General features: G+C 60.9%; 103 protein-coding genes (2 of these 103 only partly in view). 29 read left to right on the top strand and 74 right to left on the bottom strand.

Annotated features, from left to right (window positions below; genetic code table 11):
- The 12 genes from B5477_RS08590 to hprK all read right to left on the bottom strand — a co-directional run.
- Positions 1–135, bottom strand: partial view of an ABC transporter permease gene (locus B5477_RS08590; RefSeq protein ID WP_079699302.1) — the 5' end (the start) only. Its footprint begins 1053 nt before the window's first position; 135 of the gene's 1188 nt are visible here — the first part of the coding sequence; the start codon lies at positions 133–135; the stop codon falls past the left edge of the window.
- Complete coding sequence (locus B5477_RS08585; protein ID WP_079699300.1) at positions 128–1204, bottom strand: efflux RND transporter periplasmic adaptor subunit; 1077 nt, start codon at positions 1202–1204, stop codon at positions 128–130. Before B5477_RS08585 ends, B5477_RS08590 begins: the two co-directional genes overlap by 8 nt.
- A 377-nt stretch (positions 1205–1581) precedes the next feature.
- Positions 1582–2964, bottom strand: a complete 1383-nt coding sequence (gene radA / locus B5477_RS08580) for a DNA repair protein RadA (protein ID WP_079699299.1) — start codon at positions 2962–2964, stop codon at positions 1582–1584.
- A 22-nt stretch (positions 2965–2986) separates the two neighbouring features.
- Positions 2987–3721, bottom strand: a complete 735-nt coding sequence (locus B5477_RS08575) for an N-acetylmuramoyl-L-alanine amidase (protein ID WP_079699298.1) — start codon at positions 3719–3721, stop codon at positions 2987–2989.
- Between the two features lie 65 nt (positions 3722–3786).
- Positions 3787–4371: a hypothetical protein gene (locus tag B5477_RS08570; protein WP_079699297.1), complete on the bottom strand. Its 585-nt coding sequence runs from the start codon at positions 4369–4371 to the stop codon at positions 3787–3789.
- Between the two features lie 86 nt (positions 4372–4457).
- Positions 4458–5435, bottom strand: coding sequence for a 6-phosphofructokinase (gene pfkA / locus B5477_RS08565; RefSeq protein ID WP_079699295.1), 978 nt, complete (start codon positions 5433–5435; stop codon positions 4458–4460).
- A gap of 118 nt (positions 5436–5553) precedes the next feature.
- Positions 5554–9069 carry a DNA polymerase III subunit alpha gene (locus tag B5477_RS08560; RefSeq protein WP_079699294.1) on the bottom strand — a complete coding sequence of 1172 codons (3516 nt, stop codon included), beginning with the start codon at positions 9067–9069 and terminating at the stop codon, positions 5554–5556.
- A gap of 14 nt (positions 9070–9083) precedes the next feature.
- Positions 9084–9917 (bottom strand): DNA-binding protein WhiA, encoded by an 834-nt coding sequence (gene whiA / locus B5477_RS08555; RefSeq protein WP_143533573.1) that lies wholly within the window; start codon positions 9915–9917, stop codon positions 9084–9086.
- 109 nt (positions 9918–10026) lie between these two features.
- On the bottom strand, positions 10027–10941 hold the full coding sequence (gene murB / locus B5477_RS08550) for a UDP-N-acetylmuramate dehydrogenase (protein ID WP_079699291.1): 915 nt from the start codon (positions 10939–10941) through the stop codon (positions 10027–10029).
- A gap of 89 nt (positions 10942–11030) precedes the next feature.
- Complete coding sequence (locus B5477_RS08545; protein ID WP_079699290.1) at positions 11031–11981, bottom strand: ROK family protein; 951 nt, start codon at positions 11979–11981, stop codon at positions 11031–11033.
- 20 nt (positions 11982–12001) lie between these two features.
- Complete coding sequence (locus tag B5477_RS08540) at positions 12002–12727, bottom strand: phosphatase (protein WP_242942158.1); 726 nt, start codon at positions 12725–12727, stop codon at positions 12002–12004.
- A 32-nt stretch (positions 12728–12759) separates the two neighbouring features.
- A complete protein-coding gene (hprK, locus tag B5477_RS08535) occupies positions 12760–13722 on the bottom strand; it encodes an HPr(Ser) kinase/phosphatase (protein ID WP_079699289.1) in 963 nt (320 codons plus the stop codon).
- Between the two features lie 275 nt (positions 13723–13997).
- On the opposite strand from hprK, the gene B5477_RS08530 reads away from it, so the two are divergent.
- Positions 13998–15182 (top strand): glycosyltransferase, encoded by a 1185-nt coding sequence (locus B5477_RS08530; RefSeq protein WP_117507469.1) that lies wholly within the window; start codon positions 13998–14000, stop codon positions 15180–15182.
- Positions 15183–15193: 11 nt separating this feature from the next.
- On the top strand, positions 15194–16576 hold the full coding sequence (locus B5477_RS08525) for an NAD(P)/FAD-dependent oxidoreductase (protein ID WP_079699287.1): 1383 nt from the start codon (positions 15194–15196) through the stop codon (positions 16574–16576).
- Between the two features lie 58 nt (positions 16577–16634).
- Here B5477_RS08525 and B5477_RS08520 read toward each other — a convergent pair whose 3' ends face one another.
- From B5477_RS08520 to B5477_RS08305, 44 genes are all read right to left on the bottom strand, one after another.
- Positions 16635–17429 carry an RnfABCDGE type electron transport complex subunit B gene (locus B5477_RS08520; protein WP_079699286.1) on the bottom strand — a complete coding sequence of 265 codons (795 nt, stop codon included), beginning with the start codon at positions 17427–17429 and terminating at the stop codon, positions 16635–16637.
- A gap of 15 nt (positions 17430–17444) precedes the next feature.
- The gene (gene rsxA / locus B5477_RS08515; RefSeq protein ID WP_079699284.1) at positions 17445–18035 is read right to left on the bottom strand and encodes an electron transport complex subunit RsxA; all 591 of its coding nucleotides are present in this window, start codon (positions 18033–18035) and stop codon (positions 17445–17447) included.
- Positions 18032–18706, bottom strand: coding sequence for an electron transport complex subunit RsxE (gene rsxE, locus B5477_RS08510; protein WP_079699283.1), 675 nt, complete (start codon positions 18704–18706; stop codon positions 18032–18034). Before rsxE ends, rsxA begins: the two co-directional genes overlap by 4 nt.
- A gap of 7 nt (positions 18707–18713) precedes the next feature.
- Complete coding sequence (locus B5477_RS08505) at positions 18714–19229, bottom strand: RnfABCDGE type electron transport complex subunit G (protein WP_079699282.1); 516 nt, start codon at positions 19227–19229, stop codon at positions 18714–18716.
- Positions 19226–20200, bottom strand: coding sequence for an RnfABCDGE type electron transport complex subunit D (locus B5477_RS08500; protein ID WP_079699281.1), 975 nt, complete (start codon positions 20198–20200; stop codon positions 19226–19228). Before B5477_RS08500 ends, B5477_RS08505 begins: the two co-directional genes overlap by 4 nt.
- A gap of 3 nt (positions 20201–20203) precedes the next feature.
- The gene (rsxC, locus tag B5477_RS08495) at positions 20204–21529 is read right to left on the bottom strand and encodes an electron transport complex subunit RsxC (RefSeq protein WP_079699280.1); all 1326 of its coding nucleotides are present in this window, start codon (positions 21527–21529) and stop codon (positions 20204–20206) included.
- 22 nt (positions 21530–21551) lie between these two features.
- Positions 21552–22091, bottom strand: a complete 540-nt coding sequence (locus B5477_RS08490) for a Gx transporter family protein (protein ID WP_079699278.1) — start codon at positions 22089–22091, stop codon at positions 21552–21554.
- Positions 22088–23158, bottom strand: a complete 1071-nt coding sequence (locus tag B5477_RS08485; RefSeq protein WP_143533572.1) for an FAD:protein FMN transferase — start codon at positions 23156–23158, stop codon at positions 22088–22090. The genes B5477_RS08490 and B5477_RS08485 overlap by 4 nt, the downstream gene beginning before the upstream one ends.
- A gap of 152 nt (positions 23159–23310) precedes the next feature.
- On the bottom strand, positions 23311–23730 hold the full coding sequence (locus B5477_RS08480) for a CD1247 N-terminal domain-containing protein (protein WP_079699276.1): 420 nt from the start codon (positions 23728–23730) through the stop codon (positions 23311–23313).
- A gap of 47 nt (positions 23731–23777) precedes the next feature.
- Positions 23778–24335: an elongation factor P gene (efp, locus tag B5477_RS08475; protein ID WP_079699275.1), complete on the bottom strand. Its 558-nt coding sequence runs from the start codon at positions 24333–24335 to the stop codon at positions 23778–23780.
- Between the two features lie 95 nt (positions 24336–24430).
- Positions 24431–25501, bottom strand: a complete 1071-nt coding sequence (locus B5477_RS08470) for a M24 family metallopeptidase (protein WP_079700436.1) — start codon at positions 25499–25501, stop codon at positions 24431–24433.
- A 54-nt stretch (positions 25502–25555) separates the two neighbouring features.
- Positions 25556–25990, bottom strand: a complete 435-nt coding sequence (gene aroQ / locus B5477_RS08465) for a type II 3-dehydroquinate dehydratase (RefSeq protein WP_079699274.1) — start codon at positions 25988–25990, stop codon at positions 25556–25558.
- A gap of 20 nt (positions 25991–26010) precedes the next feature.
- Positions 26011–26868, bottom strand: a complete 858-nt coding sequence (locus B5477_RS08460) for a TIM barrel protein (RefSeq protein WP_079699273.1) — start codon at positions 26866–26868, stop codon at positions 26011–26013.
- Positions 26858–27364 carry a YqeG family HAD IIIA-type phosphatase gene (locus tag B5477_RS08455; RefSeq protein WP_159448983.1) on the bottom strand — a complete coding sequence of 169 codons (507 nt, stop codon included), beginning with the start codon at positions 27362–27364 and terminating at the stop codon, positions 26858–26860. Before B5477_RS08455 ends, B5477_RS08460 begins: the two co-directional genes overlap by 11 nt.
- Positions 27365–27555: 191 nt before the next feature.
- Positions 27556–27732: a 30S ribosomal protein S21 gene (gene rpsU, locus B5477_RS08450; protein WP_079699270.1), complete on the bottom strand. Its 177-nt coding sequence runs from the start codon at positions 27730–27732 to the stop codon at positions 27556–27558.
- 125 nt (positions 27733–27857) lie between these two features.
- Positions 27858–30266 carry a leucine--tRNA ligase gene (gene leuS, locus B5477_RS08445; protein WP_143533571.1) on the bottom strand — a complete coding sequence of 803 codons (2409 nt, stop codon included), beginning with the start codon at positions 30264–30266 and terminating at the stop codon, positions 27858–27860.
- Between the two features lie 19 nt (positions 30267–30285).
- Positions 30286–30660, bottom strand: a complete 375-nt coding sequence (gene rsfS, locus B5477_RS08440; RefSeq protein ID WP_079699268.1) for a ribosome silencing factor — start codon at positions 30658–30660, stop codon at positions 30286–30288.
- Between the two features lie 86 nt (positions 30661–30746).
- Positions 30747–31970 carry an LCP family protein gene (locus B5477_RS08435; RefSeq protein ID WP_079699267.1) on the bottom strand — a complete coding sequence of 408 codons (1224 nt, stop codon included), beginning with the start codon at positions 31968–31970 and terminating at the stop codon, positions 30747–30749.
- Positions 31967–32611 carry a bis(5'-nucleosyl)-tetraphosphatase (symmetrical) YqeK gene (gene yqeK, locus B5477_RS08430; protein WP_079699266.1) on the bottom strand — a complete coding sequence of 215 codons (645 nt, stop codon included), beginning with the start codon at positions 32609–32611 and terminating at the stop codon, positions 31967–31969. The genes B5477_RS08435 and yqeK overlap by 4 nt, the downstream gene beginning before the upstream one ends.
- The gene (gene nadD, locus B5477_RS08425) at positions 32601–33203 is read right to left on the bottom strand and encodes a nicotinate (nicotinamide) nucleotide adenylyltransferase (protein ID WP_159448982.1); all 603 of its coding nucleotides are present in this window, start codon (positions 33201–33203) and stop codon (positions 32601–32603) included. The genes yqeK and nadD overlap by 11 nt, the downstream gene beginning before the upstream one ends.
- A gap of 66 nt (positions 33204–33269) precedes the next feature.
- A complete protein-coding gene (locus B5477_RS08420) occupies positions 33270–33557 on the bottom strand; it encodes a YhbY family RNA-binding protein (protein WP_079699264.1) in 288 nt (95 codons plus the stop codon).
- A 32-nt stretch (positions 33558–33589) separates the two neighbouring features.
- Positions 33590–34183, bottom strand: a complete 594-nt coding sequence (gene rdgB / locus B5477_RS08415) for an RdgB/HAM1 family non-canonical purine NTP pyrophosphatase (RefSeq protein WP_341455991.1) — start codon at positions 34181–34183, stop codon at positions 33590–33592.
- Positions 34184–34216: 33 nt separating this feature from the next.
- Positions 34217–35137 (bottom strand): signal recognition particle-docking protein FtsY, encoded by a 921-nt coding sequence (gene ftsY, locus B5477_RS08410; RefSeq protein WP_079699263.1) that lies wholly within the window; start codon positions 35135–35137, stop codon positions 34217–34219.
- A gap of 22 nt (positions 35138–35159) precedes the next feature.
- The gene (gene smc, locus B5477_RS08405) at positions 35160–38732 is read right to left on the bottom strand and encodes a chromosome segregation protein SMC (protein WP_079699261.1); all 3573 of its coding nucleotides are present in this window, start codon (positions 38730–38732) and stop codon (positions 35160–35162) included.
- 16 nt (positions 38733–38748) lie between these two features.
- Positions 38749–39756, bottom strand: coding sequence for an elongator complex protein 3 (locus B5477_RS08400; protein ID WP_079699260.1), 1008 nt, complete (start codon positions 39754–39756; stop codon positions 38749–38751).
- On the bottom strand, positions 39753–40430 hold the full coding sequence (rnc, locus tag B5477_RS08395) for a ribonuclease III (RefSeq protein ID WP_079699259.1): 678 nt from the start codon (positions 40428–40430) through the stop codon (positions 39753–39755). The genes B5477_RS08400 and rnc overlap by 4 nt, the downstream gene beginning before the upstream one ends.
- 18 nt (positions 40431–40448) lie before the next feature.
- The gene (gene plsX / locus B5477_RS08390) at positions 40449–41465 is read right to left on the bottom strand and encodes a phosphate acyltransferase PlsX (protein ID WP_079699258.1); all 1017 of its coding nucleotides are present in this window, start codon (positions 41463–41465) and stop codon (positions 40449–40451) included.
- Positions 41466–41571: 106 nt separating this feature from the next.
- The gene (gene trmFO / locus B5477_RS08385) at positions 41572–42885 is read right to left on the bottom strand and encodes a methylenetetrahydrofolate--tRNA-(uracil(54)-C(5))-methyltransferase (FADH(2)-oxidizing) TrmFO (protein ID WP_079699257.1); all 1314 of its coding nucleotides are present in this window, start codon (positions 42883–42885) and stop codon (positions 41572–41574) included.
- Positions 42875–44968, bottom strand: coding sequence for a type I DNA topoisomerase (gene topA / locus B5477_RS08380; RefSeq protein WP_079699256.1), 2094 nt, complete (start codon positions 44966–44968; stop codon positions 42875–42877). Before topA ends, trmFO begins: the two co-directional genes overlap by 11 nt.
- 118 nt (positions 44969–45086) lie before the next feature.
- Entirely contained in the window at positions 45087–46298 is a 1212-nt protein-coding gene (dprA, locus tag B5477_RS08375; protein WP_079699255.1) for a DNA-processing protein DprA, read from the bottom strand.
- 26 nt (positions 46299–46324) lie between these two features.
- Positions 46325–47146 carry a TrmH family RNA methyltransferase gene (locus B5477_RS08370; RefSeq protein ID WP_143533570.1) on the bottom strand — a complete coding sequence of 274 codons (822 nt, stop codon included), beginning with the start codon at positions 47144–47146 and terminating at the stop codon, positions 46325–46327.
- A gap of 50 nt (positions 47147–47196) precedes the next feature.
- Positions 47197–47550, bottom strand: coding sequence for a 50S ribosomal protein L20 (gene rplT / locus B5477_RS08365; protein WP_079699253.1), 354 nt, complete (start codon positions 47548–47550; stop codon positions 47197–47199).
- Positions 47551–47586: 36 nt separating this feature from the next.
- On the bottom strand, positions 47587–47790 hold the full coding sequence (gene rpmI, locus B5477_RS08360) for a 50S ribosomal protein L35 (RefSeq protein ID WP_079699252.1): 204 nt from the start codon (positions 47788–47790) through the stop codon (positions 47587–47589).
- A gap of 25 nt (positions 47791–47815) precedes the next feature.
- Positions 47816–48331, bottom strand: coding sequence for a translation initiation factor IF-3 (gene infC / locus B5477_RS08355; protein WP_079699251.1), 516 nt, complete (start codon positions 48329–48331; stop codon positions 47816–47818).
- A 271-nt stretch (positions 48332–48602) separates the two neighbouring features.
- Entirely contained in the window at positions 48603–52178 is a 3576-nt protein-coding gene (gene addA / locus B5477_RS08350) for a helicase-exonuclease AddAB subunit AddA (protein WP_079699250.1), read from the bottom strand.
- A complete protein-coding gene (locus tag B5477_RS08345; protein WP_079699249.1) occupies positions 52156–55509 on the bottom strand; it encodes a PD-(D/E)XK nuclease family protein in 3354 nt (1117 codons plus the stop codon). The genes addA and B5477_RS08345 overlap by 23 nt, the downstream gene beginning before the upstream one ends.
- Positions 55510–55710: 201 nt before the next feature.
- On the bottom strand, positions 55711–57990 hold the full coding sequence (gene ftsH, locus B5477_RS08340; protein ID WP_479725093.1) for an ATP-dependent zinc metalloprotease FtsH: 2280 nt from the start codon (positions 57988–57990) through the stop codon (positions 55711–55713).
- A gap of 106 nt (positions 57991–58096) precedes the next feature.
- On the bottom strand, positions 58097–58636 hold the full coding sequence (hpt, locus tag B5477_RS08335) for a hypoxanthine phosphoribosyltransferase (protein WP_079699248.1): 540 nt from the start codon (positions 58634–58636) through the stop codon (positions 58097–58099).
- Complete coding sequence (tilS, locus tag B5477_RS08330) at positions 58584–60047, bottom strand: tRNA lysidine(34) synthetase TilS (protein WP_079699247.1); 1464 nt, start codon at positions 60045–60047, stop codon at positions 58584–58586. Before tilS ends, hpt begins: the two co-directional genes overlap by 53 nt.
- Positions 60037–61395 carry a replicative DNA helicase gene (gene dnaB / locus B5477_RS08325; protein ID WP_242942157.1) on the bottom strand — a complete coding sequence of 453 codons (1359 nt, stop codon included), beginning with the start codon at positions 61393–61395 and terminating at the stop codon, positions 60037–60039. Before dnaB ends, tilS begins: the two co-directional genes overlap by 11 nt.
- Positions 61396–61425: 30 nt before the next feature.
- Positions 61426–61872, bottom strand: a complete 447-nt coding sequence (rplI, locus tag B5477_RS08320; RefSeq protein WP_079699246.1) for a 50S ribosomal protein L9 — start codon at positions 61870–61872, stop codon at positions 61426–61428.
- 28 nt (positions 61873–61900) lie between these two features.
- Positions 61901–63868, bottom strand: coding sequence for a DHH family phosphoesterase (locus B5477_RS08315; protein ID WP_159448981.1), 1968 nt, complete (start codon positions 63866–63868; stop codon positions 61901–61903).
- Between the two features lie 185 nt (positions 63869–64053).
- Positions 64054–66093, bottom strand: a complete 2040-nt coding sequence (locus B5477_RS08310) for an RNase J family beta-CASP ribonuclease (RefSeq protein ID WP_079699244.1) — start codon at positions 66091–66093, stop codon at positions 64054–64056.
- A gap of 262 nt (positions 66094–66355) precedes the next feature.
- On the bottom strand, positions 66356–68656 hold the full coding sequence (locus tag B5477_RS08305; RefSeq protein WP_079699243.1) for a sugar phosphate nucleotidyltransferase: 2301 nt from the start codon (positions 68654–68656) through the stop codon (positions 66356–66358).
- 215 nt (positions 68657–68871) lie between these two features.
- On the opposite strand from B5477_RS08305, the gene rnhA reads away from it, so the two are divergent.
- The 5 genes from rnhA to ytvI all read left to right on the top strand — a co-directional run bounded on the left by rnhA (position 68872) and on the right by ytvI (position 73551).
- Positions 68872–69315 carry a ribonuclease HI gene (gene rnhA, locus B5477_RS08300; protein WP_079699242.1) on the top strand — a complete coding sequence of 148 codons (444 nt, stop codon included), beginning with the start codon at positions 68872–68874 and terminating at the stop codon, positions 69313–69315.
- A gap of 153 nt (positions 69316–69468) precedes the next feature.
- A complete protein-coding gene (gene nifS, locus B5477_RS08295; protein ID WP_079699241.1) occupies positions 69469–70653 on the top strand; it encodes a cysteine desulfurase NifS in 1185 nt (394 codons plus the stop codon).
- Between the two features lie 38 nt (positions 70654–70691).
- Positions 70692–71120, top strand: coding sequence for a Fe-S cluster assembly scaffold protein NifU (gene nifU, locus B5477_RS08290; protein ID WP_079699240.1), 429 nt, complete (start codon positions 70692–70694; stop codon positions 71118–71120).
- On the top strand, positions 71110–72159 hold the full coding sequence (mnmA, locus tag B5477_RS08285) for a tRNA 2-thiouridine(34) synthase MnmA (RefSeq protein ID WP_079699239.1): 1050 nt from the start codon (positions 71110–71112) through the stop codon (positions 72157–72159). The genes nifU and mnmA overlap by 11 nt, the downstream gene beginning before the upstream one ends.
- Before the next feature lie 315 nt (positions 72160–72474).
- Complete coding sequence (gene ytvI / locus B5477_RS08280; RefSeq protein WP_079699238.1) at positions 72475–73551, top strand: sporulation integral membrane protein YtvI; 1077 nt, start codon at positions 72475–72477, stop codon at positions 73549–73551.
- 81 nt (positions 73552–73632) lie between these two features.
- Here the strand turns inward: ytvI and B5477_RS08275 are convergent, their stop codons facing one another.
- Together B5477_RS08275 and B5477_RS08270 are read right to left on the bottom strand one after the other, a co-directional pair.
- Entirely contained in the window at positions 73633–74418 is a 786-nt protein-coding gene (locus B5477_RS08275) for a type III pantothenate kinase (protein ID WP_079699237.1), read from the bottom strand.
- Between the two features lie 62 nt (positions 74419–74480).
- A complete protein-coding gene (locus B5477_RS08270; RefSeq protein WP_117507584.1) occupies positions 74481–75533 on the bottom strand; it encodes a hypothetical protein in 1053 nt (350 codons plus the stop codon).
- Between the two features lie 124 nt (positions 75534–75657).
- Here B5477_RS08270 and B5477_RS08265 point away from each other — a divergent pair, with 124 nt between their 5' ends.
- From B5477_RS08265 to B5477_RS08255, 3 genes are all read left to right on the top strand, one after another.
- Complete coding sequence (locus tag B5477_RS08265; protein ID WP_159448980.1) at positions 75658–76803, top strand: exonuclease SbcCD subunit D; 1146 nt, start codon at positions 75658–75660, stop codon at positions 76801–76803.
- The gene (locus B5477_RS08260) at positions 76800–79760 is read left to right on the top strand and encodes an AAA family ATPase (RefSeq protein WP_079699234.1); all 2961 of its coding nucleotides are present in this window, start codon (positions 76800–76802) and stop codon (positions 79758–79760) included. Before B5477_RS08265 ends, B5477_RS08260 begins: the two co-directional genes overlap by 4 nt.
- A 103-nt stretch (positions 79761–79863) precedes the next feature.
- Complete coding sequence (locus tag B5477_RS08255) at positions 79864–81072, top strand: DUF401 family protein (protein ID WP_079699233.1); 1209 nt, start codon at positions 79864–79866, stop codon at positions 81070–81072.
- Between the two features lie 104 nt (positions 81073–81176).
- Here the strand turns inward: B5477_RS08255 and B5477_RS08250 are convergent, their stop codons facing one another.
- Positions 81177–81749 (bottom strand): dipicolinate synthase subunit B, encoded by a 573-nt coding sequence (locus B5477_RS08250; protein ID WP_079699232.1) that lies wholly within the window; start codon positions 81747–81749, stop codon positions 81177–81179.
- A gap of 5 nt (positions 81750–81754) precedes the next feature.
- Entirely contained in the window at positions 81755–82633 is an 879-nt protein-coding gene (dpsA, locus tag B5477_RS08245; RefSeq protein WP_079699231.1) for a dipicolinate synthase subunit DpsA, read from the bottom strand.
- 358 nt (positions 82634–82991) lie between these two features.
- Between dpsA and B5477_RS08240 the strand changes: the two genes are divergently transcribed.
- From B5477_RS08240 to B5477_RS08165, 16 genes are all read left to right on the top strand, one after another.
- Positions 82992–83306 (top strand): hypothetical protein, encoded by a 315-nt coding sequence (locus B5477_RS08240; protein ID WP_079699230.1) that lies wholly within the window; start codon positions 82992–82994, stop codon positions 83304–83306.
- Positions 83303–85270, top strand: a complete 1968-nt coding sequence (locus B5477_RS08235; protein WP_079699229.1) for a V-type ATP synthase subunit I — start codon at positions 83303–83305, stop codon at positions 85268–85270. The genes B5477_RS08240 and B5477_RS08235 overlap by 4 nt, the downstream gene beginning before the upstream one ends.
- Entirely contained in the window at positions 85271–85753 is a 483-nt protein-coding gene (locus tag B5477_RS08230; protein WP_079699228.1) for a V-type ATP synthase subunit K, read from the top strand.
- Positions 85754–85793: 40 nt separating this feature from the next.
- Positions 85794–86390 carry a V-type ATP synthase subunit E gene (locus B5477_RS08225; RefSeq protein WP_159448979.1) on the top strand — a complete coding sequence of 199 codons (597 nt, stop codon included), beginning with the start codon at positions 85794–85796 and terminating at the stop codon, positions 86388–86390.
- 17 nt (positions 86391–86407) lie between these two features.
- Positions 86408–87412 (top strand): V-type ATPase subunit, encoded by a 1005-nt coding sequence (locus B5477_RS08220; RefSeq protein WP_079699226.1) that lies wholly within the window; start codon positions 86408–86410, stop codon positions 87410–87412.
- Positions 87405–87728: a V-type ATP synthase subunit F gene (locus tag B5477_RS08215; RefSeq protein WP_079699225.1), complete on the top strand. Its 324-nt coding sequence runs from the start codon at positions 87405–87407 to the stop codon at positions 87726–87728. The genes B5477_RS08220 and B5477_RS08215 overlap by 8 nt, the downstream gene beginning before the upstream one ends.
- Before the next feature lie 42 nt (positions 87729–87770).
- The gene (locus B5477_RS08210) at positions 87771–89549 is read left to right on the top strand and encodes a V-type ATP synthase subunit A (RefSeq protein WP_079699224.1); all 1779 of its coding nucleotides are present in this window, start codon (positions 87771–87773) and stop codon (positions 89547–89549) included.
- Positions 89546–90922, top strand: coding sequence for a V-type ATP synthase subunit B (locus tag B5477_RS08205; RefSeq protein WP_079699223.1), 1377 nt, complete (start codon positions 89546–89548; stop codon positions 90920–90922). The genes B5477_RS08210 and B5477_RS08205 overlap by 4 nt, the downstream gene beginning before the upstream one ends.
- Positions 90923–90946: 24 nt before the next feature.
- On the top strand, positions 90947–91603 hold the full coding sequence (locus B5477_RS08200; RefSeq protein ID WP_079699222.1) for a V-type ATP synthase subunit D: 657 nt from the start codon (positions 90947–90949) through the stop codon (positions 91601–91603).
- A gap of 180 nt (positions 91604–91783) precedes the next feature.
- Entirely contained in the window at positions 91784–92749 is a 966-nt protein-coding gene (locus B5477_RS08195; protein ID WP_341455990.1) for a substrate-binding domain-containing protein, read from the top strand.
- 73 nt (positions 92750–92822) lie between these two features.
- Positions 92823–93683, top strand: coding sequence for a phosphate ABC transporter permease subunit PstC (gene pstC, locus B5477_RS08190; RefSeq protein WP_242942156.1), 861 nt, complete (start codon positions 92823–92825; stop codon positions 93681–93683).
- Positions 93684–93702: 19 nt separating this feature from the next.
- Positions 93703–94578, top strand: a complete 876-nt coding sequence (pstA, locus tag B5477_RS08185; RefSeq protein WP_079699220.1) for a phosphate ABC transporter permease PstA — start codon at positions 93703–93705, stop codon at positions 94576–94578.
- A 10-nt stretch (positions 94579–94588) separates the two neighbouring features.
- Positions 94589–95338, top strand: a complete 750-nt coding sequence (pstB, locus tag B5477_RS08180; RefSeq protein ID WP_079699219.1) for a phosphate ABC transporter ATP-binding protein PstB — start codon at positions 94589–94591, stop codon at positions 95336–95338.
- A gap of 14 nt (positions 95339–95352) precedes the next feature.
- Entirely contained in the window at positions 95353–96009 is a 657-nt protein-coding gene (phoU, locus tag B5477_RS08175; protein WP_079699218.1) for a phosphate signaling complex protein PhoU, read from the top strand.
- Between the two features lie 56 nt (positions 96010–96065).
- The gene (locus B5477_RS08170; protein ID WP_079699217.1) at positions 96066–96743 is read left to right on the top strand and encodes a response regulator transcription factor; all 678 of its coding nucleotides are present in this window, start codon (positions 96066–96068) and stop codon (positions 96741–96743) included.
- A 60-nt stretch (positions 96744–96803) separates the two neighbouring features.
- A complete protein-coding gene (locus B5477_RS08165; protein WP_159448978.1) occupies positions 96804–98525 on the top strand; it encodes an ATP-binding protein in 1722 nt (573 codons plus the stop codon).
- Positions 98526–98566: 41 nt separating this feature from the next.
- Here B5477_RS08165 and B5477_RS08160 read toward each other — a convergent pair whose 3' ends face one another.
- The 11 genes from B5477_RS08160 to B5477_RS08115 all read right to left on the bottom strand — a co-directional run bounded on the left by B5477_RS08160 (position 98567) and on the right by B5477_RS08115 (position 108910).
- The gene (locus B5477_RS08160; RefSeq protein ID WP_079699215.1) at positions 98567–98920 is read right to left on the bottom strand and encodes an MmcQ/YjbR family DNA-binding protein; all 354 of its coding nucleotides are present in this window, start codon (positions 98918–98920) and stop codon (positions 98567–98569) included.
- Positions 98921–98962: 42 nt separating this feature from the next.
- Positions 98963–100708 carry a pyruvate kinase gene (pyk, locus tag B5477_RS08155; protein ID WP_079699214.1) on the bottom strand — a complete coding sequence of 582 codons (1746 nt, stop codon included), beginning with the start codon at positions 100706–100708 and terminating at the stop codon, positions 98963–98965.
- 49 nt (positions 100709–100757) lie between these two features.
- The gene (locus tag B5477_RS08150) at positions 100758–103145 is read right to left on the bottom strand and encodes an endonuclease MutS2 (RefSeq protein ID WP_079699213.1); all 2388 of its coding nucleotides are present in this window, start codon (positions 103143–103145) and stop codon (positions 100758–100760) included.
- 101 nt (positions 103146–103246) lie between these two features.
- The gene (recO, locus tag B5477_RS08145; protein WP_079699212.1) at positions 103247–103999 is read right to left on the bottom strand and encodes a DNA repair protein RecO; all 753 of its coding nucleotides are present in this window, start codon (positions 103997–103999) and stop codon (positions 103247–103249) included.
- Positions 103950–104117, bottom strand: a complete 168-nt coding sequence (locus B5477_RS15050) for a hypothetical protein (RefSeq protein ID WP_159448977.1) — start codon at positions 104115–104117, stop codon at positions 103950–103952. The genes recO and B5477_RS15050 overlap by 50 nt, the downstream gene beginning before the upstream one ends.
- Positions 104118–104269: 152 nt before the next feature.
- Positions 104270–105160 carry a GTPase Era gene (gene era, locus B5477_RS08140; protein ID WP_079699211.1) on the bottom strand — a complete coding sequence of 297 codons (891 nt, stop codon included), beginning with the start codon at positions 105158–105160 and terminating at the stop codon, positions 104270–104272.
- A 37-nt stretch (positions 105161–105197) separates the two neighbouring features.
- Complete coding sequence (locus B5477_RS08135) at positions 105198–105695, bottom strand: diacylglycerol kinase family protein (RefSeq protein WP_079699210.1); 498 nt, start codon at positions 105693–105695, stop codon at positions 105198–105200.
- Entirely contained in the window at positions 105688–106194 is a 507-nt protein-coding gene (gene ybeY, locus B5477_RS08130; protein WP_079699209.1) for an rRNA maturation RNase YbeY, read from the bottom strand. Before ybeY ends, B5477_RS08135 begins: the two co-directional genes overlap by 8 nt.
- Positions 106191–107159: a PhoH family protein gene (locus tag B5477_RS08125; RefSeq protein ID WP_079699208.1), complete on the bottom strand. Its 969-nt coding sequence runs from the start codon at positions 107157–107159 to the stop codon at positions 106191–106193. Before B5477_RS08125 ends, ybeY begins: the two co-directional genes overlap by 4 nt.
- Positions 107160–107334: 175 nt before the next feature.
- Complete coding sequence (locus B5477_RS08120) at positions 107335–108564, bottom strand: sporulation protein YqfD (RefSeq protein WP_079699207.1); 1230 nt, start codon at positions 108562–108564, stop codon at positions 107335–107337.
- A gap of 19 nt (positions 108565–108583) precedes the next feature.
- Entirely contained in the window at positions 108584–108910 is a 327-nt protein-coding gene (locus tag B5477_RS08115) for a YabP/YqfC family sporulation protein (protein WP_159448976.1), read from the bottom strand.
- A gap of 156 nt (positions 108911–109066) precedes the next feature.
- Between B5477_RS08115 and B5477_RS08110 the strand changes: the two genes are divergently transcribed.
- Genes B5477_RS08110 through B5477_RS08100 form a run of 3 tightly spaced genes read left to right on the top strand, consistent with a single transcriptional unit; the run spans position 109067 to position 113360 of the window.
- The gene (locus tag B5477_RS08110) at positions 109067–110236 is read left to right on the top strand and encodes a hypothetical protein (protein WP_079699205.1); all 1170 of its coding nucleotides are present in this window, start codon (positions 109067–109069) and stop codon (positions 110234–110236) included.
- 60 nt (positions 110237–110296) lie between these two features.
- Positions 110297–110515 carry a hypothetical protein gene (locus tag B5477_RS08105; RefSeq protein WP_079699204.1) on the top strand — a complete coding sequence of 73 codons (219 nt, stop codon included), beginning with the start codon at positions 110297–110299 and terminating at the stop codon, positions 110513–110515.
- A 31-nt stretch (positions 110516–110546) separates the two neighbouring features.
- A complete protein-coding gene (locus tag B5477_RS08100) occupies positions 110547–113360 on the top strand; it encodes an N-acetylmuramoyl-L-alanine amidase (protein WP_159448975.1) in 2814 nt (937 codons plus the stop codon).
- Positions 113361–113437: 77 nt separating this feature from the next.
- On the opposite strand, the gene B5477_RS08095 is transcribed toward B5477_RS08100, so the two are convergent.
- From B5477_RS08095 to B5477_RS08085, 3 genes are all read right to left on the bottom strand, one after another.
- On the bottom strand, positions 113438–113866 hold the full coding sequence (locus B5477_RS08095) for a secondary thiamine-phosphate synthase enzyme YjbQ (RefSeq protein WP_079699202.1): 429 nt from the start codon (positions 113864–113866) through the stop codon (positions 113438–113440).
- 46 nt (positions 113867–113912) lie between these two features.
- Positions 113913–114764, bottom strand: a complete 852-nt coding sequence (locus tag B5477_RS08090) for an amidohydrolase family protein (protein ID WP_079699201.1) — start codon at positions 114762–114764, stop codon at positions 113913–113915.
- Positions 114765–114846: 82 nt separating this feature from the next.
- A protein-coding gene (locus B5477_RS08085; protein ID WP_079699200.1) for a sugar phosphate isomerase/epimerase family protein crosses the window boundary here: on the bottom strand, positions 114847–115343 show its 3' portion. The gene runs 343 nt beyond the window's last position; only the last 497 of its 840 coding nucleotides appear in the window; its start codon lies off the right edge, out of view; it ends in the stop codon at positions 114847–114849.

Here is a 115343-nt window from a genome sequence, read left to right as displayed (position 1 = left end):
CTGCCGGCCGATGTTGCCGATCGAGGAGATGAGCACCACCGAGGCAACGCCGATAGCAATGGAAACGATGGTGAGCAGGGTGCGCAGCTTCTTGCGCCCGAGGGAGCGAAGGCTGCACCTGATGTAATCAATCACGCACTACTTCCTCCCCCAGCCGCACGGCGCGGCCCTCCGAAAGGGGCTCCTGCGGCAGGAGGACAACCTCCTGCTCCCCCAGCCCGGCGGTGATCTGCACACTGTCGCTGAGCTCCTGTCCGGTGGTTACCACCCGCTTTTCGGCCCGTCCCCCCTGATACACCAGCACATATTCATGGTTCTCCTCATCTTGGTTGATCGCCTCATAGGGCAGGGTGAGCAGTTCCTGGGCGTGCTGGGAGATGATCTCGGCGGTGGCGGAGCAGCCGCTTTTGAGCCGCTCGTCCGGATCGAGCACCGAGATGACGACGTCCACCGTGGCCTGCTCGCTGAGTGCGGTTTGAGTACGCTTGGCGGTGGGAGCGACCGATTCCACCACCCCATGGTATTCCTGCCCGCCGAAGGCGGGCCCGCTGATCAGTGCCTCGTCCCCCGGTTCGATCCCCCCGATCTGGTTTTCGCTGACCTGCGCGCGCACGGTAAAGCGGGAGCTGTCCGCGATGGTGAAGACCGGTCCCGTCGCCTGGGTAAGCACATCGCTCTGCATGGCGACGTCGGTCACCGTACCGTTCATGGGCGAGAGGAGCATCTGCGGCACCGCCACCGTTTGAGGCGCTTCATAGACCGCTTCGATCGCCTGGGAGGCCTCCCCGCCGCCCAGCAGCGGGATGAGCTGGGAGACGGAAATCCCGTAGAGGGAGGCCACCTTCTCCACTTCGCCGAGGTCGGGCGTCTCCTGCTGGGCGGAGGCTTCCTTCTTGACCATCACCGACTGGGCGAGGACGTCCTTGGTCATTCCGGTGTCGATGGTGGCGAGTACCTCCCCTTCCTCCACCTGGTCCCCGACCGAAACCAGTACGCTGTCCGCAATCACCGGCGTGCTCAAAAAGACCTGCTTCCTAACCGGCTGCTCCACCACGCCGGTGCAGCTGGTCTCCTGCGCCCAGACCTGTATCCCGGCGCGCAGATAGTCGGCCTGTTTGACGCCTGACAGGACGGCGCCGGGGAGGAACGCCGTCGCAAACAGCAGCAATAGGGCACCTGTCAGTGTAAGTACCTTCAGTCGCATTTAAAAAACCATTCCTTTCTGGACGTTTTGTGCCGGTTACGCTGCGCGAAATTGCCACAAAACTCTGTGTTTGAAAGTAACCTTTCAAACGAAAACCTCCTGCATTGACCCGTTAATCCGCGAGAAACTCTCTGATTATTGTGTCAAAACAGAAGGTATTTATGTTCCAGAGGAAAACAAATTGTTGTGCATAACCGCGTCATAAGAAAACACACTATAGAAATGACGCACGAATGCAGGTTGGAAAGGAATGGCCAAATATGAACCTTGTCCCATGCAGCAAGCACTGCCGGCATCAGCGGGAGGGCTACTGCGCCCTGGAGGGTATTTCCGAGCCGGTGAGCGTTCAGGAAAAGGAATGCAGCTTCTTTTCGCCCCTACCCCTCAAAGACGCTGGAAAAGGCGCTGCGCAGATTCGAAGCGGGGATCAGCCGGATGTCTGAGGGCAGCTCGCCGAGCTGGCCCATGGCGGTGCGTGGGATGACGAAGCGCCGAAAGCCCAGCCGGTAGGCCTCGTTCACCCGCAGGTCGACATGGGAAACCGAACGCAGCTCGCCGGTCAGGCCGATCTCGCCGAAGGCGGCAAAGTCGTAGGGGATCGGTTTGTCGATCAGATTGGAGATCAGCGCCATCGCTACCGGCAGGTCGGCGGCGGGCTCGTCCAGCCGCAGGCCGCCCACCACGTTGATATAGGCGTCGAGGTTGCCGAAAAAGTAGCCGCAGCGCTTCTCCAGCACCGCGATGATCAGCGCGCTGCGCCCGAAATCGAAGCCGGTGGACATCCGCCGCGGCGTGCCGAAGCCGCTTTTGCAGACCAGCGCCTGCACCTCGGCCAGGATGGGACGGGAGCCCTCCATTACGCAGGCGATACAGCTCCCCGAAACGTCCTGCGGGCGGCCGGAGATCATCTCGAACGAGGGGTTCCCCACCTCTTCAAGCCCCATGGTGCCCATCTTGAAGACCCCGATCTCGTTGGTCGAGCCGAAGCGGTTCTTCACCGCGCGCAGGATGCGAAACGCCAGATGCCGCTCCCCCTCGAAATAGAGCACGGTATCCACCATATGCTCCATCACCTTCGGCCCGGCGATCGCCCCGTCCTTATTGACGTGCCCCACCAGAAAGAGCGGGAATTCCCGGCTCTTGGCACAGGTCATCAGCAGCTGGGTGCACTCCCGGATCTGGGTCACGGTGCCGGCCGAGGAATTGAGCGTGGGCAGGTAGATGGTCTGGATCGAGTCGATCATCACCACGTCGGGGTTGTGCTTTTCGATAATTCCCAGGATCGCCCCCACCTGGGTGACCGCCGCCACAAGCAGGTTGGGCGAATCGACGCCCAGGCGGCGGGCGCGCAGCTTGATCTGCTTGGCGCTCTCCTCGCCCGATACATACAGCACCCGCAGCGACTGACACAGCGGCTGGCACATCTGCAGCAGCAGGGTCGATTTCCCGATCCCCGGATCGCCGCTGAGCAGGGTGACCGAGCCGCGCACGATCCCGCCGCCCATCACCCGGTCCAACTCCTTAATCGAGGTCTTATGGCGGGACTCCTCGTCCGCCACGATGTCCTGGATGGTGACCACCTCGGTGGCGCCGGAGTAGTCGGTATGCACCTGGCTGTGCTTCTTGGCGACCTCGATCTCGGGCTGGCGCACGGTCTCCTCCATGCTGTTCCACGCCCCACAGTCGGGACATTTTCCATACCATTTGGCGGTCTCGTTGCCGCACTGGCTGCACACATATACCGTCTTGGGCTTCGCCATGTTTTCACGTCCTTATCTGGGTTTAAAGCTCGGGCTCCACCTGGGGATAATACCCCTGCTCAATGTACTGCAGCAGGGAGCCGGAAATTACATAGGCCAGCTTGTTCTGATAGCTCTCGTCGACCAGCTTCGCCGCATCCCCGGGGTTCGAGACGAACCCGCACTCGATGAGCACCGCCGGGATGGGGGCGTGGTAGAGCAGGAAAATGTTGTTCTCCGCCTTCTTGGGCTCCCGCTTGTTTTCCGGCTGGAGCAGTTCGCGAAAGTTCTGCTGCAAAATCCCCGCCAGGATTTCGCTCTGCTCGGAGCGCGGGCCGTAGAACATCTGCGCGCCGAAGGAGGAGCTTTCAGGAAATTTGTTCTGATGGATCCCAATATAAATGGCGTCCGGATTCTCTTTGAGGATTTCGTACCGGTTCATGATGTCGCTGGTCTTCTTCTCCGAAATGCTGCCGAGGCCCTCATCGCAGGTGGACACGTCGCTCTCCCGCGTCATGATCACCCGAAAGCCCTCCGCCCGCAGCAGGTCGCGCAGCTTGAGCGCGATGGGAAGGTTGACGTCCTTTTCCACAATACCGCCAAGCCCTTCCGCTCCCCCGTCAAAGCCGCCGTGCCCGGCGTCGATGATGACCAGCGGATCCACCTCGAGCGCCCCGCCCACCATCAGGGAATCCCCCATACGGGAGATGGCAAAGGAGATCACCGCAACATAGCAGGCCAGCAGCAGAAACACGGCACGAAACCGAAACCGGCGCATAAACACCCTCCCAACATAACGAGTCTCCCTTTATGTTATGCGGCCGGGGGTTTTGGATATGACTTTCAGTGTTTCTTCTTCTGGTCCTTTTTGACAAAGATGATCTTGTCGCTGATCGAAATGTGCTTGATCCCCAGGTGATAGGCAAAGGAGGTCACGGCCGGAATCACCAGCGGCAGCAGCCAGATGGCGACGATCGACAGCCACGACATCTGCTCGGGCGCAATGCCGGGCTCCAGCAGTGCGTTGATGGTAAAGAGCATATGGATGTTGAGGATCCTGAAGATCGACCCGGCGAGCACTCCGACGTCTCCCGGCAGGATGGCGAGCTTGATAAGCACCAGCACCACCGGCATGAGCGCAAAGGGGATCATGGCGAAAAGGCCGATTTTGAGGCCCTTGAGCGGATCGATCTGCCCGTGCCCAAAGGCGGCCGAGTTGCTGTCCCGGTCCCCGCAGTACCAGCTGGGAGAATAGACGATGGGTACGAAGATCAAGAGATTAAGCAGCTGCATGACGATCTTCCAGAGCGTGCTCTTGAAGATCATGCCGATCGAAAAGGTGACGATCCCGCAAAAGATCATGGCGATGAGGACCGAGCCGATGGTGGACAGCGCTACCCTGGGGACGGTGTACTTCTGCTTTTTCATGGACTAGATTTCCTCCTTAATAAACGGTCCCGGGATAAACGATAGGCGGCTGAAGCCAGCCGCCTATCAAAAAGGTGTTAAATCGCTTAGATGTTGATGAGCTTGGCATCCTCAAAGAGCTTCTTGTCGATCCCCTTCTTCATCTGCAGGGCCTCCAGAATGTCGTAGTCCACGACGGTGTTGCCCTTGATGACGACGACGCGGTTGCCGATCCCCTTCTCCAGCAGCTCCACGGCATGAACGCCCAGCTTGGTGGCGAGCACGCGGTCGCGGGCCGTCGGGGTGCCGCCGCGCTGAATATGCCCGAGCACGGTCGCGCGGGTCTCAACGCCGGTTTTCGTCTCGATCTCCTTGGCCAGCGCGTGCACGTCGGTGATCCCCTCGCCCACCGCAACGATGAAATGGTGCTTGCCGTTGGAGGCGGTGGATTTGATCTTCTGGATGATGTCGCGGTCCACGTCGAAGTCGACCTCGTTGACCCAGATCGCGCAGGCGCCGCAGGCGATACCGGTATCCAGGGTGAGGTGGCCGGCGCCGTGGCCCATGATCTCGACCACCGAGCAGCGGTCGTGGGATTGAGAGGTATCTCTCAGACGGTCCACCGCCTCGACCGCGGTGTTCAGCGCGGTGTCAAAGCCGATGCTGAAGTCCGAGCAGGAAATATCGTTGTCGATGGTGCCCGGGATGCCCACCGTCGGGATCCCCGCCAGGGACAGGTCGCGCGCGCCGCGGAAGGAACCGTCGCCGCCGATGACGACCAGGCCGTCGATCCCCATCTTCTCGCAGGTTTCCTTGCCCTTCAGGATGCCGGCCTGCTCCTTGAACTCGAGGCATCTGGCGGTGTAGAGCATTGTGCCGCCGCGGTGGAGGATCTCGGACACGCTGCGCACGTCCATCTGCTCGATGTCGCCGTTGATCAGGCCGTTGTAGCCGTGGTGAACGCCTACGACTTCCATCCCCTTGGCAATCGCGCAGCGCACAACCGCGCGGATTCCCGCGTTCATACCCGGCGCATCGCCGCCGCTGGTGAGAACGCCAATTTTCTTAGCACCTGTCTTTTCCATAAGTACCTCCTATGTATTGAACTCATTTGAAAATAGGCTAAAATTCGCTACCACCCATTATATAACAAAGTCACCGGTTAAATCAACCGTTACTTTGCCGATTTATTAACGAAATTCGTTAATTAACAAATTTCGTGTTCTCTTCCCCGATAATCCCGGCGATCCGCTGCTGGAGCGCCGGGGTGCAGCTGACGTACATCCCCTTGGGCACCAGGGTAAGTTTTTTAACGTCGTTAAAATAGATGTAAACCGGACAGCTCCCGCCGCTTTGTGAGAGGACCTTGCAGACCTCCTCGAAGCGGCTGTCCAGCTTGGAGGGTACGCGTAAGTAGAGCCCGCCCTTTTCGGAAGCGGGCATTTTCCCTTCCTCGCGGGGCGGAGCGGGCCGTTTGGCCGGTGCGGCGGGCTTCAGCTGGTCGGGCAGCAGCACCTCGTCGCACATCAGCTTGCTGTCCTCGTCCTCGCGCAGCGAAACCTTCCCGCGCACCGCGACGATCGCCCCCTCCCGCAGCAGCGGCATACACTGGGCAAACGCCTTGGGAAAGACGATCATCTCGATCCGCCCTGTCATGTCCTCGATCCCCACAAAGGCCATGGTCTGGCTGTTCTTGGTGGTCTTGAGCTTGCGCGACGAGATGACGCACAGGATGGTCACGGCCCCTTGCAGCAGTTCGGGCGGCACCGTGTGCTCGTCCGACTGGATGATGTCCCTGATCTGCACCGCCCCGGCGGCGCGCGCGAGGTCCTCGTACTTCGAGAGGGGGTGCCCCGAAATGAAGAGGCCGGTGGTCTCCTTCTCCATGTTGAGCAGCACCGACGGATCGAACTCCTCCCGTTTCGGCAGCTGGTAGCGGGAGGTGGTCTCCATCCCCAGGTCCTCGAACATGTTGAGCTGCCCGGAGATGTTGTTCTTCTGGATCAGCTCGATGTTGGCCAGCACGTTTTCCAGTGCGGAGAGCATCTCGTTGCGGTTGTAGCCGAGACGGTCCAGCGCCCCGCTCTTGATGAGGTTTTCCAGCGTGCGCCGGTTGAGCTCCCGCCCGAACATCCGCTCGCAAAAATCGATGAAATCCTTAAAAGGCCCGTTTTCCTCCCGGCTTTGCAGCATGGCGCCGATCAGCCCCCTGCCGACGTTCTTGATCGCCAGCAGACCGAAGCGGATCCCCTCGTCGGTCGCGGTGAAGCCCTCCATACTCTCGTTGACGTGGGGCGGCAGCAGGCGTATCCCCATCTTCTGGATTTGGTGGATGTACTCCACCACCTTGTCGGTGTTGTCGAGGATGCTCGTCAGCAGCGCCGCGAAATACTCCTTCGGATAGTGGTATTTGAGGTAGGCCGTCTGATAGGCGACCATGGCGTAGGCGGCCGCATGGGACTTGTTGAAGGCGTAGGAGGCGAAGGAGACCATCTCATCGAAGATTTTGTTGGCGATCCTTTCGTCCACCCCGTTGCCGATGGCGCCCACGCATTCTACGGTGCCGTCCTCCCGCTTGGCGCCGTAGACAAAGGCCTGGCGCTCCTTGACCATTACATCGTGCTTCTTTTTGCTCATCGCCCGGCGCACCAGATCGGCGCGCCCATAGGAATAGCCCGCGAGCGCCCGGCAGATCTGCATGACCTGCTCCTGGTAGACGATGCATCCATAGGTTACGTTGAGGATGGGCTCGAGCAGCGGGGTGTCGTAGGTGACCTTTTCCGGATGATGGCGGTTTTCGATGTAGCGCGGGATCGACTCCATCGGCCCCGGGCGGTAGAGGGAAATGACCGCGATCAAATCCTCGATGGCGGTGGGCTTGAGCTGCGCCATCACCTGGCGCATGCCCGCCGATTCAAACTGAAACACCCCCACCGCATCCCCGGTGGAGAGCATTTCAAAGACGCCCTTGTCCTGCAAGTCGATCTTTTCCATGTCGAAATCCGGGGTGTACCGGCGGATCATCTCCTGCGCCTTGCTGATGACCGTGAGGTTGCGCAGCCCGAGGAAATCCATCTTGAGCAGCCCGAGCTCCTCGAGGGTGGTCATGGTGAACTGGGTGACCACCGCCTCGTCGTTCTTGGCCAGCGGCACATAGCTCATCACCGGGTCGCGGGTGATGACCACCCCGGCCGCGTGGGTCGAGGCATGGCGGGGCATCCCCTCGATCTTGCGGGCGACGTCAATCAGCTCGTGCACCGCGCTGTCCTGCTCGTACATCCCCCGCAGGGTGGAAGAGCTGCGCAGGGCCTTGTCCAGCGTGATGTTGAGCTCCCCCGGGATGGCCTTGGCCACCTCGTCCACCGCCTGATAGCTCATCCCCAGCACCCGGCCGACGTCCCGCACCGCCGCCTTGGCGGCCATAGTTCCGAAGGTGATGATCTGGGCGACGTTGTCGCTCGAATAGCGGCGCACCACATAGTCGATGACCTCCTGCCGCCGCTCGTAGCAAAAGTCGATGTCAAAGTCGGGCATGCTCACCCGCTCGGGATTGAGAAAGCGCTCGAAGAGGAGGTTGTACTGGATCGGGTCGATCCCGGTGATGCCGATACAATAGGCCGCCAGGCTCCCGGCGCCCGAGCCGCGGCCCGGGCCCACCGGTATCCCATTCTGCCGCGCAAAGTTGATGAAGTCGAAGACGATGAGGTAATAGTCGATGTACCCCATCCCCTCGATCACCGAAAGCTCGTATTCCAGCCGCTCCTGCACCGCCGGGTCGGGCTGCTCGCCGTAGTGCCGGTGCAGCCCCTCGAAGCAGAGCCGCCGGAAATACTCCCGGTTGGTCTCCCCCTCCGGAGCCTTGAAGTAGGGCAGCTTATGCTTGCCGAACTCGAACTCCACCTCGCAGCGCTCGGCGATCCTGACGGTGTTCTCCAGCGCCCCCCCGAAGGAGGAAAAGAGCTCGTCCATCTCCTCCCCGCTCTTGACGTAGAATTCCTCGGTCTCGAAGGCCATCTCGTTGTCCTCATCCACCGTGTGGTTGGTCTGGATGCAGATGAGGATCTTCTGCATGCGCGCATCCTCTTTTTCGATATAGTGGCAGTCGTTGGTCGCGACGAGACCCACGCCGAGCTCCTTTGCGAGGCGGCCCAGCTGCGGGAGGATCATCTTCTGCTCCCGGATGCCATGGTCCTGGATTTCGATGAAGTAGTTGTCCTTCCCGAAGGTATCCCGGTAAAAGGTCCCAGCCTCCAGCGCCGCCTGGTAATCCCCCTCGGTCAGCCGGCGGGGAATCTCCCCGGCCAGACAGGCCGACAGGCAGATCAGCCCCTCATGGTGGGCGCTCAGCAGCTCGCGGTCCACCCGGGGCTTGGAATAAAAGCCCTCGGTAAAGCCGCGGGAGACGATCTCGATCAGGTTTTGGTACCCGGTGTTGTTCTCGCACAGCAGGACCAAATGATAGGGGGAACTATCGAGCTTATGTACCTTGTCATGCCGGGTGCGGGGCGCAACGTAGACCTCGCACCCGATGATCGGTTTGATCCCCCGTTTCTTGGCGGCCCTATAAAAATCGATCACGCCGTACATCACGCCGTGGTCGGTGATGGCGACCGCCTTCTGGCCGAGGCCGGCCACCCGGTCGATCAGCCTCTCGATCCGGCAGGCGCCGTCGAGCAGGCTGTATTCGGTATGTAGATGCAGATGGACGAAATCCTTCATGGGCGCCTTCCTTTCTATTTCTTGTTTTGCAGCTCGTCCGCCATGGCGCACAGCTGCCGCAGCCGGTAGTTGACCCCTGAGCGGGAGAGCGGCGGATGGAGCGCCTGCGCCAGCTCGGAGAGGGGCATGTCCGGGTTTTGCAGACGCAGCCGCGCCACCTCCCGCAGCCCCGGCGGGAGGGATTCGATCCCGACCTGCCGCTCGATCAGCCGGATTTTCCCGATCTGGGCCGCGGCAGCCGTCACCGTCTTGTCGATGTTGGCCGTTTCGCAGTTGGTGATCCGGTTAACCTTGTTGCGCATGTCCTTATAGATTTTGACATTCATCACTTCCAATGCGGTGTTCCCCGCACCCAGCATGGTGAGGACGTCCTCGATCGCCTCGCTGGACTTGACGTAGAGCAGCCGCGCACCCTTGCGGGTGGTGTGGTTGTAGCGGATGGAGAGCTTTTGCAGCAGCACGCCCAGTGATTGGTCTGCCAACGCATGGTGGGCGACGAATTCCAGATGATAGCTCTTTTGCGGGTCGGAGATGTTTGCGCAACTCAAAAACGCCCCGCAGAGCACCCCATGCAGAAACTCGAGGTCCCGTTCCTGCCCGGGGTCGCACTCCAAAAACTTCTGGTAGAGCGGGGCAAAATACTGCTGCACCGCCCTGCGGTCCTCGAGCGAGTCCACCGTAACGATGAAAAGCTTGCGCTCGTCCCGGGTGATCTGCTCGGTGACGGTAATGGAGGTGCGGATCTCCACCAGCTGGTAGATCAGGCTGGAATACAGCTTTGCCACCTGCCGGTTTTCGGTATGCAGGCAGATGGTCCCCTCTTCAAAATTACGTCCGAAGAGCAGCATTCCAAAACAGACCGCCCGTTTCTTTGGGTAGATAAAAGGACGGTTTTGACAAATTTCTTTTTTCAGCGAGGACGAAAAAGACAAGGCTCCCCCATTCCTTCCTTTGGCTTTAAATTCCCAGCATTTTGACCTCGCATTCGAGGGAGTAGCCGGTTCTTTCCTTTACGATCCGCTTGACGTCTTCAATCAGGGCCAGCATTTCGGCGCAGCTGGCGTGGTCGTAGTTGATCAGAAACCCCGCGTGCTTTTCGCTGACCATCGCCCCGCCGACCCGGTAGCCCTTGAGGCCGCATTGGTCGATCAGCGCGGAGGCATAGCTCCCCTGCGGGCGCTTGAAGGTACTTCCCGCGCTCGGGTACTCCAGCGGCTGCTTTTGCCGCCGGCGCGCCTTGAGCTCCTCCATGCGCGCCCCGATCGCTTCAGGATCGCCGGGCATGAGGGCAAAGGCCGCACTGACGATGCAGGCCTCCTCACCAGTATACCGGCTGTGGCGGTAGGATAAATCAAGCTCATCTGCTGTAAAGGCAGATAGCTTTCCATCTTTATCAATGTGGCTCGCCGAGCGGATGACATCCTTGATCTCCCCGCCGTAGGCCCCGGCGTTCATATAGACCGCTCCGCCCACGCTCCCGGGGATGCCGAAGGCGAACTCCAGGCCGGTCAGCCTCTTTTCGAGAGCGAAGCGGCACAGCCTGTCGAGGCTCGCACCCGCCTGGCAGAGGATGACGCCGTCCTCTGTTTGCTCCATCTCACCCAAGCTGCCGGTCAGCGCCAGCACCACACCGCGCACCCCGTTATCAGAAACCAGCAGGTTGCTCCCCCGCCCGATGATGGACAGCGGACAGCCCTCCTGCCGGATGACGGGAAGCAGCCGTTCGATCTGCGCCAGGGAGCTGGGGATCAAAAACAGGTCCGCGGGCCCTCCGATTTTAAAGCTGGTGTGGTTTAACATGGGCTCGTTTTCCCGGAAGGCGCAGCCTTCCCGCTCGCAGAGCGCGATAATATCGGCGTATTGGCTCGGCATGATTACCTCCATATCAGGCCGGGCCCAACGCCCGGCATATACGGCTTTTGGCCCGGTCGGGCCAAAAGCCGTTTTTTAGCAGTATATGCTTATAGGGTACCCAAAAATGCGGCGCCGATGATCCCCGCGTCGTTGCCGAGGGTAGCCGCCTTGATATCGGCCTCCTTGGCCTTATCGCCGATCAGCGAATGGGTACGGCAGTATTCGCGCACCGGCTCGAGCAGGGTGTCCCCCTCCTTGCAGAGCCCGCCGCCGATGAGCACCAGCTCGGGCTGAAGCATGCTGATGTAGGTGGTGACGGCATAGCCTAGGTAGTCGCAATACTGCCGCACCACCTCGGCCGCGGCCGGGTCCCCGGCACGCATCCCATCGAAGGAGGTGCGTCCGGTTGCCTTGGCGGGGTCGCCGCCGCAGAGCCGCCACATCACCGACTCCGGGTGGCGCTCCATCTGCTCCCTCGTCTGGCGGATCAGGGCGGTGGCGGAGCAGTACATTTCGATGCATCCACGGCGTCCGCAGCCGCAGGGCAGCCCGTCGTAGGCCATCCCGATGTGCCCCGGCTCGATCCCGACATGCTCCATCCCGCGGATCTTGCCGTCCAGGATGATCGAGCCGCCGATCCCGGTCCCGATGGTGACCAACACCACGTCCCGGTAGCCCTTCGCCCCGCCGCAGAGGACCTCCCCGAAGGCCGCACAGTTGAGGTCCCCCTCGAGGAATACCTTCTCCGGGAAGCGCTCCTTGAGCAGCCGCAGCACCGGGGTGTTGTGGAAGTCGAGGTTGTTCGAGAGGATGATGGCATCCTTCTGCCTATTGATGATCCCCGGGCAGCCGACGCCGACCCATTCTACGTCGGAAAACGTCAGCCCTGCGTCGTCCAGCGCCAGAGCGCAGGCGCGCCGGATGTCGTCCATAATCGCCCCGGGGTCGCGGGGCGCCTTGGTCGGCAGCTTTCCCCGCCCGATGATCTTATAGTCTTCAGTCACCACACCGACCGCTATGTTGGTCCCGCCCAGGTCCACGCCCAGATATGTTTTCATGTGGTCGTTCTCCCTTTTGCTTATTCAAAGATGCGGCCGGTCTTTTCGGTGATCAGGTCGGCGAACCGCCGGTAATCGGCGTTGACGATCAGCTCCTCGGGGAAGTCGATCTCTTCGAGCATGCGCAGCGCATTGGTGTGCTCCCCGATCGAGGCCCAGAAGTGCGCGTCCGAGTTGACCACCACCGGGATGCCGTATTTTTTGCAAAGCAGCGCGATGGTCCTACAGTTTTCCGTGCTCCCCGGCCGGTTGCCGAAGGAGTGGGAGTTGATTTCCACAATCTTGCCGTACTCCCCGCAGGCCTTGATAACCGTCTCATAGTCGAAGACGTACCGCCCGTCACCGGGATGGCCCAGCACATCGACCTGCGGGTTCTTGAGCACCCCCATCCAGGCGCTGGTGTGTCCGTCAAAATCGCTCGGCTGGTAGACCGGGATATGCATGGAGGCGATCACCCACTCCAGCTTGGAGAGGATTTTATCGCTGACATCGAGCTCTCCATCGTTCCCAATGATATTCACCTCGCAGCCGCGCAGCAGGTGAACGCCAAACAACTCGTCCGGTACGACGCCCATGTTGGTGAAATAATATTCGTGCGCCGCGTGTGGCATGAGGCCGGTGTGCTCGGTGCTGCCCAAAAAACGCAGCCCCCGCTCGCTCGCCGCCTTGAGGTTTTCCGTCAGGGTGCTGTAGGCATGCCCTGAAACCACGGTATGGGTATGCGTATCCGCAATGGTATGAATCAAAATCGTATCCCGCTTTCTATAGATTGTCCCACTTAAAAGGCGTCCCACATGCTGACGTCGGTGCTGTCCTCCGGGTCGGCCATCCCGACCTTTTCCAGCAGCTCCTGCGCCGCGTTGTAGCCCATCTTCTTCTGGCGGTTGTTCATCGCCGCCACCTCGATGATGATGGCCAGGTTGCGCCCCGGCTTGACGGGTATGGTGGTGGAGGTGACCGAGATGCCCAGGATTTCGGTGTATTCGCTCTCCATGCCCATCCTGTCGTAGACCTTTTTCTTGTCCCAAGGCTCGAGCTGGATGATCATGTCGATCTTTTCGGTCATCTTGACCGCGCCCATACCGAAGATGCGCCGCGCGTTGATGATCCCGACGCCGCGCAGCTCGACAAAGTGCCGGATGTTTTCCGGCGAGGTGCCCACCAGGGTGCGGTTGGAGACCCGGCGGATCTCCACCGCGTCGTCGGCGATCAGCCGGTGCCCGCGCTTGACCAGCTCGATGGCGGTCTCGCTCTTGCCGACCCCGCTCTCGCCGAGCAGCAGGATCCCCTCGCCATAGACCTCGACAAGCACCCCGTGGCAGGTTTGCCGGGGTGCCAGCTCGACGTTGAGGATCGAAATCAGCCCCGACATAAAGGCGGAGGTCCCCTCGTTGACCCCGAGCAGCGGCACCTCGTACTTCTTCGCCGCCTCAATCATTTCAGGAAACGCGTCGAGCGCGCGCGAAACGATCACCACCGGAGGCTTGTAGGAGAAAAACTTGTCGCAGCTCTCCCGCAGCCGTTCCTTGCCGATCTGCTCGAGATAGGCGATCTCGCTTTTGCCGATGATCTGGATCCGGCTGCGGTCGAAGAAGTCGAAGAAGCCGCTCAGCTGCAGTCCCGGCCGGTTGACGTCGGCCGAGGTGATCGCAATGTCCTTGGGCTCGCATGGAATATAGAATACCTGAAGGCCGAATTCCTTCATCAGCTTTTCCAGAGAGACCGAATAGGTAATGCTCATTTGTACCTCCATTCCCTGCCGGGAACCACCGCCCGGCAAACGGGCCTCTTTCCTATGATGTCCCAGCCCCCTATGCCCATGAAAGCGGGGGCAAACTATCTATATAATTATACCGTAGAACACCGGCTTATTCAATTGAAAAATGAAAAAACCATGGTATAATAAGTAAGGAAACATCGAAAGCTGAACAAACCTATGGTGATGAGTTTTGAATGCTCATCATTTTTGGTGTATGGGCAGAAATTGGCGCCCTTGGCGCCAGAGGGAGGAACGAAATGCGAGTCGCTTTATTCACCGAAACCTATCTGCCGCACGTCAACGGGGTCGTCACCCACGTCAAAGCGCTCAAAGAGGGGCTGGAGGCAATGGGCCATACCGTGCTGGTGGTGACCGCCAACTCCAAAACCAGGAAGCATTATATCAAGGACAACGTGCTCTACTGCCCCGCCCACAAGGCGAGCAAGCGCTTTTACGGGTTCGACCTGGCTCCGGCCGTCAGCCGCACCCGGCTGCACTTTGTGGAGGACTTCGATCCCGATATCATCCACATCCACAACGAATTTGGAATCGGGCTTTCCGGGATCGGCATCGCCAAGATCCTGCATGTGCCCCTGGTCTACACCCTGCACACCATGTACGACGAGTATATCTACTACGTCGCGCCCCGGCCGCTGGTCGGGATCACCCGCCGGATCTCCCACAAGTACTTTAAAATTTTTGCCAAGACCGCCAACGAGGTGACCGGCCCCTCGGCCAAATGTCAGGCTTATGTCAAGGAGACGGGGCTCGACAAGCTGGTCAACGTCATCCCGAATCCGGTGGAGCTGGACATCTTCTCCCCCGAGCAGATCACCGAGGAGGACAAGCGCGCCTTTCGTGAGCGTTACCAGATTCCGATGGACGACACCATCGCCATCTTTGTCGGCCGGCTCGGACGGGAGAAAAGCGTGGATGTCCTGCTCGACTTCTGGGCGAAGGAGATCCGTCCGGATGATCATCTCCATCTGGTGGTGATCGGGGACGGTCCGGTGCGCGGGGAGCTGGAAAACCAGGCGCAGGAGCTTGGGATCGCCGGGATGGTGACCTTCACCGGCAAGGTGGAGCACACCGACCTGCCGCCCTATATCGCCTCGGGCGACGTGTACGTCACCGCCTCCCTCTCGGACACCAACTCGATTTCGATGCTCGAGGGAATGGCCGCCGGCCTCCCGGTTTTGCAGCGGTACGACGAGCTGAACCAAGACCAGGTCAAGGAGGGGCTCAACGGCTTTGTCTTCCACGACGCCAAGGAGATGGCCGCCGAGCTGCGGCGGGTGCGCGCCATGAGCGAGGAGGAGCTGCAGCTGCTCAAGGCCTCGGTGCGCCAGTCAGTCAAAAATTCGGGCGCGCAGAACCTGGCCAACTACCTGTGCACCATCTATACCCGGATCTTGAGCCGGGACGATCAAGAAACGAAATAGGAGTCTATATCATGCTGAAAAAACAAAGCTATGACGTGGCAATCATCGGGGGCGGAATCGGCGGGCTGATGGCCGCCTGGCGCCTCTGCGAAGCGAATCCTTCCCTGAGCGTCTGCCTGCTGGAAAAGGGCAACCCGATCGAGAAACGCACCTGCCCCATCGTGACCAAGAAGGTATCCAGCTGCGTGAAGTGCCCTTCCTGCGCCATCATGGAGGGGCTGGCGGGAGCCGGCGCCTTCTCGGACGGGAAATACGTCATCTCCACCGAGTACGGCGGCTGGCTGACCGAGTTTTTGCCGGACGACACGGTGCTCGACTACATCGAACAGGCGGATCGGATCTTGGTCTCCTTCGGGGCCACCACCGAGCGCTTCCAGCCCAACAACGAGCTCAAAAAGCTCTGTATCCAAAACGATCTGCACATGAGCCAGGCACAGCTCAAGCACCTGGGTACCGACTCGAACTTTGAGACGATGCGCCGGCTGATCGTGGCGCTCGGCGAGCGCTGCGAGATCGCCACCAACACCGCCGTGACCGACGTGGAGCGGGAGAGCCACACCATCCGCTACGCCGGCCGGGACGGCGAGGGCGCCGTCAAGGCGCAGCACATCATCTTCGCCGTCGGACGGGTGGGCAGCCGCTTTTTCTCCGACTGGTGTGAAAAGAACGGGATCAGCCTCACCAACAACCAGGTGGACGTGGGGGTGCGCGTCGAGCTGCCCAGCGTGATCTGGGAGGATTTCTCCAAAAAGATATACGAGCCGAAAATCTGGTACCGCTCCAAGCAGTACGGCGACACCACCCGGATGTTCTGCTTCAACGACCGGGGCAGCGTGGTCACCGAGAACACCGGCGGGGTGCTCACCGTCAACGGGCACAGCTACCGCGAGGAGAGCCGCAAGACCCACAACTCCAACTTTGCCCTGCTCTCCACCATCCGCTTCACCCAGCCCTTCGAGCGGCCGATCGAATATGCGCGGCATGTGGCGAGCCTGGCCAACCTCATCAGCGGCGGCAGCGTGCTGGTACAGCGCCTGGGAGACCTCGAAAACGGCCGCAGAACCGACGAGAGCCGCCTGCGGCAATCCACCACCGTCCCGACGCTCAGCGCCGTCCCGGGGGATTTGAGCCTGTGTATGCCCAAGCGCCAGCTGGACAACATCATCGAGACCCTGCATGCGCTGGATTCTGTCTCCCCCGGCACCTCGAACTACGATACCCTGCTCTACGGGATCGAATGTAAGTACTACTCCGCCCGTCCCCAGTCGGAAGACTTCGAGCTGCAGGGCTGCAAGGAGATCTATGCGGTGGGCGATGGCGCGGGCTTCACCCGTTCCCTCTCCCAGGCGGCGGCCAACGGCCTGTATGTCGCGGACAAGATCGGCAAACGATAAGAACCCGTCTAAAAAGCCCCCGGAAGCGTTACTTCCGGGGGCTTTTCCTATGTATCCCTTATTCTCCCTGACGGCGGATGACGCCGACCGGGCAGACCTCTATACATGCGCCGCAGCCGGTACATTTCTGCGGGTCGATCCGCGCGAGATTGTCCTCGACCTTGATGGCCTCATACTCACAAGTTTTCTGGCACTTCATGCAGCCGATACAGCCGTTTTTGCAGACCTTGCGGGTATAGGCGCCCTTGTCGGTGCTGGTGCAGGCGACGTAGACCTTGGCGCGCGCCGGGACGATCTGGATCAGATGGTCCGGGCATTCTCTCGCGCACATACCGCAGCCGGTGCACTTCTCAGGGTCGACCACCGCCACCCCGTTTTCGACGTGGATGGCGTCATACTGGCAGACCCTGGTGCAGTCGCCGAAGCCAAGGCAGCCGTGCGAGCAGCTGCGCCGCCCCTGATAGAAGGAGTTGCAGGCCGCGCAGGTCTTGAGCCCCATGTACTCCATGACGTACTGGGAGGTCTCCAGCGTGCCGCAGCAGTGCACCTGGGCGACCTGCTGCTCGACGTCGGTGAAGCCGACGCCGAGAATTTCGCTGCACTTCTTGGCCACCTCGGCGCCGCCGGGGGTGCACAGGTTGGTCGCCGCCTCCCCAGAGGCCATCTTGGCGGCATACTCCTCGCATCCCGCAAAGCCGCAGGAACCGCAATTGACGCCCGGGAGCGCTTCGCGCAGGTTGGCGACCGTCTCATCCTGCTGCACGGCAAAGAACTTGGAGGCAAAGGAGAGCACCAGCCCGAGCAGCAACCCGAGCCCCGCGACGATCGCGACCGGTAAGATATAAACTTCCATTCGTGTGAATCCTCCTTAACCGAATATTCCTTCGACGACGCCGGAAAATCCCATGAACGAAAGCGACACCAGCGAGGCCGCGATCAACACGGAAGGCATCCCCTTGAAGAAGTGGGGCAGATTGGCGCTCTCGACCCGCTGGCGCACCCCGGAGAAGAGCACCATCGCGAGCAGGAAGCCGACGCCGATCCCGAAGGCGTGCACCATCGACTGGGCAAAGGAATAGCCGTTGTCGATGTTCAGGATGGTGACGCCGAGCACCGCGCAGTTGGTGGTGATCAGCGGCAGGTAGACGCCCAGCGACTTATGCAGCGCGGGGATATAGCGCTTGAGGATGATTTCGACGAGCTGGACCAGCGCGGCGATGACTAGGATAAACGCGACCGTCTGCATGTAGGCAAGGCCGTTGGGCTCCAGCAGATAGGTGTAGATCGGCCAGGTGACCGCGGTGGCCAGGCAGAGCACGAAGGTGACCGCCAGGCTCATGCCGACTGCGGAATCCAGCTTCTTGGAGACGCCCAGGAAGGGGCAGATGCCGAGGAATTGCACCAGGACAACGTTGTTGACCAGGATTGAGCTGAACAGGATGATAATCAGTTCGTTCATTGTGCGCAGCCCCCTTCCGAAGCCTTCTGGCAGGCGGATGCCGAGGGACACCCGGCGCATCCGGCCGCCTTGCGCCTGAGGATTTTACCCTTGGAAATCCAGTTGGCAAGGGCCACCACAAAGCCGAAGGTCAAAAAGCCTCCCGGCGGCAGGGAGAACATCGCGATCGGGCTGACCGACTCGGGCAGGACCTGCAGCCCGAACCAGGTGCCCGCGCCCAGGATTTCGCGGATCGAACCGATCATCAGCAGCGCGATGGTGAAGCCCAGTCCCATGCCCAGCGCATCCAGCGCGGAATCGAGCACGCCGTTTTTGCTGGCGAACATCTCGGCGCGCCCGAGGATGATGCAGTTGACCACGATCAGCGGCAGGAAGATTCCCAGCGCGCTGTCGATGGCCGGCGCGTAGGCCTTGACCAGGAACTGCACAATGGTCACGAAACCCGCGACAATGACGATATAGCAGGGGATGCGCACCTTGTCGGGGATCACCTTTTTGAGCAGGGAGATCACCACGTTGGAGCCAAGCAGCACCAGCGTCGCGGCGACGCCCATGCCGATCCCGTTTTGCGCCATGGTGGTGACCGCCAGCGTCGGGCAGGTGCCGAGCAGCAGGACCAGAACGGGGTTCTCCTTGATGATTCCCTTAGTAAAGTTTTTCATCGTTGCCATTCTTCCCTCACTCCTTTCCCGACTGGCTGGTCTCGATGGCGAGACGGATGGAATTCTTCAGCGCATTGGAAGAAACGGTCGAGCCGGAGATGGACTCCACCTGCTCGGGGTCGCTGACCCCAAAGAACTGGGCGGTGTACTCCGAACCCATGACCCGGCTTCCGAGCCCCTGGGTCTCGCTGTTCTGGAGCACCTTGACCCCGGAAACGGTGCCGTCGGTCTTGACGCCGGTCATCACGACCACCGCGCCGCCGTAGCCGCTCACCGAGGTCTGGACCACCTTCCCCACCCCGTTCTGGGCGGTGTAGAGCTTTAAGACCCCTTCGGGCAGCGCGTCGGTGGTCTCCGTAAAGGAGTCGGCCTCGGGCAGGACCTCCATCAGGGCCTCCTGCGCCTGGCGGCGGCTGTTTTCCTCGATGATGGGATTGGTGATCCCATAGGTCACGCTCAGGGCGGCGGAGACCACCAGGCAGATGATGGTCAGCACCGCGGTGGGCAGAACAAAATCCTTCACGAGCTTCATGCCTGCCCCTCCTTTGCTTTGTTTTTCTTTTGCGCCTTCACCGCGGCGAAGGGGGTGAGGCGGGTGAGGTTGTTGATGTGCGGGACCAGGATGTTCATGAAGAGAATGGAGAAGGACGCGCCCTCAGGATAACTGCCGAACACCCGGATGAGCATGGTGATCAGCCCGCAGCCGAAGGCGAAGATGACCTTCCCCCGCTCGGTCGCCGGGGAGGTGGTATAGTCGGTCGCCATGAAGAAGGCGCCGAGCACCACGCCGCCCGAGAGCAGATGGAAGATGGGGTCCACCCCGAAGAGGAGGGAGAGCACGGCCACCGTGCCCAGGTAGACCACCGGGATGGTGGGGGTGATGACCCCGCGCACGATCAGGTAGAGGCCGCCGAGCAACAGCGCCAGAATGGCGGTCTCGCCCAGGCATCCGCCCCGCAGGCCGAAGAGCATGTAATGGTAGGGCGGCATCATGAGCATTTTCCCCTGGGCGAGCAGGGGCAGCGGGGTTGCGCCCGAAACCAGCGCGATCCCATCGTTGGTGAGCTTGGGGATGACCCAATCGGTCATCGGCGTGGCGAACGAGATCAGCAGAAAGACGCGCGCCGCGATGGCGGGGTTGACGAAGTTCTGCCCGATCCCGCCGAAAAGCTGCTTGACGATCACGATGGCGAAGAAGGAGCCGATCACCGCGATCCAGAAGGGAAAGGTCACCGGGAGGTTGAAGGCCAGCAGCATGCCGGTCACCACCGCGCTGAGATCGGAAATGGTATTCTCCCGCTTCATCAGCGCCCGGGAGGCATACTCGAAGACCACGCAGGAGAAGACGCAGACCACCGTCAGCAGCAACGCGCGAAAGCCGAAGATGAAGACGGAGCAGAGCAGCGCCGGGACCATGGCGATGATCACGTCGAGCATGATCCGCTGCGTGTTCACGGGGGACTTGATATGAGGGGACGATTTGACAATCAGTTTTTCAGCCATTCCTTACTTCCCTCCCGTCTTTTTCTGTTCGGCGAGCAGCAGCTTTTTGCTCAGCCGGTTGACCATCACCAGCGGCCTGCGCGCCGGGCAAATATAGGAGCAGCAGCCGCACTCCATGCAGAGGTTGACCTTGAGCTTTTTCAGTGTTTCCAGGTCGTGCGCCTTATAAGCCGCCTCGAAGCTGGCGGGCATGAGGTGATACGGGCAGGCGCGGATACACCTCCCGCAGCGGATGCAGGCGGTCTCCTTGAGGTTTTCAGCGTCCACGCTGTCGAACGCGAGCACGGCGTTATTGTTCTTGACCACCGGGTATTGGTCGCTGTAGACGCTCAGCCCCATCATCGGCCCGCCCATGATCAAAAGCTTCGGTTCGCTCTTGTAGCCGCCGCAGAAGCCGATCACATCCTCATAGGTCGTGCCGATCAGGGCGGTGACGTTCTTGGGCTCGGCCACGGCCGAGCCGTCCACCGTCAGGTTCTTTTCAATCAGGGGCATGCCGGTCTTTATGTACTTGGCGATGAAGGCGACCGACGTGACGTTCGAGACGATGATCCCCACGTCGCTGGGCAGCTTCCCTTCCGGGATGACCCGCCCGCAGGTCTCATAGGCGATGACCTTCTCGGCCCCCTTGGGGTACTTGTCGTCCAAGGCCACCACATGGTACCCTTCCAGCGTTTCGCAGCGCTTTTGCAGCAGCTCGATCGCCTGGGGCTTGTTCTTCTCCACCCCGATGTAGACGTTCTGGATGGTGAGGTATTTCTTGATCAGGGCGATCCCCGTAAAAAGATTGTCGGTGTCGTCCATCATGGTGCGGAAGTCGGTGGTGATGTAGGGCTCGCACTCCGCGCCGTTGACCACCAGGGTGTCGACCTCGTCGACGTTCTTGGGATTGAGCTTGATGAAGGTCGGGAAGCCGGCGCCGCCGAGGCCCACCAACCCCGAAGCCTTGACCGCTTCCAGGAAGGAGGCGGTGTCGTTTACCTCGGGCGGACGGACCGACTCGTGTACCGTCTGCTCGCCGTCGGTCTCGACCACCACGCAGGTCGCGCGGGACGAGTTGACGTTGATGATCTCCCCGAGCTCCACCACCTGCCCCGAGACGCTGGAATGGACCGGCGCGCTCATGAAGGCGGTGCTCTCCCCAATCAGCTGGCCGACCTTTACCGAGTCGCCCTTCTTGACCAGGGGCTGGCAGGGCGCGCCCATGTGCTGCTGCATTGAGATGTAGACCTTCCCCGGAACCGGCATGCGCACGGGCGGCAGCTCTGCCGTATTCTTGTAATGCGGCGCATGTACGCCGCTCAGGTGCTTACTTTGGAACAAAGCCACTTCGCTGAAACCTCCCTGTTATTTATCGGATGGGCCGCCGCTGCGGCCGATCGAACAAACGCTTGAGATAGGGCTCCAAAGAAAGATAGATACTTCCGGTCAGAAGCCCTGTCAGAATACCGGCCAAGAGAAGCACCGGCAGATAGTAAAGCAGATAGTGATTGCCAATCAGCAGCGCCGCCACGGCGAGCTGCGCTGTGTTGTGGGAAACGCCGCCCAGCACGCTTAGAAGCCGGCAGCCGACGGTTACACGGGCACTGCCGGCAAGCAGCGCCATCACGGCGACCGAGAGCAGCCCGCCGCTGAGGCTGAGCAGCGAGGCGATAGCGCCCCTGGTCAGCAGGACGAATCCCGCCTTGAGCAGCGCCAGCAGGAACGCCTCCCGGCGGCTGAGGGAAAGCATGGCGAAGATCACCACGATGTTGGACAGCCCCGGCTTGATCCCGGGCGGCAGGGTCATCAGCCCCGCCAGGAAGGACTCGAAGAAGCTCAGCGTCATCGCCAGCGAGAAAAGCATCCCCATCAGCGCGACGGTTCGCACCCGGCTTTGATCCCGCTTCATTCCCTCGTCCCTTCCCCGATATAGTGAAATTGGTACTGGTCCTTCCCGCTGTTGGGCGTGAGAGACCCGTACAGCCTCTCGGAGACGTAGACATTAAGCGCCTCGTCCACGGCGATCACCGAATAGTCCTCGCTGTCCATCTGACGCAGCGTCTCTTCCTTCCCCGCGACGAAGAGCGCGGTGGAGAGGAAGTCCGCCAGCGCCCCATCCTCGGAAACGACCGAAACCGAGATCAACCCGCCCCGCGCCGGATACCCGGTGCGGGGGTCCAGCACATGGTGGTAGCGCACGCCGTCCCCCTCGAAATACCGCTCGTAATCCCCGGTGGTGGCCATGGTCAATCCCCGCAGCGGCAAGGTGGCGATATACTCGCTGCCCTCCCCCCGCGGGTCGCGTATCCCGAAGAGGAAGTCCTTCCCGCTGTCCGGATAACGCCCGCGCACCGCCATGTTCCCGCCCAGGGAGGCGTAGCCGTTTTCGATCCCATATTCGTCCATCACCGAAAAGACCAGCTCGCAGGCGGCGCCCTTCGCGATCCCGCCCAGGTCCACCGCCTGGCCCTCCCGGCGCAGCATGGCCGTTTTCGCCTGCCCGTCCAGGACCAGGTCGCCCGCATCGACCAGCGGCAGGGCGCTTTCGATCTCCTCCTGCCCCGGCACCCGCGGATGCTGTGAGGTCACCCCCCAGAGCAGCGAGAGCGGCGCAACGGTGATGTCAAAGGTGTGCTGTGAAAGAAGGCTGTATTCCTTCGCCCGCTGCAGCAGCCCGAAGGTCTCCTCGTCCATCTCGACCGGCTCCTTCCCCGCCGCGGCGTTCAGCCGGGCTATGGGGCTCTGCTCCCGGTAGAGGGAGATGTTCTCCTCGTACTGCTGTAAGCGGGTGACCAAGGCTTCCGCCGCCTCCTGGGCCCTATCGCCGTAAAACTTGATACTCACAAAGGTATCCATCAAAAAGGCGGTGGTCTGATAGGAACGGCCGCGTCGCCAGGAGATGACCGAGGCGCCGATCACCAGCGCCGCAGCCATCACAGCGGCTGCCGCCGTGATGATTTTGCGTCCTCTGGGCAAAGCGTCCCCTTCCTTCCTCCAGCAAAATCGGCCGGCAATACCAATACCGATTATAACGGGTCTGATCCACCGGTGTCAAGGCGGGGAAAGAACACCTGCCAGCAAAAAACAGTGAGCAGATTGCTCACTGTTTTTTGTGAAAATACTATCAATTACTCTTTCTCTTCGGCACAGCCTTCGCAGCCACAGTCGCAGGACTCGCAGTCTTCGATGTCGAACTCGAGGTGCTGCCCACAGCTCGGGCACTCGATCTCGCCCTCGCAGAGCATGTCGTAGTCCATGCAGATCTCTTCGCCGCAGCTCGGACAGGTGACCTCGTAGAGCTCCTCGTCCTCGTCGTCGTAATCCTCGTCGCCGTAGAAGTCCTGCTCCAGGGTATCCAGGTCCTCGTCCACAGCCTCAAGCTGCTCACAGACCTCGTCGAGACCGTCCTCGACGTCCGCTATGCTGAATGCCATATCATCGAGCACGTCGATGATCGCCTTTAAAAGTCTGCCCTCGTTGCTCTTCTCGTCGATCGACATCCCCTCGCTCAGCCCGCGCAGGTATGCGACCTTTTCGGTAATGGTCATGATCCAACCTCCTTATTCATTTTTATCCAAACCAAACCAAAATTGGGTTATGCGCGCTCCATATACTCGCCGGTACGGGTGTCGATCCGGATCACATCGCCCTCGTTGATGAAGATGGGCACCCGGATTTCCGCCCCGGTTTCCAGGGTAGCGGGCTTGGTGACGTTGGTGGCGGTATCCCCTCTCACGCCGGGCTCGGTCTCGGTGACCTCGAGTTCCACAAAGAAGGGCGGCTCCACGCCGAACACGTTGCCCTTATAGGAAAGGATTTTGACATCGGTGTTCTCCTTGACGAACTTGAAGTTGTCGCCCAAGACCGACTCGTTGATCGGGATGTTCTCGTAGGTCTCGTTGTCCATGAAGTAGTACAGCCCGCTGTCGTTGTAGAGGTACTGCATCTCCTTGCGCTCAACAAAAGCGGTCGGGAACTTATCGGTGGGGTTAAAGGTCCTTTCCGTCACCGCCCCGGTGATCACATTGCGGATTTTGGTGCGCACGAACGCGGCGCCCTTGCCGGGCTTGACGTGCTGGAACTCGATAATCTGAACAACGTTTCCGTCCATCTCAAACGTAACGCCGTTTCTGAAATCGCCTGCTGATACCATAGAATTAAACCTCCATGCGTATTCAAATTGTAATACCCTGTAAACATTAATAGTTTATCTTAATTTTCTAATTTTTGCAAGGGTTTTATACATTTTTACAGGACAATCAGTTCCTTGGGAGATTTGGTAATATCGATACAGCCGTTTTCGGTGATATAGACCGTGTCCTCAATCCGGCAGCCGAACCGCCCTTCGAGGTAAATCCCCGGCTCCACCGTCATCATCATCCCAGGCACGCAAACGGTCTCGTCGGTCGGGTTAAAGCGCGGGTCCTCATGGATCTGCACACCCAAGCTGTGCCCGAGCCCGTGCCCGAAGCAGCCGCCGTAGCCGGCCGCCGCGATCAGGTCGCGGGCCACCGCGTCGATCTTGTTGCAGGGCTCGCCCGCCTTGATCGCATCGATCGCCTTCAAATTGGCCTCGAGCACCTTGTCATAGACCGCCTTCATGTCGTCCGAAGGCTCCCCCACCGCTATGGTGCGGGTCATGTCGGAGTGGTAGCCTTCGATGAGGCAGCCGTAATCCATGGTGATGAAATCTCCGTTTTGCACCACCCGCTCGCCGGGCACGCCGTGCGGCAGGGAGGAATTGGGCCCCGATACCACGATAAACTCGAAGGACGGGCCCTCCGAGCCGATTTTGCGGGAATAAAATTCTAACTCAAGGGCGATCTCCCGCTCGGTCTTGCCGGGACTAATATAGTCGAGGATATACTCGAAGCTGCGGTCGGTCAACTCCTGCGCCTGACGGATCAGGGAGAGCTCGTGCTCGTCCTTGATCATCCGCTGCTCGGTGATGACTGCATTGACCCTATCGTCGGTCAGGATCTCGCACCCCGGCAGCATGCGGCAAAAGGAGGTGTACTCCTTTACCGAGCAGTTTTCACTCTCCAGTGCGATCCGCTTGACCCCGTGCTTCCCTGTCAGCTGCCGCAGCTGCTCGCCGAGCTTTTGCTGCAGCAGGACCTCGCACCCCTGCGCCTTCTTTTTGGCGATCTCGATGTAGCGGAAGTCGATGATGAAATACGCCTTCTCCCGCAGAACCAGCAGCGTCCCCGCACTCGAAGCGAGTCCGGTGTAATACAGGCGGTTGTGCTCGCTGTTAAGGATCACCGCATCGACGTCCTGTGGCAGACGGCTCATTAACGTTTCAAGTTTGCTCATCATGATGACCATTCCTTTCTCGGGAAAATCATGCCCCTGTCTATAATTGGGCAATCATTACTGGATTAAACTTTGCAAAGCGGACACCGCCAGAAGATAGCTGTATTTTCCAAAGCCCGCGATCGACCCGGCACAGACCGGCGCGATCACCGACTTTGCACGGAACTCGTCGCGCGCGTAGACGTTCGAAAGGTGGACCTCCACGCAGGGGATGGTCAACAGCGCGATCGCATCCCGGATGGCATAGCTGTAATGGGTGTAGGCCCCGGCGTTGATCACCACCCCGTCGCAGGTCTCCCGCGCCTCGTGCAGCTTGTCGATGATGGCCCCCTCGTGGTTCGACTGGAACACCTCGCACTCGAACGAGCATTCCTGCGCACGGGATACGATCTGGCGGTTGATGCTCTCGATCCCCTCCCGGCCGTAGATGTCGGTCTGCCGCACGCCGGTCAGGTTGATATTCGGCCCGTGAATCACCAAAATTTTCTTCATAAATATGATCATTCCTTCATTTAGGATAGAAGGGCGTGATAGCAGTCCTTCATGGCTTTGGCGTCCTCCGCCTGCGTCCCGGCGGACTCGCAGATAAAGGTCGGGGCGAGCGAACGCTTTGCGATCAGCTCCATCAGCGGCTCATACTGCGGGCCGAACAGAGTGTCGGCAAAGGTGAGGTGCTGCTTCTCCCCGCCCCGCTCGGTGTATTCGATCTTCGAGAAGTGTGCGTGAAAGCTCTTCTGCCGCTCTTCCCCAAGCCGGTCGCCGATCGCGTCCAGGATGGCCGCGTACTGTGCTTCTCCCTTGATCGACCCCAGGGTGCGGGCATTGAGGTGCCCGAAATCCACCGTGGGCAGCAGCCGCTCGTCGAGCGAGCAGAGCTCGAGCACCTCTTCGAGGGTGCCCAGCTGATTGATCTTGCCCATCGTCTCGGGGCAGAGCCGCACATGGCCGAGCCCTTGCTCGTCCATCGCAAGCAGGGCCTTTTGCAGCGTATCCTTCGCCAGGATCAGCGCTTCCCCGCGGCTGATCTTGGAGCAGGAGCCCGAGTGGACCACCACCCTTTCGGCGCCCATCGCACTGGCGGCGACGGCGGCCTCGAGGATGTACCCGACGCTTCTTTGCCGGGTGCTCTCCTCCACGCTGGAAAGAGAGATATAATAGGGCGAATGCAAAGAGAGGGTAATCCCCGCCCCGCGGCATTTTTCGCCGAATTCGGCTGCCTTTTCTTCCCCAATGCGCACCCCGTGTCCACACTGGTATTCGTAGGCGTCCAGCCCCATTTTTAGGATGTACTCCGGCACCTGGATGGTGTGCTTGTAGCCCATCGACTGGAAGCTCTGGGAATTCCCAGCCGGTCCGAATTTAGCCGTCATAGCCCGACCTCCCCTGTTTTTTATAATAGCATAACAGGCCGTTTTCCAACGTGCGCTTGCACTTAAAAAGCCAGAAATCCTCCGCCTGGATCGGGTCCACCAGGATCGAAGCGATCCCGAAGCGCCGGGCCCCCAGAATATCGGTAAAGAGCTGGTCCCCAATGGCGGCCATCTCCTCCTTGCGGCAGTGAAGCAGGTTGAGGCAGCGCTCATAGCCGCTGCACAGCGGCTTTCGCCCATCCGCGATATAGGGCAGGCCCAGCTTCCCGGCAAACGGCTCCACCCGTTTTGCATTGTTGTTTGAAAGGATCACGGACTGGATTCCCGCCTGGCTCATTTCCCGCAGCCATTCCAGCACTCCCTTTGCGGGGACGGGGTGGCCGTGGGTGGTCAAAGTGTTGTCCACATCCAGCACCAGGAAGCGCAGGCCGCGCCCGAGCAGGAAGTCCGGGCGGATGTCGCTGATTTTTTTGAATCGGTAATCGGGATAGAACACGCTCCGGCCCCCTTTCATTATTTTTTGTTTTTATGACCCATGCCATAAAACCATTCCTGCCAGTCTGTGGCCATTATAGCATACTGCCTGTGAAAAAACCAGAAACGGTCTGTTAACATCCGGCAAAACAAAAAAGCAGGCAAACGCCTGCTTTCCTGTCACAATAAATTCAATGGACCTTCAAAATCCGATTATTTGAATTTACGCTTACGAGCAGCCTCGCTCTTCTTCTTACGACGAACAGAAGGCTTTTCGTAATGCTCTCTCTTACGGACCTCGGCCAGAACGCCGGAACGCGCGCACTGCTTCTTAAATCTGCGAAGAGCGCTGTCGAGAGACTCATTGTCCTTCACACGTATTTCTGCCATTTCTACACTTCCCTCCTCTACGCCCTAAAGCAGGAGATATGGTACCATTGGCGCAATCGCGCATTAGTAACAAAACATATTATACAATAGATCACAGACCACTGTCAAGAGGTATCCGCTTACTCTTATTTTACCACCAGGTTGACGAGCTTCCCCTTGACGTAAATTTCCTTGACAAAGCTCTTCCCCGCGCAGGCGGCCTGCACCGCCGGCTCGGCCTTCGCCAGGGCGATGGCCTCCTCATTCGAGATGTCCACCGGGACGCCGAGGCGGCATTTGATCTTGCCGTTGACCTGCACGACGATCTCCACCGTCTCGTCCTTGCATTTTTCCTCGTCAAACTCCGGCCAGTCCTGCATGTTTAACATGCCGCCGAACTTCTGCTGTTCCCAGATTTCCTCGGTGATGTGCGGGGCGAAGGGGTTGAGCAGGATCAGCAGGGACTTATATTCCCCCCTTGTGACCTGCCGGCGCTCGGAAATCTCGTTGAGCAGGCCCATCATCGCCGCAATCGCGGTGTTGAACTTCAGGCTCTCGATGTCCTCGGTCACCTTTTTGATGGTCTTGTGCATGCTGCTCTCGAGCTCGGGGGAATACCCCTCCCCCTCGACGAGCACGTCCTGCAGGTTCCAGATCCGCTCCAAAAAGCGCTTACAGCCCTTGATGGAGGCCGAGGACCAGGGAGCGCTCTTTTCAAAGTCGCCGATGAACATCTCATAGAGCCGCAGGGTGTCCGCGCCGTATTCGCGCACGATGTCGTCCGGGTTAACGACATTCCCCCGGCTCTTGGACATCTTCTCCCCGTTTTCACCCAGGATCATCCCATGGCTGGTCCGCTTCTGATACGGCTCGGGCGTGGAAACCACCCCGATGTCATAGAGGAACTTGTGCCAGAAGCGCGAATAGAGCAGATGCAGGGTGGTGTGCTCCATCCCGCCGTTGTACCAGTCCACCGGCAGCCAGTACTCCAGCGCCTCGCGGCTGGCGAGCTCTTTATCGTTGTGCGGGTCGCAGTAGCGCAGGAAATACCAGCTCGACCCCGCCCACTGGGGCATGGTGTCGGTCTCGCGCTTGGCGGGTCCCCCGCAGTGCGGGCATTTCACATTGACCCACTCGTCCATCGCGGCGAGCGGGGATTCCCCGTTGTCGGTGGGCTCGTAGGAGGCCACCTCGGGCAGGCGCAGCGGCAGCTCGCTCTCGGGCAGCGGGACATAGCCGCCGCAGTGCTCGCAATAGACCACCGGGATCGGCTCGCCCCAATAGCGCTGGCGTGAGAAGACCCAGTCGCGCAGCTTATAGTTTACCTTGGGATAGCCCTTTTTATGCTCCTCGAGCCAGGCGGTGATCTTCTTTTTGGCCTCGTCCACCGACAGCCCGTCGAGGATGCCGGAATTGACCATCACCCCGCTGTCACAGTCGGTATAGGCCGCCTGCTGCACGTCGCCGCCCTTGACCACCTCGATGATCGGGAGACTAAACTTCTTGGCAAAGTCCCAGTCGCGCTCGTCGTGGGCGGGCACCGCCATGATCGCGCCGGTGCCGTAGGACATCAGCACGTAGTCCGAGACGAAGATCGGAATCTCGGTATCGTTCACCGGGTTCAGGCCCATCACGCCCTCGAGCTTGACGCCGGTCTTGTCCTTGACGAGCTCGGTGCGCTCGAAGTCAGACTTCTTGGCCGCATCGGAACAGTATGCGCGCACGGCGTCGTAGTTTTTGATCTTGTCCTTCCAGCGCTCGAGATAGGGGTGCTCGGGCGAGATGACCATATAGGTCGCGCCAAAGAGGGTGTCGGGCCGGGTGGTATAGATCTTGAGCACGTCTCCTGCGGTGGTGTCGAAGAGCACCTCGGCGCCTGTGGAGCGGCCGATCCAGTTCTTCTGCGAAACTTTAACCCTGTCTATGTAGTCGACAAGATCAAGGTCGTCGATCAGGCGCTGGGCATATTCGGTGATTTTTAACATCCACTGGCTCTTGACCTTGTGCACCACCTCGCTGCCGCAGCGCTCGCAGACGCCGCCCACGACCTCCTCGTTGGCCAGCACCACCTTGCACCCGGTGCACCAGTTGACGCTCATTTCCTTCTTATAGGCCAGCCCCTTTTTAAAGAGCTGCAGGAAAATCCACTGGGTCCACTTGTAATAGTCCGGATCGGTCGTGTTGATCTCTCTGTCCCAGTCAAAGGAGAGCCCCAGCCCCTGCAGCTGCGCCTTGAAGCGGGCGACGTTATTCTTGGTCACCACCTCGGGATGGATGTGGTTCTTGATCGCGAAGTTTTCGGTTGGCAGGCCGAAGGCGTCCCACCCCATCGGGTAGAGCACGTTGTACCCCTGCATACGGCGCTTGCGGGCCACGATGTCCATCGCCGTATAGGAGCGGGGATGCCCCACGTGCAGCCCCTGCCCGGAGGGGTACGGGAACTCCACCAGAGCGTAGTATTTGGGCTTTGAAAAATCATTGGTCGCCGCAAAGGTATGGTTTTTCGCCCAAATATCCTGCCACTTCTTTTCGATCTGCGAAAAATCGTATTTCAATCCTGACACCTCTTCGTGATTATTTGTCATCCTCTTGCTCGGGATCCAATATGTCGGAAAGATCCACCTGGGGCGCATCGGTCCACAGCCGCTCGAGGGAGTAAAACTGCCGCGTCTCCTCGCAGAACACATGGACGATCACGTCATAGTAGTCCAGCACGATCCAGGCGGCGGACTGGTAACCCTCCACCCTTTTCGGGTAGATCCCCTTCTCCTTGAGCTGGAATTCCACCTCGTCGGCCATCGCCTTGACCTGCGTGGTCGAAGTACCCGAGGCCACCACGAAATAATCCCCCAGCGTGGAAATGTTCTTGATTTCCAGCATGCGGATGTCCCTTGCCTTTTTTTGATCGAGCAGTCTTGCCGCCTCGCGGCCCAGCTCCAAAGAAGTCACGCAGTCATTCCCCTTTCCATGGCGCTTTGATTCCCTCCCGCCTGCCGCGCCTGCAAGCGGGTGTATATAGTCAGCATGGACCAGAATTACTCGCCGAAAACATTTCCGACGACGCCCTCCTCCTCTTCGGAGGAGGATTTCACATTGCCCTTTTTGGACGAGCCGCCCTCGAATTCCTCTTCCTCATTCGAGCTGCTTTTTTTCGAGCTCTTGGGGATCTTGGGATAGATGGTATTGCGTTCGAACCACTTGTCATAATCCCCGTCCGAAAATGCGCTGTAGTCCCGCGGGTCGGGATAGATCGGGTCGCCGAGGACGTATTCCTCCTCCTCGTTCTCCCCGCTCTCACCGTCCTCGTCTTCTTCCTCCTCGCTGCTCGAGACCGGCTCGGGCTGCGGCGGGATGGGTGGGAAGTCGAGCTCCTGCGGCTCCACCGGATTGGTGAAGAAGTTTTCATTGAGAATATCAGCCAGGGCGGTGGTGTCCACCTCATAGACCGCGTAGGAGTAATTCATCTTTCCCACTCCCGGCACGGTGAACATCTCGATGTCCTCCTCCTGGATGGTGAAGGCGCTCGAAGCGATCGAGATCATCTTGGAGATGGGGATGTTGGTCTGCACGGCGTCGAAATTATCGAGCACCAGCTCGAGCATCTCCATCTTCCCCAGGGATTGCAGCTGCTTCATCGCCGCGATCAAAAAGTCATGCTGGGCGTTGATCCGGCCGAGATCGGAGTCCACATAGGCCTTGCGCGCGCGCACGAACTTCTGCGCCGCATCCCCGTCCAGGACCTGCTCGCCGCCCGGCAGCACCAGCTGCCCGTTTTCATAGAGGTCCTTGGGGATGTTGATCGGCACGCCGCCGATCTGGTCCACGATCTTCCCGAGCGACTCGAGCGTGATGGTGGCATAGTAATCTACGGGCAGCAAGAAGCGCTCCTCCACCTCGTCGCAGAGGTCCTGGATCTCCCCTTTGGTCTTATAGACGTTGTTGATCTTCCCCGTCGGATACTCGTCCCCAAGATAGGTGTCCCGCGGGATCGAAAGGACCCACGCCTTCGAGGCGTTCGGGTCGTAGCGCACGTACATGATCACGTCGGTCAGCTTCTGGGAGTAGTCCACCCCAACGGCGAGGACGTTGATCACCTCGGTCTCCTGCTTGACGTTGTCCAGCAGCTCCTGCTGGGAGGAGGTGACCTTTTTGGTACTACGGCTTATCTTATTCTGATTCTCCAGCGCCACTATGCCAACCGCCACGGTCAGCAGGATGAGCGCCAGGGTTACTGCAATTTTAGCAAACGTATTTTTCAAGAACGTGCCTCCCCCGCACTTTGCGCACGTAAACGCCTTACATAGTAGTTGTAGCCGTCGATGGTCTCCCGGCACAGCGGCTTTTGCCCCTCGGCCAGCTCCCGGATGATAAACTGAAAGGAATAGAGCATAGCCTTAGCGACGTCCCTATCGGCGAGTTCGCGGGTGTACTGTGCATCCGGGTAGTCCCGCTCCGCGCTGGTCAGATCCGCCAGATAGACCACCTCTTCGAGCAGGCTCATCCCCGCCCGGCCGGTCGTGTGATAACGAACTGCATCTAGTATCTCTTGATCCTGCACCTTTAATGCGTCGCGCAGGTAAACGCTTCCCGCAATGGCGTGATAAAGCTGGGGCGAAGCGAGCACCTCGGATGAGAGAACGATCCCGCCCCTTTCGATCAGCACAAGCTGCTCTTTTTTAGGCATATCCTTGCAGACGTCGTGCATAAGCCCCGCGAAACGGGCCTTTTCGACGTCGGCCCCGTGCAGCCGCGCCAGCTCCGCCGCCCGCCCGGCGACGTTGAGGGAATGCCGGTACCGGCCCTTGGAAAGCCTGCCGCGCAGCAGGCTTTCCAGGGAATGCTCGTCCTGTCCGGGCGCGAAGCGGCCAGCAGCCTCACCCGGCGCGATCTTATCCGGCATAGAGATGGTTCTCCTCAATGTACCGCTCGATATAGTCGGGCAGGTAGTCCGATACCGGCAGCCCGCGCTGCAGCCGCTCGCGCAGCATGGTCGAGGAAACGGGGAGCGCGTCGATCTCGCAGATGATCGACTTCATCCCCATCGTATCGAGCTCTAGCTGCTTTTTGATCAGCCTCTCGTACTCCCCTTCCTCCCGCGCGGCGGCGCAGACGGTGACCTTCTTCATCAGCTCGTTCGAGCAGTGCCAGCTGTCCAGCGAGAGGAACATGTCGCTGCCGACGATCATATAGAGCTTGTCCCCGGGATAGGCCTCCCGAAGCTGCTGCACCGTATCGATGGTGAAGCTCTTCCCGTCCCGGCGCAGCTCCATATCGCTGGCGGTAAAGCCCTCATAATGCGATGCTACCAGCTGGCACATGCGCAGCCGGTGCTCGCCGCCGATCAGGGCGCCCGAGTCCTTGTGCGGCGAGATGCGCGACGGGATAAGGAGCAGCTCGTCGAACTTCACCCGCACCTGAAAGGTCATTGCGAGGTGGATATGCCCATTGTGGATGGGATTGAACGCCCCGCCGAAGATTGCGATTTTTTTCAAAATTATCCCCCATTTTAGGTCGAAAGCAAAGACTATGGAATGATATCTATTATAAAAACAGTGGCCCTAGATGTCAAATTTTGAATCTTTTTTGTTCTGGCGGAACAAGACAGCCTTGGTGCCGATGACCTGTACCACGTCCGCGCCTATCCGGCCGGCGAGCTCGTCGGCCGCCTCACGGGAGGAGACGGGGGCGTTTTCCAGGACCTTCAGCTTGATCAGCTCACGGGCGCTTAGGGCAGTGTCCGCTTGGCGGACCACCATTTCGTTTACCCCGCCCTTGCCGATCTGCAGGATCGTTTCGATATCGTTTGCCGCCGCGCGCAGCTTGGCGCGTTGTTTTGAATTGAGCACGTTGCTTGCCTCCTGTAAATGTTGAATGTGTCTCAGTCGTTCAGGTACCCGCGCAGCAGCTCGCGCAGATTGCGCAGCGCCCTTCCGCGGTGGCTGATGGCGTCCTTTTCCTCGGCGCTGAGCTCGGAATAGCTCTTGCCGTCCACCAGAAAGACGGGATCATAGCCAAAGCCGCCCTCCCCGGCAGGGGCAAAGCCGATCGAGCCGCAGCACTCGCCCGAGCATTCCAGCATGGTGCTGCGGTCCAGAATGCAGCAGATAGCGCTGACGAACTTTGCGCCCCGCTTATCCTCGGGAACGTCCTTCATCTCATCGAGCAGCCTCGACGTGCGCTCCTGATCGTTTAGCCCCGGGCCGCCATATCGCGCCGAATAGACCCCCGGCGCGCCGCCGAGCGCCTCGACGCAGAGCCCCGAATCGTCCGCCACGGTGGGCAGATTGCAGCGCTCGAAGACCGCCTGCGCCTTGAGCCGAGCGTTTCCCGCGAAGGAATCGGCGTCCTCTTCCACCACGATCTCGAGGCCGATGTCTTTTAGCGAGAGCACCCCAAAGCCCATGGGGGCGAGGATGCGGGAAATCTCCCGCAGCTTCTTTTGATTGTTGGTGGCCGCAACGAGCTTCATCATAGGAACAACGACTCCTTGTCTAAAAGTTTACGTTCAGGCGATTTCTTCCTCGCCGAACAGGGCGGCGGTAAACTGGACGGGATCGAAGGGGCGCAGATCGTCCAGCTGCTCCCCGACCCCGATGTATTTGACCGGGATGCCCAGCTCCTGCTTGATCCCGATGACCACCCCGCCCTTGGCGGTGCCGTCGAGCTTGGTGAGCACGATCCCGCTCAGCCCCGTGGCCTCCTTGAAGTTGCGCGCCTGGCTGATGGCGTTCTGGCCGGTGGTGGCGTCGAGCACCAGCAGCTCCTCCTTGGAGGAGCCGGGCAGCTCCCGCTCGATGACCCGCGAAATTTTGCTCAGCTCGTCCATCAAATGCTTTTTGTTGTGCAGCCGGCCCGCCGTATCGCAGAGGATCACATCCACCCCGCGCGCCTTCCCGGCCGAGATCGCGTCGAAGATCACCGCGGCGGGGTCCGCCCCCTCGCTGTGCTTGACGATCTCCACCCCGGCGCGCCCGGCCCAGACCTCAAGCTGCTGGATGGCCGCCGCGCGGAAGGTGTCGGCCGCCGCGAGCAGGACCTTTTTGCCCTGCGCCTTGAGGCTGGCGGCCAGCTTGCCGATGGTGGTGGTCTTTCCCACCCCATTGACCCCGATCACCAGGATCACCGCCGGGGTGTTTTCAATATTCAGCGAATAGTCCCCGGCGAGCATCTCGGAGATGATCTCCTTTAAGAGCCCCTTGACCTGCTGCGGGTCGGTGGTGCCACTCTCTTTGATCCGTGCGCGCAGCTTCTGGCAGATTTCACCGGCGGTGGCCATGCCGACGTCGCCCATGATGAGGATTTCCTCGAGCTCCTCAATGAGCTCCTCGTCAATTTTGGTGAAGGAATTGGCGACCTGGTCGATGGCGTTCATCATCGAGTCGCGGGTCTTTTTCAGTCCCTCACTGATCTTTTTAAACAGTCCCAATTGGCCTTGCTCCTTTTCCCGATTACTGCTTCATCCCCAGCTTGCTCTCCAGCTCGGACACCCCGAGGCGCAGGAGCTTGGAAACGCCCTCCTCCTGCATGGTGACCCCGTAGAGGACGTCCGCCTCCTCCATGGTGCCCCGCCGGTGGGTGATGGCGATAAACTGCGTCTTGCCGACCAAGCGGCGCAGGTAGCTGGCGTATTTCACCACGTTGACGTCGTCGAGCGCCGCCTCGATCTCATCGAGCAGACAGAACGGCGACGGATGCACCTTCAAAATCGCGAAGTAGATCGCGATGGCCACGAACGCCTGCTCGCCGCCCGAAAGGGATTGCAGGCTCTTGATGATCTTGCCCGGCGGCTGCACATAGATTTCGATCCCCGACTCGAGCACATCCTCGGGGTCGGTCAGGATCAGCTTGGCGTTGCCGCCGCCGAAGAGCTCGACGAAAATCTTGCCGAAGTGGTGGTCGATCTTCTGGAAGTTGTCGATGAAGATTTCCTTCATGTCCCGCGTCAGGTCGCGAATGAGCCGGTGCAGCTCCTCCTTGGAGCGCTCGATGTCGTCCACCTGGCCCTTCATGAAGGTATAGCGCTCGCTGACCTCTTTATATTCCTCGATGGCCGCGACGTTTATACTGCCCAGCGCTTTGATCCTGGAGCGCAGGGAGGCGAGCTCCCGGTTCGCGGCGTTCATATCCTCGATGGGGGCGGCCAGCTCCTGCGCCATGCTCAGCGTGAGCTCATATTCGTCGTAGAGCTTGGTGATAATCGAATCGTACTCCGACTGGATGGCGATCTTTCGCTCCTCGAGCTTGGCGAGCTCCCGCGCGAGCGTCTCCCCTCGCGCGTGCAGCTCCCGCTCGGCCTGGCGGCTCTGGGCGGCCTTCTGCTCGAGCTCGGTCTTGCGCTGCGAAAGCTTTGCGATCTCCCCGTTGCAGCCTTCGACCTGCGAGCCCAACGCCTCGCTCTGGGACTGCCGCTGCAGGATGGACTGTTTGATCTCCTCGTTTTTCTGCTCCAGCGCCGCGATCTGCTCTTTTAAATCCTGCGCCTGTCCGGCCCGCTCGCTTTGCTGGCTTTGCAGCTGCTCCTTCTGGCTTTGCAGGGCTTCGAGGTCCTTGCGCACCGTCAGCGCCTGCAGCCCGCACGCCGAGCTCTCGGCGCCGACCTTCGCAATCTCCTGCGCGGCGTCCGCCGCACGGCCCTGCACACCGGACAGCTTTTCCTCAAGCGAACGCTCCAGCTCACGCAGCTTTTGGACCACATCCTCGCTCGAGGTGCTCTCCTTGGTGAGCGCCTCGAGCTTCTGGCGGATTTCCAGGGTCCTCTTCCTGGCGTCCTCCTGCTGAGCGAGGGAAGACTGCAGCGCCATATCCAGCCGTTTTTGCTCGCCCTCGTAGCGGATCTTGTCCTCGCTCATGGTCTTGATGTCCGCGTCGATCCCCACGAGCTGGGCGCTCAGCTTTGCCGCTTCCTCGCCGGCGGCCTTGATCTGATGGTCCTTCTCCTCGAGCTGTGCGCCGACCTTGCCGGCCAGCTCGCGCAGCCGCGCGATCTCCCCGGCCCGGCTGAGCAGCCCGGCGTTTTGCACCATTGAGCCGCCGGTCATCGAGCCGCCGGGATTGACCACCTGCCCGTCCAGAGTGACGATCTTGAAGCGGTACCGGTAGCTCTTGGCAATGGCGATGGCACTGTCCAAGTCCTCGGCCACCGCGATCCGCCCGAGCAGGTTTTTGACGATCCCCTCGTACTTTTCCTCGCTTTTGACCAGGTCGCAGGCCAGCGCGACAAAGCCCTCGCAGCGCTCCAGCCCCCGCTCCTCCAGCGAACGCGGACGGATGGTGGACATCGGCAGGAAGGTGGCCCGTCCGGCGCGCGCGTTTTTCAGCGCCGCGATGGCGTACTTGGCCGCCGCGTCCGAAACGACCACGATATTCTGCATGGCCCCCGCCAGGGCGACCTCGACGGCAGCGGCATACCGGCTCTCGACCGAGATCAGCTTGCTCACCGGCCCCTCGATCCCCCCAAGATTCCCGCTGCGGGCCTGGTTCATAATGTACTTGACGCTGCTCTGGAACCCCTCCATATTGTGTTCCATGTCCTCGATCAGCTTGGCCTTTTGCAGATGGCCCCGTTGCTCGGCCTGCAGGGCCTGCTGCTCCTGCTGCAGCGACTGGAGCCGCTCAGAAGCGGACTTATGTTTGATGAGATAGCCCTTTTTCATGTTCTGGCTGGAAACGAGCTGCTCGTCGATCCCTTCGAGCAGGCCCCCAACCTGGGCCAGCTGGTCGCGCAGCTCGGCAATCTGCGCCTCGTTTTGCTGTGCGCGCTCGTCGATCCCCTCGGCGTTTTGGCGCAGCTGTTCGAGCATGGTGTTGGAGGTGGCGATTTTCAGCTGTTCAGCCGACAGGCTGCGCTGCACCTCTGCACGCTGGGAGGACAGGTCGTTTTGCTCGCGCAGCAGCTCGCCGTTTTTTCGCTCGAGCGTGAGCAGCTGCTCGCGAAGGGCGGCATCCTGCGCCTCGATTGTCCCCAGCTCTTCCTGCTTTTTGCGCTCCTCCCCGCCGATCATCTGCAGCTGCTCCTCGATCTGGGCGTGGCTGCGGCTCTGCGCCTCGATGGTGGTGCGCAGGCGCAGGATATTCTCCTTATTGTGCTCGATGTCGTTGCTGCTGACCGCGATCTGGGAGCCAAGCTCCCCGATCCGGGCGCTGAGCGCCGTGATCTCGTCGCGCTTTTGCTCGGTTTCAATGTTGCATTTCGCGATCTCGTCGTAGGTATCCTGGATCCCCTGCTCGAGCTCAGAAAGACGGCGCTGCAGGTCCTCATGGTCGCCTTGCGCCAGGATGAGCTTGTCCTCCTGGGCGCGCAGCAGCTCCTTTGAACGCTCAATCGTCATCATCCATACCGAGATTTCCAAGGCCCGCTTGCGTTCGGCCAGGCCCAGATACTCCTGCGCCTTCTGGGACTGCTGCCGCAGGGGCTCCACCCGGCCCTCCAGCTCCAAAATGATGTCCTTGAGCCTTAAAAGGTTCTCCTGCGCGGCTTCCAGCCGCTTCTGCGCCTGTTCCTTGCGGTAGCGGTATTTGCTGATCCCCGCGGCCTCCTCGAAGATTTCCCGCCGCTGGGTGCTCTTGGCGCTGACGATTTCGGCGATCCTGCCCTGCCCGATGATCGAATAGCCGTCACGCCCGAGCCCGGTGTCCATAAAGAGCTCGTGCACATCCTTGAGGCGCACCGAGGCGCCGTTGATCCGGTACTCGCTCTCTCCCGAGCGGTAGAGCTTGCGGTTGATGGTGACCTCGTCACAGTCGAATGCAAGGCTGCGGTCGATATTGTCGATGATCAGCGAGACGCTGGCATAGCCCATCGGCTTGCGCTGCTGGGTGCCCGAAAAGATGACGTCTTCCATCTTTCCCGAACGCAGCGTCTTGCCGGACTGCTCGCCGAGCACCCAACGCACGGCGTCCGCAATGTTGCTTTTCCCGCTCCCGTTGGGGCCCACCACGGCGGTGATCCCGCAGTCGAACTGAAGCTGTACCCGGTCGGGGAAGGACTTGAAACCGTTGATGTCCAAAGCCTTTAGCTGCACACAGCGTCTCTCCTTTCTATCTGGATTCTTCGGCGGGCCTTACCTGAAATTCCCCTGGCGAAAGCCGCCGGTCCGACCTTATCATTATATCATATCCAAGCGCGCCAAGGCGTACAAGATTGCATCTCTTTTGCCCGGTCATTTTGGAGTGCATGCCAGGGTGGACCCATACCTCATACCGGCCCGGCGGATCACCTTTCAGTGTATCCCAAAGCCTTCCAAAGCAAAGCTCTCCCTCGCACAGCTCGCGCAGCGCCGGATGATAGGCCCCGGCGACAAGGCGCTCCTCCACGTCCCGGCCCGCGTGCAGCCCGAGGCGGATCACCCGGATATCCTGCCGTTCAAAGAACTCGAGCAGCCCGGCGCAGAGGGGGATGGTCTCCTCCACCCCCGGCGGATGGTAGGCCCCCTGCCGGTAAAGCCCGGCCAGGCGGGTGCCCTCGAGCACCACCGTAGGGTAGATGCGCACCGTGTCAGGGCCCAGGGCCGCGAGCTCCCTCGCGGTGCGCCATGCGCCCTCGTCAGAGTCCCCGTAGAGGCCGGTCATCATCTGCAGCCCCAGGGAAAAACCGTATTCCCGGATGAGCGCCGAAGCCTCCCGCACCGCCCCCGCGGTGTGCCCCCGTCCGTTGAGGGAAAGCACCCGCTCGTCCATGCTCTGCGCCCCGAGCTCAATGGCGCTGACGCCGTATTCCCGCAGCAGCTCCAGCACAGAGCGGTCTATCGCGTCCGGGCGGGTGGAAATGCGGATTCCGGCAAAGCCGCCCTCGCTCAAAAAGGGCTGCGCCGCCTCCAGCAGCGCCAGCATATCCCCGCGCTCGATGGCGGTAAAGCTGCCGCCGAAAAAGGCGATCTCGGTCTCCTGGCGCTCGCTGATCTCAGTAAACGCCCTATGTAGCGTGCGCTCCACCTCGAGGGGCTCTATCCCCGCCTGCTGTCCCGAGATGGCGCGCTGGTCGCAAAAGCTGCATTGGTGCTTGCAGCCCAGGTGCGGCACGAAGAATGCGATGTTTCGGTGCCTCATTCGCCCATGAGCTCCAGCGCCTTCTGGGCGGCCTGCTGCTCCGCTTCCTTTTTGCTGCGGCCGACTCCCTGGCCGATGACGTTGCTGTTGAGGTGTACCTCCACCACGAAGCGCTTGTCGTGGTCCGGGCCGCTCTCCTCGACCAACACATATTGCAGCTTCTCCTCCGGGTTCTGCTGGATGATCTCCTGCAAGAGGGTCTTATAGTCCTTAAAGGGAGTGGCGTGCTCCTCGAGCATTCCGACCGCGAAGGGCAGCACGAACGAGCGCGCCGCCTCGATCCCGCCGTCGAGATAGATCGCGGCGATCACCGCTTCAAAGGCGTCCGCGCAGATCGAGGGGCGCTCCCGACCGCCGGTCATCTCTTCGCCGCGCCCCAATCGCAGGTAGTCCCCCAGCGCAATGTGCTGCGCGAAGAGGTGCAGCGTCTTTTCGCAGACCAGGGAGGCGCGCAGCTTGGTCAGCTCCCCCTCCGGCAGATGGAACTTGTTGAAGAGATAGTCGGACACGATGATCGAGAGGACCGCGTCCCCCAAAAATTCCAGCCGCTCGTTGTACTTGGTCCCGTGCTTCATCTCGTTGGCATAGGAGGAATGGGTCAGCGCCGTTTCGATCAGGGACTTATTCTGAAAGGTATATCCGATCTGCTTTTCCAGTGCTTCGATCTGTGCCATGGACGATTCCCCTCCCCCTTATACCGACTGCTTTTCCCGCTGCCGGATCTGCGCGACCGAACGCTCAATTTTATGGATGACGTCGTTTTGCGCGTAGTCACGCGCCTGGCGGATGGCGTTCTTAAAGGCCTTGGCATTCGAGCTGCCGTGTGCCTTGATCACCGGCTTCGCAATCCCCATCAGCGGGGCGCCGCCGTGCTCGGCATAGTCCATCTTCCCCTTGAAGGCCGCGACCTCGCTGCTCATGAGCAGGCCGGCAATCTTCGTCTTGAGATTCTTATAAAACATCCGCTTGATCTCCCTGGCAAAGCTGAGGGCCACCCCTTCGGTGAGCTTTAACACCACGTTGCCGGTGAAGCCGTCGGCGACCACCACGTCGCACACGCCCGCCGGGATGTCCCGCGGCTCGACGTTGCCGGTGAAGTTGATCGGCGCGTTCTGCAGCAGGTGGTACGCCTCATATTGCAGGTCGGTCCCCTTGTTGGGCTCGGCCCCGATATTGACCAGCCCCACCTTCGGGTTCTTGACCCCCTGCACCGATTCCATGTAAGCGCTGCCCATGATGGCGAACTGCAGGAGCATCTCGGGCCGGCACTCGGCGTTCGCCCCGCCGTCGAGCAGCAGGTAAAGCCCCTGCATGGTGGGCATGATGGTGCCGATTGCCGCGCGCTTGATCCCCTTGATCCTTTTGACGAAGAGCGAGGCGCCCATCACCAGCGCGCCGGTGCTGCCGGCCGAAACGAAGGCGTCGCCCTCGCCGGAGGCGAGCAGGCCGAGCCCCACGGCCATCGAGCAGTCGGCATATTTGCGGCGGATCTCGCTGGGCTCCTCCTCCACCGGGATGACGGTGGGCGCGTGCCGAACCGTGATTTTTTCAAGCGGGATTTGGTTTTGGGCCGCACAGGAGCGAATCTTTTCCTCGTCCCCGGTGAGCGTGATCTCAATGTCTTGGTACTCGCTCACCGCCATGGCGCAGCCGCGCAGTACCTCCAGCGGCGCATTGTCGCCGCCAAAGGCGTCTACTACAATTCTCAAGAATAGGACCGTCCTTTCTTCGGAAATCAAAAGCTCTCTTTCCGGATACCGGAAGTATTGCCTTCTTTCCTCGCCGCCTATGCAGCGGGAAGGAGAAAGGGATAACTTAAATCTGATTCTCCGCCATAAAGCGGCGCAGGCTCTCCATCGCCCGCTCGGCGACGGCGGTGTAGCGCGCCTGCTTGTCCCGGATGCGCTCGGGCCAGGGCGGCAGCAGCCCCATGTTGCAGCCCATCGGCTGGAAGTCGTCGTTCGGGGCGGCGACATAGCGGCTCAGCGCCCCCATCATGGTGTCGGGCGGCAGGATGACGGGCTGTTGCCCGCGCAGCCTGCGCGACAGGTTTATCCCGCACAGCAGCCCCGACATGGCCGATTCGATATACCCCTCCACCCCGGTCATCTGCCCGGCGAAGTAGATCCGGTTGTCGCTTTTCAGGCAGAAGGTGCTGTCCAAAAGCTTCGGGGAGTCGAGGAAGGTGTTGCGGTGCATCACCCCATAGCGCAGGAAGCTTGCATTCTGTAGCCCCGGGATCAATGAAAAGACCCGTTTTTGCTCGGGGAATTTCAGGTTGGTCTGAAAGCCCACCAGGTTATACATCGTCCCGCCGGCGTTCTCCTTGCGCAGCTGCACCACCGCCCAGGGGCGGTGGCCGGTGCGCGGGTCGCGCAGCCCGACCGGCTTTAAGGGTCCGAAGCGGATGGCGTCCTCCCCCCTCTTCGCGAGCACCTCGATGGGCATGCAGCCCTCGTAGACCCGCCTGCCCGCGTCGTCGAAGTCGTGCAGCGGCGCGCTTTCGGCGTTTACCAGCTCATGATGAAAGCGCAGGTACTGCTCCTTATCCATCGGGCAGTTGATGTAGTCCGCCTCGCCCCGGTCGTACCGCGCGGCGAAGAAGACCTTATCAAGATCGATCGAATCAAAGGCGACGATCGGCGCCGCCGCGTCGTAAAAGGAGAGGTATTCCTTCCCGCAGAGCTTTCCGATCTGCGCGGCGAGCGCGTCGCTGGTCAGCGGCCCGCTGGCGATGACGGCGAAGCCCTGCGGGATCTCCCGCACCTCCCCCTCGCAGATTTCAATGTTCGGGTGGGCGCGCAGCTTGGCGGTGATATAATCGGAAAACTGGGTACGGTCCACCGCGAGCGCCCCGCCGGCCGAGACGGCGCAGCTTTGCGCCGCCTCCATGGTCAGCGAGCCGAGGACGCGCATCTCCTCCTTGAGCAGCCCGGCCGCCGACCCCAGCCGGCTGGCCTTGAGGGAGTTTGAGCACACCAGCTCGGCGAAGCCGGGATAGGAGTGGGCGGGAGAAAATTTCTGCGGCTTCATCTCATGCAGGCGCAGCCTCACCCCGTCCTGGGCGAGCCGCCAGGCAGCCTCGCTGCCCGCCAGCCCCGCTCCGACGACATGGACCTCAGTCGTCACTCTTTTTGACCTCCCTCTCGTAGCCGCATTCCGGTTTCTGGCAGTAAATCTTGCCCGCCTTGCCCTTCTTGCGGTAGAGGGTGCTGCCGCACTTGGGGCAGGTCTCGGTCAGGGGGGTGTCCCAGGTCATGAAGCCGCACTTCGGGTTATGCTCGCAGCCGAAATAGACCTTGCCGTTCTTGCTCTTCTTTTCCAGCACCCGGCCGCCGCACAGCGGGCAGACCCCGCCGGTCTCCTTGACGATCTTCTTGGTGTTCTTGCATTCGGGATAGCCCGGGCAGGCGAGGAACTTGCCGAAGCGCCCGGTCTTGATGACCATCTTGCGCCCGCACTTCTCGCACACCACGTCGGTTTCCTCGTCCGGCACCTTGATCCGGGTGCCGTCCATATTCTTTTCGGCGCGCTCCAGCGTCTTGCTGAAGCCTCCGTAGAATTTCTCCAGCGTATTGACCCAGTCGGTCTTCCCCTCCTCCACGTCGTCGAGCTGCTGCTCCATCTTGGCGGTGAAGTCGGCGTCCACGATGTCCTCGAACTGCTCGCACATCACCTTGGTGATGATCTCTCCGAGCGCGGTGGGCCGAAGGCTCTTCTGCTCGCGCTCGACATAATTGCGCGAGAGGATGGTGGTGATGGTCGGGGCGTAGGTGCTCGGGCGGCCGATCCCGTTTTCCTCCAGCGTCTTGATCAGCGACGCCTCGGTGAAGCGCGCGGGCGGCTGGGTGAAGTGCTGGTTGGGGGTGATTTCCTTGACTCCCAGCGGGTCGTGCGCCTTGAGCTCGGGCAGCATGCCGCCGCTCTTCTCCTCCTCCTCGTCGCGGCTCTCCTCGTAAAGCACGGTGTAGCCCGCGAACTTCACGGTATAGCCGGAGGACTTGAAGAGGTAATCCCCCGCCGAGATGTCCACCGAAACGGTGTCCAGCAGGCAGGTGGCCATCTGGCTGGCGATGAAGCGCTCCCAGACCAGCTTATAAAGCTTATACTGGTCCCCCGTCAGCGAGGACTTGACCTGCTCGGGGGTGATCGAGGGCACCGACGGGCGGATCGCCTCATGCCCGTCCTGCGCGCCCTTCTTGGACTTGTAGACCCGGCGGGAGCCGGGCAGATAGTTTTCCCCATACCGCCCGCGGATGAACGCCTCGGCGGCGTCCTGGGCCTCCTGGGAGACGCGCAGCGAGTCGGTACGCATGTAGGTGATCAGACCGATCGCGCCCTGCCCCTCGACCTCGACGCCCTCGTAGAGCTCCTGCGCGGCCTTCATGGTGCGCCGCGCCTGGAAGCCCAGCTTGCGCGAGGCATCCTGCTGCAAGGTGGAGGTGGTGAACGGCGGGGCGGGCGACTTCTTGCGCACCCCTTTTTTGACCGATTCCACCGCAAAGTCGCAGGCGGACAGGTCCCCCACGATCCCCTTTGCCTGCTCCTCGGTCTTGATGTCGACCTTCTTGCCCTGATAGGAGTGGAGCTTTGAGTCGAACGCCTTGCGGCTGCCCTTGGGCAGGAGCTTCGCGTCGATCGACCAGTATTCCTCCACCTTGAAGGCGCGAATTTCCTCCTCCCGGTCAACAATCAGGCGCACCGCGACCGACTGCACCCGCCCGGCGGAAAGGCCGCTTTTGACCTTTTTCCAGAGGAAGGGGCTGATCTTGTAGCCCACGATCCGGTCCAGAATCCGCCGCGCCTGCTGCGCGTCGACCAGGTTCTGATCAATCTGGCGGGGATGCTCCATCCCGCTCTTGACCCCGGTCTTGGTGATCTCGTTGAAGGTCACCCGGTTGGGCTCCTGGGTATCCAGGGACAGAAGGTTCGCCAAATGCCAGCTGATCGCCTCGCCCTCACGGTCCGGGTCGGTGGCCAGATAGATGGTGTCGCTCTTCTTGGCGGCGCTCTTGAGCTCCTTGATGAGCGCCTCCTTCCCCTTGATGTTGATGTATTTGGGCTTGAAGTGATTTTCGATATCCACGCCGATGGTGCTCTTGGGCAGGTCGCGGATATGCCCCATCGAGGCGATCACGTTATAATCTTTTCCTAAGTATTTCTGAATCGTCTTGGCCTTTGCGGGCGACTCGACGATCACCAATTTGGACATGCACATCACCTGTATTTAATATTTGCTGACGGATGCGGGGACCAAAGCGCCCCCGTCCGGGCATTTTGTATTTATTGTATGCCGCCGCCGCTCTTTATGCAAGAGGCGGACGGATTATTTACGTTTTTTTACAATTTGGCCATTTCCCTTCGGGGAGGGCGTAGCGGTTCATCGAGCGGTTCTCGATCGCGCCCATGAGCTCCATCTCGGTGAGTATGGGCAGGAGCTTTGGCACCGACAGGCCGGTGGCCGCCGAGAGCTCCTGTACGCTTTGGGCCGCGCTCCCCAGCCGCTCATAGACCATGCGCTGGGTTTCGTCGAGCTCCCCGGGCGGCTCGGGACGCGGACGGGCAGGCTCCGGGTTTTCCTCCACTTGCACCTTCCCCTTGGACTTTTTATCCTCGTACTTCTCCATCTCGATCTGATAGAGCCTGCGCAGCTGTTCGGGGTAGAGATGCTCGTATTCGCACAGGATGTCCCCCACGCAGGTGACCGGCTTCGCGCCCTGTTTGATGAGTTTCAGCGGGCCGGCGGATTGTCTGTCGTCGATCCTTCCCGGCACGGCGAAGACGTCCTTGCCCTGGTCGAGCGCATGGGAGGCGGTGATCATGGCGCCGCTGCGCTCGTCCCCCTCGACCACCACCGTGCCGAGGGACAGCCCCGCGATCAGCCGGTTGCGCACCGGGAAGTGTGCGCCGACAGGCGCGGTCCCGGGCGGATACTCGGTGAGCACCGCGTGTTCCCGGCAAAGGCGGGCCATCATCTTCTCATTGTCCCGCGGATAGGGCACGTCGATCCCGCTGCCGAGGATTGCGACGGTCTTCCCCTTATGGTCCATCACGCTCTGGTGGCAGGCGGTGTCGATCCCCAGGGCCATGCCGCTGACGACCACCACTCCGAAGCGCGCGAGCTGGCCGGCGAGCATCCTCGCCGCGCTGAGACCATAGCCGGTACAATTCCGGGTGCCCACCATCGAGATGGCGAACTGTTTACTGAGCCCCGCGATATCGCCCCTGACATAGAGGACGATGGGCATGGCGTAGATATCGCGCAGCCGCTCGGGATACAGCTCGTCCTCAGGGGTAACCACCCGGCAGCCGAGGGCATGGCAGCGTTCATAAACCGCCTGCGCCTTCCCGATGGGCGCGGCGCGCAGCTTTTCGATCTCATCGGGAGTAAAGTTGCGGCTCTCCCTGCGCTCTGCCTCATCCAGCTCATAGATTTCGCGGGCGCCGCTATAGCGCCGCAGCAGCATATTGGTGCGGTGGCTTCCGCAGCCCAGCACGCTCTGCAGCCAGATCCAGTAGACCTCGTGCTCGTATTCTGTCATGATCAACCTCAGATGTCAAAGAAAAGTCAGTCGTTTTTTGTCATTTCCCAGAGGAATATCCCCGCCGCCATGGCGGCGTTGAGGGACTCAGCGGCCCCCTTCATCGGGATGATGGCGGCGCCGGAGCAAAGCCCGATGATCTCATCCGGCAGCCCGTTTCCCTCGTTGCCCACAACGGCGCAGACCCGTCCGCGCAGATCGAGTTCATCCAGGGGCAACGCGCCCTCCCGCAGCGCGGCGGCCAGGACCCGCACCCCCTGCGCGCGCAGCGCGCCGATCACCCCGGGGATATCCGGCGTGACCGTGATCGGCAGCCGGAAAACCCCGCCCATGGTGGCGCGCAGGAGCTTGGGGGAATACAGGTCCGGGCAGTCCGCCGAGAGGATGACCCGCCCGATCCCGAACGCCTCGGCAGTGCGCAGGATGGTGCCCACGTTGCCGGGATCCTGCAGCGAGACGAGGATCAGCAGCTTGTCCCCCTCCAGCACAGGGGCGGCGGAGGGCTTCGGCAGCGGGAAGACGGCCATCACCCCCTGGGGAGTGCGGGTGTCCGAAAGGGAGGTCATCAGCGATTGCGGCAGCAGATAGGCCCGCTCGCAGCAGGAAGCGTACTCCAGCCGCTCATCGGGCGAAAGCCCGGAAGAGAGCAGCAGCTCCAAAGGCTGCAGCCCGCTCGCGAGCGCATCGGAAAAGAGCCGCTTCCCCTCGGTGACGAAGCGCCCGCTGTCACGGCGATAGCCGCGGGAGGAGAGCAGCTTTTTTACCTGCTTGCAAATTTCGTTGGACGACGAGGTGATTTCGCGCAGCGTGGCGGCCCTCCCCTTTCGTGTCATTTTCGGAATCGGCAAAATATGGAAAAGCGCCCGTGCTCCAGATCAGACACGGGCGTTTTTGTCTATTAGAGAGCGGCCTTTGCCTTCTCAACGAGGGCGGTGAAGGCAGCCTCGTCGTGGATCGCGATCTCAGAGAGCATCTTGCGGTTGAGGGTGATCCCAGCCTTTTTGAGGCCGTTCATGAAGGTGGAATAGTTCATGCCGTTCATCTTGCACCCGGCGGAAATGCGGGTGATCCACAGGCGGCGGAAGTCGCGCTTCTTCTGCCTGCGGCCGATGTAAGCGTACTGGCCGGACTTCATGACGGCTTCCTTGGCGGTCTTAAACAGTCTGCTCTTGCCGCCGTAATAGCCCTTCGCGAGCTTTAAAACTTTCTTTCTTCTTTTACGGGTCATCAACGCGCCCTTTACACGTGCCATAAATCTATACCTCCGTTAACGTGGTTGTTTTAAAGTTTACTTATAAGGGATCAGCAGCTTGATCGCGCCAACGTTGGTCTTGTCGGCATAGGCCGCTTTTCTCAGGCCTCTCTTGCGCTTGGTGTCCTTGCCGTGGCCGTTGAGAAGGTGGGACTTATAGGCGTGGGCACGTTTGATCTTTCCGTTTTTGGTGACCTTAAAGCGCTTTTTCGCTCCGGTGTGGGTTTTCAGTTTCGGCATGATCTATAATCCTCCATTTCATTGTTTACTTGACGGGTTTTGCCGGGGGCTTCGAGGTCATGAACATGACCATGCTCCGGCCTTCCATCTTCGGCGGCTTTTCCACATTACCAAATTCGCTGCATGCCTGCGCGAAACGTTCCATGACGCCGTTGCCAAGGTTGGTGTGGGCGAGCTCGCGGCCGCGGAACCGGATCGATACCTTGACCCTGTCGCCGCCCTGCATGAATTTCTTCGCCTGGTTCACCTTGACGTCGAAGTCGTGCACGTCGATATTCAGAGACATCCGAACCTCTTTGATCTCGATGACCTTCTGTTTCTTCTTTGCCTCTTTGTCACGCTTCGCCTGCTCAAAACGGTACTTGCCGTAATCCATGATCCGGCAGACAGGCGGCGTCGCCGCGGGCGCGATCATGACCAGATCAAGGTTCTTCTGAATGGCCAGCTCCAACGCCTCCTTCGAGGACATAAAACCGATCGGTTCGCTGTCTGGCCCCAGGAGCCTAACTTCCTTTTCCCTGATCTCTTCATTGATCTGCATCTCTTTTTTGCTAATGGTAAAACACCTCCAAAGCCACTGTGTTGCGGGAGGGATTCCCTCCCTGCTCTGCCCAGGCGGCCCGAGACGGGCCGTACATCAAATAAAGCGTGAACGAAATTTCGCTCACGCTTTACGGCAATCCATATTCCGCCCCGCAGCTTCGGAGCGAAAACAAGTATTGACCGTGTGCGCAGAATAAACGCACAGGTGAGAACAGAAACCCGTTCTTCTTTATTGTTCCTAAATATCATATCAGCCGCATGACAGTTTGTCAAGCCTCATTTTTCTGTGATCCCGCCATCGGCACCTCGATCTCCTGGGAGAGTACGGTCGAGTAGAGGATGCACCCCTTCACGCTCTGGCGCAAAATCTTTTCCAAAATTTCTGCGTAGAGCAAAATCTGCCCCCGGTAGCGCTCCAGCAGCGCCTGCGGCTCCCTGACGCGGTCGGTCTTATAGTCCACGATCAGCGCGCCATCCTCCTCGAAGAGCACCAGGTCGCAGATGCCCTGCACCGTCACCCGCTCCTCCCCGATCTGCGGGATCAGCGGGGCGAGCTTTTCGGCGCCGAGCTGGGTCATGAAGCGGAATTCCCGCTCCACCCTCTGCGCGCGCTCCATGCGCCCATAGAGCGAGGAGCGGTAAAATGCTGCCACCTGCCGCCGCTCGAGCGCCGCGCCCTCGTCGCACGAGAGGAAGCCCTCGTCCACCAGCCTCTTGATCTCGGCCTCGGGATCGACGCTCGCCGCCGCGTGGTCGGCAAAGAGCATGTATTTGTGGAAGGCGTCGCCCTTCATGGCGGCGGTGAGCCGCTCGTGGGTGATGAAGCGCGGCTGCTTCGAGAACAGGTAGCTCTTCCCCGCCTCCCCCTTTTCGACCCCCTCGGTGATGGCGGTCACCGCAACCTTGGTCGGAACGAGGGTGGCTCCCTGATAGCGGTAGCTTCGCGCAACGTTTTTGCGAATTTGCTCCACCAGCCGCCGGTCCGGCTCGGCGGTGAGCACCGGTTCCCGATAGGCGGCTTCCTCCTGCGCCGCCGCCTCGGGGGTCGAGGTGATCCGGCAGGAGAAGCGCCCTTTAGCGGGCAGCAGCCGGCCGGCGGGGAGCGAAGCGTACTCCCGCAGCGGCGCGCCGTCCGGGTGGCTGAGCACGACCATCAAAATCCACTCCAGGTAACTCTGTCCGGCGGCGACGGCATGCTCGGGCAGCCGCCCGTCCTCCTTGGGCGAAACGTAGAGCCCTCCGAGCTTCCTTTGCAGGCGGTCCAGAGCGCCGGTGAGGATCAGGCGCTCCTTGGCGCGGGTGAGCGCGACGTAGAGCACGCGCATCTCCTCGCTCGCCAGCTCCCGCTCCACCGCGAGCCTCACCGCTTCGAGGGGGACCGTGGTGTACTGGCTCATGGTCTCATAGTCCCGGCGCACGCAGGCGAAGCCCAATTCGCTGTGCAGCAGCACGTTTTGACGCAGGTCCTCCTTATTGAAACGCTTGGCGCAGTCGCAGAGGAAGACCACCGGGAATTCCAGCCCCTTGGAGCGGTGGATGCTCATGATCTGTACCGCATCGCCCCTCCCCGCGCTGAGGTTGGCGGGCGAGAGATCGTCCCCCGCGCTCTCCACCTCCTCCAAAAAGCGCAGGAACTGCGAGAGGGTGCGGTAACCCGCATTCTCATAGGTCCTGGCATATCCGATCAGCAGATTGAGGTTGGCAAGCCGCCCCTCGGGATTGTCCAGCGCCCCGACGAGCTCGGGCAGGGCGGTGCGCTGGTAGATATAGCGCAGCAGGCGCGCCGTGCTGTGCCCGGCGGCCATCCGGCGAAAATCGCGCAGATCGTTGAGGAAGCCCTTGCATCTCTCATCCCCCTGGCGCTGTCCCTCCAACAGCGCGAGGTAATAGGGCTTGCCCTTTTGGTAGAGGCGGATTTTCGCCACCTCGCCGGCACTGAAGGCATAGACCGGAGACATCATCGCCGCGACCAGGGGGATGTCGTTCAAAGGATTGTTGGTAGCGCGCAGGATCGAGAGGACGGTCCCGACCTCCAGCGTCTGCAGATAGGTGCTCTGCGCGCCACAGAAGGCGGGGATCCCGAGGGCCGCCAGCTCGCGCAGGTAGAGCTCGGCCTTCCCCCTCGGCGAGCGCAGCAGGATCCCGATGTCTCCCGGGCGAACCGGGCGCATGGCGCCGTGGTCGCTGACCTGCTCGCGGTCCCGAAGCATCCCGGCGATCCGGGCGGCGACGTAGCGCGCCTCACTCTCGGCGGCCTGCTCCTCGCTCTCGCTCATGTCCAGCAGCTCCAGCGAAATACCGGCCCGGGGGCTTTGCGGGAAGCCGCCCAGCGGGACCAGCCGCTCGTCCTCGTCGTAGTCGATCTGCCCGACCCGGCGGCTCATGAGCGCAAAAAACAGGTCATTGATCCCCTCGCAGATTTCACTCCGGGAGCGGAAGTTCGCCCCGAGTATGATCTTGGCGGGATAGTGCTCCCCGTCGTAGTAGCCGTAGCCATCCTTTTTGCGCATGAAAATTTTCGGGTCCGCCTGGCGAAAGCCGTAGATGCTCTGCTTGACGTCCCCCACCATAAAGAGGTTGTCCCCTTTCTGGATGGCAGAGAAGATCATCTCCTGCGCCTCGTTGGTATCCTGATACTCGTCGAGCAGGATATAATCGTACTCCCCCTGCAGCTCCCTCGCGAGCTCGGTCGGGGTGACTCCTCCCGCCTCGTCCTGCCGGCAGAGCAGCCGGATGGCGTACTGCTCAAGGTCGCTGAAATCCACCATCTGCCGCTCCCGCTTGCGCTCCTCAAAGCGGTGGGAAAACTGCTCCACCATCCCGAACAACAAGGCGATTTTCGGGCGCAGGTCGCGGATATCCTCCCGCGCCTGCACGCTGTCGACGCAGAGCAGGCGCTTTCGCAGCCGCTCGATGAGGTCCTTCTCAGCGTCGCGCACGGCCTTGATGCGCGCCTTGCGCTCCTCGTCCTCGTAGCCGCGCAGCGGGCGCAGTTTGATGAATGTAAAGGCGCGCAGCGCCAAATAAGCGCCGTCCCAATCCCGGTTTTGCAGCGCTGTGAGCAGCGGGCCGGCATAGCTCAGGTCGCTTTGATAGGCTTCAAGATAGGCGCACGAGAGCTTGTCGTCCTCTTTGATCAAATCGATCGCGCCGCCCAGCTCCTGACAGAGAAAGCGCACCGCCCCTTCGGCGTAGCGCAAAATCTCCTCGCCCCAGACAGTCCGCTCAATCGGCAGCTCCTCCCGGTAAAGGGCCAGCTTGCTTTGCAGCCACTGTTCACAGAACGGGTGCGAACGGGTGAAATCGTAGAGCCGCAGCACGGTTTTAAAGAGCTGCTCGTCGCTGCGCGCAGCCGAGAGCAGCTCGACCGTCTGCAAAAAGAGCGGATCATTTTCCTCGTAGTACTCCCCCACGAGCCCGGAAAGCACCTCACGGCGCAGAAGCTGGAGCTCCCTCTCATCGGCAATGCGCAGGCTGGCCGAGAGCGAAAGCTGCTGGAAGTTGGTGCGGATCAGCTGCAGGCAGAAGGCGTGGATGGTGCCGATGGTGGCGTTCTGCAGCGCCAACTGCTGTGATGTGAGATAGCTGTCAGCAGGGTTTTGCTCAACGAGCTCCTCGAGCTTCTTGGCAATCCGCTCCTTCATCTCGGCGGCGGCGGCGTTGGAAAAGGTGACGATCAGCAGCCGGTCGGCAGGGGTCGGGTTTTCCCGGTTCGCGATCAGGCGGATCACCCGCTCGGAAAGTACGGCGGTCTTCCCGCTGCCCGCGGCGGCCGAGACCAGCACGCTCCCGCCCCTGGCCGTGATCGCCTGCAGCTGCTGCTCAGTCCAGCGTACATTGGCCAACGGCGCTCTCCTCCTCCCTTTTCAGCTCCTCCATGAGCTCCTGCCGGCTCATCTCCTGCAAGTTGCGCTTCGCCCCCTGCGCCTCGCGGCGGCAGATCGTCTTATAATCGCAGTACCGGCAGGGGTCGTACCCCAGGCCGCTGGCGGGCAGCGCGCCCACCTTGCCCTCGATCAGGCGGTCCGCCATCTGGCAGACAAGGCGGTTGATATGCCGGCAAAGCCGCCCGAACTCCTCGAGCCCCGCCACCTTGGAGGCCTTGTCAAGCGACCCGTCGCGGTTGAGCTTGGCGGGGATGAACAGCCCGGAAAGGCCCTCCTCCATATCGCAGAGAACCGAAATGTTGTCGATAAGCAGGCCGTTCATCTTGTATCCCTTGGCCCGCTCGGCGGCGATCTGCTCGGGCGGGGTCCCCCGCTCGACCGAGAGCACCCCCTCCCGCGCGGGCATGTAGAGCACCCCCGCCGGGAAGGCTCCGCGCAGGGGCTGCTCGCCGTTCTGCGAGAGGGCGAAGAGGTAGATGAGCATCTGCATGTTGAGCCCGTAATAAACGTCGGTGAGCGCAAAGGTCTTGGCGCCCGATTTGTAGTCCACCACCCGCAGGTACTTCCCCCTCTGATCCTGGAGCAGGTCGACCCGGTCCACGATCCCCTGCACGAAAACGGTGTTCCCGCCGGGGGTCTGCAGCACGACCGGCTTGTTCGCCGCATCCGCGGAGATCGGCAGCTCGAAGGCGTAGGGGCGAAAGCGGCTTTGAGAAAACTCCTCGCACAGGCGGCGCACCAGCCGGCAAAGGGTGTTGACCAGCCGGGTATAAAGATAGCGGAAACGGGAATCCACACTGCCCGTGTCCTGGATCCGTTCGCTGAGGTAGTCGTCGATCAGGGCGCAGATTTCGGCGCGCAGCTCCTTTTCCTTCGGCAGCGCCTCCCCGCCGGCCGCATACTTTTTCACCATATATTCCAGCACATAGTGGATCAGGGAGCCCGACTCCAAGGGGGAAAACTCCACCTTGCGCCGGCGGTGCAGCTTCAGCCCCCCGTCGCAGAAGTAGGCGAAGGCGCAGCCATAGTAGCGCTCGAGCCGGGAGGGCGAAAGCGCCTGGGTGGTGCCGAACAGGCCGGTGGCGACCGCCCGTTCCTCAATTGTAAAGTTTTTGTCCTTTACAGATTGGACGGCCCGCCGCAGGCGGGGCAGCTCCTCCCCGCCGGAGAAAAACTCCTGCAGGCTGGCTGCAAGGACGCTGTCCTGCCCGTACCGGGAGCAGAGCAGCGCGAAGGCGTTCTCCCGCCTGCTCAGCCCCCGGACGGGGTCCAGGCCGGCAGAGGAGAGGAGGCTCCCCTCGAACATCCCAGTGATGGCGCGCACCATCACCGATTCGCGCTTCTCCTCGCCCGAGACCGAGCGGGTGGGATAGCTGACGGTCAGCCGCTCGCTGGGGGTGGTCAGTGCAAAGTAGCTGTAAAAGCGCTCGAGGGCGTTCAGCTCGTTCTTGGCAGTGTTGATCCCGACCCCGCTGCGCTTGATCTGCTCGCGCTCGCGGTCGCTGAAAAGCCCCGAGCTCTGGAAGCGGATGGGGAACTCCCCCTCCACCGCTCCGATGACGAAGGTGGCGCGTATCCCGCTCGGGCGGATGCGGTCCGCCGTACCGGCGATCACCTGGTCGAGCGTCTGGGGCAGCTTGCCCACGTCGCAGGACTGAACCGCCAGACGGAAGAGCTCAATCAGGCGGGGCTTGGAGATCCTCTCATCGCCCAGCAGCTCGTAAAAACGGTCGAGGATGTCGATCACCTGCCCGTAGAGCTCGGATTGGTACTGGACGTATTCCTCCTCCTTGGCAATACCACAGCTTTCCTCCAGCCGCCCAAGCGCGCCGCTTTCGCACAGGTACTGGTAGACCGCCTGTGCAAAGACCTTCCCGGTCGGCTCGCGCAGCGCCTCGCGCAGCTGCAGCAGCGGACCCATCAGCCCCTGGCGGACCGCTTCGATCCGCCCCAGGCGCGCCGCCTGCTCCTCGCTCATCGTCTCCCCCATCCCGTCGGGGTTGTTCTGGAATGGGTTCTGCCACAGCCGCCCGCGCACGTCCCAGATGAAGCAGTAGTTTTCCAGCTCGAAGGTGTCCTCCTCCGGGAAGCCCAGCAGCGGGATCTTGCTCAACGCAATCAGTTCGGTGCTGTCCAGCCCGCCCCGCACGGCCAGCAGGGCCGAGAGGATCAGGTTGACCAGCTCAAAGCTCTCGACCTCCTCGCGCCGGTCGAGATAGACCGGGATGCGGTAGCGTGCAAAGGTGTCCAGGATGATGTCGCTGTAGGACGACAGGTCCCGCGCGATCAGGGCGATCTCGCGGTAGCGGTATCCCCGCTCGAGCGTGAGGTCGGCGATCTGGCGCGCCACCGTTTCGATCTCGTCGTAAATATCGCCACAGGCGATTGCGCACACCTCCTGCTGCGCGCCCGTAAAGCGCGCGCCGCCGCGCAGGTATTCCCGCTCGAGATGGCGCAAAGATCCGGACTGCGCCCTGTGCTGCTGCGACAAGTACTCGGGCGAGGCGACAGGACAGCCCGCCCGCCTGGCCGCCGCCATCAGCCGGCGCAGGGTCTCGTTGGCGCTGGAAAAAAGGCCGCTGCCGCCTGTCTCATCGTAGAGGGTGTCACAGCAGGCGGTGACGGTCAGCTCGTCGCATTCGGCCATGATCTGCTCGATCATCTGAAACTCAGGCGCCATGAAGGCGGTGAAGGAGTCGATATAAACATCGCTCCCCACAAAGAACCCCCTGCCCCGGCAGAGCCCGATTGCCCGGGAAATATCGTCCGCCGGGTCGCAGAAGCTGCGCTCGACGATCGCCTGATAGGCCTGGTAGATCAGCCCGATCTCGGAGAGCTTCCGCCCCAACCGCTCGTTTTCACTTTCCCGCCCGGCGCACAGTACGTCGTCGGGCGAGGCGCCGGCATTTTTAAACTCCCCCACCATATCCAGCGCCACCGGCACAAAGGAGGTGCGCGCCGCCTGGGTGCGGTAGACGCTCAGCTCCTCCTGTACCTGGGCGACGGCGAGGCTCATCAGCAGGTACTTCGCCGGACGGTCGATGTAGTTCCCGGCGACCTTGCCGTAGCGGTAGAAAATTTTGTGGCAGAGCCGGGTGAAGCTGAGCACCTGGACGCTCAGCGCCTCGCGCTCGCCCAGCAGAGCGCACAGCGCGCGCTCGCTCTCGAAGGAGAATTGCTCGGGGACGAGCAGGACGACCGGTTTTCCCTTTGCAACGCTCTGCGCAATCCGGCGGTAGATTTCGCTCGTTTTGCCGGTGCCCGAACGGCCGAGCAGCAGGTGCAGCATCCTCTCATCCCCTTTCCCGGTTCTCTACATTTCATTGGCTATTCTATCACAATCCGACCAAAATGGAAAGGCGCGCCCATTATCCGGGCGCGCCTTTTTTCAAGCTGGAAATTGATCCTACGCACTTTTCAAAGTATTGAAGGCTTCGCGGCGGTCCCGTAAAAGGCGGCCACCGCAATGACTGCGGTGGCCGCCAGCTTGTTATTTATTGTCTGTCCCATCATCCTGCTTCTCGTCCACGGGCGGCTCGGGTTTTACGCTCTCGTCCTGGGAGGGATTTTCCTTGGGCATCTCCTTGCGTACCGGAGGATACATCTCGTCCACGGGAGGCGGGCTCTTCGGGTCACGCGGCGGCTCGGGCTTAGGAGGATACTCCACATAGGCGTTGCCAGGCGCGCCATTCATGCTCTCGCGCTGGCGGCGCAGCTCCTCTTCCTCGCGGCGGCGCTGCTCACGCTGGCGGGCCTGTTCCTCCTGCTCCTTCTTGCGGCGGCGCTCCTGTTCCTCGCGCTCCTTGAGCTTTTGCTCATACTCGCCGTAGACGCTCTCATCGCCCTTCATCAGCTTATCGAAGCCCTCGGCGTCCACCTTCTCATATTCGAAGAGGAAGTTGGCCACCCGGTCGAGCTGGTCGCGGTGCTCGGTGAGGATCTCCTCGGCCTTGTCATAGGCGGTGTCGATGATGGCACGGATTTCCTCGTCGATCTCGGCGGCCACCGTCTCGGAGTAGTTGCGGGTATGGTTGATGTCCATCCCCAGGAAGACCTCTTCCTCGTCCTGGCCGTAAACGATCGGGCCGAGCCGCTCGCTGAAGCCGTAGCGGGTCACCATCGCGCGGGCGATCTTGGTGGCGCGCTCGATGTCGTTGGATGCGCCGGTGGAGATGTCGTCGAGCACCAGCTTTTCAGCCATCCGCCCGGCGAGGAGGGTGACGATCTCCTCCTCCATCTCATGCTTGGTGTTGTAGCTGGTGTCCTCTTCAGGCAGCGACATGGTGTAGCCGCCCGCCATCCCGCGCGGGATGATCGAAACCTCGTGCACCTTCTTCTGGGTTTCGCAATAGTAGGTGGTCACCGCGTGTCCCGCCTCATGGAAGGCGGTCAGGCGCTTATCCTTCTCACTGACCACATGGGAACGCTTCTCGGGCCCGGCCACCACCTTGATGGTCGCCATCTCGATGTCCTCCATGGTGATCGCCTTGCGGCTGGAACGCGCCGCCATCAAAGCGGCCTCGTTGACCAGGTTCTCCAGATCCGCGCCGGTGAAGCCGACGGTGGTCTTGGCGATGGTGCGTAAATCCACATCCGGCCCGATGGGCTTGCCGCGGGTGTGCACCCTGAGGATTTCCTCGCGGCCCTTGACGTCCGGATAGCCGACCACGATCTGCCGATCGAACCGCCCGGGGCGCAGCAGCGCCGGGTCGAGGATGTCGCGGCGGTTGGTCGCGGCAATGATGATGACCCCACTGTTGGCGCCGAAGCCGTCCATCTCGACGAGCAGTTGGTTTAGCGTCTGCTCGCGCTCGTCGTGTCCGCCGCCGAGGCCCGCGCCGCGGTGCCGCCCAACGGCATCGATCTCGTCGATGAAGACGATGCTCGGCGCGTTTTTCTTGGCATTGTCGAACAGGTCGCGCACACGGGACGCGCCCACGCCGACGAACATCTCGACGAAGTCGGAACCGGAAATCGAGAAGAAGGGCACCCCCGCCTCCCCCGCGACCGCGCGGGCGAGCAGCGTTTTACCGGTTCCGGGCGGGCCCATGAGCAGAACGCCTTTCGGGATGCGCGCGCCGAGCATATTGAACTTGCTCGGGTTCTTGAGGAATTCCACGATTTCGACCAGCTCGGCCTTCTCCTCGTCCGCGCCCGCCACATCGTCGAAGGTGACCTTGCGGCTGTCGTCCGGGGACTTGACCTTTGCCTTGCTGAAGCTCATCATCTTTCCGCCGCCGCCCGCCTGACGCATCATCAGCCAGTAGAAGACCATCATCACACCGATGATGAGAAGGGTCGGCAGCAGCAGGGTGAAGAGGGATTCGCCCTTGGGCGGGGTCCAGTTCCACACCAGCGGATTGTCCGGATTGAGCTCGTTATATTCCTTTTCATACTGGACAGGGTCGACATGCTCCAAAAAGAGCGTGATGCTCGGCAAACGGTAGGACAGGGTCATCTCCTGTTCGGCGTCCGGCGCGCTGCCGCCGGGGCGCTGCGGGTTGTTTGTGCCGCCGCTGCCGAACATTCCGAACAGGCCGCCCGCAAGGGCCTGCTCATTGGAATTCCCGACCGTGAGGCCGGCGGCGTTTTGGCCCAGCATGGATTGCATTTCAGAGGGCTTGATCTTCACCGCCAGCTCCATCTCTCCGTTGGTGAAGTCCAGGGAATAGCGCGAAACGCGGTGCTCGTCGAAAAGGCGCAGCACCTGCGGATACTGGATACTCACGCTGCTGTTGTTCATCGAGAACATGAACATTGCAATCAGCATGAGGGATGCCAGCATGATGAGGTAAACGCTAATCCCCTTCGGTCGCTTATTTGCCAATAGGGTTCACTCCTGTCCTGCTAATTCTGAAAATGAGACGAATGCTTTGTCAATGACTATAAACTTCGGGCTTAAGCACCCCCACGAAGGGTAGGTTGCGGTACTTTTCGGCGTAGTCCAGCCCATAGCCGACCACGAACTCGTCCGGCACCACAAAGCCCGAATAATCCGGCTTGATATTCACTTCGCGCCGCTCGGGCTTGTCGAGCAGCGTCGCAATCTTGATGCTCTTCGGATTGCGCTGGTTGAGAATATCGATCAGGTAATCGAGGGTCTTGCCGCTGTCGAGAATGTCCTCGACAATCAGGATGTCATACCCGTCGAGCGGGAGGTCCAAATCCTTGACTATTTTAACCACGCCACTGGTTTTTACCCCCGAGCCGTAGCTCGAAACGGCCATGAAATCGACCCGCGCATGGATGGTGATGGCCCGCATGAGGTCAGCCATAAAAATGACCGAGCCTTTGAGCACGCTGACCATCAGGAGGTTTTTGTCCGCGTAGTCCCTGGAAATCTGCGCACCGAGCTGCGCAATCTTATTTTTCAGCTCCTGCTCGGTGATCAGTACCTTTAAAATATCTTCCCTCATCGCATTCCCCGCCTTTTTTCTCTATCGTTCCTGCGCCCTCGCAGGGGGTGATCACAACCTGCAAAACCCGGCCGGTCAGTCCGGTTACGGCCCCCCGGCGGTTCACTCCGAAGCCCTCGACCCACAGCACGCCCTCTTCGTCGGCCAAAACCAGGCGCCGGCCGCGCTCAGGCGGCGGGACATGGTATTCGTTAAAGAGCTTCTTGAGCGTTTTGGTCCAACCCCGGCCGGGATGGGAAAAACGGTCCCCGGCCCTGCGCGTCCTCAAAACTGCATTGACTTTTATTCTATCATAATCAATGCAGTTTTTTAAGAGGCTTTTGTCATTATTTTCAATATTTTTAAATTGTTCATAATCGTAACATAAAAAGCGGTAGGTTTTCCCCTGAAATACTATTACTTTTTCTGCCTCAAAAGGTTGGCAAAAGGATTCCTCTTCCTTAGCGGGCCGACCCTCCCTGAAAAAAAGCAGCCCCCGCTCCAGGCAAAGATACAGGCCACGGCGCAGCTGCAGCACCGCTCTCTCTACCCCGAACGCCGCGAGGACCCGCTCCACCAGCGCCCGGTCCACCTGTACGCCCTGCCCGCGCAGCAGCGCGCTGACGGCCAGCCTTTGCAGCGCGATATGCTCGCTTGAAAGGGAGGCGACGTCGTATCCCTCTCCCCGCTCCGCTCTTTGCAGCGCCAGCGCCGCCTGTCCCTCGAGGTAATCCCGCTGCTCGCGCAGCACCTCGCTCATCGAGCCGACGGCCCGCTGCGCCCCGGGATTGACCCTTAGCAGTCCGGGTACCAGATGGTGGCGGATAAAATTGCGGGTGTAGTCGTCGGTTTCGTTGGTCGAGTCGGTCACATAGGACAGCCCCCGGCGTGCGCAGTAATCCTCGACCTCTTCGCGGGTGACCGCGATCAGAGGACGCACAACCGCGCCCCGCACCGGCGGAATCCCGCAGAGTCCCCCAAGCGCGCTCCCCCGCGCAAGGTTCAGGATCACCGTCTCCACGCTGTCCGAAAGGGTGTGCGCGGTCGCGACCTTCGCACCGAACTCTTTGGACAGCGCCTCAAAATGCCGGTAACGGCACTCCCGCGCCACTTCCTCCTGCGAGCGGCCGCAAGCGGCCGCCAGAGCGGGGATATCCTCTGTAAAGCAATATAGCTTAACAGTATATTTTTGACACAATTCCTCACAGAAGGCCTGGTCCCGGTCCGCTTCCTGCCCGCGGATTCCATGATTGATATGGCAGGCATGGACCACGAGTCCCCACTCCTGGCGCAAGGAGCAGAGAAAATCGAGCAGGGCGACAGAATCCGCGCCGCCCGACAATCCGAGCACCACGTTGTCGCCCCGTTTTAACATATCATAGGATTTTATCGTCTTAAATGCCTTGCGGCAAAGGGTCAGGTCATGGTTCATTGCGAAAACGCTCCAGGGTCGTGAATCGGGTGAACTGCCCCTCCCAGCCGAGTTGGACGGTATCCGTCTCGCCGTGGCGGTTCTTGGCCACGATACACTCGGCCACGTTCTGCTCCGTGCTGTCCCGGTCATAGTAGGCGTCGCGGTAGAGGAACATCACAATATCCGCGTCCTGCTCGATCGACCCGGATTCGCGCAGGTCGGAAAGCATGGGCCTGTGATCCGAACGGGAGTCCGGTCCGCGGGAGAGCTGGGACAGGGTGATGATCGGCACATTGAGCTCCTTGGCCATGATCTTGAGCGAGCGGGTGATCTCCGAAACCTCCTGCACGCGGTTGTCGATCCGCCGCCCCGAGGACATCAGCTGCAAATAGTCGATGACCACCAGCCCGAGGTCCCGCACCCGGCGCAGCTTGGCCTTCATCTCGGCCACCGTGATGCCCGGCGTATCGTCGATATAGATCGGCGAGGAGGAGAGCATCTGCGCCGAGAGGGCCAGCCGCTCCCAGTCCGAGGAGGAGAGCGAGCCGGTGCGCAGCAGCTGCGACTGGATGCTCGCCTCGCTCGAGAGGACGCGCATCACCAGCTGCTCGCGGCTCATTTCCAGCGAGAAGATGGCCACCGGCTTCTTGGCGCGCGCCGCCACGTTGGTGGCGATGTTCAGCGCAAAGGCGGTCTTGCCCATCGCCGGGCGGGCCGCCAGCAGGATCAGGTCGGACTTGTTGAGCCCGGTGGTGATCGCGTCCAGCTGGGAATAGCCGCTGGGGGTGCCGGTATATTCGTCCTTCTCGTCCCCCGACAGCCGCTGCAGCTGGTCGTAGGTCGCCAGGATGACCTCCTCGATCGGCACCAATCCCGAGGCCTCGCGCCCCTGGCGGATGCTGAAAATCTTATGCTCGGCGTTGTCCAGCAGGGTCTTGGCATCCACCTGCGGGTCGCGGGCCATCCCGATGACGTCCTTGGCGGCGTACATCAGGCTGCGCACATAGTATTTTTCCTGCACAATCACCGCGTAGCTCTCCACGTTCGAGATGGAGGGCACGATCTGCACGAGCTGGGTGAGATAGACCTTGGCATCCTCCTCCGAGGCGAACACGCTCTGGGCGCGCGCCTTCTCCAGCACCGTGATGAAGTCGATGTTCTCCCCCACCGTGAACATCTGCAGCATGATGGAGAAGAGCTCCCTGTGCTGCGGGCGGTAGAAGCATTCGGGCGAGGTGATGTACTGCAGCACGGTGGAGATGCAGCTCGGTTCGATGAGCATGGCGCCCAGCACCGACTGCTCCGCCTCCGCCGAATAGGGAAGCTCGGAGGAGATCAGATCACTATCGAATACCGCTGTTTCCAATTGCTTTCACCGTCCTGCCCGTTTTTTTGATTATTCCTCGCTGACCACCACATAGACCTTCGCGCTGATCCCGGGGTGGAGCTTGATTTCGGCGGTAAAGGTGCCGAAGCCCTTGATCTCGCTTTCCAGCGAAATTTTCTTCTTGTCCACCTTCTCGCCGTAGACCTTTTCGATCTCGGCGGCGATCTCCTTGGCGGTGATCGAGCCGAAGAGCTTGCCGCCCGCGCCCGCCTTGGCGGTGAGCTTGACGGTCTTTTCATTCAGCTTCTTGGCCGTCGCCTCGGCCGCGTCGTGCAGCTCCTGCTGGTGGTGCTCCTGCGCGAGCTTGGCGTTTTTAATATCGTTGAGCGCCTGGGCGCTTGCTTCCACCGCGAGGCCCTTCTTGATCAGGAAATTCCTGGCGTAGCCGTCCGCCACGTTTACAACGTCGCCCTTCTTGCCCGAGCCGTGCACATCCGCTTTGAGTACTACCTTCATTGGAGTCATCCTTTCTCGTGTTTTGAACTTATTTCTGATTGAGGTTGTCAAAATAATCGTCGATCGCCGCGAGCAGCCTCTGGTGGGCGTCCTCGATGTCCACCTCCGGCAGCTGGCAGGCCGCCATGTTGAGATGCCCGCCCCCGCCGAGGGCCTCCATCACCACCTGGACGTTGAGCGCCCCCATCGAGCGGGCGGAAATCTCCACGGTGGAGCCATTTTCAAAAATAACGAACGAGGCGTCCACGTCGCTGATCGACAGCAGTTCGTCCGCCGCCTGCGGGGCGACCAGCTTGATGTCCTCCACGAAACCGACCGACATGGCGATCGCGCAGCGGCGGTAGACGGTCGCCGAGGAGACCAGCCGCGCCTTGCGCTGATAGTCCTCCATCGGGGAGGAAAAGAGCTTGCGCACCTCCACCGTGTCCGCGCCCAGGCGCTTGAGATAGGCCGCCGCCTCGAAGGTGCGCACCCCGGCCTTCATCACGAAGTTCTTGGTGTCCAGCATGATCCCCGACAGGAGCGCCTCCGCCTCGCTGCGCCCGAGCTTCTTGTTCATATCGAAGTACTGTACCAGCTCGGTCACCATCTCGGAGGCCGAGGAGGCGTAGGGCTCGTGATAGAAGATCACCGCGTTGTCGATGTAGTCCACCATCTTGCGGTGATGGTCGATCACCACCACCGACTTGCACTTGCGGTAGAGCTCGCCCGACTCGAGAAAATGCTTGCTGTGCACGTCCACCACGATGAGCAGGGTCTCCTTGGTGACCTTCTCGAGCAGCTCGTCGGGGTCGCGGAACAGCTCGCCCAGCCCGTCGGCCGTAAGTTTTGCGACCAGCGGCTTTGCGAGGTTGCGCTCCTGGTTGATCGCCACGCACGCCTGCTTGCCCAGCAGCTGGACGGCCCGGCACATCCCGACCGCCGAACCGACGCAGTCCAGGTCGGCGAAGCGGTGGCCCATCACGATCACGTCGCTGCTGCTCTGGATCAGCTCAGCCAGGGCGTTGGCGACGATCCGGGTCTTGACCTTGGTACGCTTCTCGATCCCCTTGGAGACGCCGCCGTAAAACTCATAGCCGTTCTGGGTCTTGATGGCGGCTTGGTCGCCCCCGCGCCCGAGGGACATATCCAATGCCTGCTGGGCCATGTTTTCCCCGTCCTCGAGCGAGCCGGCATGCAGCCCGGCGCCGATCGAAAGGGTGGCGGGCACACGGTCGGCAATCTCGATCTTGCGCACCTCGTCGAGCAGGGAGAAGCGCGAGGAGATGATCTCCTGCATATAGTTCTCCTCCACCACCGCGAGGAATTTATCCCGCTCGATCCGGCAGAGCACCGCGTGGTACTGCTTCATATAATCCTCGATCGCGTACTCGATCGCCGGGAGCACCTGCGAGCGGTCATGCTCGCGGGCGTTCTGCAAAATTTCCTCATAGTTGTCGATCATGATCAGCATGATGGTGGCGCGCTTTTGCAAGTAGCGCTCCTTATAAAACTTCAAGTCGGTGTCGTCCACCAGATAGAGGACGTTGACCGCCGTCTCGCCGTGCTCGGCGCGGGCGATGAAGCCGCTGTATTTCTTGTCCTTATAGGTCAGCGGGATGTCCGCCTGGGTCTCTCCGTGGAAGCTCATCCCGCCGAAGACCTCGGAGATATTCCTGCCATAGACCTCGGCATCGGTGAAAATCGTCTTCTGGCAGAGCTTGTTGCACCAAAGGATCTCGCCGTTGTCCAGCGTGACGATGACCGGCATGGGAAAATTGATCAGCGCCTCGGACTGGGCGGTGGAAAGGATGCTGCTCACATTCAGAGAAAAGGAGCGCAGCCGGTAGTTGATATAGATGGAATAGCCGATCGTGAATACCACGCAGGCCACGAGCAGCGCGCCCCCGGTGACGAGCAGCGTCCGGCTGGCGAAGGCGCCCATAGCGAAGAAGACGATCAGCGCCGCCAGAAGGATCAGAATCAGAGGCCGAAACAGTCTGGAATAAGTTTTCATTTTTGCCCCCCTTTGCAAGCCGTATATCCGGCGCATAAGACAAAACACATATGTCCAATCATATAGTAGAGTATACCATATTTCCGCCCCCGAGAACAGCCCCAATTTCTACAGTTTTTCTTCCCGGCAAAGAAAAGCCCGCCGCCGGGAGATACGCCCGGCGGCGGGCTTGCCATTTCCTGTTTTTATATCTCCTGGATGATCGGCAGGATCATCGGGCTGCGCTTGGTTCTGTTGAAGAGGAAGCGGCTCAGGTCGTCGCGCACCATCTGCTTGATGTTCCCCCACTCGCGCACCCCGCCCGAGGTGCAGCTCTCCAGCGTCTTCTTGACCACCTTGTTGGCCTCGTTCATCAGGTCCTCGGCCTCCCGCACATAGACGAACCCGCGCGAGACGATATCCGGGCCGGCCACCACCGTGCCGGTGGCCGAATCGATGGTGGTCACCACCACGATGAGTCCGTCCTGGGCCAGATGCTTGCGGTCCCGCAGCACGATGCTCCCAACGTCCCCGACGCCCAGCCCGTCCACCATCACCGCGCCCGCGGGCACGGTGCCGACAATTTTAAAGTCCACCCCGTCGGTCTCCACGATCTTTCCGATGTCCGAAATGATGATGTTCTTGCGGTCCATCCCCATGTCCACCGCCAGGTCGGCGTGCTTGGAGAGGTGCTTATACTCGCCGTGCACCGGCATGAAAAAGCGCGGCCGGGTCAGGGAGTGGATCAGCCTCAGCTCATCCTGGCAGGCGTGCCCCGAGACGTGCACCTCGTACATCTTTTCATAGATCACCTTGGCGCCGAGCTTCATCAGCTCGTTGACCACCCGCCCCACCAGCTTTTCATTGCCGGGGATGGGGTTGGCCGAAATGATGATAAAGTCGTTCGGGGTGACGGTCACCTGCCGGTGATCCCCCATCGCCATGCGGGTCAGAGCGCTCATCGGCTCGCCCTGCGAGCCGGTGGTCACGATGACCAGCTGGCCGTCCGCATAGCTGCGGATGTTCTCGATCTCCACGAGCAGCCCCTTCGGCACGGTGAGGTATCCGAGCTCGATGGCCTTGGTCACAACGTTTACCATGCTGCGCCCCGAGACCGCCACCTTCTTGCCGTACTTCTGCGCCGCGTCCATGATCTGCTGGACCCGGTGCACGTTGGAGGCGAAGGTCGCAATGATGATCCTGTGGTTGGCCGCCTGCTGGAACAGGGTGTCGAACGAATTGCCGACGCTGCGCTCGCTCTTGGTGCTGCCCGGGCGCTCGGCGTTGGTAGACTCGCCCAGCAGCAACAGGACGCCCTTGTTCCCGAGCTCGCCGAAGCGGGGCAGGTCGATGATGTCGTTTTCGATCGGCGTATAATCCACCTTGAAGTCCCCGGTGTGGATGAGCACCCCCGCCGGGGTGTGCACCGCCAGCGCGCAGGCGTCGGGGATCGAATGGTTGACGTGGATGAACTCCACCGACATGCAGCCCATCTTGACCGTCTGCCGGGGCTTGACCACGTTGAGCTGCACCTTGCCGACCAAGTTGTGCTCCTTGAGCTTGCCCTCGACCAGGCCCAGCGTCAGGCGGGTGCCGTAGACCGGCACCTTGAACTGCGCCAGGAAATAGGGCAGCGCGCCGATGTGATCCTCATGCCCGTGGGTGAGCACCACCCCGCGCAGCTTGTCGATGTTGCGCTCGATGTAAGTAAAATCAGGAATGACGATGTCCACGCCCAGCATGTCGTCGTCCGGGAAGGCGAGCCCGCAATCGATGAGGAACATGTCGTTTGCGCACTCGATCACCGTCATGTTCTTGCCGATTTCATTAAGCCCGCCCAGCGAAATGATTCTCACCGGGGTCTTGCGCACCAGGTTTTGCTGCTGCTTTTGCGGCTTCTGGGCGCGGCGCTGCTTGAGCGCAAGCTCCTGCGCGGCGACCGGGCTGGGCTGCTTCTGGCGTCCCCGGGACTGCTTCGGCTGTTGGTTCTTTTGCGAAGCCTTCTGCGTATGCTCAGTTTTCTGAGCCTGCGCGGTCTTCTGCGCCGCTTCCTGCGGCTTCTTCTTCCCGGCCTGGGGCTGGGATTTATTGCCGTTCTGCTTTTGCGCAGTGCCGGAGGGACGCTTTTGCGCGGCGGGCGCCTTTTGTTTTATACCATTTGTATTCTCGGCCGGGCGCGCAGCGCGGCCCTGCCCGCCCTTTGCCGCCGGGGCGCGCGCGGATTGATTCTTTTCATTTTCTGCCACTCGATGATTCCTCCCATGTTTTTTCACGCCAATAACCGGACCCGCCCCGTCCGTATACCGGATGGAGTGAGCGCAAAGCGTGAATCACTGTTTTCTTTTCTGCCGTTTCATGCTGTCAGTCCGCAGGATTGTGGAAGATTGTAGTCGTATGATGGTCTACAGACTGTATTATTTCCGCACCGGGAAATGGAGCTCTATTATATATTCTGAACCGAATAGTATAATCAGGAAAATACTACTAATTTATTATTGTATCTCTGTTTCATTTTTCTGTCAACCCTTGTGTCTCCTGCAGGCGGCGCAGGCGCTCGAGGATGTCCTCGCAAAGCTCCCGGCTCGCTTCGGCGCTGACACTCTGGGCGAAGACCCGGATGCGGTCTCCCCGCTTGCTCGGGCGTACCAGCGCCGTCCCCAACGGATGCGCCACCCGGATCCCCTCGGCGGCCTCTCCCCCGCATTCCTTCAAAAAGCTGCCCATCAACCGCGCGGGGGAATATTCTGTCTGCAGCTCCGAGCGCACCGTCTCGAAGGGGGGCAGCTGCCGGACGAGCTCGATGAGCGTGCGGCCGCTGCGCTTGCAGCAGCCAAGCAGCCGCACCGCCATCATCAGCGCATCCCGCAAATAGGGCTGGGAAGCGGCCAGCGTTCTGGCTTCCCCGTCCGCCTGTCCCACCGGGCAGGCGTAATAGCGGTAAACCTTACAATGATATTCTTTGGCCATTTCCTCTAGGATATACGGCGCATCGGAGGAAACCGCAATATCATGTTGGTCGAGGAATTCGGTGAGGGCCGTCAGCGCGAGCAGATGTTCTTCCCCGAGCTCCCCGGCTTCGCCGTCCTCGATTTTCAGCGACCGTCCGGACGGGTCCACAGTCAGCAGCGGCCCGCTGCCGGTGTCGCAGCCGAGCCTTTCCAGCGTGCCGCGCAAAAGTGTTTCGAGTTGGCGGTTGGCGCTCTTGACCCGGGCGCAGAACCCATGGAGCCCCAGCGGCGCATGGCGCAGCAGTTCGCAGCAGTAGAGGGCCTGTATCCCCTGCATCTCCATCGCCTCGCCGTAGCCCTCGGCCGGGGCGCGCAGGAACTCCCCGCGCGAAAGGAGCGTTTCGAGCTTACGCTCGGTCGAGCGGCAGCAGCCGAGCGCGCCGTCCTCCACCACTTGAACCGTTCCCGGCGCGAGGTAAACCCCGAGCGGGCAGGCTGTGAAGGAAGCCGAAAAGTCAAAGAGGGAGCGCCAGACGCAGCCAAAGTCGAGCACCCGCGACCCGGTGGAGAGGATCCCCGCAGCCAGCGCGCCCTTGAGCGCCGCCATTCCCTTCCCCTCGCAGCAGGCCACGGCGACGGCACCGCGCTTCGCGAGGGTGCCCACGGCGCAGCCCAGGCGCGCCAGCAGTTCGGGGGTCAGCTCGACCCCGATCTCCCCGGTCAGTCCTTCGTCGTCGAAAAAGGTCTCCTTCCCGCTCTGGCCGATGAGGTCGCCCGCCTGGATGACCCCGTCGGCCACCCGCCGGCCGGGCCAGACCCGGCGCCCGGGCAGCAGCCGGGCATCCCGGCCGATCACCCCGTCCGGGCCGACCACGCTGCCCGGGGTGGCATGGCCCCCGGCTTTGATCGCGGCGCCCCGGCAGAGCAGCGCCCCTTCGAGCTTCGCGCGTTCGCCGATCCTGGCGTTCTTTAGCAGGACGCCGCCTTCGACCACGGCCCCGGCACCGATTACGGCGCCCTCCCCAACCACGCAGGGGCCACTGATGACGGCGCCTTCCCCGACGGCGGCGCCCGCGCCGAAATAGATTTCTCCCGCCGCTTCATAACGCCCTTGTGGGCGAATGGAGCGCGGCTTCATGCCCTCCTCCAGGCGCACCCTCCCCAGCAGGATGTCATATTGGCACTGCATATAGCTGTCGGTGTCCCCGATGTCGCACCAGTAGCCATCCGTTTCATAAACAGCCAGCCGCTCTCCCTGCGAGAGGAGCTGACCGAACAGGTCGCAGGCAAAATCGTAGGGCTGTCCCTTCGGGATCATATCCAACGCCCGCTTCCCAAGGATGTATATGCCGGTATTGGCAAGGTCGGTGACCGCCTGGGAATAGGGTGGTTTTTCGACAAACCCCTTGACAAAGCCGTTTTCATCGCTGAGCACCAACCCGTATTCCCGCGGGTCCTCCACCCTTTTCCCAACGATTGTCACAGCCGCGCCGCTCTCGTGATGGCGGTCAATCGCCGCGCCGAGATCGACGTCGCAGAGCGCATCCCCGCTGAGGACCAGCACCTCCTTGTCCGTATCGGCGCAGGCATTCTTGACCCCACCCGCCGTCCCGAGCGGGACCGCTTCGCTGACGAGGACCGCTTGCATGCCTTCAGGAATGTTTTCGCGCAGGTATTCTTCGATCCGGCTTTGCAGGTAGCGCACCGTGACGGCGCAGTCCATGATCCCATGCGCGCGCAGCAGCGCGAGGATATATCCCAGCACCGGCCGCCCGCACAGGGGGACCAGGGGTTTGGGGGTGTCCAGGGTCAGCGGGCGCAGTCGGCTGCCCTCCCCGCCGGCCATGATGATTGCCTTCATAGTATTTGCCTACCATCCTTTTGGTTGATATTGCTAGTATGCCTCTCCAAAGAATGGTTTAAGCGCTGGTGGGCAAATCCAAGGGAAATATGCAGATTCTCCCGATTTGCCGTCAAGACTATTGTTAAAAGAGGGCATTCGATATATAATAGACAATATCTGTTCATATTTATATTCGATTCGTTGACCGGGCCGCACCCGGCAAAGGAGACAGCATGCAAAAGGAAGTCACGCTTTACACCGACGGCGCCTGCTCGGGCAATCCCGGCGCGGGCGGCTGGGGGGCCATATTGGAATATAAGGGCCAGCAAAAGGAGCTGAGCGGCGGCGAGCGCGAGACCACCAACAACCGCATGGAGATGACGGCGGTGATTATGGGGCTGCGCGCGCTCAAGGAGCCCTGCCAGGTGACGCTCATCAGCGACAGCAAATATGTGCTCGACGCCCTCTCGCTGGGCTGGGCCAAACGCTGGAGGACGAACGGCTGGATGCGCAACAAGAAGGACCCCGCCCTCAACCCCGACCTGTGGGAGGAGCTGCTCAATCTCACCGCGCGGCACGAAATGAAATATGTCTGGATCAAGGGCCACGCCGGGCATCCGCAAAACGAGCGGTGCGACGAGCTGGCGGTGCGCGCGGCAAATATGGCAAAACCGTAAATATTTTCACAAACTATTGAAATTAGACCAAATAAGTATATAATAAAGAGGAAAATAAAAGATCACGCTGTCCCGGGGGATTCCCCGGGGCGACGATGGAGGTCATAGGTTTGGAAGCCACAATTCCAAACGCTGAAAGGAATGGTTATCAATATGAGTTCTTCTGAAAAACGATTCATCTACGCGGATAACGCGGCGACCACCCGGATCAGCGCGGATGTGCTCGACGCGATGATGCCCTACCTGACCACCGAATACGGGAACCCGTCGAGCATCTATGCCCTCGGGCGGAATTCCGGCTTTGCCATCGAGGAGGCGCGCGCCAAGGTCGCCAAGGCGATCGGCGCGAAGCCGGGTGAAATTTTCTTCACCTCCTGCGGCTCCGAATCGGACAACTGGGCCATTAAAGGGACGCTGGCGCGCCTCGCCCCCAAGGGCAAGCGCCACGTCGTCACCTCGGTCTTTGAGCACCATGCCCTGCTGCACACCGTCCAAAACTGCGGCTACGACTATACCCTCGTCGAGGTGGACGAACAGGGCCTGATCGACCCGCAGAAGGTCAAAGCGGCCATTCGGGAGGACACCGCGATCGTTTCGATCATGTTCGCCAACAACGAGATCGGCACCATCCAGCCGATCGCCGAGATCGGGAAAATCTGCCATGAGGCGGGGGTCATCTTCCACACCGACGCGGTACAGGCGATCGGCAACGTCGAAATCGACGTAAACGAGATGAACATCGACATGCTCTCCCTCTCGGGGCACAAGATCCACGCCCCCAAGGGCGTGGGTGCGCTCTTTTGCCGGCGGAGCATGATCCCCAAAAACCTGATCGACGGCGGCGGTCAGGAGGGCGCTCACCGCGCCGGCACTGAGAACGTGGCCGGCATTGTGGCCCTCGGGCGGGCGATCGAGCTTGCCACCGCCGACATCCCGAAGAAGGTGGCCAGGGTATCGAAGCTGCGCGACAAGCTGATCGGGAACATCCTGAAAATCGAGCACACCCGCCTCAACGGCGACCCTGTGCAGCGGCTTTGCGGCAATGTGAACATCTCCTTCGAGGGGGTCGAGGGCGAAAGCCTGCTCCTCTCGCTGGACAACGAGGGAATCTGTGCTTCCTCCGGCTCGGCCTGCACCTCCGGCTCGCTCGACCCGAGCCACGTGCTCCTCTCGATCGGGCTCACCCACGAGGTCGCGCACGGCTCGCTGCGCCTGTCCATCTCGGAGGACACCAGCGGGGAGGATATCGATTACATCCTCGAGAAGATCCCGCCGGTTATCAGCCGGCTGCGGGCCATGTCCCCCCTCTGGGAGCGGATCAAGGCGGCGGAAAAATAAAGATACAGTATCACTGAAATAGAAAGGTTTGATATTCCATGTTATATTCTGATAAGGTTCTGGATCACTTCTCCAATCCCCGCAATGTCGGCGAAATCCCCGATGCGGACGGTGTGGGCGAGGTCGGCAACGCCAAGTGCGGCGACATCATGAAAATGTATCTCAAGATTAACGGCGGCATCATCGAGGACGTCAAATTCAAGACCTTCGGCTGCGGCGCGGCGATCGCGACCAGCTCAATGGCGACCGAAATGGTCAAGGGTCACACCATTGAGGATGCGCTCTCGCTGACCAACAAGGCTGTGGTCGAGGCGCTCGACGGGCTGCCCACCTCCAAGATCCACTGCTCGGTCCTCGCTGAGCAGGCCATCAAGGCGGCGCTCAGCGACTATTATAAAAAACAGGGCATCGACCCCGAGCCGATTGTCGGCAACATCGGTGAGTGCGAAGCCTGCCATGACCTCTAAAAGCGGAGAAGGTGTCCTGCTCGCCCTCTCGGGCGGGGTGGATTCCTCGGTATGCGCCCATCTGCTGAAAGAACAAGGACTCCATGTAGAAGCGGTGGTCTGCGAGTTTTCCCCCGCCCACCGCCCGGCCGTCGAGGCGGCGCGGCAGACGGCAAAGCTGCTCGACATCCCGCTGCATGTGATCGAGTGCCACCAGGCGTTCACCCAGCAGGTCATCTCCTATTTTGCAAAGAGCTACCTTGGCGGCGAGACCCCCAATCCCTGCGTGGTCTGCAACCCGCTGGTGAAATTCCGAGCCATCACCGAGAAGGCGGACGAGCTCGGGCTTCGCTACACCGCGACCGGGCACTATGCCGATGTCGTGGAGCAGGATGGACGCTACATGGTCAAGAAGGCAAAATTCCTCCCGCGGGACCAGTCCTACATGCTTTACCGGCTGGACCAACGGCAGCTGCAGCATCTGTTGCTCCCCCTCGCACAGATGAGCAAAGACGAGGTGCGCGCCCTCGCGCGGGAGCTCGCGCTCCCCTGCGCCGACGCGCCGGACAGCCAGGAAATCTGTTTTATCCCAGATGGAGATTATCCCCGGTATATCGAGGAGCACTACGGTCAAAGCGTACAGGGGGACTTCATCTCCCCCGAAGGGACGCCCTGCGGAAAACATAAAGGGATCATCCACTACACCGTCGGCCAGCGCAAGGGCCTTGGAATCGCGCTTGGCCGCCCGGTCTTCATCCGGCAAATCGATCCGCAAACCGGCAACATCTACTTAGCCGAGGCGGGACAGGAATTTTTCTCCCGCCTGGTCCTGCGCGACTGCGTCTGGCAGCCCTTTGACGAGCTGCCAAGGGCAATGGAGCTTGAAGCAAAGATCCGCTCCCAGGCGCGGCCTGCTGCTGCGGCGGTCTCCCCGCTCGGAAACGGGCGCGCCGAGGTGCTTCTGCGCGAACCGCAGCGCGCTCCCGCGCCGGGACAATCCTGCGTGCTCTACCAGGGAGACGTCGTCTGCGGCGGCGGATTCATCGAAACAGCGGAGTAAACGAAACGGCTCCCGTGCCCAAAAGGGCACGGGAGCCGTTTTATAACAAAATAGTGATATTATGAAACCCCTCATAAAAGGCGGGGAAAACCCATCTCGGGGGTTTTCCCTTCGCGCTGCGTGCGATTCCCGCCGCGCTGCGCGCGGTTTCCCCCATTATGGACGCTAAAAGACCTTGGGGCTTTGCCTCCAAACCTCTACACAGAGGGCTATGGCGCCGACGGCGCCTTTGGCCCTTGTGAATCCCATTTTTGGAATATCCGGCAAAAATTTTGGGTATCCTCTATTAGATTATCTTGGCGGGGAGGGAACCGGATGCCGGAATTTGAAAAACGGGTAGCATTCATCGTCAACGTTCTGTTCGTTGGACTGATCGTCGCGGTGGTCCTGGTGGTGCTGCGCTTTGTGGTGCCCTGCACCCTCCCCTTCGTGATCGGGTTTCTGATCGCCTTTTTGCTCAAGCCGATCACCACCTTCATCACCCGCAACACCACCTTCCGGCGAAAGCCGGTCGCGTTGCTGGTGATCACCCTTTTCTACCTGGCGATCACCACCATCGCGCTGACCCTCTTCGCGGTGCTCTTCTCCCAGCTGGGCCGCCTCCTGGGCAGTCTGCCCGAGCTCTATTCCGAAGGGCTGGAGCCGGCGCTGGACCAGCTCAACGCCCTGGTCTACGACCTTTTGGGCTGGCTCACGCCGAGTGCCGCCACCCACCTCGAATCCCTGTCCGGCATGCTGATGGACACCCTCAAAAATACGGTGGCCGACCTGTCTGCCGCGGCTGTCGGCTGGGTCACCTCGGCCATCAAGGGGCTGCCGATGTTCCTGACCACCCTGATCTTCACCGTGATCTCCTCCATCCTGATCTCGGCGGACTATAACAAGGTCTCCAGCTTCCTGCTGCGCCAGCTTCCCATGCGCTACCGGCATATGGTGCTGGATGCGAAGGACTTCCTCTTCGGGTCGCTGCTGCGCATGCTCAAGGCCTATGTCATCATCATGGCCATCACCATGGTGGAGCTGGCGATCGGGCTGTGGGCTTTGGGGGTGGAGCTGTACATCGCCATCGCCGGGATTATCGCGCTGCTGGACATTCTGCCTTTGATCGGCACGGGGGGGATTTTGATCCCCTGGGCCATCATCGAGCTCTCGCGGGGAAACTACTTCCTGGGTGCCGGGCTTCTGGTGCTGCTGGCGGTGGTGACTCTGGTGCGGCAGTTTATCGAGCCCAAGATCGTGGGCAACCAGATCGGGCTGCACCCCATCGTCACCATCGCGGCCATGTACTGCGGATTGCGGCTCTTCGGCTTCCTCGGGCTGATTCTCGCACCCCTGACGGTCATCCTGATCAAGTATCTCAACGACAGCGGGAAGGTACAATTCTATCACTAAAAAAGCGGTGAAGCCATTTCCGGGAACTCTCCGAAGAAAGATGAGTGTTCCCTCTGGTTTCACCGCTTTTATCCTATAAAGCTATTTGCCTTTACAGCTCTTTTTGTACCGGTCGTAGATCAGCTTGAGCCCGTCGAGGGTCAAGGTGCGGTCGATGGCGTAAAAAATCCCCGGCTGCTGCTCCCCGATCATGTTGGCCAGTCCTCCGGTACCGATCACCCTTGCCTTCTCCCCCAGCTCGCGCTCAATCTGGGCGACGATATGCAATACCGCGCCGACGTAGCCGAACATCACGCCGGACTGCACGCTGCCGATGGTATTCTTCCCAATGGCGCTCTCCCGCTTCACCAGCTCCACCCGCGGGAGCTTGGCGGTCTTTTCAAAGAGCGCCTCCACCGAGATTTTCACGCCCGGATAGATCGACCCGCCGAGATAGGCCCCGTCCTTTGAGACCACGTCGAAGGTGGTCGCGGTGCCGAAATCCACAATGATCAACGGCCCGCCGTAGCGCTCGAAGGCGGCCAGAGAGTTGACCAGCCGGTCGGCCCCGACCTCCTTGGGATTGTCGTAACGGTTTTCGATCTCACAGCGGATATTCTCCCCGATCACCAGCGGGGTCAGGCCGATGTACTTTTTCATCGCGTTGCTCAGCGAATACATCACCTGCGGCACCACCGTGGTGATGATGATGTCCTCGATCTGCGCCTTGTCGATCCCGTTGATCGAGAAGAACTGCATCATGAACAGTCCGATCTCGTCCGAGGTGATCTCCCGGTTGGTCCCCAGCCGGAAGCGCGCGCGGATCCCCGTCTCTTCATAGACGCCGAACTCGATGTTGGTGTTTCCGATGTCGATGGCGAGCAGCATAATGGAAGCTCCTTTGGCGAAAGTTTCCTCTATTGTAGTCCATTTCACCCTGCCCGTCAATCTTAAAACTGCGCCTGAAAGCGGAGCTGTCCCTTTTTGATGAGGGTGTGCTCGGTGATGATCAAAGCGCAGAACAGCAAAAAGAGAGGATTGTAAAGAAAGCCGGTCTTGGAGAAGAAGAGCGCATCGATCAGCACCATCCCCAGCACCACCAGGTAGAGCAGCGGCAGGGTCCGCTGGAAGGTCAGCAGCATGAGCGCGCAGTAGCCCACGCAGAGCCAAACGGCCAGCGCCAGCGCGAAACGCACCACGCCCCCGTTGAGCAGGTCGGCAAGCAAAAAGTTGCAGACGCCGGCCGAGTGGCTCAAAGTGATGTCGTAGCCGCTCCCCCGCCCGAGGAGCATCTCGGCCGGGGCGAACTGGCGCAGCTGCCCGGCGGCGCCCGAAATGAGGCCCTGACGCTGCTCGCCCAGCACCCCGAAGACCAGGGCCGAGGGCAGCAGCCGTTCGAGCGTTTGGTAGAGCGCGGGGGCGGTCAGCGCGCATAGCCCGGTGAGCACGGTGCCCTTGAAAAGGTTGTTATACTGCGCGCTGAGAAAGAAAAAGCTGCCGGTCGCAAAACCCGCGACGATCACCTGGTAGGCCACTTTGTAATCGGGCAGCGCCACCCCGCTAAGCGCGCAGCCGGCGAGGAGAAGCCCGCAGAGGGTGATGTTCATCAGCAGATTGTCCAGCCGCTCCAGATTGACGGCGTAGAGCAAAATGCCCGCCCAAAGTACGAGCGCATAGAGCACCGTTTGCACGCCGGATAGGGTCTGCGCCTTGATGGGGGAATAGCTCAGGTTGCAGAAGTCCCAGAAGATATAAAGAAGCAGCAGCGCCGCGAGCACCCCGGCGCCCGAGAGCCGGTCGAGCAGGAAGCCCTTGATCCGGCGCAGATCATGGTTGAAGCGGGTGGCGAAGCTCAGCACCACCGCGCCCCCCAGCAGCAGAATGGCGGGCAGCAGCGCCTTTGAAAGCACCCCGCCGACAGCCGGGGCGCAGAGATATAAAAACAGGGCCATATGCAAGGTCAGGCCCAGCGTCTTCATCATCACCGGTGTTTTCAGTTTCAAGCTCCCGCCTCCCAAAATTTCTAACGTTTAGTATGGGAGCGCATGGCGGCAGCTATTCATTCCCGCTTTACGCAGGGGGGCAAGTGCGGTATGATAAGGATAGTAAATGAAACGGAGCGTACCTATGAAACTGATTCACACCTCGGACTGGCACATCGGGCGCACGCTGTTCGACTACAGCCTGCTCGAGGACCAAGCACATTTTTTGAAACAACTGGCCGACTATGCCCTCGAAATAAAGGCGGACGCCATCCTGGTCGCCGGGGATATTTACAACCGCGCGGTGCCCAGCGCCCAGGCCGTCGAGCTGCTGGACGGCGTGCTCGAGCGGATGGTGCTTCGCCACGGCATCCCGGTCATCATGATCGCCGGGAACCACGACAGCCCGCAGCGCCTCTCCTTCGGCAGCCGGCTCTTAAAGGGCGCGGGGCTGACCATCGCCGGGACTCCCGCCGCGCGGCTGGAGCGCGCCGAGCTGCCCGGCGGCGTGGACATCTACCTGCTCCCCTATTTTTATCCCGCCCAGGTGCGGCTTCTGCTCGAGGACGACGGTATCTCCACCTTCAACGACGCCTTCGCCGCGCTGATGGAGCGAAACCTCCCGCTGCTCGATCGGGGCCGCACCAACATCCTGATGGCGCACGGCTTCTTTTCCTCCCTCGGGCGGGAACGGGAGGACATGGTCTTTTCGAGCTCCGAGCTCTCGATTGGCATGGCGGACATCATGGATATCACGCTGGCCTCCGGCTTCGACTACGCCGCGCTGGGCCATCTGCACGCGCCGCAGAAGGTCGGAGAAAATGCGCGCTACAGCGGCTCGCCGCTCAAGTATTCCCTCTCGGAAAGCCTGCATAGGAAGTCCGTCACACTGCTGGAGATTGAAAACGGCAAAGTCGATATTTCCACCCATGCCTTCGAGCCGCTGCGGGATGTGCGCACCATCGCCGGCCCCTTCGAGGAGCTGGCAAACCCCGCAAATCAAATGGACAGCAGCTGCGGGGACTACGTCTACGCCAACATTTTGGGGGACGGGGCGATCCTCTTCGCCATGCAGAAGCTGCGCGCCGTCTTCCCGAATATTCTGGGGCTGAGCTTTATTACCCCGGGCCAGGAAAACGGGCAGCCCGTGCACCTGGGCGAGGACCTCTCGCAGCGTCCGGTGGAGGAGCTTTTCGGGGAGTTTTACCGGCAGATCACCGGGGAGGAGCTTTCCCCCGGGCGCGCCGGGCTCATTGAAAAGCTCTTAAAGGAAAGCAAGGTGCAGCCGTGAAGCCGAAATATCTCGAGTTAAACGCCTTCGGCCCCTTCGCCCAAAAGGAGGAAATCGACTTTTCCCGCTTCGAGCAGGACGGCGTTTTCCTGCTGAGCGGCCCGACCGGCGCGGGCAAGACCACCATCTTTGACGCGATCTCCTTCGCGCTCTACGGCGTGCCCAGCGGCGACGGGCGTGAGAGCCTTTCGCTCAAAAGCCAATACAGCCCGGACGAGGAGACCTGCTACGTGCGCTACCGCTTCGAGGCCGGCGGCCACGAGTACGAGGTCCACCGCGCGCCCAAGCAAAGCCGCTACTCCAAGCGGATCAAGGGGCTGCGCCTGGTGCCGGAGAGCGCCGAGCTGACAATCGACCAGAAGGAAGTGCTCACCGGCAACCAAAGCGTCAACGAGCGCCTCGTCGAGGTGCTGGGGATCGACCGGGAGCAGTTCCGCCAGATCGTCATGCTCGCGCAGGGCGATTTTATGCGGCTGCTTTCTTCGGACAGCAAGGACAAGGAAAAAATCCTGCGCCGGGTCTTCTCCACCGAGCGCCTCTACCGCTTCACCGAGCGGCTGCGCGAGTATGCGCTGGACATCCGCCGCCGGCAGGAGGACAACCTGCGCCTGCTGCAAAGCGTGGCGCGCTCCCTTTCCTGCGAAAACAACCCCGCCTTGCAGGAGGCATGCGCACAGGAATTACCCGATGCGGGGCGGCTTTTAGAGCTGCTGGAACGTCAGATCGAAGCGGACGAAGGGCTCCTCGCCGGGTGCGATGAAAGGCTCGGCTCCCTCGCGGCCCAACTGGCGGCGCTCGACCTGCCGGGCGCCCGGGAGCTCTGCGAGCGGTTTTCGCGGCGTGGCGAACTGGAGCAAAAAATGCAGGAGTTTTTGTCTGAGGAGCCCCGGCTAAAGAAGGCGCACCAAGAGCTTTCCCAGCTGCAGCGGGCCGTGTCCATCGCCGGGGAGCGGGTGGCCTGTGAGCAGACGGCGGTGCAGCTGGAAAAGGCGCGCCGCTCCAGGGAAGAGTATGCCGGGCAGCTGCAAGGGCTCTCCCCCGCCTTTCAGGAAGCAGAGCTGCAATACGGGCAGCTCGAAACGCTGCGCGCACGGCAGCAGGAATGTGAAGAGCGTCGCCTCACGCTGCAAGAGCAGCTCTTCGGGCTGGAGCGCCTCGATGCCTTGCGCCTCTCCTGCGCGCAGCTGGAGGGCCGGTTAAAAGAGGCCGGCCGGCGCCAGGAGCTGCTGGAGCTCCTGCTGCGCCGGTGCGAGCTGGACGAGGCAAAGGCGGCCATCGCCCGTGGGCAGGAGCTATGCCTCAGTCTGCGGGAGGCGCAGAAGAAATACCAGTCCGCGAAGGAGCGCTTCGCCCATGCGGACCGGGAATATAAAATGGGTTATGAGGCTTTCCTCGATTCCCAGGCCGGGCTGCTCGCCGCCACCCTTCTCCCCGGTTCTCCCTGCCCGGTCTGCGGTTCGCTCTCACATCCCGCCCCCGCCCCGGCGGCGCAGACGGACGTGAGCCAGGAGGCCCTGGAGCTGCTGCGCCTGCGACGGGAGGAATCCCTCTCCGCCGCCAAGGAGGCGCAGGTCGCGCTGCAGGCGGGGCTGGCGGGCCTTGGTGGAGAAGAAGCACAGGATCCGACGAGCCTCCTGCCGCTCGAGCAGAAAGAACAATCCCTTGAGGAATCCGCCGCCGCGTTACAGCGCGAGCAGGAGGTTCTGGCTGCTTCCATCGCGGCCCTCTTCGATCCCGGCAAGCTGGACGGCCCCGCCTGCCGCGACCGGGAAGCCCTGTCCCGCCGCCGCGAAGAGCTCACAAAAGAGCACTCCGGGCTCGCCGCCCGACTCGAAACAGCACGCGGGGAGGTGCAGGAGCTCGAAGCCCGGCTCTCCGTTCCCCTTTCGAAGGAGGAGGCGCAGCGGCAGATCGCCGCGCTCACGGCAAAAGCGGTTGCGCTGCGCGAGGAGGCACAGGCCATTACCAAGCGGTATCTCGAGCTTGGAAGCCAGAAGAAGAGCCTCGGGGAGCTGCTGGATTCGCTTTCGGCCCAGCTCGAAACGCTGCAGAAGGAGGAGGCCGCCTGCCGGGAGCGGTATCACTCGGCGCTGGAGCAGAACGGCTTCTCAGGCGAGGAGGAGCACGCCCGCTGCCTTGCGCGGCAGGGCGAGCTCGATGCGCTGCGCGCCTCCCTGCAATCCAGCCAGCGCCAGCGCGACGAGACGGCGGCGCAATACCGGCTGCTCTGCGACCAGCTGGAGGGGAAAACGCCGCCCGACCTTGCCGCGCTGCAGGAGGCGGCGGGAGCGCTGCGCGCCCAGCAGCAGGAGCAAGCCGGCGAGCGGGACCGGCTCCTCTCCTGCCTCTCGCTCAACCGGGCAGGACGCGAGGAAGTTGTCCGGATCGCCGGCAGCAGCGGCAGGCTGGATGCGCAGTATCTCGATGCGGGCGCGCTGGGCGCCCTGGCCAGCGGCAACAACCCTCAAAAGCTGACCTTCGAGCGGTATGTCCTTGGGCGGTACTTCGATGACATCCTGTCGGTGGCAAACCTGCGCCTGCGGCAGATGACCGCCGACCGGTATGCCTTCCGGCGGCGGGAGGGCCGCTCGAGCTATATTTCGAACACCGGGCTTCAGATCGACATCCTCGACGCCTACACCGGCAAGCTGCGGGCGGTGGGTACCCTCTCGGGTGGCGAGAGCTTCAAGGCCTCGCTGGCGCTGGCGCTGGGGCTTGCGGACGTGGTCTCCCACTACAACGGGCGGGTGAACATCAGCACCATCTTTATTGACGAAGGGTTCGGCACCCTCGATGCGCAGTCGCTGGAAAGCGCGATGGAGGTCCTGCTCTCCCTGCGCGAGGGCGGGCGGCTGGTGGGGATCATCTCCCACGTTCCCGAGCTGCAGACCATGATTGCCCAAAAGATCTCGGTCATCCCCTCCCCACAGGGATCCACGCTGAAAATCCTTTCCTGACCCCTTCCCGGCGGGCTATCAAATTTATAAGTATTGACAGCGGGCGTTTTCTTCTCTATGCTTTTCTATCAAGAACGCATGTAAGAATGGAGCGGGGAAACTTATGCCGATAGAAATCGTCTACCTGGGGATCGTTTTTCTTGTGATCGTCCTGCTGCTCGGCTTTCGCCGTCCGCTTTACCAGGCGATCCTGGGTGGGCTACTGGCCGCCGCGCTGCTCTACCGGATTCCCCCGGCCGCCTTGCTGCGGCAGACGGCGAAGGTATTCGCCGACTGGGATTCCCTCTCGGTCCTGGTCTCGCTCTACCTGATCACCTACCTGCAGCGCATGCTGGAGGCGCGCAGCCAGATCAAGCTGGCTCAGCAGGACCTCAATGGCCTGCTCCACAACCGCCGGGCCAACGCGGCGGGCGCGCCGCTGTTCATCGGGCTTCTGCCCTCCTCGGCCGCCATGATCCTGTGCGGGGACATCGTCAAGGACTCCACCGATGACTACCTGAGCCCCAAAGAGCAGGCGTTCACGGCCAGCTGGTTCCGCCATATCCCGGAGAGCACCCTGCCGACCTATTCCGGCGTGCTGCTGATGGCCAATCTCTCCGGGGTCTCGCTGCCGACGTTCATGCTCGGCATGATCGTCCCGGTCTCGGTGCTGGCGTTGCTCGGATACTTCTATTGCCTGCGCCGGCTGCCCCGTGACCCCGGAACCCCCCGCAGCGAAAACCGGCTGCGGGATGCGCTGAACCTCGTGCGGCACCTGTGGTCGCTGTTGCTGATCCTCGTCCTGATCCTGGCTTTTAAGCTCACCGTCGTCCTCTCCGTGTTGATCGTGATCGCTGCCTGCGCCCTCGTCTACCGCTTCCGCATGAGGGAGCTGCTGCCTATGTTTCGCAGCGCGATCGAAAAGAATCTGCTGCTCAATACCTTCCTGGTGCTGGTGCTCAAGGAATACATCGCCTACAGCGGAGTGCTGCAAATGCTCCCCGACACGCTGTCCCGCCTGCCGATCCCGCCTTATCTGGTCTTCGCGCTACTCTTCTTCCTGGGCGGGATCATCAGCGGCACCAATGGGATCATCGCGCTGGGCACGCCGCTGGCCTTCGCCGCGATCCCCGGCGGCATGCCGCTGATGGTGCTGCTGATGTGCATGTGCCACGCGGCAAACCTGATCTCCCCCACCCACGTCTGTCTGGTGGTCGCGGCGGAATACTTCCACATTACCTTGGGGGAGCTGGTGCGCAAGACGCTTCCAATGGTGCTGCTGTTCAGCGTACTGATGGTGGGCTACTACCTGGTCTTGACCATGGTGATTTAAAATTACATAAAAATGGGCCCGCCGCGGATACTCCGCGGCGGGCCCATTCTTAAGGGTTTTGTGTTTGACCTGCTTCCCTTTTGTGCAAGATAGCAAAAAGGGGGTTAAAAAATAACGGGCTGCAGCTGCAGTCCCTTGAGCGCGCACTCCAGCGCCTGGGGAATCTGGCCGAAATCCGCGACGATGGACTGCGGCTTCTTGAGCGGGTCGTCCTGGCGCATGGGCACAAAGTAGATGTTCTTCTGATTGAGCAGCACGCCGATGTTCTTGGCGGACGCGCCGAGGGCGTCGTTGGTCGACACCGCCAGCACCACCGGACGCTGGTTGCGCAAATGGGCCTTGACCGCCATGGTCACCGAGCTGTCGGTGATCCCGTTCGCGAGCTTGCCCAGCGTATTGCCGGTGCAGGGGGCGACCACCAGAATGTCGAGCAGGGCCTTGGGGCCGATGGGCTCCGCTTCCTTGATGGTATGGATGATCTTATGTCCGCAGATTTCCTCGATCCTGTCGATAAAATCCTGCGCCTTGCCAAAGCGCGTATCCGTTTCATAGGACATCGCCGACATGATGGGAAACACGTCGTAGCCGAGGTCTTTGATCGCCTCGATCTGGGGGACCGTTTTGCCAAACGTGCAAAACGACCCGGTCATTGCGAAGCCGAGCCTTATGCGATCCATGAAATTCAGGCACCTCTTTCCTCCAAAATATTAAATACCGTATCCTTGATGATCTGTGCCGCGCTGATCGGCGCGACCTTGCCCGGGAGGGAGAGCGCCCAGATTACCCGAATCCCGAGATGCCGCGCCGCATCCAGGTCCACCCCGCCCGGCTTGGAGGCCAGGTCGATCAGCAGGCAATCCTTATGTAGAGCACACAGCACTTCCTCGTTAAAGAGCTTGACGGGGACGGTGTTGAAGATGATCTCCTGGCTGGCTGCGGCTTCTTTGAGCTTCGCCATCGGCACCGGTTCGGCGCCCATCAGCTTGATCCAGGCCAGGTCCCCCTGCTTTCTGGCGGCGACGCTCACCTTTGCCCCGCAGGCTAGCAGCAGAGCCGTCATCGCCCTGGATACCCTACCGAAGCCGGTGACGAGGCACTTCGAGCCGAAGATGGTCTTGGCCGTCTCCTGCATGGCGATGCAAAGCGCCCCCTCGGCGGTCGGCACGCAGTTGCGCACGATCATCTCCTCGCGCTGGTAATAGTCCAGCACCGCAAAACCGTATTCCCGTGCGAGCGCACACACATCTTCGCTTGCCATGCCGCCCAGCAGCAGCGCCTTCTTGTTTAAAGCGCGCAGGCAGGCCTTAAGCGCCGGAGGCTCCTTGGCGAAAGGCGCGTTGACCGCCGTGCCGTCCACCGTCAGCGGCAGCGGGAAGATCGCGACGTCGCATTTTGCCAGCGTACCCGCCAGGTCGGCGGTGCAGCAAACCTCATCGGTCAGCTCCACGCAGTCGTCGAATCCGAGCGCATAAACCTCATATCCCTCTCCCGCCAGCAAATTGGCCAGGCAGCTCTGTCGCAGGTCCCCGCCGACGAGCGCGAAGCAAAGATCCTTCCTCATATTAGTAACCCCTATCGTATCTAGTGATCCATCCCGCTAAAGTCTTGGCGCGTCGACGCGGGCAGTGCAGAATCCCCCTTCGGGGCCGCCGGCCCGCTCGCGGGAATCTGCTGGTATATCCTATGAATCAGCCCGGATATGGGTGCGTGCCCCCCGTTTTTTGAGCCCGTTTCCCCCGCCAGACAGGATGGGAGCATTTTTCTTTGACAAATTACAGACAATTACCAGATTTTGTTGACTATTCAGGTAATTTTTTATATTATAGAAACATGCGTGAATCTACAAGATATAGTGGGCTTTTCTCTGGGTTCTGCCTTTTTTTGTGGATTTACAGTTTCGGGTAAAGGTGGTGATACTCTTGCAAGAGGTCATGAATAAAATCGTGGAGACCGAGCAGCAGGCGCAGTCCATGCGCACGGCGGCGCAAAACGAGGCGAAGGCCGCGCAGGCCGAGGCGCTGCGGCAGGGCAAGGAACTGCTGGAGCATGCGCGCAAGGCCGGAAACGAGGAGGCGGCAAAGCTCATCTCGCAGGCCGAAGCCGAGGCGCAAGCGCTCCTTGCAAAAAGCGAGCAGCAGGCGGCCGAAAAGGCGCGCCGGCTGCGCGGGGACAGTGAGGAAAAGATGCGCGCCGCGGCACGGTTCGTGATGGAAAGGATTGTAGATAGCGTATGATTTTAAAAATGGAAAAGCTCATACTCTATGCGCTTTCCGAGGACAAAAAGGAAATCCTGGACCGGCTGATGGGACTGGGCTGCGTGCAGATGATCTCGCCGGAGCAGATCGAGGATTACGAGGCGCTCAATTCCCTTTCCAAACGGGACGACCCGTCGGTCTATGAGTATGAGACCAAGCTCTCAGAGATTTCCTCCGCATTGTCGGTGCTGCTCGAATACGAGCCCAAGGCGGGGCTCTTCACCCGCAAAAATGAGCTTGCGCTGCACGAGCTGCTCGATCTCGAAGGGCTCGGGGAGGCGCTCACCCGCGCCTCGGGAATTCGCGGCATCGTCGACAACATCGCGGAGGTCAAGTCCTTCCAGTCGCAGGACCTCTTCACCCGGCAGGCGCTGGAGCCCTGGGCGGACCTGGATGTGCCGATGGACAAGCTGTCCACCCGCTGGTGCAAGGTTCTGCTCTTCACCCTTCCCCGGGAGACCGACCTCGATATGCTCAAAAGCGAGGCCGCTTCCCTCTCCTGCGTGGTGGAGCTCGTTTCGAGCGACGCCGATCTGCACTATGTTTCGGCGCTCGCACAGAAGGGCGGCCTCGACGAGGTGCAGCAGCTCTTTAAAGAGAAAAACGGCCTGGCCGTCACGCTGCCGGCGCTCACGGGCACGGTGAAAAAGGCGATCGCGGACATCGACAAACGCCTGGAAAGCTATCAGACCAACCACGACGCCCTGATCGAATCCCTCAAGGAGGAGGCGAAGGACACTTCACTGCTCAAGAGGGCCTACGACCAGCTCGGCACCGCCATCACGCAGCAGCGCGCAAAGCAAAACCTGCTGCTGACCGCAGAGGCTTTCCTGGTGAGCGGCTGGGTGACCGAGGCGGACAAGCAAAAGGTGGAGAGCGCACTGGAGTGCTACACCTGTTACTACGAATTCCAGGAACCCGGGCCGGATGAAATGCCCCCGGTGCGTTTCAAGAACAACCCCCTCGTCGAGCCCTTCGAGGCCATCACCGAGATGTACGGCCTGCCCGCGCCCGACTCGGTGGATCCTAACCCCTTGATCGCGCCCTTCTTCTTCATCTTCTTCGGGATGATGCTCTCCGACGCGGGCTACGGACTGCTGCTGGTGCTCGCCGGGTTCATCGTCGCCCACCTCATGCCCAACAAGGAGGGGCTGGGCTACAAGATGTTCCGCCTGATCGGGCTTTGCGGTATATCGACCGTCGTCTGGGGCGCCATCTATGGCGGCTGGTTCGGCGACGTGATCACCGTCTTTGCCAAAACCTTCTTTGGCAAGGAGATCGTGGTGCCCGCCCTGATCAATCCCCTGGAGGAACCGATGACCATCCTGATCATGTCGATGGTTTTCGGCGTCATCCATATCTTCGTCGGCATGGGGGTCAACGCCTACCTGCTCATCAAGCGCGGCAAGGTGCTGGACGCGATCTTCGACATCGGCTTCTGGTACCTGGTGCTCATCGGGCTGGGGCTGCTCCTGGTCGGTATGGTCACCGGCGGCGGGATCGTCTCGGAAATCGGCAAGTGGATGGCCATCCTCGGCGCCGTGGGGCTGCTGCTCACCGGCGGGCGGGAAAAGCCCTCGATCTTCGGCAAGATTACCGGGGGGCTGGGGAGCCTTTACAACATCACCAGCTATTTTTCGGACATCCTCTCCTACTCCCGCATCCTGGCCTTGGGCCTTGCGACCGGCGTCATCGCCATGGTGGTCAATATCCTGGCGACCATGACCGGCAGCGGGATCATCGGATTCCTGGTGTTCGTGGTGGTGTTCGCGTTCGGCCACCTTTTGAATCTGGCGATCAACGCGCTGGGCTCCTACGTGCATACCTCACGGCTCCAGTATGTGGAGTTCTTCGGCAAGTTCTATGAAGGCGGCGGCAAGCCGTTTCTCCCCCTCAGACCCAATACAAAATACAATCTGGTTCATTCGAAGGAGGACAATTAAATGTTTGATTTTCTGCAGAACGGTAACTTCTGGGCATATCTCGGGATCGCGGTCGCGGTCATCTTCTCCGGCATGGGCTCGGCCAAGGGCGTTGGGCTGGTCGGCCAGGCTTCCGCCGGCGTCATCACCGAAGACCCCGACAAGTTCGGCCAGCTGCTCGTGCTCCAGGCGCTGCCCGGAACCCAGGGCATTTACGGCTTCCTGATCGGCTTCATCGTCATGCTCAATTCCGGCATGCTCGGCGGTGCGGTCAGCCTTGACCTGGGGCTCGGCACCGCGGTCTTCGCCGCCTGCCTGCCGGTCGGCATCGTGGGACTCGTTTCCGGTATCCATCAGGGCAAGGTCGCTGCGGCCGGCGTTTCGATCGTCGCCAAGCGCCCCGACCAGGTCGCCAAGGCGATCGTTTCGGCCGCTCTGGTCGAGACTTATGCGATCCTCGCCTTCCTGATCTCCATGCTGCTCATCTTCAACATGCCTTTCTAAATGAAAACAGATTACACAAACAGAAAGGTGGTGTTCCCGGTTGAACGGTTTAGATAACCTGACTCAAAAGATCCTAAGCGATGCCAAGGGATACGCCGGCGAGGTCAAGCAGGCGAGCGACGAAAAGGTCGAAGAGCTCCTGCTCGACTACAATGCCCAGGCGGACGCCCTTAAGGCGGACCTGGCGGCCACGGCCAAAGAGGAAGCCAAGAATATCCTCAGCCGCGCGCAGTCCCAGGCGGCGCTCGGTGAGCGCAACGAGCTGCTGCGCGCGCGGCGCGCGGTCATCGACGACGTCTTTGCCACCGCGGCAGACGAGCTCGTAGGCCTCCCCAAGGAGGACTATGTCGAGCTGCTCGCCAAATTGGTCGCCAAGTACCAGACCGGCCCCGCCGAAATCATCCTCAATGAGCGGGACGCCGAAGAGATCGGCGCCGACCTGCTTAAAAAGATCGTGGTCAATAAGATCAAAAATATCGACATTTCCTTAATCAAGATTTCCAAAACCCATGGCAATTTCAAGGGCGGGCTCATCCTGCGCCAGGGGGATATCGACACCAACTGCACCGCCGAGGTGCTCTGTGAGGGCAGCCGCCATCAGCTTGAACCCGAAGTGATCAAGCTGCTCGGATTTTAAGGCGGGAGGGATATAATTTGAACAAGATCCATGACGTGGATTACCTCTACGCCACCGCCCGGCTGCGCGCGCTGGAAAAGAACATGCTCACCGGCCGCGACCTCGAGAAGATGGTGGACGCCTCCACCCTCGAGGAAAGCTACAAGATCGCAAACGACATCTCCCTGCACTCCCGGCTTGAGGCGGCCGAATATGAACAGGCCATCGGCGACATGCTTTCCGGCGCCTACGACCTGGTGGGCGAGCTGACCGGCGAGAGCGAGGTGCTCTCGGTTTTCCGCTACAAGTACGACGGGCACAACCTTAAGGTGATCATCAAATCCCAATCCCTCGGCAGCGATCCGCTAAGGTCGATGTCCCCGCTCGGCACGGCGCCGAAGGAAGAGCTGCTGCGCGCCTTCCGGGAGCGTCGGCTCGACATGCTGCCCGAGCGTCTGGCAAATGCCGCCTTCGAGGCGAGCGAGGCGCTCGCCAAGAGCGGAAATCCTCAGACGGTGGATATTCTGATCGACCGCGCGGTGCTCGAATGTATGCTGGCGAAAGCAGAAGAGATCGGCTTCCCCTTCCTCACCGAGCTGGTGCAATCCCAAATCGACATCGAAAACATCCGCACCGCCGTGCGCCTCAAACGGATGAAGCAGGAGCTGCCCGCGCTGCAGCGGCTTTTCCTCGACGGGGGCACCCTGGACGCGGCACGGCTCTACGAGGCCTTCGAGGCCGAGGGGTTCGACGCCATGCGGGACATGCTCTACATCACCAGGTATTACTCCCATTTCGCGCCCCTCTTCGATACCCTCTCCGGACGGGGCAGTTCGCTGACCGCCTTCGAGAAGGGAGCGGAAAACTATATCATTTCCCTGCTCAAGGGTGCAAAGCTCGTCGCCTTCGGGCTCGAGCCGGTCATCAGCTACCTGCTGGGCAAGGAGAACGAGGCCAAGGATATCCGGATCGTGCTCGCCTCCAAGGAGGCCGGGGTGGAAAGCAAAAATATCAGCGAAAGGTTGAGGGATACCTATGCGTAAAAAGATTGCCGTCATCGGCGACAAGGAAAGCGTACTGGGTTACCGCGCGGTCGGCTTTCATACCTATGAGAGCGAAGGGCCCGCCCCGGACCGGCAGCTGATCGACCGCCTGGCCAAGGACGAATACGGGGTGATCTTCATCACCGAGCAGGCGCTCTCCCCCATCATCGACGTGCTGGACAAGTATAAGGACGAGAAGATCCCCGCCATCATCCCCATCCCCTCGAAGGACGGGACCCTGGGGCTCGGGATCAAAAATGTCAAGTCCAGCGTCGAGCGGGCCGTCGGCGCGGATATCCTCTTTAAGGACGAATAACCCCCCGGCGCTTATGAACAAACAGAAAAGTAGGTGAAAATATTGAGCCAAGGCAAAATAGTCAAGGTTTCGGGTCCGCTGATCGTCGCCGAAGGCATGCGCGATGCGAACATGTTCGACGTCGTGCGCGTCGGCCGCGAAAAGCTGATCGGAGAAATCATTGAAATGCGCGGCGACAAGGCCTCCATCCAGGTCTATGAGGAGACTTCGGGGATAGGCAAGGGCGACGAGGTGGTCTCCACCGGCGCTCCCCTTTCGGTCGAGCTGGCACCCGGCCTGCTGCAGAATATATTCGACGGCATCCAGCGCCCGCTGGAGGTGCTCAAGGCAAAAACCGGTTCCAATATTACCCGCGGTGTGGACGTCACATCGCTGGACCACGAAAAGAAGTGGGAGTTCGTCCCCACCGCCAAGGTGGGCGACCATCTGGTGGCGGGCGACATCCTGGGCACGGTGCAGGAGACGGTGCTCATCAGCCAGAAGATCATGGTCCCCTTCGGCGTGGAGGGCGAACTCGTCTCGATTGAAGCGGGCGAGCACACCATCGTCGAGCCGGTCGCAAAAATCAAAAAGGCGGACGGCAGCGAAGTCGAGGTCCAGATGCTCCAGCGCTGGCCGGTGCGCCGCCAGCGCCCGACCAAGGAGAAGCTCGCGCCCGACGCTCCGATGATTACCGGGCAGCGGGTCATCGACACCATCTTCCCCATCGCCCGCGGCGGCACCGCGGCGGTGCCCGGCCCCTTCGGCAGCGGCAAGACGGTGGTGCAGCACCAGCTGGCCAAGTGGTCGGACGTCGACATCGTGGTCTACATCGGCTGCGGCGAGCGCGGCAACGAAATGACCGACGTGCTGCTCGAGTTCCCCGAGCTCAAGGACCCCAAGAGCGGCCAGTCCCTGATGTGCCGCACCGTGCTGATCGCCAACACCTCGGACATGCCGGTGGCGGCGCGCGAGGCGTCCATCTATACGGGGATCACCATCGCGGAATACTTCCGCGACATGGGCTACTCGGTGGCCATCATGGCCGACTCGACATCCCGGTGGGCCGAGGCGCTGCGCGAAATGTCCGGGCGGCTCGAGGAGATGCCCGGCGAAGAGGGCTACCCCGCCTATCTGACCAGCCGCCTGGCGCAGTTCTATGAGCGCGCGGGCAAGGTCGTCTGCCTCGGGCAGGACGACCGCCAGGGGACGCTCACCGCCATCGGCGCGGTCTCCCCGGCCGGCGGCGACAACTCCGACCCGGTCGTGCAGGCGACGCTGCGGATCGTCAAGGTGTTCTGGGGGCTCAACTCCGACCTTGCGTATAAGCGGCACTTCCCGGCCATCAGCTGGCTGGACAGCTATTCGCTCTACCTCGACGTGGTGGGCGAGTGGATGAACAAGAACGTGGACGAGAGCTGGACAAACTTCCACGAGGAAACCATGAAGCTCTTACAGGAGGAGGCCGAGCTCGAGGAGATCGTCAAGCTGGTCGGCTACGATTCCCTCTCCGCCCCCGACCGCCTGACGCTGGAGGCGTCCCGCTCGATCCGCGAGGACTACCTGCAGCAGAACGCCTTCGACGAGGTGGATACCTACACCTCGCTGCGCAAGGGCTTCCTGATGTTGAAGCTCGTGCTGCTCTTCTATCAAAAGAGCAAGGAGGCGCTGGAGGGCGGCGCCGGTATCAACGACATCTTCACCATGGAGGTGCGCGAGCGGATCGCAAGAGCCAAGTACATCCATGAGGGCGAATTCGAGCAGTACTACAGCGACACCGTCGCCGAGATGGACAGCTCCTTTGGCGAGCTGATGAGCAAAGAGGAGGCGAGCGCAGAATGATCAAGGAATACCGCACCATACAGGAAGTCGCCGGCCCCCTTATGCTGGTCAAGGACGTCGAGGACGTCACCTACAACGAGCTTGCCGAGATCGAGCTGCCCGGCGGCGAGATCCGCCACTGCAAGGTGCTGGAGGTCAACGGCAACAACTGCCTGGTCCAGCTCTTCGAGTCCTCGGCCGGGATCAACCTCGAGCACAGCAAGGTGCGCTTCCTCGGGCACAGCATGGAGCTGGCCGTCAGCGAGGATATGCTCGGCCGGGTCTTCTCCGGCATGGGCGAGCCGATCGACGGCGGCCCCGAAATCATTCCGGACAAGCGCCTCGACATCAACGGCGTGCCGATGAACCCGGCCGCGCGCGACTACCCGGACGAGTTCATCCAGACGGGGATCACCGCCATCGACGGGCTCAATACCCTGGTGCGCGGGCAGAAGCTGCCGATCTTCTCCGGCTCCGGATTGCCGCACGCCAAGCTGGCCGCGCAGATCGCCAGACAAGCCAAGGTGCTCGGCAGCGGGAGCAAGTTCGCCGTCGTCTTCGCCGCCATCGGCATCACCTTCGAGGAGGCGGACTTCTTTATCTCCGACTTCAAGCGCACCGGGGCGATCGACCGCACCGTGCTGTTCGTAAACCTGGCCAACGACCCGGCCATCGAGCGCATCTCCACCCCGCGTATGGCGCTGACCGCCGCGGAGTACCTGGCGTTTGAGAAGGACATGCACGTGCTGGTCATCCTGACCGACATCACCAACTACGCCGAGGCGCTGCGCGAGGTTTCCGCCGCGCGCAAGGAGGTCCCGGGACGGCGCGGCTACCCCGGCTACCTCTACACCGACCTGGCGTCCATCTATGAGCGCGCCGGGCGCAAGACCGACTCGAAGGGGTCGATCACCATGATCCCGATTTTGACCATGCCGGAGGACGACAAGACCCATCCGATCCCCGACCTGACCGGCTACATCACCGAGGGGCAGATCATCCTTTCGCGCGAGCTCTACCGCAAGAACGTGCTGCCGCCGATCGACGTGCTCCCCTCCCTGTCCCGACTCAAGGACAAGGGCATCGGCGCCGGAAAGACCCGTGAGGACCACGCCAACACCATGAACCAGCTCTTCTCGGCCTATGCCCGCGGCAAGGACGCCAAGGAGCTGATGACCATCCTGGGCGAGGCGGCGCTTTCGGACATCGACAAGCTGTACGCCAAGTTCGCGGACGAGTTTGAAAAGCAGTACGTCTCCCAGGGCTTTAACACCAACCGCGACATCGGCGAGACCTTGGAAATCGGCTGGAAGCTGCTCTCCATCCTGCCCAGGAGCGAGCTCAAGAGGATCAAACCGGAGTTTATTGAAAAATATCTTCCGAGCGAGAAATAGCGGGAAGGGAGGATTGGTCACACAATGGCTACCATGAATGTCAGCCCGACCCGTATGGAGCTTACCCGCCTCAAGAAACGCCTCAAGACCGCCACCCGCGGGCATAAGCTGCTCAAGGACAAGCGGGACGATTTGATGAAAAAGTTTCTCGAGCTGGTGCGCAAAAACAAGGAATTCCGCGAGATCGTCGAGCAGAAGATCATGCGGATGTATTCCGGCTTCGCGGTCGCTTCGGCGGTCATGTCCCCCGAGATGCTCGAGGAGGCGCTCATGCTCCCCAAGGAAAGCGTGGAGCTCAACGTCGAGACCAGGAACGTGATGAGCGTCAACGTGCCGGTTTTCGAGTTCTCGACCGACGTCGAGAATCTCTCGGACATTTACTCCTACGGCTTCGCCTTCACCTCGGGCGAGCTCGACAGCTCGGTGGCGGCGCTGCAGGACGTGCTGCCCTATCTGCTGCAGCTCGCACAGATGGAGAAGAGCGCCCAGCTGCTGGCCGAGGAGATCGAAAAGACCCGCCGGCGGGTCAACGCCCTGGAGTATGTGCAGATCCCGATGCTGCAGGAGACGATCAAGCACATCTCGATGAAGCTGGACGAAAACGAGCGCGGAAACCTTTCGAGACTGATGAAGATCAAGGATATGATGGTCGAACAGTCCCGCCAGACAATGGAAAACTGAATTTGTAAGAAGCCCCTTCACCTTTGTAAAACGCAGGTGAAGGGGCTTCTTTTTGTGTACGGGAGTTTCGGAGTTTTTAAGGTTCCCATTCTTTTTACCCCAATTTTACAAACGTTCCCTTACTCTTTTACATTGCTGCCTTATACTGGACCTGCAATGAAAAGAAAGGTGGAAAAACAATTGAAAAAGACGATTTCCGGCTTATTGGCCCTTTCCCTGCTTTGTTCCATGCTGGCCGCCTGCTCCGGGAGCGGCGAAACCTCCTCCGCTTCCGAGAGCGGCGCGCCCGCGTCCACGGCTCCGGTCTCCAGCGAGACGCCGGGCGATCCTTCTAGTGAGGAGACCTCCCCTGAGGACGCCGGGGCGATGTCCGGCGCGATCACCGTCATCTCCCGTGAATCCGGTTCCGGCACCCGCGGCGCTTTCATCGAGCTTTTCGGCGTCGAGGTCAAGGACGACGCGGGCAACAAGAGCGACACCACCACTCCCGAGGCGATCGAGGTCAACTCCACCAACGCGGTGCTCACCGGCGTCGCGGCGGATAAGAACGCGATCGGCTACGTCTCCCTGGGATCCCTGGGCGACACGGTGAAGGCCCTGGACATCGACGGCGCGAAAGCCAGCGCCGAGAACGTCGCCTCCGGTACATACAAGGTGGCCAGACCCTTCAACATCGCCACCAAGGGTGAGGCGAGCGGCCTTGCCAAGGATTTCATCGACTTTATTCTCAGCGCCGAGGGACAGGCGGTCGTCGAGGAGAGCGGTTACATCAAGGTCGGCGAGCCCGCCCCCTTTGCCGGCAGCAAGCCCGAGGGCAAGCTGGTCATCGCCGGTTCCTCCTCGGTCACCCCGGTGATGGAAAAGCTCAAGGAGGCATATCTTGCGATCAATTCCGCCGCCACCATCGAGATTCAGCAGAGCGATTCCACCTCCGGCATGCAGGCGGCTCTGGACGGGACCTGCGACATCGGCATGGCTTCCCGCGAGCTCAAGGACACCGAAACCGCAGAGCTGAGTGGTATCCAGATCGCCCTGGACGGCATTGCGGTGGTGGTCAACACCGAGAACCCCCTCACCGCCCTGAGCAGCGAGAATGTCAAGGGAATCTACACCGGCGGGATCACCGACTGGTCCGACGTGAAATAGCCCTCCCACAAACGACAATGGGCCGCCTTTGGCGGCTTATTGTCCTATCCGGATACAAAAGGAGAAGCTCCTGATGAAGAAAAAAGTGCTGGAAAAGGGGATGGAAATCCTTTTCCTGATCACCGCCTGCGCCTCGATCGTCGCGGTGCTGCTGATCTGTGTCTTTATGTTCGCGGGCGGGCTGCCCGCCTTTGGGAAGATCGGGGTCTTAAACTTCCTCGGCGGCGAAAAATGGGCCCCGATGGACGTGCCTCCCTCCTATGGGATCCTGCCGATGATCGTCGGCAGCCTCTACGTCACGGCCGGGGCGATCCTCATCGGGGTGCCCATCGGGCTGCTGACCGCCATCTTCATGGCGCGCTTCTGCCCCAGGGGGCTGTACCGGTTTTTAAAGCCCGCGCTCGAGCTGCTCGCAGGGATTCCCTCCATCGTCTACGGCTTCTTTGGGATGGTGGTGCTCGTCCCCTTCGTGCGCGGTACCTTCGGCGGGACCGGGAACAGCATACTCACCGCCTCGATCTTACTCGGCATCATGATTCTGCCGACCATCATCGGGATCAGTGAATCCGCATTGCGCGCGGTGCCCGAGGAGATTTATGAGGGGGCGCTGGCGCTTGGGGCCACCCACGAGCGCAGCGTGGTTTTCACCGTTCTGCCCGCTGCTAAGTCGGGGCTCCTCGCCGGGGTGATCCTGGGGATCGGCCGGGCGATCGGCGAGACGATGGCGGTCATCCTGGTGGTTGGCAACAACGCGCGCATCCCGGACAGCCTGCTCAAAGGGGTGCGCACCCTGACGGGCAACATCGTGCTCGAAATGGGCTACGCCACCGGCCTGCACCGGGAGGCGCTGATCGCCACCGGCGTGGTGCTCTTCGTCTTTATCCTGCTGCTCAACCTCTGCTTCTCGGTTTTAAACCGGAAGAAGAAGACTTGAGGAAAGGAGTATCCCATCTATGAAAAAAATCATTCCGATCAACCGCATGACCCTGCGCCAGAGGCTAAGGAACTATCTGCACTCTCCCCTCTCCTTCCTCATATTTCTGCTCGTCACCCTCGCGGCGCTGTTCAGCGTATTCATCCTGCTCTTTCTCGTCGTCTATATCCTAATCATGGGCATCCCCCACCTCACGCCCGAGCTTTTCGCCTTCAAATATGATTCCGACAACGTGTCGATGTTCCCGGCCATCATCACCACCGTGCAGACGGTGGTCCTCTCGCTGCTGATCGCGGCCCCTCTGGGGATCGGCTGCGCCATCTACCTGACCGAGTACGCCAAGAAAAGCAACCGCCTCGTTCCCATCATCCGCCTCACCGCCGAGACGCTCTCGGGGATCCCCTCGATCGTCTACGGACTCTTCGGCATGCTCTTCTTTGTCACGGCGCTGCACTGGGGCTTCTCCCTGTTGGCGGGGGTCTGCACCCTGTCTATCATGGTGCTGCCGGTCGTCATGCGCTCGACCGAGGAGGCGCTGCTCTCGGTGCCCAACGCCTACCGCGAGGCCAGCTTCGGCCTGGGCGCCGGGAGGCTGCACACCATCCTCAAGGTGGTGCTCCCCTCGGCGGTGCCCGGGATCCTGGCCGGGATGATCCTCGCCATCGGGCGGATCATCGGCGAGACAGCGGCGCTGATCTACACCGCCGGGACGGTGGCGCAGATACCAAAGGACGTCTTTCAGTCCGGGCGCACCCTTGCCATCCATATGTACGCCCTCTCGAACGAGGGGCTCCATGTGGGCGAAGCCTACGCCACCGCGGTGGTGCTGCTGCTGACGGTGCTGCTGATCAATACGTTCGCCTCGGTGATCGCGAAAAAGATCGCCAAGGTATAGGAGAAGCGATATGAAAAAGTTTTCGATCGAGAATCTTGACCTCTACTACGGAGCCTTCCACGCGCTCAAAAATGTGAACCTCGACATCGACGAGACCTGCATCACCGCCTTCATCGGCCCCTCGGGCTGCGGGAAGAGCACCCTGCTCAAAACCCTCAACCGGATGAACGATTTGGTCGAAGGATGCAAAATTACCGGTAAGGTGTTGTTGGATGGGGAGGATATATATTATAATTATGATGTCAACCTTCTGCGCAAGAACGTCGGCATGGTCTTCCAGAAGCCGAACCCCTTCCCGATGAGCGTCTATGACAACATCGCCTACGGCCCGCGCACCCACGGCATCCATTCCAAGGCGAAGCTCGACGAGATCGTCGAGCGCTCGCTGCGCCAGGCGGCGATCTTCGACGAGGTCAAGGACCGGCTCAAAAAGAGCGCGCTCGGCCTTTCGGGCGGGCAGCAGCAGCGGCTTTGTATCGCCAGGGCCCTGGCGGTCTCCCCCCAGGTACTGCTGATGGACGAGCCCACCTCGGCGCTGGACCCGATCTCGACCTCCAAGATCGAGGACCTGGTCCAGGAGCTCAAAAAGGACTACACCATCGTGATCGTCACCCACAACATGCAGCAGGCCACGCGCATCTCGGACAAAACCGCCTTCTTCCTGCTGGGCGAGGTGGTGGAGTATGACAGCACCGAAAACCTCTTCTCGATGCCCCAAGACAAGCGCACCGAGGACTACATCACCGGCAGGTTCGGATAGAAGGAGGAACAGATATGCGCAACCGGTTTGACCACGAGCTTGATTTGCTCGGCAACGAAATGATCGAAATGGGCGCCCTGATCGAGACGGCCATCGGCGACGCCGTAAGGGCCCTCTGCCAACAGGACGCCGCCCTGGCGCAGCGCGCCATCGAATTTGACGCACAGATCGACGAGAAGGAACGGGACATCGAGAGGCGCTGCCTTCGCCTGCTGCTTTCCCAGCAGCCAGTGGCGAACGACCTGCGCATGATCTCCTCCGCGCTCAAGATGATCACCGACATGGAGCGGATCGGGGATCACGCGGCGGACATCAGCGAGCTGACCATGCGCCTGCTCGGGCAGGACTATACCCCGGCGCTGCGGCATATCCCCCAGATGGCCGAGGCCACCATCAAGATGGTCAAGGAGAGCGTGGACGCCTATGTGCAGAAGAACCAGCGGCTCGCCGAGGCGGTGATCGCCTACGACGACGTGGTGGACGACCTCTTCGACAGGGTAAAATTTGAGCTGATCGACACCCTGCGCCAGAACACCGGCGAAGGCGAGCTTTCGATCGACCTGCTGCTGGTGGCCAAATATTTCGAGCGGATCGGCGACCACGCGGTGAATATCGCCGAATGGGTCATCTTCTCGATCACCGGGCTGCACAAGGACCGGCGGATCATCTAGACTATATCGGGCCGCTCCCTGCCGGGGCGCGGTCTATTGGAAAGGCGAGAGACAGTATGGCGAAGATTTTTTGTGTGGAGGACGACGAGAGCATTCGCGAGCTGATCCTCTATGCCCTGCACAGCGGCGGCTTCGAGTCCGAAGGATTCGAGAGCGGCAGGCAGCTTTTCTCCTCCCTCGCAAAGGAGACTCCCGCGCTCATCCTGCTGGACATCATGCTGCCGGAGGAGGACGGGACCGAAATCCTGGGGCGGCTGAAATCCACGGCCAAGACCAGCGGCATCCCGGTCATCATGCTCACCGCCAAGACCTCGGAATACGACAAGGTCAAGGGGCTGGACGCCGGGGCGGACGACTATGTCACCAAGCCCTTCGGGGTGATGGAGCTCCTTTCGCGCATCCGCGCGGTGCTGCGCCGCTGCGGCGGCGGGCGGGAGAAGGTCGTCTCCTGCCGGGAGGTTACCGTCGACTATGAGAGGCGCACCGTCGCGGTGGGAGAAAACGGCTGCGAGCTGACCTATAAGGAGTTCGAGCTCCTGTATTACATGATCTGTAATCGCGGCGTGGTCCTCTCGCGCGACAAGATCATGGATGCGGTCTGGGGATTCGATTTCGAGGGCGAGAGCCGCACGGTGGATATGCACATCAAGACCCTGCGCCAGAAGCTGGAGCGCGCGGGCGCGCACGACCTGATCAAAACGGTGCGCAGCGTCGGCTACAAAATCGAGGGCTGATTGTTCCTTTGCGGCCCCATGCCGCCGGAGCAGCCTTCCCGAGAAAGGAACCATCATACTATGAAACGACGGATATTCTCAGTCTTTGCGCTGCTGACGGCGCTGGTGACCATCGCCACCACCCTGTCGGTCTGCGTGCTGTACTACGGCTTTTACCGGGAAACGGTCAAAAGCGGGTTGCAGGACGAATGTTATGCCCTCGCGCGCAGCGTGGAGGAATCGCAGGACGTACCGGAGCTGCTGCGCCAGGTGGGATATGCCCTTGGCAGGAACACCCGCATGACCCTTGTCGGCACAGACGGGGCGCTCCTCTTCGACTCGGGGCTGGCCGCCTCCACCCTGCCCAACCACGGCGACCGGGAAGAATTCATGCAGGCCAGGGAGCAGGGCTTCGGCGAGGCGACCCGGCATTCGGATACCCTCAACGCCGACACCTACTATTACGCCGTGGCGCTGGAAAACGGGAACCTGCTGCGCCTCTCGCGCACCATGAACAGCATCCTGGATGTGTTTTTTGGCACCGTTCCGCTGATCCTGCTGGTGCTGGTGCTCTCCCTGGCGCTCTCGCTGCTGCTGGCTTCCCTGCTCACCAAGATGATCCTGCGTCCCGTCAACGAGGCCGCGCGGCAGCTCGAGGGGATGCTGACCCCCGGTGAATATACAGAAATCAAAACCTACCGGGAGCTTGAGCCCTTCATCGGCAAGATACGCGCCTTACAGCGGCAGCTCGAGGAATATGTCCGAAAGCTCAAAGCGCAGAAGGACACCGTAGGCACCATCACCCGCAACATGCGCGAAGGGCTGATCCTGATGGACCGGGAGAAAAATATCCTGGCCATCAACCGCAGCGCACAGGAGATGCTCGAAACCCCCGGCGGGATGGATTACACTGGGCAGAATATCCTGCATCTTACCCGCAGCTTACAGCTGCAGGAGGCGCTGCAAAAGGTGCTGAGCGAGAACCGCGGCCTCTCCTTCGACGAGGAGGATATTTTGGGCGGCTGCCACCGCTTCTTCGTCAGTCCCGCACAGGATGAAAGCGGCCAGCTCGACGGGATCATGGTCTTTATCGTGGACATCACCAGCGAGAAGAAGGCCGAGCAGGTGCGCCGGGACTTTGCGGCCAACGTCTCGCATGAGCTCAAGACCCCGCTGACCTCGATCAACGGCTTTGCCGAAATGATCGAAACCGGGATGCTCCAAAGCAGCGACGATATCCGCGCCTCCTGCGCGCGAATCCACCGCGAGGGCAGCCGGCTGATCCGGCTGATCGACGACATCATCCGCCTTTCGGAAATCGAGTCCGGTTCCGCCGAGGAACAGGTGGCCCCCTGCTCTTTACGCGAGATCGTGGACGAGGCCATCGCCAGCACGGAAAGCCCGGCCCGCGAAAAGGGGATCAAGATTTCGGTCAGCGGCGAGGACGTCATGCTGTATGGACGCCGGCCCATGCTCTACGAGCTGGTGTATAACCTGCTGGACAACGCGATCAAATATAATGTCCCGAAGGGCTCGGTCACCCTATCGCTCTCGCAGGAGGAGGAGCGTGCCCTGCTGCAAGTATCCGACACCGGGATCGGCGTCCCGCCCGAGCACCTGGAACGGATTTTTGAGCGCTTCTACCGGGTGGACAAGAGCCGCAGCAAGCAGACCGGGGGCACCGGGCTGGGACTGTCCATCGTCAAGCATATCGTGGAGTACCACCACGGCACCATCTCCCTCACAAGCAAAGAGGGCGAGGGCACGACCTTCACTGTCGTCCTGCCCAAAAACGGCAAATAAAAAATCAAAGCACCGGGGAGGTTTATCTCCCCGGTGCTTTTTTACTTTATATGAGTTTTCCGTTTCGGGCAGATCAGCTCGTAGGAGTGGGCGATCATTTCATGAACGGTCTCCACCTCCAGGCCCGCGTCGAGGTAAACGGTGTTCCAGTGCACCTTGTTCATATGGTACCCCGGGACCACCCGCCCCTGGTAGACCCGCCGCCAGAAGTCCGCCTGCATGGGGTCGCATTTGAGATTGAGGCAGAGCCTCCCCTGCAGATGAAAGAGCATGGCGAAAATTTTCCGGTTCCCCTGCCGGCGCAGGATGGTCCAGTCCGGGTCGTCGAAGGGATAATCCTCATAGGCCCCCGGCAGGGTGAGGCAATAGTCGATCCAGGGCTGTTTATCCCGCATAATACTCCCCCTCGGCCGTAAAAATTTAAAACAGCAAAAAAACTATCTTCCTGCGTTGCAGACAATCCCCTTGTCGGCATCCACCGTGACCACCGTGGAGTTCTTGATCAGCGAAGAAGCGTTCTTCGCGCCCACAATCACCGGAATATCCAGTGTCATCCCCACGATGGCCGCATGGGAATTGAGCCCCTGTGTTTCGCAAACGATGCCGCTCGCCTTTTTGAGCAGGTCAAGAATCCCGTTGGAGGTCTCCCGGATCACCAGGATATCCCCCTCGTTAAAATTTTGACGTGCCTCCTCCTCGCTGTGGGCGACGCAGGCGTTCCCGGTGCAGGAGAGCTTGTTGACCCCTTGCCCGGTGACCAGCACATTGCCCACCGCATGCACCTTGAGCAGGTTGGTGGTGCCCGACACGCCAAGCGGTACCCCGGCGGTGATCACCACGATGTCCCCGCTGCGCACAAGGCCCGCCTTCTGGGCCTGCTGCACCGCGTGCTCGAAGAGCTCGTCGGTGTTCTCCTTGACCTGGCACATCAGCGGGATAACCCCCCAGGACATGTTCATCTGGCGGTAGACCTTCTCGTCGTAGGTACAGCCGATGATCGGCATCAGCGGCCGGTAACGGCTGATCATCCGCGCGGTACGCCCCGAACTGGTCACGGTGATGATCGCCGCGGCGCCCAGGTCATAGGCGGTGGTGCAGGTGGCGTGGGAGATGGCGTTGGTGATGTCCTCCCTGGCCGGGTACTCCTGCCCATAGAAGCGCTTTTCGTAGTCGATGTCATCCTCGGCGCGCCGGGCGATGGTGGCCATCGTCTTGACCGATTCGACCGGGTATTTGCCCGCCGCCGTCTCGCCCGAAAGCATGATGGCGGAGGTGCCGTCATAGATGGCGTTGGCCACGTCGGTCGCCTCGGCCCTGGTGGGCCGGGGATTCTTCATCATGCTGTCGAGCATCTGGGTGGCGGTGATGACGAATTTCCCCGCGTTGTAGGCCCTCTTGATCAGCTTTTTCTGGATCACGGGCACATCCTCAAAGGGTATCTCCACCCCCATATCGCCCCGCGCGACCATCACCCCGCTGGATAGCCGCAGGATTTCGTCGATATTGGCGACGCCCTGGGCGTTCTCGATCTTGGCGATGATATGGATGTTGTCGCAGCCCTGCTCGTCCAGGATTTTACGGATTTCCGCGATGTCCTGCGCGGTGCGCACGAAGGAGGCGGCAATAAAATCGAAATCCTGCCCCACGGCAAAGATCAAATCCTCCCTGTCGCGTTCCGATATATAGGGCATGGAGAGCGCGATGTCCGGGACGTTGACCCCTTTCTTGTCCGAGACATCCCCGCCGTTTTGCACCCGGCAGATGATGTTCGTCCCCTCGATCGCCTGCACCCGCAGCTCGATGAGCCCGTCGTCCAGGAGGACCTTGTCCCCGGGTTTTAGGTCTCCCGCCAGCTCCTTGAAGGTGATTGAAACGCGGTTCTCATCCCCCTCCACCTCGTCGCTGGTCAGGATGAAAAGGTTCCCCCGCTCGAGTGTCGCCCGGTGGTTTTTGAAGTTCCCCAGCCGGATTTCCGGCCCCTTGGTGTCCATCAGGGTGGCGACCGGGATCCCCAGCTGGGCGCTGGTGTCGCGCAGCAGCTGAAGCCTCTTTTTATGCTCCTCGTGGGTGCCGTGAGAGAAATTGAAGCGCGCGATGTTCATTCCCGCAAGGATCAGCTCCCGCATGATCTCCGGAGAATCGGTGGCAGGTCCCAGTGTACAGACGATTTTGGTTTTTCTCATGTATCCTTCTTTCCTCTCAAACCGCCCGTTTTTCGGGCAGAAAATATAGCTATTTCAGCTCGGCGATGGTGACCCCCGCCTCGCCCTCTCCGAAGACGCCCAGGCGGAAGGTGCGCACCGACTTGTTGCGCCGCAGCGCCTCATGTACCGCCTTTCGCAGTACGCCGGTCCCCTTGCCGTGGATGACGGTGACGTTCTTGATCCCGCTGAGCACGCATCCGTCGATGAAGCGCTCGAGCTCCATGATCCCCTCCTCGGCGTTCATCCCGCGCATGTCGAATTCGGTGGAGCCCTCGCGGGTCGCCTTGGACTGTAAGGTGCGGCTCACCCTCCCGGCGCTGGGCTGGCTTTTATTTTTCGGCGTATCGATCAGACGCAGCTCGCTCAGAGGCACCTTGGTCTTGATCGACCCCGAACGCACAAAGACGTTGCCGGACTTGTCCGGCTCGCGCAGCACCACCCCGTTTGTTCCAAACGAACTAATCTTAACGCTGTCCCCCTCCCGCAGCGGGCGGGGCAGCACATAGTCCTCCTGCCGCTCGCCGCTGACCGGGTTGGCCCTGTCCTCCAGTGCGCGCATGGCCGAACGGTAGCCGGCCTTTGCCCCCTGCGCCAGAGAAGAGAAGGCGGGATTGTCCTTCTGCTTGCGGATTTCGTCGAGCTCACAGAGGAGCTTCTCGCTCTGCGCGCGCACGTCGCTGACGATCCGGCCCGCCTGGGAACGCGCCTTATTAATTTCAAATTCCTTCTGCTTTTCGAGGTTCTCCCGGAAGGCCTCGGCCTCGCGGCGCTCCCGCTCGGCGCTCGCCACCAGGGTATCCACCTTCCGGCGTTCCTCCTCCAGGGACTGCCTGGCCTGCTCAAGCTGGGTGACGACATCCTCAAAGCGGGCGTTGTCGCTGGCCACATGCCCCTTGGCCGCCTCGATCACGCCCTCGTCCAACCCCAGCCGCTGGCTGATGGCAAAGGCGTTGGAGCGCCCGGGCACACCGATCAGCAGCCGGTAGGTCGGGCGCAGGGTGGCAAGGTCAAACTCGCAGCAGGCGTTCTCCACCCCGGGCGTCTGCAAAGCGAACATCTTGATTTCGGCATAGTGGGTGGTCGCGGCGATCTTGCAGCCAAAGAGGCGCAGCCGCTCGAGGATCGCCACCGCCAGCGCCGCGCCCTCGACCGGGTCGGTCCCGGCGCCAAGCTCGTCCATCAGCACCAGGCTGCGCTCGTTGGCAACCTCTAAAATGGACACGATATTGGTCATATGCGCCGAGAAGGTGGAGAGGCTCTGCTCGATGCTCTGCTCATCCCCGATGTCCGCGAGGATGTACTCAAAAACCGACACCTCGCTGCCCTCGCCGGCGGGGATCATCATCCCGCACATCGCCATCAAGGTCAGCAGCCCCAGGGTTTTGAGGGCCACCGTCTTGCCGCCGGTATTCGGGCCGGTGATGACGATGGTGTCAAAATCCGTGCCGAGGCGGATGTCGATCGGGACGATCTTCGCGGGATCGATCAGCGGATGCCGCCCGCCCTTGATGTCGATCCCCCCGTCCTCGCGCAGCTTGGGCACGACGGAGCGGGTCTCCTGCCCGTAGCGCGCCTTGGCAAAGCAAACGTCCAGCTCGACGAGCTTTTCAAAGCTGAGCATGATGCTGTCGGCATAGCTCCCGCACTCGGCCGAGAGGGCGGCGATGATCCGCGCGATCTCCTTTTGCTCCTCCCCTTCGAGGAGCCTGATCTTGTTGTTCTGCTCCACCACCCCGGCCGGCTCGATGAAGACGGTCGCGCCCGAGGAGGAGGTATCGTGCACCATGCCCTTGATCTCATTTTTGTGCTCGATCTTGACCGGGACCACAAACCGTCCGTCCCGGATGGTAACGATTGATTCCTGCAAGTAGGTCTGGTAGTGCGGCGAGCGGATCATCCGGTCCAGCTGCTCACGCACCGAGGCCTGCGCCGCGCGGATCTTGCGGCGGATGTCCATCAGCTCGCCGCTGGCATCGTCGGCGAGCTCCTCCTCCGAGACGATGGCCGAGCCGATCATATCCTCGAGGTATTTGTTTTCCCCCAGCGCCCAGAAGAGTTCGTCAAGCGCGGTGTGCTCCTCCTCGCAGCGCTCGCGGTAGGCCTTCAGGGTGCGCACGTTATAGAGCACCCGCGCGATGGCCAGCAGCTCGCGCAGCGAAAGGCTGGCGCCCACCTGCGCCCGTTTGAGCGCAGCGGCGCAGTCCTGCACATTGTAGATGGCCGGCGCGCCGTACCGCACGCAGAGCGTATAGGCGGCGTTGGTGCGCTCCATCTCCCCGCAGACCTCGCGGTAGTCGCTCTGCGGCTTGGTCGCGAGCAGGCGCTCACGGCTCACCTCGCATCCGGCGAAGGAGCAGAGCCGCTCGAGAATTTTGTCCAGTTCCAGTGTATGATAATATTTTGTTGGATCGATCATAGGTTTTCCTTTCCGGTAAATGTACCACCCGCCGCCACCATTGTACCCGATCGGCTCATTATGTACAAGATCCGTGTTTTCGGTACTTCAAAAATTTCCCGTCAGTTGGGCAGCATGGCATTATAAAAATCCAATGTTTTAAAGGAGCGGGAGAGCTGTGTCTTGACATACCGCTCGCAGACCGCCGTCAGCTGTAAAAGGGCCTGTTGAGATAGTGTAAAGCTATAGAGCTTTCCAGCGTCGGAATAAAGGATATGCCGCATGGCCGCCAGCACCGAGGGGCTCAGTTCGACATACTGCCCGGCTTTCGGCGCCGTGTCGCACCCGGCACAGACCAGCTCCCCGCTGACAGGGTAAAAATGGAAGAGGGGCCGCTCATACTGCCCGCATTCCCGGCAGGCGACCAAGTCCGGCATATAGCCGCTCAGCGATATCTGACGCAGCTCGTAAAGAGGCTTGATAAACTCCGCCGAACGCTTGCCCGTTTCGAGCAGGTGCAGGCAGTTGAGCAATAGTCTTTGCTGTTCCTTCGCTGGCTCCCCCGCCGGGGCGGTGTCGGCGCACAACTCGCACAGATAGGCGGCGAGGGATAGTTTTGTAAGGTCCTGGCGCACCCCAAAAAAAAGGGCGTTGCTGTCCGCGCTGTCGATGGTGAAGCGGTCCTTGTGCTTAAACAGCACAAAGCGAGAGTAGCCAAGCAGCTCGGTAGAGCCGCTCAGCTTGCTCCCGGGCCTTTTTGCTCCTCTCGCATAAGCGCGAACCACGCCGATCTCGGCGGATAACAGAGTCACCAGCCTGTCGCACTCATCGATATTGGTTGTAGCGATCACGATCCCATCGGTCGTCATCCGCATCGGGAATCAGGTCCTCCCTAAAGTCCGTGGTCTTCTGGTTTTGCAGCTTGACATAGTTTAAGTAGTCCTCCACCCTGCCGGTGTGTAAAAAGATATTCCATGCGTTTTGCCTGTCCACCGAAAAACCTCCCCATCTTAAGAAACATGATCGCGCACAATCTTTCTTTTGTCCGCAGATTTTAGTGTTTCCGATGGGCCAGCTTTTATCAGATGAAACTTTTGTATCCCTTGGGAAAGAGGACCAGAGCTGCCGTTTCGTTTTTGTCGTCTTTATTTGAAGCCAAGGTTGCGCATAATGTTTTCATCCTGCCGCCAGTCGTCCTTGACCTTGACCCAGCATTGCAGGTTCACCCGGCAATCCAAAAACCGTTCGATGTCCTCGCGCGCCTGGGTGGCGATCTTTTTGAGCATCTGCCCGCCCTTGCCGATGACGATCCCCTTGTGGCTCTTCTTCTCACAGGTGATGGTCGCCTGGATGTCGATCATGCCGCCGCCCTCGCGCTCCTTCATGCTCTCCACCACCACGGCGGTGCCGTGCGGGATCTCCTCGCTGAGGTTTTGCAGCAGCTTCTCCCTGATGATCTCCGCCACGATCACCCGCTCGGGCTGGTCGGTCAGGGTATCGTCCTCGAAAAAGTGGGGCGAGGGCTGCGCCATCGCGCAGAGCTTATCGAGAAGGATGTCGGTCCCGTCCCCAGTCACAGCACTCAGCGGAATGACGTCCTCAAACTCATAGAGCTCGCTCATCGCCTGGATTTTGGGCAGCAGCAAAGATTTGTCGCTCAGCGTGTCGATCTTGTTGATGGCCAGAATCGCGGGCATGCGCCCCTTGCGGAAGGACTCGATTAAGTCGAGCTCGGCCTTCACCGGCTCCCCGGTCGGCTCGCAGACCAGCACCGCCACATCCACGTCCGCGACCGACTCGTCGATCTGGCGCACCATGTACTGCGAGAGCTTGGTGCGCGGGCGGTGCAGTCCCGGCGTATCGGTGAAGACAAGCTGGGTCTCCCCGACGGTCAACACCCCGGTGATCCTGGTACGGGTGGTCTGGGGCTTATTTGTCACAATCGCGACCTTTTCGCCCAGCAGCCGGTTCATCAGCGAGCTCTTCCCCACGTTCGGCCGGCCGACAATCGCGACAAATGCGGATTTTGTTTCCATTTATATTCCTCCGGGCCCAAACTGCGGGACCCATTCCCTATTCATCTTTTTTCCCCTGCCTGGGGTTTTGTTTTTGTTCCGGTACAAAAATAAAGGCCGCCGCCAGCAGAAGGTACCCGATCGCGCCGCCGAAGAAGAGGACCGGATGCGCCCTCATGACCGCCAGAAGCCGTCCGATCCCGCCGGGATCGCAAAAAAGAATCAACCCGATCACCGCCGCGCCGACGGCACAGATCAGCACCGCGCCGGCCGCGATGTCCTTCGCCAGCTTGGCGAGGTGGTTATAGCCGGGCGAGAGGAGGTTGACCACCGTCTCGATGGCGGTGTTGAGCATCTCCGCCGCGATCACCATGCAAAACAGCAGTACGATCAGCGCATACTGCGCCGCCGAAAAGGAATAAAAGGCGCAGAGAAAGACCACGCCCAGCGCGATCGAAAGGTGAATGCGCATGTTGCGCTCGTTGGCGATACAGTAGCGAATCCCGTAAAAGGCGACCTTGAAGCTGCCGAGCAGGCTGCGGATCGGCCTACTCATCTTCGTCGAGCACGTAGCTTGCGTTGCGCTCGAGCCCGAGCTTGGCGAGCACGGCCTCTTCCTTCTCACGCATGCGCACCTGCTCGATCCCGCCCTGCTCGTGGTCGTATCCCAAAAGATGGAGCATGGAGTGGACGGTCAAAAAGGAAATCTCCCGCTGCAGCGAATGGCCGAACTGCTCGGCCTGCTCGGCCGCGCGCGCCACCGAGATCACGATATCTCCCAGCATGTAGCAGCCGGTGTCGGGATTGAGGTCGTACTGCCCGTTGTCCGAATTCGGGAAGGAGAGCACGTCGGTCACCGCATCCTTGTCGCGGTATTCCTTGTTAAGCTGGCGGATCTCGTCGTTTCCGATGAAGCTGACGCTCACCTCACAGGGCTCATGAAAGCCCTCCATCTCCAGCACCGCGTGGCAGCTGCGCCGGATCAGAAGGCGGATGCCGGTGGGAATCTTGACCTCTTTCTGCCTGTCCGAAATCATCACTTTTACAACACTCATGACCTGTTTCTTTTGCCCTCCTCATACTTCTCATACGCCTTGATGATGTCCTGCACCAGCCGGTGGCGTACCACGTCTTTTTCGGTAAAGTAGACGATCGCAATATCGTCCACATTTTTGAGTATCCTGCATGCCTGGACCAGGCCGCTGACCTTGTGGTCGGGCAGGTCGATCTGGGTGATGTCCCCGGTGACCACCGCCTTGGAATTGGTGCCCAGACGGGTGAGGAACATCTTCATCTGCTCGGGGGTGGTGTTCTGCGCCTCGTCCAGGATGATGAAGCTGTCCTCCAGTGTGCGGCCGCGCATATAAGCCAAAGGGGCGACCTCGATGCTCCCGCGCTCCTGCAGACGGGTGAAGCCCTCGGCCCCCAGCATGTCGAAGAGCGCGTCGTAAAGCGGGCGCAGATAGGGGTCGACCTTGTTCTGCAAGTCCCCCGGCAGGAAGCCGAGCTTCTCGCCCGCCTCCACCGCGGGACGGGTCAGGATGATCCGGCTGACCTGGTGGTCCTTGAAGGCTCGCACTGCTCTGGCCACCGCGAGATAGGTCTTGCCGGTACCCGCGGGACCGACGCCGAAGACCACCGTGTTCTGGGAGATCATGTCGTTATACTGCTTCTGGCCCAGGGTGCGGGGCTTGAGCGGCCGCCCCTTGGCCGTGATGCAGATACAGTCCTGCGCCAGGGAGGAGAGCTCCTCCTCGCTGCCCTCGCGCACCATCTGGATACAATAACGCACCGACTGCTCGGTGATCGTCTCCCCACGCTCCAGGCTTTCGAGCAGGGCGTGCACTGCCTTTTCGCAGAGCAGCACCGAATGTTCATCCCCGGTGATTTTAAGCTGGTCGGCCCGGTTTACCATGCCGACCCCAAACTCCCGCTCCAGCAGCCGGATGTTGCAGTCAAAGTTGCCGAACAGGGCCAGCGCCTGCTCGATCTTCTGGATTTCTACCGTTCTTTCCGCCATCTGGTGTAAGACTCCCTGTATCGTTTTCTTCCATGTCATTTTTCATCGTGTGATAAAACTACTCACATTATTATAGCACACTTTGCCACAGGGTGTTGATTCTTTTTAGTAATTCACAAAAAATTCAGGATTTTCTATGAACTTCCGCCAGTTTTTTTAAGAATTTTTTCCTTTCCTACTGTTTTGCTTCCCCGCTCTGCGCCGGTGGCTGTGCACTGGGTTCCTCCACGACGTCGATTTCCTTCTGGCGGGCGATGTCCTGCTGTAACAGGAACTGGGCGTCCACCACATATTCCTCCCCTTCAAGCCGGCCGCTGGCCGTCTTGGAAGCGATGGTCCCGATCGACGAAAAATCGCTTTCATATTGGTTAAGCTGCTCCAGCGCCTGTTCCCTGGCCTGCGCCTCGCTCAGGGTGGCGGTATGGACCTCCACCAGCCGGTAGGTGTCGGTTGTGATCTGCAAGGGGATTTTAACCCCAAAGAGCTTGGGGCTCCCCGTCTCGGTCTCCCGTTCGCTGGGCGATTTGGGCGCTCCGGTCAGGTGCAGCGGGATATCCAGCCCGAAGAGGTGGAGGCTGCGCTTCCTGACCACCTCGCCGGTGGGGGTGCGCAGCTCCTCGCGCAGCGGGACCGCTATGCGCACGTCCTCCTGGAATTCGGCGATCACCTTGGCGCGCGCATGGGTAAAGTATCCCCGCTCCTTAATCTGAGTTCCCTCGATGTAGCTGCTGACGATGATCTCGCCCTCCTGCACCGTGTCCCCGACCTTGAGCATGGGCTGCCCCTCGTAGACCTCCATATACTTGATCTGCCCAGTGCGCGCAGCCACCACGTTGCAGGGCGACTTTTTGTCGATTAGCTCAGGGGCCATCTGGCGCTCCTTGATCTCCACCGTGGCGCTCGAGGCGTGCAGGTTGATCGCGATCCAGCTCAGCTGCGGGGTGAGGAGCATCATCTGGTTCTCTGCGTTGAGGGTGTCGATCGACCCGATATAGGCTCCCTCGTAAACCCCGACCTTGCGCAGGTTGTCCAGCAGGTACTCCTCCTTAATCGTCTCGGCCCCCTCGATCTCGACATTCCAGATAAACCGGCTCATCCCGCCGAGGAAGAGTGCGAAGAGCAGCGCCCCCACCAGCAGGCCGATCCTCTTGCGGTAGCGGAAGCGGGTAAAGGGCATACCGCCCTTTTCGATCAGGCGCATGCGCACCCCGGTCTTCTTGGCGATGGGGCGCAGCCGCTTGTAGCCCGCCGCCGTGGTGCAGGCTGTGACCCCCGTTTTACTGCGCACCGTATCCCAAACCGGGACCCCTGCGCGGGTACACAGGTTCAAAAACCGTTCGATAAATCCCCCGCTGAGCGAAAAACGCACGACCCCTTTGATATATCTTAACAGTCTGATAAACAATGTTCATTCCCCCGACCGGCTAATTGATGAAGTCCACCGACTGGATGTACCCCTCGATGACCACGCTCTCCTCGCTCATGCTGCGCAGCTGCAGCGCCCGGCCGCAAAAGCGCACCGTCATATTGCCGAGATTTAAGCGGATAAAGTCCTCGTTATATTCCACCACGCCCTTGCAGCCGTCCACCAGCGCCTCCCGGTTGGACATCAGCTCGATCTGGCACATATTATTTAAAGAAGCCTCCGGCATCTGCAAAATGGAACCGATCAGCGTTTTTTTCTCCTTCGGGGGCTGCATCTGCTCCGCTTCGCGTTGCCTGCGGTTTCGTATGCCCTGCTTCGCGCTCATCCCACTCTTCCTTTCCTGCTCGTTCTGCGCCTTTTTACGCGGGCGCCTCATATCCATTTATATGAGCGCGCCTCCCCGCTTAGACGGTTTTAATTTCGGCCTTGCCCTCATATGAATGTGAGGTAACGTCTGCGGCTAAGAGAAAGGAAGGATCGGATGAAAGAGAAATTTCGGCTGCGCCACCTGCCACTGGCACTCGGGTGCGCCGTGCTGTGCATACTGCTGCTGGCCTGGGGCGAGCCCGCCGCCGCGGGGGTGAAGCGGGGGCTGCGCACCTGTGCCGAGGTGATCATTCCTTCCCTCTATCTCTTTATGGCCGTCTCCGGTTTTATCGCGCTCAGCCCGGCGGGGGAGCTCCTCTCACGCCCCCTGTCACTGTTCACCCGCCACCTGCTGCGCCTCCCCGAATGTATGGGCCCGGTGGTGCTGCTCAGCTTCCTCGGCGGATACCCGGTCGGGGCCAAGACGATCGACTGCATGCTCGAAAGCGGAAGGATCAACAAGGAACAGGCCGAACGGGCGATCTGCTTTTGCTGCAATGCCGGACCCTCCTTCGTGGTGACGGCCATCGGGGCGCGCATGCTCCACTCCCCCGCCTTCGGCGCCGCTCTGCTGGGGGTGCACATCTTGTCCGCCCTGCTCATCGGGATATTCCTCTCACGCCGCGCGCCCGTTCCGCCAAAGGGCGGCTCCAAAGGGGCCGCGCTGCCGGCCGGGCAGGCCTTCGTGCTTGCGGTGAACAACGCCACCAGCGGGATCCTCATGATCTGTGCCTTCGTGGTTCTCTTCTCCGCCTGCGGCGAGCTGCTCGATTACAGCGGGGTGATGGACCGCCTCAGCGCATTGCTGCCCGGCGCGGCGCTGGGGGGCGACGCCCTGCGCGCCATCGTCGTCGGGATGATGGAGGTGACCACCGGCTGCCTGCAGGCGGCTGCCCTGCCCGGGGTGCTGCCGGCCGTGCTGATTCCGCCGATGATCTCCTTCGCCGGGCTCTCGATCCATTTTCAGGTGCGTTCCTGTTTGAGTAGCCGGGGCCTCTCCTTTCGCCGTTTTACCCTCTGCCGCTTCCTGCACGCCCTGCTTACGCTGGGCGGCTTCTGGCCGCTCTACCGCTCGCTGCATCTGGCGCAGCAGACCTTCTACCCAATCTATTACCCCTATCCGCCGGTGGGGTATTATAACCCCAACACGCCGATCGCCACCATCCTCCTGCTGCTGGTGAGCGGGGCGGTGCTCCTGTTGGTCTGTGCGCCGCTTTACCTGTTCGGCTCCCGGCTCGACCCCAAAGAGAGCAAAAAGGAAAGCGCAAAAGCGGGAAAACGGTAGAAATCTTTCGGAAAATCTGGTAGAATAAAAGCTCAGCCTATCAGGAAGGAGGCCGGGCTTATGTTCCGCCAGAGTTTCTTTTCCCAGGAAATCCCCCCCGCCTGCCAATATTGCCGCTTCGGCTTTCCCACACGGGATAAAAACCAGTACCTCTGCGAGAAGCGCGGCCCCGTCCCGCCGCATGGCAGCTGCCGCAGGTTCCTTTACTGTCCGCTCAAGCGGATCCCCACCCGTGCGCCCAAGCTGCCGAGCTATACCAAAGAAGATTTCGAGCTTTAGGCTCCCAAACCATACGGAGGTCCAAATCACGATGAAACGACTCTTTCATAAGACCCTGGCCATTCTGCTGAGCGGCGCGCTGCTGCTTTCCTTTTCCGGCTGTAGGGAGACGCAGGAGGACGGCGAATCCGCCCTGCCGGTCTCGGCTGCTGCCGCGGCGCCCGACGTACTGCGCGCCCTGATCGTCCACTCGGGCGCCAATGCGGAATATCCCAGCGCCCAAAAGCAGGACCGCGAGGAGCTGGAGGCGCTGGCCGACGAGATCGTCGGCTTTGCCAAGGAGAGCAGCCTCAACGCCATATTTTACGAGAGCGCGCCGGGTGGGCAGGCAATGTACCTCTCCGAGCTGCTGCCGAGAAGCGGGCATTTTAACTTCTCCGCCGGCTTTTTGCGCAAGCTCGACCCGCTGAAAATCCTCACCGAGCGCGCCGCGGCCGAGGGGATCGCGGTTTACGCCGTCGTGAACCCTTACGCGGCGGGAATGAGCTCAGACAAGCTCCCCAAGGGCAACGCCGCGCGCGAGTTCCCCGAGAGCACCATCGCCTTCGGGGAGAAGCTCTATTACCGCCCGGACAACCCCGAGGTACATAAGCAGGCGCTCTTAGTCGCGCAGGAGTTGCTGCAAAGCTATCCCCTGGCCGGGATCGTGGTCGGCGACGCGGACGACAGCGAGGTCAACGACTACGACGGGTTTTACACCTATCTGGCGGCGCTGATGTCCGACCTGTCGGACGTGACGGAGGCCGAAGGCAAGCAGCTTGGGCTCCTGCTCTCGGACAAGGCCGAACGTACCCAGAACCGGGAAAAATTCCTCGACAATACCTGCCGGGTCAGCGTGGACTTCATCGCCCCAACGCTGAGCGATTCGGCCGGCGGGGCCCTCGCCTCCCCCTACGCCACGGCGCTCGAGACCTTCCTCACCCCGGCAAAGAAATACCAGACCCCGGTCTATACCGCGCTGCAAGCCGAAGGGGCCACCGCCGAGGCGCTTAGCGATATGCTCTTCGTCAACAACTGCGAGGGGCTGCAGGGCGGCGTGCTCGACGGGTACTCCATGCTAAAGGGCAACGACAGCGTGATGGAAGCCGTCATCCCCATGCTCTATATCGACAAAAAGATCCTGCCGGACACCTCCCTGGAAATCCCGACCGAATTTCGGCTTACCCGCCCCTTGGACGGCGACCGCCTGACCATCCCCGACCGTAGCTGGGACAGCTACTACATCACCGGTACCTCCGACCCCGGCAAGCCGGTCTATTTCGAAGGGGAGGAGCTCGAGCGCCAAAGCTCAAACGGCACCTTCGGCGTGCTGGTGGACGTCGATGAGGGGCTCAACACCTACGACTTCGAGCAGGATGGCGTGACCCTCACCGCGAAAATCTACCGGCCCTACGCGAACGAAACCACCAAGATCAGCAAGATCAGTACCTATACCCCGCCCCTGCCGGACTCGAACCAGGCGGTGGGCGAGGGTCTCGCGATGATCTTCCGCTGCACCGCGCCCGCGGGCGGCAGCGTGAGCGCCACACTGGACGGTGAAAGCTACGAGCTGAAGGCCGCCTCCAGCGCCGAGGACGGGACCCCCGTCGTCTACCGCAAGGAGGTAAAGCTCCCCGCCGGGACGGCAGGGGAAATTGAGAACCTCGGCCGGGTGACCTACACGCTGGAATACGACGGCGAGACCTCCGAGGTCGAGTCGCAGGGGGACGTCTACCTCTACGGGGCCGGACGCACCCCGGTCTACAAGGTCTCGGTGGACCTGGGGACGGTGCTCGACGAGTCTTTGACCAACGGAAACTTTATGACCAGCCTCAAGGCGGGCAGCGTCGGCGAGATCACCGGCCAGACCGACACCTACTATAAGACCTCCTTTGGGGGCTTCATCAAGAAGAGCGAGGTGACCCTCGACACCGGGCTTGAGAGCGCAGAGAACACCGTCACCTCGGCCCAGTACCGCGCGGCAGAACAGGATGGCGGGGATGAAGCGATTGTTCTGCACGGGAGCGCCGCCGCCTCCTTCGTCGTGGATGATAAGCAGGACGGGAACTTTACCATCCGCCTGTTCGACACCTACGGCGTCGCAAACGGGGTCCTCCCCGCCGAGAGCCGGTTCTTTGATTCCATCACCGCCAAGAACGACGGCGCCGGGACGCTGACCTTCACCTGCAAAAAAGGGGCGGAATCCTACTTCGGATACAACGTCGAGTATGAGGACGAAAACACCACCGTCATCCGCTTCACCGGTAAGCCGCAGATTTCTTCCGTCAAGGGGCGGCCGCTGCTGGGACTCAACATCGTCGTCGATCCCGGGCATGGGGCTTTAGACGTGGGCGCCCTGGGACTGGCCGGGGTGACCGGGCCGATGGAGAAGAACGCCAATATGTACATCGCCCACATCGTGGCAAGATACCTCGAGGGACTGGGCGCGAACGTCTTCCTCACCCGGGAGAGCGACGAGGACTTCCTGGAGTTGACCGAGCGCGTCGGCTTCACCGAGCGGCACGATGCCGATCTCTTCATTTCTCTGCACCACAATTCCCTGAATGAAAACATCGACCCCGGAAAGGCGAAGGGCAGCATGGTCTTTCACTACAACGACATTTCCGAGAAGATGGCCGGTGTCTTTCTCGAGCATATCCTGGACGCTTCGGGTCGGGACGACCGCGGTACGGAAGAGGGCTACTATGTGGTCTGCCGCACCACCCTCGCACCGGCCATCCTCTGTGAGCTCGGGTTCATGCCCAATCCGGAGGAGTACGAGCAGATCTGCAACGAAGCCAACATGCTGAAAATCGGCAAGGCGATCAGCCAGGCCGCTGTGGATTATATCGCGGCGCTGAACTAAAACGCCCATACAAAGAGGGGGCCCGCAAACGGCGATTGCCGTTTGCGGGCCCCCTTTAAACTGGAGGCTATCTAAAACTATTCGCCCATCACGGTGATGAACACCTTACGGCTTTGCACGCCGTCGAATTCGGCGAAGTAAATGTCCTGTGCCCGCCCGCAGTAAAGCTTGCCGTCCATCACGGGCAGGACCGCATGGTTCCCCGCCAGCAGGCTCTTGAGGTGGCCGGGTGCGTTCCCGCCGGTCGCCCCGTAGCTGGGTAGAAAGTGGGAGTGCGCGTAGGGGTAGACGGTGGGGACCATCCGCTCGAGCATCTCCTCGATGTCGATTTCCAAACAGGAGAGGCTCTCGTTGACGATAATACCGGTGGTGGTGTGCGCCGTAATGACATAGACCACGCCGTTTTGGATCCCGCTCTCCTCCACCAGGCGGCGCACATCCCCGGTGATCTTGATCAGCTCGAATTCCTTTTTGCTGAGCAGCTCGATTGTCGTTGTCTTTACCATTGAAATGACCATTCCTTTCCAATCTTGAAAGATTCATCTTTCAAGTTTAGCCCTCCATTCCCAGGAAGCGCAGCGCGTTGCCGCCGAGCAGCTTCTCGCGCGTCTCTTCGCGCATCTCTATGCTGTCCAGCCCCCGCTTGATCCGCGCGCTGCGGAAGCGCGGGTTGTTCGAGCCGAACATCACTTTGTCCGCGAAGTTGTGCTCAAACCACAGCGGTCCCCAGGTCCTGTTGAAGATCTGGTCCATAAACGCCTCGGGCGAATCCATATAGAGCGCCGCGGTATCGGTGTAGAGATTGGGGTACTTTAAGATCAGCGCCGCCGTCTCCACCGCCCAGGGCCAGCCGAAGTGCGCCATACACATGCGCACCTCGGGGTAGCGCTGTGCAACTTCCTCGAAGTTTAAGGGATGGCCGTATTTCATCAGGCAGTTCGGCTCCCAGGACATGCCCGCATGGAACATGATGGGCTTGTTATATTTTTGACACAGCTTATAAATCGGGTCCATCATCGGATCGGCCGGGAAAAAGGCCTGCTTGCAAGGATTGAGCTTCAGTCCGCAAAGCCCGAGGTTTTTAAAGGCATGCTCGAGCACTTCAGGAGCATCCTTGCGCCGCGGGTCCACGCTGGCAAAGCCGATGAAGCGCTCCGGCGCCAGGTCCACGAGCGTCTTGATCTCCTCGTTGGTGCAGACCCAGCCGCCCATGGTGGTGGTGAGGTCCAGCGGCAGAAGCACCAGCTTATCCACGCCGAAGGCATCCATCTGGGTGAAGGTCACCTTTTCCGGATGGGGGGACATCAAATCCCATCCGGCCGCCTTCTTGCGCAGCTCGACCTCCCCGGGATCCTTGCTGATGGTGCCGTAGAAACCGGGATGTACGTGTACGTCGATTACCATTTGTTACCCTCCATTTCTTGCCGGGATCGCCCCCGGCAGACACTAAAATGAACAGCCGTGGTATCAAAAATTTCCAAGCGGTTTACATATAAGCCCCGATCGCCTCGGCGCATTTGCGCACGGCCTCGTCGGGCTCGAAGACGTACCGGTTGTCGGTGATCTCCAGTGAAAGCGCGCCCTGATAGCCGGCCTCGAAAATCTCCTTCATGTACTTGTCCAGCGGCAGGATTCCATCCCCCCAGGCCAGGTGCCCGCGCGGGGCGCCGTCCAGGAAGTGGATATGGATCAGATCGTCACCCAGTCCCTTGAGGTAATCCCCCACAGTCTCGCCGTTAATCGCCATCGGGATGGTGTCCACCATCCCCTTGACGTAGGGGTGGCCCACCTCCTCAAGCATCCGTTTCAGGGTGGGCAGGTTATAGACGAGGTTGCTCTCGTCGGTGCGCAGGTTTTCCAGGGCGATCATGATCCCGCATTTCTCTGCGTGCTCGCCCAAAATCTGCAGCGATTCCCGGCAGCGCGCCCACGCCTCTTCGACCGGCTCGTCGAAGTAGCCCCAGCCCGGGGTGACGAGCATGC

The organism is Provencibacterium massiliense (genome assembly GCF_900169495.1).
In the GTDB taxonomy this organism is placed as follows: domain Bacteria; phylum Bacillota; class Clostridia; order Oscillospirales; family Ruminococcaceae; genus Harryflintia; species Harryflintia acetispora.
Note: the sequence above shows the minus strand (reverse complement) of the source record. Positions and strands in the feature narration are given on the sequence as shown.

Coding starts and splice junctions, on each gene's coding strand:
- B5477_RS08250 (WP_079699232.1), bottom strand. CDS start 81,749: ATGGATCGCATAAGGCTCGGCTTCGCAATGACCGGGTCGTTTTGCACG.
- pstA (WP_079699220.1), top strand. CDS start 93,703: ATGAAAAAAATCATTCCGATCAACCGCATGACCCTGCGCCAGAGGCTA.
- B5477_RS08585 (WP_079699300.1), bottom strand. CDS start 1,204: ATGCGACTGAAGGTACTTACACTGACAGGTGCCCTATTGCTGCTGTTT.
- ybeY (WP_079699209.1), bottom strand. CDS start 106,194: ATGAGTGTTGTAAAAGTGATGATTTCGGACAGGCAGAAAGAGGTCAAG.
- B5477_RS08255 (WP_079699233.1), top strand. CDS start 79,864: ATGCCGATAGAAATCGTCTACCTGGGGATCGTTTTTCTTGTGATCGTC.
- ftsH (WP_479725093.1), bottom strand. CDS start 57,990: ATGCTGATTGCAATGTTCATGTTCTCGATGAACAACAGCAGCGTGAGT.
- infC (WP_079699251.1), bottom strand. CDS start 48,331: ATGCAGATCAATGAAGAGATCAGGGAAAAGGAAGTTAGGCTCCTGGGG.
- B5477_RS08570 (WP_079699297.1), bottom strand. CDS start 4,371: ATGAAAAAGCAGAAGTACACCGTCCCCAGGGTAGCGCTGTCCACCATC.
- rpmI (WP_079699252.1), bottom strand. CDS start 47,790: ATGCCGAAACTGAAAACCCACACCGGAGCGAAAAAGCGCTTTAAGGTC.
- B5477_RS08135 (WP_079699210.1), bottom strand. CDS start 105,695: ATGAGTAGGCCGATCCGCAGCCTGCTCGGCAGCTTCAAGGTCGCCTTT.
- pstB (WP_079699219.1), top strand. CDS start 94,589: ATGAAAAAGTTTTCGATCGAGAATCTTGACCTCTACTACGGAGCCTTC.
- B5477_RS08560 (WP_079699294.1), bottom strand. CDS start 9,069: ATGAAGGATTTCGTCCATCTGCATCTACATACCGAATACAGCCTGCTC.
- murB (WP_079699291.1), bottom strand. CDS start 10,941: ATGCCGAGCCAATACGCCGATATTATCGCGCTCTGCGAGCGGGAAGGC.
- hpt (WP_079699248.1), bottom strand. CDS start 58,636: ATGAGGGAAGATATTTTAAAGGTACTGATCACCGAGCAGGAGCTGAAA.
- B5477_RS08525 (WP_079699287.1), top strand. CDS start 15,194: ATGCTGAAAAAACAAAGCTATGACGTGGCAATCATCGGGGGCGGAATC.
- B5477_RS08230 (WP_079699228.1), top strand. CDS start 85,271: ATGTTTGATTTTCTGCAGAACGGTAACTTCTGGGCATATCTCGGGATC.
- pstC (WP_242942156.1), top strand. CDS start 92,823: ATGAAGAAAAAAGTGCTGGAAAAGGGGATGGAAATCCTTTTCCTGATC.
- rplT (WP_079699253.1), bottom strand. CDS start 47,550: ATGGCACGTGTAAAGGGCGCGTTGATGACCCGTAAAAGAAGAAAGAAA.
- B5477_RS08490 (WP_079699278.1), bottom strand. CDS start 22,091: ATGAAGCGGGATCAAAGCCGGGTGCGAACCGTCGCGCTGATGGGGATG.
- B5477_RS08125 (WP_079699208.1), bottom strand. CDS start 107,159: ATGGCGGAAAGAACGGTAGAAATCCAGAAGATCGAGCAGGCGCTGGCC.
- B5477_RS08115 (WP_159448976.1), bottom strand. CDS start 108,910: ATGAGCGCGAAGCAGGGCATACGAAACCGCAGGCAACGCGAAGCGGAG.
- radA (WP_079699299.1), bottom strand. CDS start 2,964: ATGGCGAAGCCCAAGACGGTATATGTGTGCAGCCAGTGCGGCAACGAG.
- B5477_RS08095 (WP_079699202.1), bottom strand. CDS start 113,866: ATGGTAAAGACAACGACAATCGAGCTGCTCAGCAAAAAGGAATTCGAG.
- rplI (WP_079699246.1), bottom strand. CDS start 61,872: ATGAAGGTAGTACTCAAAGCGGATGTGCACGGCTCGGGCAAGAAGGGC.
- B5477_RS08165 (WP_159448978.1), top strand. CDS start 96,804: ATGAAACGACGGATATTCTCAGTCTTTGCGCTGCTGACGGCGCTGGTG.
- tilS (WP_079699247.1), bottom strand. CDS start 60,047: ATGAACCATGACCTGACCCTTTGCCGCAAGGCATTTAAGACGATAAAA.
- dpsA (WP_079699231.1), bottom strand. CDS start 82,633: ATGAGGAAGGATCTTTGCTTCGCGCTCGTCGGCGGGGACCTGCGACAG.
- rnhA (WP_079699242.1), top strand. CDS start 68,872: ATGCAAAAGGAAGTCACGCTTTACACCGACGGCGCCTGCTCGGGCAAT.
- recO (WP_079699212.1), bottom strand. CDS start 103,999: ATGCGGATGACGACCGATGGGATCGTGATCGCTACAACCAATATCGAT.
- rsxA (WP_079699284.1), bottom strand. CDS start 18,035: ATGAACGAACTGATTATCATCCTGTTCAGCTCAATCCTGGTCAACAAC.
- B5477_RS08200 (WP_079699222.1), top strand. CDS start 90,947: ATGGCTACCATGAATGTCAGCCCGACCCGTATGGAGCTTACCCGCCTC.
- rpsU (WP_079699270.1), bottom strand. CDS start 27,732: ATGGCAGAAATACGTGTGAAGGACAATGAGTCTCTCGACAGCGCTCTT.
- rnc (WP_079699259.1), bottom strand. CDS start 40,430: ATGGCACAGATCGAAGCACTGGAAAAGCAGATCGGATATACCTTTCAG.
- B5477_RS08545 (WP_079699290.1), bottom strand. CDS start 11,981: ATGAAAACATATCTGGGCGTGGACCTGGGCGGGACCAACATAGCGGTC.
- B5477_RS08480 (WP_079699276.1), bottom strand. CDS start 23,730: ATGACCATTACCGAAAAGGTCGCATACCTGCGCGGGCTGAGCGAGGGG.
- B5477_RS08460 (WP_079699273.1), bottom strand. CDS start 26,868: ATGACGGCTAAATTCGGACCGGCTGGGAATTCCCAGAGCTTCCAGTCG.
- B5477_RS08150 (WP_079699213.1), bottom strand. CDS start 103,145: ATGATCGATCCAACAAAATATTATCATACACTGGAACTGGACAAAATT.
- B5477_RS08215 (WP_079699225.1), top strand. CDS start 87,405: ATGCGTAAAAAGATTGCCGTCATCGGCGACAAGGAAAGCGTACTGGGT.
- B5477_RS08470 (WP_079700436.1), bottom strand. CDS start 25,501: ATGATGAGCAAACTTGAAACGTTAATGAGCCGTCTGCCACAGGACGTC.
- whiA (WP_143533573.1), bottom strand. CDS start 9,917: ATGCTGCTCTTCGGACGTAATTTTGAAGAGGGGACCATCTGCCTGCAT.
- mnmA (WP_079699239.1), top strand. CDS start 71,110: ATGACCTCTAAAAGCGGAGAAGGTGTCCTGCTCGCCCTCTCGGGCGGG.
- B5477_RS08235 (WP_079699229.1), top strand. CDS start 83,303: ATGATTTTAAAAATGGAAAAGCTCATACTCTATGCGCTTTCCGAGGAC.
- dprA (WP_079699255.1), bottom strand. CDS start 46,298: ATGACAGAATACGAGCACGAGGTCTACTGGATCTGGCTGCAGAGCGTG.
- aroQ (WP_079699274.1), bottom strand. CDS start 25,990: ATGAAGAAAATTTTGGTGATTCACGGGCCGAATATCAACCTGACCGGC.
- rdgB (WP_341455991.1), bottom strand. CDS start 34,183: ATGATGAAGCTCGTTGCGGCCACCAACAATCAAAAGAAGCTGCGGGAG.
- B5477_RS08400 (WP_079699260.1), bottom strand. CDS start 39,756: ATGAGGCACCGAAACATCGCATTCTTCGTGCCGCACCTGGGCTGCAAG.
- B5477_RS08160 (WP_079699215.1), bottom strand. CDS start 98,920: ATGCGGGATAAACAGCCCTGGATCGACTATTGCCTCACCCTGCCGGGG.
- yqeK (WP_079699266.1), bottom strand. CDS start 32,611: ATGCCGGATAAGATCGCGCCGGGTGAGGCTGCTGGCCGCTTCGCGCCC.
- hprK (WP_079699289.1), bottom strand. CDS start 13,722: ATGAGCATTACCTATTCGGTCTCTCTGGAAAAGCTGATGAAGGAATTC.
- phoU (WP_079699218.1), top strand. CDS start 95,353: ATGCGCAACCGGTTTGACCACGAGCTTGATTTGCTCGGCAACGAAATG.
- B5477_RS08275 (WP_079699237.1), bottom strand. CDS start 74,418: ATGCTGCTCGCCATCGACATCGGAAACACCAACATCGAGTTCGGCGTC.
- era (WP_079699211.1), bottom strand. CDS start 105,160: ATGGAAACAAAATCCGCATTTGTCGCGATTGTCGGCCGGCCGAACGTG.
- B5477_RS08205 (WP_079699223.1), top strand. CDS start 89,546: ATGATCAAGGAATACCGCACCATACAGGAAGTCGCCGGCCCCCTTATG.
- B5477_RS08345 (WP_079699249.1), bottom strand. CDS start 55,509: ATGCTGCACCTGCTGCTCGGCCGTTCGGGCACCGGCAAAACGAGCGAA.
- efp (WP_079699275.1), bottom strand. CDS start 24,335: ATGGTATCAGCAGGCGATTTCAGAAACGGCGTTACGTTTGAGATGGAC.
- nifS (WP_079699241.1), top strand. CDS start 69,469: ATGAGTTCTTCTGAAAAACGATTCATCTACGCGGATAACGCGGCGACC.
- B5477_RS08170 (WP_079699217.1), top strand. CDS start 96,066: ATGGCGAAGATTTTTTGTGTGGAGGACGACGAGAGCATTCGCGAGCTG.
- ytvI (WP_079699238.1), top strand. CDS start 72,475: ATGCCGGAATTTGAAAAACGGGTAGCATTCATCGTCAACGTTCTGTTC.
- B5477_RS08305 (WP_079699243.1), bottom strand. CDS start 68,656: ATGAAGGCAATCATCATGGCCGGCGGGGAGGGCAGCCGACTGCGCCCG.
- B5477_RS08575 (WP_079699298.1), bottom strand. CDS start 3,721: ATGCGCCGGTTTCGGTTTCGTGCCGTGTTTCTGCTGCTGGCCTGCTAT.
- B5477_RS08530 (WP_117507469.1), top strand. CDS start 13,998: ATGCGAGTCGCTTTATTCACCGAAACCTATCTGCCGCACGTCAACGGG.
- B5477_RS08500 (WP_079699281.1), bottom strand. CDS start 20,200: ATGGCTGAAAAACTGATTGTCAAATCGTCCCCTCATATCAAGTCCCCC.
- B5477_RS08110 (WP_079699205.1), top strand. CDS start 109,067: ATGAAAGAGAAATTTCGGCTGCGCCACCTGCCACTGGCACTCGGGTGC.
- B5477_RS08520 (WP_079699286.1), bottom strand. CDS start 17,429: ATGGAAGTTTATATCTTACCGGTCGCGATCGTCGCGGGGCTCGGGTTG.
- topA (WP_079699256.1), bottom strand. CDS start 44,968: ATGTCCAAATTGGTGATCGTCGAGTCGCCCGCAAAGGCCAAGACGATT.
- nifU (WP_079699240.1), top strand. CDS start 70,692: ATGTTATATTCTGATAAGGTTCTGGATCACTTCTCCAATCCCCGCAAT.
- B5477_RS08265 (WP_159448980.1), top strand. CDS start 75,658: ATGAAACTGATTCACACCTCGGACTGGCACATCGGGCGCACGCTGTTC.
- B5477_RS08105 (WP_079699204.1), top strand. CDS start 110,297: ATGTTCCGCCAGAGTTTCTTTTCCCAGGAAATCCCCCCCGCCTGCCAA.
- pyk (WP_079699214.1), bottom strand. CDS start 100,708: ATGAGAAAAACCAAAATCGTCTGTACACTGGGACCTGCCACCGATTCT.
- B5477_RS08505 (WP_079699282.1), bottom strand. CDS start 19,229: ATGAAGCTCGTGAAGGATTTTGTTCTGCCCACCGCGGTGCTGACCATC.
- pfkA (WP_079699295.1), bottom strand. CDS start 5,435: ATGGAAAAGACAGGTGCTAAGAAAATTGGCGTTCTCACCAGCGGCGGC.
- rsxE (WP_079699283.1), bottom strand. CDS start 18,706: ATGGCAACGATGAAAAACTTTACTAAGGGAATCATCAAGGAGAACCCC.
- B5477_RS08100 (WP_159448975.1), top strand. CDS start 110,547: ATGAAACGACTCTTTCATAAGACCCTGGCCATTCTGCTGAGCGGCGCG.
- B5477_RS08315 (WP_159448981.1), bottom strand. CDS start 63,868: ATGAAAACTTATTCCAGACTGTTTCGGCCTCTGATTCTGATCCTTCTG.
- B5477_RS08090 (WP_079699201.1), bottom strand. CDS start 114,764: ATGGTAATCGACGTACACGTACATCCCGGTTTCTACGGCACCATCAGC.